A 93735-nucleotide genomic window follows, 5' to 3' on the forward strand; every position below is an offset into this window, starting at 1 on the left:
GAATTGATGATGCGCTATCACCTGCATCAGGCCCGCCAACGCGTCACCGATCACGCCCGCGACAAGTAATCAGATGTGCTGCCCGGCCTGACGGATACGCGCAGGAGCGGGCACAAATCCTGTTGACGAACAGGGCCCCGGACTGGCAAACCAGACACAACAAAAATTAATCATATGAATTTGGGAGTGTGCGATGACCGGTGGTGTAATGTATCAGCCGGAAATTCTCAGTGATGAGACTTTCACTTTGGCGGAATGCCCCAATTGGGATGCGGCCAACAATCGGCTTTACTGGACAGACATCCTTAATTGCAAACTGCACGCGCTTGATGTTGCCACGGGCCTTCGCAAAACATGGACCTTTGACAGCGAGCTTGGCTGTTTCGGGCTGACCGATCAGGGCCGCATTATCGTGGCCCTGCGTAAGGACATTCTTTTCCTTGATCCAAAAACCGATGCGCGTGCGCCGCTGTGTCGCATTGAAGACGGGATCAACAGCCGCACCAATGATGGCAAGATCGGCCCGGATGGCGCGTTCTGGGTCGGCACCATGGATGACAATCCTGAAAAGATGCCAATTGCCTCGCTCTATCGCATTACGACCGATGGCAAGATTGAGGAAAAGGCAACCGGTTTCAAGATTTCCAACGGTATTGCCTGGTCCGGTGACGGATCGAAAATGTATCACTCGGACTCGCGCGGGCCGTGGGTCAATCGCTGGGATTTCGATGTTGCCACCGGCAATATTTCCAACTGCACGCGTTATCTTGATCTCGATGATCGGCTTGGCCGTCCCGATGGCGGCGCTGTGGATGCCGAAGGATGCTATTGGTCGGCGGGTGTGTCGGCAGGCAACCTTAACCGCTTTGCCCCGGACGGGACGCTTTTGAAATCAATCCCGATGCCAATGCCCAATCCGACCATGCCGTGCTTTGGCGGGCCGGACATGAAGACGCTGTATGTCACCAGCCATCAGGAAGGCTATAGCCCTGAAAAACGCGCTGAGTTCCCGCATGCCGGGAAGCTGGTCAAGCTGCGCGTTGAAGTGCCCGGTGTGCCGGTGACCAAGTTCCGCGAAAATAGCGAGCGACGCGCGCAACCCCGCTAAACCAAAAAGGCCATGCTGGGAAATCTGCATGGCCTTTTTCTTTGGGGTCGGTTTGATCAGACCTTTTTGATTTCAGCCGTCACAGTACCAAGCCCCTCAAAGATCGCCTCGATCTTGCCATGCGGTGTAATGGTCGGAAGGGCGCAGGCGCCGGTGGTGATCACATCACCTGCCTTAAGGCTTTTGCCACGCTTGGCAAGGAACCCGACCAGATATTCCAGCCCGCCAAAGATCTCTGGCCAGGCGTCTGGATCATCATTGCTGGCAAGGACTTCACCGTCACTTTTGGTGGTGACTTTGCCGCCGATAAAGCCAAGATCGCGCCAACCGTCAATTTCAGCCCCCAGGATGAAGTGACTGGTTGAATTCAGGTCCGCCAAAGTCTGGATCGGACCTTGCTTTTCGTGATAGCGGCGGTCGGCAATCTCGATTGCCAGATGCATGCTTCTGATATGATCAAGGATATCGCTCGATGTCGCATCCGGGGCAGGGGTGCTGTCCATGACAACCGCGATTTCCGCCTCGATATTGGGGAAATGGATGTCCTTGGTAGTCAGTGTCGCGCCATCGCCAAGAATACGGCCCGCAAGCAACGGCCCCACCAGAGGGCCATCCGCACCGATCTTTTCCTGTGCTGCACGGGTCGCAACTGCAAGCTTCCAGCCTGCCTGCGCAATGCCGACTTCGGCAAGGGTGGCGTCCTGAATGGCATAGGCCTCCTCAAAGGTTTTGGGCGCAATGTCAGCAGGCAGGGGATCAATCAGGGTGTGGGTGGTGAAGGCATCGGCAAGGATGCGGCTGGCGGCAGTGATATCAGTCATTCCCGGTCTTCTTGTTTGTGGCAATTGATTTGGTAGCCAGAGCCTAGCGGGCTTTGTTGCCAAAGTCATCATACCAATTGCCGCGATTCGGTGAAATCAACCAGATCTTCCTGATTCATTCCAAAGTCGTACATTGTCGGAATGATCAAGAAACCCATGTTTTCTGCGGTTTATGGCGATTTCAAAAAGTCTGAGTATTATGTTTGACAAAGTGATATGATGAATTTATAGAATCGTCATAGTTATTTGACGTATTCAGACATTAGGGACGCTTGATGCACTATCTAGAGATGAAAAAGGCGATTGGCGCCGGGTTGCTTTCTTTTCCGGTGACGCCTTTTGATGCCGAAGGCGCGCTTGATCTTGTGACCTATCGCACGCATGTCGGCTGGCTGTCGCAATATCCGGCAACCGCCCTGTTTGCCGCCGGTGGCACCGGGGAATTCTTTTCCCTGACCCCGGCCGAGGTGGTCGAAACCGTGCGTGCGGCCAAGGAAGTTGCGGGCGATACCCCGATCATCGCCGGGTGTGGATATGGCACGGCCATGGCGGTTGAACTTGCCAAGGCCTGCGAGGACGCCGGTGCGGATGGTCTTTTGCTGTTGCCGCAATATCTGGTCGGTGCCGAACAGGAAGGCCTGTTTGCCCGCGTGAAGGCGGTGTGTGATGCGGTTGATATCGGGGTGATTGTCTATAACCGCGACAATTCGATCATTACGGCCGAAACACTCGCCAAGCTGTGTGATGTCTGCCCGAACCTGGTCGGGTTCAAGGACGGCCATGGCAATATCGAAATGGTCACCAAGGTTTGCACCGTGATCGGGGATCGCCTGTCCTATATCGGCGGCATGCCGACAGCCGAGGTTTTTGCCAAGGCATACAAGGCAGCTGGTGTGACGACCTATTCATCGGCGATCTTCAACTTCCTGCCGCAACAGGCGCTTGATTTCTATGACGCGCTCGGCCGCGATGATGACGCCGCAATGAGCCGCGCCCTGACCGAATTTTTCTATCCGTACCTTGATATCCGCAATCGCGGAAAGGGCTACGCCGTTTCCATCGTCAAGGCGGGCATGCGCGTGATCGGGCGCGATACCGGCCCGGTGCGCAGTCCGCTGACCGACTTGACCGATGCGGAACATGACATGCTGGCCGATGTGATCCGCAAGGCCTATGGCGACGGGGCCCTTCGCGCTGCCTGACGGCGGGTCGCCAACGCGACATATGACTTGTTATTTCCCGGCAGGTTCGCCTGCCGGGGAGGCAGAATGGGACGCTAAAGCTGCAATCGGTGATCGGGAATTTGATGCCGTTCGCAACTTAGTTGTTAACAAATCTTACAGTTATGTTTACAAGTGCTGAATTGTAGGATTAAATGATAAGAACAAGACCCAAAAGGGCAAAATGCTTCAATGAAATAGACAACAGATTGTCTGGGAGGACCTGAAATGAACAAGTTTATCAAAACCACAACGCTAACGATTGCAGCGGCTGCCGTATCGGTGGCGCTGGCATCCGGTGCGCAGGCCAAGGAATGGCGCGGCTGGAACATTCATCCGCCGGAATACCCGGTTTCGACCGGCATGGAAGAATTCGCCAAGCTGATCAATGAAAAGTCCGGTGGCGATCTGGAAGCCAAGGTTTACCACGGCGGCGTTCTGGGCGATCAGCCTGATGCGATCCAGCAGGTTCGTCTGGGTGGCCTCGACTGGGCTGTTTTCAACCTTGGCCCGCTGGGTGAAGTCGCCCCCGAAGCCAACGTTGTCTCACTGCCTTTCATCTTCAAAAGTGTCGATGCCATGCATGACGTCATGGATGGCCCGGCTGGTCAGCAGATCGCCGATGGCCTGATTGAAGCTGGCTTGCAGCCGCTCGGTTGGTATGACTCTGGTGCGCGTTCGTTCTACAACTCCAAGCGTCCGATCAATACCCCGGCGGACCTTGACGGTTTGAAATTCCGCGTCATGAGCAACGATCTTTATGTTCAGATGGTTGATGCGCTTGGCGGTAACGCGACACCGATGGCCTATAGCTCGGTCTATCAGTCGCTGAAAACCGGCGTGATTGACGGTGCGGAAAACAACTATCCGTCTTATGACAGCTCCGGCCATTTTGAGGCGGCGAAATACTATTCCGTCACCCAGCACCTGATCCTTCCGGAATGCCTGTGCATGAACAAGGCGCTTTATGACAGCCTGTCGGACGAGGAAAAGAAAATCGTCCACGAAGCAGCTGAAGCGTCCGTTACCGTACAGCGTGCCGCATGGGCCGATCGTGCAGAGCAGTCCAAGGAAAAAGTGATTGCCGCAGGCATCGAAGTCAACGAGATCGCCGACAAGCAGGCTTTCCAGGATGCCATGCAGCCGGTCTATGACAACTTCCTGAAAGCCAACCCGGATCTTGCCGATCTGGTCAAGGCGATCCAGGACGCGCAGAAATAAGGCCTTAAATATCTGAAGGGCGGCGATAATATCGTCGCCCTTCTTTTTGGCTGCGCTTAGTATATTCGTCGTATATCTGTTTCTGGTAGCGCGTAGATGTTTTCTCGTTTTGTTAATGTGATTGATCGCTTGGGCGGTGGGATTGCCGGGGTGCTGAACCTGATTGGTGGTTTGGCCCTTGTCGCACTGATCCCGAGTTTCGCCTGGCTGGTGTTCGGGCGTTATGTCCTCAATGAAACACCGACCTGGGTCGAACAGGTTTCGCTTATTCTGATTGTGCTGATTACCTTTCCGGTCGCAGCTGCTGGCATCCGCGACAACAGCCACCTTTCCGTTTCCTTTTTCCGCGATGCATTGCCGCCGAAAATGGCCGCCATTGTTGCGGCCATTGGGTATGGCGCGTCGGCGTGGTTTGGCTATTGGATGCTGATCGGGGCGATGGATCTGGTTGCGTTTAACTGGGCCAAGACCATGCCGATCATTCATATTTCAGATGGCTTGCGGTCCGTGCCGATGGCGGTATGCGGGGCCGGGATCATGTTTTACAGCGTGGTTCATATCCTCAAGATCGCGGCGCGGTGGAAAACCATTTCCCGGGCCCGCATTTACCATGATGATCTTTTGAATGAGGACGTGAAATAACATGGGCATGACCATTCTTCTGGGCGTGTTTGCCATTGGTATTCTGATTGGCATGCCCGTTGCCATCGCACTTGGCATTGCCGCCCTTGGTGCGTTCTTTGTCGAAGGCCTTCCGACCCTGATTGCGTTTCAGCGTATCGGATCGGGGATCTCGGCCTTTTCGCTTCTGGCCATTCCGTTCTTTATTTTTGCCGGTGAATTGATGCTTCACGGCGGGATCGCGACCCGATTGGTACAATTTGCGACCGCCCTTGTCGGCAGTCGCCGCGGCGGCCTTGGCATTGTGAACGTGTTTTCATCGATGCTGTTTGGCGGCATTTCCGGTTCCGCCGTGGCCGATACATCGGCGCTTGGCTCGATCCTGATCCCGGTGATGAAAAAGGAAGGTTACCGCGCGGACTATGCGGTCAACGTCACCGTGACCTCATCAATTGCCGGGATCATGATCCCGCCCAGTCACAACATGATCCTCTATGCGGTGGCGGCCGGTGGCGGCATTTCGATCTCCAAACTGTTCATGGCCGGTGTGGTCCCGGGCATTATCATGTGCCTGCTGTTGGGGCTTGCGACCTGGCTGGTTGCGATCAAGCACGGCTATCCGGCGGAACCGTTCCCGGGTTGGGCAGTGGTTTGGCGCACGGCGGTCCGCGCAGTTCCGGGCTTCTTTACCGCTGTCATTATTGTCGGGGGTGTCTTGAGCGGTGTGTTCACCGTAACCGAATCAGGGGCGATCGGTGTGGCCTATGCCCTGATCATTACCGGGTTGGTTTATCGTGAGCTGAGCTGGGCCGGTTTTATTGCTGCGGTCAAACAATCGGCCAAGACGACCGCACTTGTGATGCTGCTGGTTGGTTGCGCGTCCGCCTATGGTTACATGCTGGCGTTCTATCAGGTGCCCGATGCCCTTGCTGATGCGATCACTGGCATTACCGATAATCCGATCATGGTGTTGTTGCTGATCAATGTCATGTTGTTGGTTGCCGGGATGATCATGGATATGGCGGCGCTCATCCTGATTTGCACGCCGATCTTCCTGCCGCTTGCCATGCAGTTTGGAATGGACCCGATCCAGTTCGGCATGGTTTTGATGATGAATTTGGGCCTTGGCCTGTGTACACCGCCTGTGGGATCGTGCCTGTTTGTTGGCTGCGCGATTGGCGGGGTGAAAATCGAAAAGGCCGTTCAGACGATCTGGCCGTTTTATCTGGCGATCCTGACAGCCCTTTTGCTGACAACCTATATTCCTGCGATTTCATTGACGCTTCCGAACCTTGTGTTTGGCAGTTAATCGCGGGCAAAGAGTGATACCAAAGAGGATAATTATGAAACGTTTGCTGATCACCGGTGCCGGTGGAAACCTTGGCAAGATCTGCCGCGAAGGGCTTAAGGGCTATGCCGATGTCATTCGCCTGTCTGACATTTCCCCAATGGACCCGGCTGGCCCAAACGAAGAAGTCGTGCAATGCGATCTGTCGGATCGTGCGGCCGTGATCGAGCTGACCAAGGATGTCGATGGCATCATTCATCTTGGCGGCATTTCAATCGAGGCCGCCTTTGATGACCTGCTTCAGGCCAATCTTGCGGGCACCTATAACCTTTATGAAGGCGCGCGTCAGAACGGCGTCAAGCGCATCATGTTTGCCAGCTCCAACCATGCGATTGGTTTTCACAAACGCACGACCAAGCTTGATGACACATCCGCACAGCGCCCCGATAGCCTTTATGGCGTGACGAAATGTTACGGCGAGGCGATGGCGAGCTACTATTTCGACAAGTTCGATGTTGAAACCGTCTCGGTGCGCATTGGGTCCTGTTTTGAAAATCCAAAGGATCGCCGGATGCTGTCCACCTGGATGAGCCCGCGTGATTTTATCTCGTTGATGAAGGCGATCTTTAACGCCCCGATGACCGGCAATCTCGTGATGTACGGGGTGTCGGACAACAAATCGAAATGGTGGAGCAATGATCACGCGGACTTCCTTGGCTGGAAACCGCAAGACAGCTCCGAACAGTTCCGTGCCGAGATCGAGGCTGCTTTCCCGCCCGAAGATCGCAAAGACCCGGCTGTGATTTATCAGGGCGGTGGTTTTGCCGCCAAGGGCCATTTTGAAGACTGATACAGGATCGTCTTTCGATCTTAGATCCGCCTAAAATCAATGGCCCGAACGATTTTCGTTCGGGCCATTGTTGCAACAGGTAGGCACGTCAAAAAGTTTGTCGGATTTGGTCCGTTAGCCTTGCAGCAACCGCAGCAGGTTTTGCGGCATCTGGTTGGCTTGGGCCAGCATGGCAACACCGGACTGAACCAGAATCTGTTTGGATGTAAAGGCCGTCATTTCGGCGGCAACATCCAGATCAAGCAGGGTGGAACGCGCCGATTCCGTATTTTCCTGCGTCGATGCAAGGTTCTGGGCGGCAAAGTCCAGACGGTTCTGGGAGGTACCGATTGCGGCACGGGCGCGCTGCAAGTCGTCAATCGCACGCGTTACGACTTCGACTGCGTTCTGGGCGCCAGCAGCAGTGTTAATCGCATTAGCACCCAGATCCTCGAGCGTTTCCTGACCGATACCAGATGATCCCAGTACCGCAGAATCAACTGCGCTCAAATTAATCGAAAGACGATCATTGGCGGTGTTGCCGCCACCGACCTGGAACTCAATTGTGTCGGAAAGCTGCTGGCCCGAGTCCTCTTCCATGAAAAAGAGCTGACCGGCGGATGTGTCGACGCCAGTTCCCATGAAATCGGTGTTAACCGAACCAAAGCCGAAATCATTGGAACCTGCGGTACCAGCCCTAACATAATCAACGGTGTCGGAGAAGTTGGTGTTTACCGTAATTGAAAGACCCAGCTCATCAAAATTGAGCACCGTGTTCTCGCCAGCAGCAATGGATCGTGACCCGCCGGTCGCGGCAAAATCGGTGATATCAATTGACTGGGTCCGCTCGATAGAGCCATCAATCGCGGTAAGTACAGTCATGATGACCTGCTCGCCGGAACCTTCGTTAATTCTTATCTCTAAACCGTTATCGTCGACACCATCTGCAGCTGCGTCCTGTGCCCAGTAATTGTTGTCCGTGATCGCGAACCGGTCAAAACCGAAAGCGGGCGTGAGCGCTTCATTGTTGGTGGCAGGTGTGAGATTGATTGCAACATCACCCCCATCGCCAAGCAGCTGAATACCATTGAAGTTGGTCGAGGATGCGATCCGGTCGATCTCGTCACGCAGTTGGACGAATTCGTCATTAAGGAAGCCGCGCTCGGTGTCGGACAGGTTGCCAGACGATGCCTGGACAGCCAGGGTCTTCATGCGAACGAGAACATCATCAATGGTTGCCATACCGCCATCGGCGATCTGGAGCATTGAGTTGGCCTGGCCAACGTTGACGGTTGCGGTTTTGAGAGCCTGTGTGGTTGCATTCAAACGCGCACCGATGGCCATGGAAGCGGCATCGTCACGTGCAGAAACAACACGGGTACCAGAAGACAGTTTCGACAGCGAACGGGTCGCCATCTCGTCAGAAGCAGACAAGTTGCGATGCGCAACATTTGCCGCATAGTTGGATATAATGTTGAGTGCCATTGGATTTCCTACCTGGAAAGTGGCGATGGTTTACTACGTGTAAAGTTCGCAATTAGTGATAAAGCTACAGTAACAACTATAAGTAAAATATCCTCTTGTCGAGCGAAATCTAATTTATACGACAGATAAACAGCATGACCCTATTCTTTAGAGTAGGTTTTGAGCGGTTATTTTCGATGAACAGAGTGCGAAGCAATGCCGCTCTGAGACCGCATGTGGGGTTTCTGTGCCGGGACTCGCATTCTGTCATTGGAATAGGTCCGTCACAGAGTTGGGGCTTAAATCGGCAGTTGTTGTGTAGCGAACGCAGCAAGATCTTCGTATGCGATGCTGGCTTTCAAACCCGGGACTTTCCTACGGGGAATGGTCGAAGAGGTCTATGCTTTTTGAATTGACGCATGGTCAGGATTGCTTATAAGCATAAATGAAAATGATAACTGTTATCATTATCGAATTCTGGATGTGCAGCTATGGCGGTCTGTGACCGTTCCTGGGATACTCTTTATCAGCAATATCATGACCGTTTGTTGCGACAGGTGCAGAAATATCTGCCGGCGCGCGACGAAAGTCAGGATGTGTTGCAGGATCTTTATGTGCAATTGCGCCACCGGAATATCGATCCGGATGAAATCGCCAATCCGCCAGCATTCCTGATGCGCATGGCGACCAATCTGGCGATTGATGCCTTGCGTCGTCACAATCGCAATCCGGTTGAATTCACCGACCCGACCGAGATCAGCGAGATGGATGGCGCCGGCAGCCAGTCCGTCACCCCCGAACAGATCAGTTCAGATCGTCAGCGACTTGAGATCATCCGACGCGCGATTGATGATCTGCCGCCACGCTGTCGCGAGGTATTCTTGCTGTGCAAGCGCGATCATCTGAATACCGTGGAAGTGGCCGAACAACTTGGTATCAGTCGCAATATGGTCGAAAAGCATTTGCGTCAGGCGCTCGGACATTGCAAACAGGTGCTGGCGCGCCATGAAAATTAAACATCCTCTTTTGCACGGCCCGTTCGTCAAACATACAACAGCCCCCTCCGTCAGAAGCCGGGTAACGACACTACCATGACCGAATTCCGCTATCCCGACGACTGCCGAAGCAATGACGATATTGCCGATTACTGGGCTGTGCGCCTTGATGATGTGCAACTAAGTGCCGCTGAAGAAGTTGCCTTTGAACGCTGGCAGGCGGCGGATCCGAAAAACCCTGCCCGCCTGATCCGGGCGCGTCAGACATGGCAGGGCATGGAAATCGCCGCAGCAGAATTTTCAGACGATGAAGACCATTCGAGCGGATCGCGCAAGCCAGATCATGACACTGGCTTTGATAGCGAAGCTGTTCGGCGTGACCTTGAACGATTTGGCGCGCTTGAAGGCGGCAACAGTCGCCTGCCGGGCATGCGATCAGCCAAACGCCGCGCCCGCCCGATGTTGGCGGTTTTCACCATTTTGTTGCTGGTGGGGCTGTGGGGTTATTCCGCGTTTCAACCTGATGCCGATCTGATCGCGGCCAGCAATCCCGATGTTGTCGGTGAAGTTCATGAACTGTCTGACGGATCGCGCATCTGGATGGAGCCGGGCACACGGGTTGCCTTGGCCTATGGCGATCAGTACCGTGATTTGACCGTCCTTGAAGGCGGTGTATTCATCGAAGTCGCCAAGGACAGCACACGACCGCTTCGCATCCATCTTAACAAACTGACGGCAACGGCGGTTGGCACGGCGTTCAGCGCCTCGAAATGGGGTGGCCATGTCCGGGTTGAGGTTTCTGAAGGCACGGTCGATCTTGAAAGCCGCACCGCAAAACTCGCCCGCCTGACTGCCGGTCGGGCATCCTGGCAGGATGCAGGTGGCGACATGCATTACGGTATGGTGGCACTGGATCGGGTTGGCGCGTGGCGCGATGGTCGCTGGGTGGTCAATGACATGCCGATTGACGAACTGTTCGCCCGTCTTTCGCCCTTGATGGAGGGTATCAGCTTCGTGCGCGATCCGCGCTTGGGTGATATTACGGTTTCGGGCAGTTTCGATCTGACCAAACCGGACGGGGCCTATGGTGCCATTCTGGCGGCCTATGGCCTGACGGACCACATTGTTCCGGGCGGTTTCAGAATAATTTCAAAAAAATAGAAAATTTCACCTCCTCATTTCGCGGCGGTGTTCGTCATGAAGGTGATAGTGATTTGCATTATTATTCTCATGCGAAGGGGTTCGAACTTGAATATCGTGACTTTTGGGGAAACCAGAAAATTCGGAATGTCTCGCCTTGTGGGCAGCACAGCCCTGTTTGCCACACTGATGATCACATCGGTCCCACAGGCCATGGCACAAACCGCATCTGATACTGCGCAGCCGGTTGCGGTTGCCGCAGGGGATCTGCGCACCGCCCTTGATCAGGTTGCCGATCAGTTTGGTTTGCAGCTTGTTGTGCAGGGGGATCTTTCGGGCATCGAAAGTGGTGCGCTGACCGCCGACATGTCCGCCGGCGAGGCCCTTCAAAACCTTCTGTCGGGCAGTGGTTACAGGTATGAATTTGTCTCTGAAGACAGCGTCATCATCAAACCAGTCACAACCACCACAAGCGACACACAGAGCAAGGTCACCTTGCCTGAGGTTGTCGTGACTGCCACCCGTTCGCGCAGATCAATTGCCACCATGTCGCCGTCGGTCGTGGTGATCGGCCCTGATCAGATCGAAGCCCAGTCGGCCAAAAGCAGCGACATCACCAATGTTATTCGCAACAATGTGCCGGGCTTCATGTTTGATGATCAAAGCCTGATCTCCAGCACCGAAACCTTCCGTGGTCGTGATGTGCAGGTCCTTGTTGACGGGATCGCTCGCAACACGCCGCTACGCAACAGCAGTCGTATCCTTTCGATGATCGACATCCAGCAAGTCGAAAGCATCGAAGTCATTCCGGGCTCGAACGCGATGAACGGGGATGGCGCGACGGGGGCGACGATCAATATCATCACCAAGACCGGTGAAGTCGGCAAAAACGTCTTTGTCGTTGATGGCCATGTCAAAAGCTACACCGATGATATCGGGGAAAGCTTCTCGCCGTCGTTGACCCTTTCGGGCAGTGGTGGTTTTGGCGCCGTCGATCTGGCGGCCAGCATCACCGGTTCGAAAACCGGCAATGCCTATGACGGTTATGGCAATCAGGTGCCATCAGATGCGATGCTGGGGCAGGGCGGGTTTGATAACGCCGAAGACCTCAATGTTTTCGGCAAGGCCGGTGTCACTCTTGCCGAAGGCCATCGGGTGTTTCTGTCCTCGGAAGTCGTGCGGTTCCGTCAGGATATCGAATACTATGCCGACCTTTCGACCGACCCGGTGTCGGTCAATTATGACAGCCCCTATCTGGCGCAACCGCTTGAAGATGAAAGCCAGTATTTCACCGGCGGTTACGAGTTTGATTTTGGTAAGATCGGTGTTGGTGATCTGAAGCTGTTTTACAATGACAGTTACAAGCAGGCCGCACGTGCTGAATATAACGCGTCGCATAATCCCGGCCTTGTTTCGCTTGCCAGTAACGGTGCGATTGAAGATCCGTTGGGGCAATCGGTTATCGATACCGTCAAGTATGGCGTGAAGCTATCGACCGACACCAACCTTGATGCCGCCTATGAGGGGCTGACCTTGACCTGGGGTGGGGATCTGACCTTTGACGATGTTAAATATGAAACCGTCAGCGGGCGGGATATCGGCGCCCCGATGGAGCAGGAGGGTCACGCCATCTTTGCCCAGCTTTCAGCACCTGTGACAAAGTATGTCGACCTGTCCGGTGGTGTGCGTTACGAGGAATATGATCTGACGGTCAAGGATTTCACCCGTCCGAGCTATATGCGATACAACGGTGGAACTCCGCAGCAGATCCTTGCCGCTGCGGCCTTCACCGGCGGCGAAACGACCTATGACGCCGTGACCTACAATGCCTCGGCCGTGGTGCACTGGACGGATCGCATTGATACGTCACTTAGCTATAGCGAAGGTTTCTCTGTTCCGGATGTTGGCGCCTATACCCGTCGCGCCGGACTGAGTGGCACGTCCATCCCACTTAACTTCAATGACATTGATGTCGAGGCCTCCAAGGTCAAAACCTATGAGGTGGCGGCACGCTATGACGGAACCGATTTCCGCTCTACCGGTGCGATCTATATGAGCACCAATGAGCGCGGTGATAACTATGATTCCTCGAAAAACAAGCTCAGCCAGGAAAAGGAACGCATCATCGGGGCGGAGCTGACCGGCGAATATTACATCTCGGATGATACCTATGTCGGGGCATTGGCGTCCTATGTTGAAGGCCGTTATGACACCAACGAAGACGGTGATCTTGATAGCTGGCTTCCCAACAACCGCATCCCGTCGCCGTTACGCTTTACCGGTTATGTCGACAGCTACGTCTGGGGCGACCTGAACATGCGCTTTGACGGGACCTATACGGCGGGCCGTTACAAGATCGAAGATGCCAAGATCAAGCCAAGCCTTGTTTTCAACCTGTCGGGCAACTATCCGCTGCTGGGCGGCACGGCGTGCTTCGGGATCGAAAACATCCTTGATACCAGCTACGAAAATCCGGCGGCAACCGCACTGCGTGGCTATTCGGTTGCCGGTCATGGCCGCACCGTGACGATGGGGTATCGCCGCGAATTCTGATGACGGCACCTGCATCTGATGGACCCATCCAACGGCCCGGCGGTTTTCCGCCGGGCTCTTGCGCGTAAAGGAAACCAGTATGTTTCGATCAAGCAACCCCGCCCCGGACATCGTCCTGTTTGAAATGATTGATCGGCAAAGTGATGCGGATGGTAAGGCCTATCTTGCCGCACTTGAGGCACTGGCCGCCCGCCGCGATCCGGCCATTCTGATTTTCCGCGTGGCGGGATTTGCCGATCAGGATCACGAAATCCGCAAACAGGCGGCCATCTGGTTCAAGCAAAACCGCGACCGGTTGAACGTCTTTGCCAAGGGCCTGATCCGCGTCGATGAGGGGCACCATCATGGCGATGGCGCGGTTCACCGTCACGATGAAGAGGACCCGCAACAAAGCAACTTTGCCCGAATGCTGCCATTCCCCGTCAAACATGTTGCGACGCTGGATGCCGCATTTGCCCTTGCCCGTGATTGGCCGCCGTCGGACCACTAACGGATCGGGCGAACTGAATACGGATCCGGGGTTGGAATGTGATAAATGTTCATGTTATGTTCTTTTTAAAAGGCATCACATAACAGGATTTAAAAATGATCAAGGGAAGCTGCCTGTGCGGCAAGGTTACGTTCGAAATTTCCGGCGAACCATCATCGCTGAGCTATTGTCACTGCTCGCGCTGCCGCAAGGCGGCGGGCGTTTTTTCCGCTGTGGTGATTGGCAAGGCGGATGATCTTCATATGCTGACCGGTGAAGAGGTGATTGGTCGCTATAAGGGGCCGGACGCAAAGTTTGACCGCTGCTTTTGCAAGGAATGCGGCACATCGCTTGGTGATTTGTCTTCGGGCGACATTTACGTTGTGGCGGCATCCGCCCTTGATGATGATCCGAAAATTCGCCCATCCGTGCATATCCATACAGCGTCGAAGCCCGACTGGTATGACATCAAGGATGATCTGTTGAAGTTTGACGGCGACTACATCCCGCCAAACGGCTAACGCTAACAGACCAGATTTCGACAGGAGTCATGAAATGCCATGACGCCTGTGATCACCGTTTGCGAACCGCAAGGATCAGGAAATAGCTCGTCCCGATCAGGGCGGCGATCAGGCCGGTCGGCAGTTGTGCCGGATAAATCATGTTACGCGCCAGCCATTCGGCCACCATCATGACATTAACCCCGATCAGAACAGCGCCCAGCAAATGACCACCCGAAAGGCGGTATCCCGCAACACGTGCCAGATGCGGTGCCATCAACCCAACGAAGCTGAGCGGCCCGACCAGAAGCGTCGCGCTTGCCGCCAGAATGGCAGCAAGCAGCATCATGGCAAACTGAAAGCCGGAAATCCCAAGACCCAACGATACTGATTGATCCGTGCCAAGCGATGCCAGTTCCAGCGGACGGCGAAGTGCAACCGCCACCACCAGAAGCACACCGGTGACGGCGGCGACAATCATTACCTCGTCCATATTGGTGAAATAGGTGGTGCCTGCCAGCCAGGACATCAGCATTGATGTCTGCGTGCCGCCGCGGGTCAGAACAATGCGGACAATCGCGCCGAGAATGGCCGTCATCGCAAGACCGTTGAGTAACATGTAATGCGGCGCGTGGGTGAATTTGCGACAAAGGGCAAGCAAGACGAAAAGCGATGCAATCCCGCCCGCGGCCCCTATCACCATCAATTCCGCACGTTGTCCGAAACCGAAAATCGCCAGTGCCATGATCATGGCGAGTGCGGTGGCCGAACTGACCCCGGTGATTTCCGGGCTTGCCAGCGGGTTACGCCCGACACGCTGAATAAGCGTGCCCGAAACCGCAAGGGCGGCGCCGCAAATCATCGCGGCAAAGGTGCGCTCTGCACGCCCGATCAGGATATCAAGACTGATATCCTGCCAGCCCAGAACAACAAAACCATTGCCATCCAGCGAGACGAACAATGAAAACACCACACCGATGACAAGGCTGAGAGAAAGCGCAATCGAAAGGGCGGTTTTGGAGACGATCTGTTGATCGCTGTGCTGATCGTCGCTTTGACTGCCGGGCATGATGCGCGCCTTGCGCAACATGAAAATGATGAACGGCGCGCCAAATAGCGCGGTGGCAGCCCCGGTCGGCAAGGGATCGCCGCCAAATTCGTTAAACTGGCGCACCAGAAAATCAATCAAGACAAGGGCAAAGCCGCCGGTGAAAACCGAATAGATCATCAAGTCGCGCGACCGTGACAAACCGGCAATCCGCAGGGCCGCCGGGATGGCAAGCCCGACAAAGCCGATCATGCCGGCTGCCGAAATCACCGATGCCGTGATGAAAACGGCAAGACCAAGGATCAGCAGTCTAAGAACCGTTACCTTCGCGCCCAGAGAACTCGCCGTGTCATCGCCAAGGGCCAGAAGATCAAGCGGGCGCGACAGGACCAGAATGGCAATCATGCCAATCAGCACACGCGGCCAGACAAACTGCGTATCCTCCCAGCCGTTCTGGGCCAGATCACCGGCCCCCCACATGAAGATCGATTGCAGATATTGCTCGTTAAACAGCAGGATAATTTGCGATCCCGACTGCAACAGCAGATTGACGATCATCCCGGCGAGAATGAGCCAAAGTGTTGCGTTACCGCGATTGGCGGCAATCAGATAGACCGCACCGAGCGCAATCAGACCCCCGGCAAGGGCAAAGGCCTCCTGAAACATGGCAAGCGATGCCGGGGCCAGCAGGACAAACAGGGTCAGGGCAAATTCAACGCCCGCCCCGACGCCAAGGGTCGTGGGTGATGCCAACGGATTGCGCAAAACCGTCTGGATTGCAGCCCCGGCCAAGGCCAGACCCGCACCACACAGAAACGCCATCGCAAGGCGCGGCAGGATGCTGTAATGAAAAAGGATCTGGTCAAAATCGGTTTCATCCGGGCTGAACAGGGCCTGTGTTGCCTGTCCACCGGCAAGATACGGCCAGAAATCAATTACCAGCACGGCAAGGGTCAACAGCCCCAGAATGCCTGTCAGGATTGCCGGAATGGACAGCGTCCCGGGAAAGCCGGACCTGCGTGAACCGTGAAGTGCCTCATTGCTCATTGTTGCGGGCCGTTTTCAATGGTCTCGGTCAGGAGTTTGGCAAAACGAAGCCCGGAGGGCACCCCGCCATAGGCCCAGACCACCGGTAATTCATAAACCCGGTTGTTGCGGGTGAAGTCCATCACCTTCCAGATCGGGGAATTCAGAAGTTTATCAAGCACAACGTCGGGCACCGGATTGGTATAGACCAGCGTTTCCCTGGCATAGGGGGCGAGGACCTCCAACCCGCCGCGGCCAAAGCCCCACTTGTTGACCTCCCCGTCATAGGCGACCGGCACGCCCATTGCCGTCATCACCGAACCGGGCAGCGAGATATCGGCAAAGATCCCGACATTGCTTTCATCAAAGAAGAACACAACGTTGATTGTCTGATCGGGCCCGATGGCGGTTTTGATGCGGTCGCCATACTTGATCAGTTCCTGATCAATATCGGCGAGATATGCTTTGGCCTCTTCCTCGCGCCCGGTGGCCTTGGCGATTTTGCCAAACACCTCGCGCGCGGTTTCAAAGGCGGGGCGCTTGCCATCAAACAACTGCAGTTCCAGAACCGGCGCAATTTCGGCCAGTTTTTCATAAGACATTCCGAGATCGGGCACGGAAATGATCAGATCCGGATTTGACGCACGAAGGGCTTCCAGATTGGGCGATGAACGCTGGCCAAGGTCAACGAAGCTGTCTGGAAGATCCGGCTTGGCAACCCAGTCGAGGTAATCTTGCGGGTCGGCAATGGCGACCGGATCAAGGCCAAGGGCAATGACGCTTTCGGTAAAGGCCCAGTTGATGGTCGCCACCCGCGTGGCCGGGGTATCAAGGCGCAAAGTGCCACGTTCATGTTCGATCTCGATCGGGTCGGCGATGGCGGTTGACGCATTTGCACCGATCAGGGCAACACACAGCAAAACCGGACAAACAAGCGCGCGAAGGATGTTCATGCCAGGTGTCCCTTACGAACCGTTTGCGGCGGTGTCGGTACCCGTAACCGCATCGGCCAGCAATTCGGCAAAGCGTGCCGCGGACAATACCCCGCCAAAGGTCCAGCTTGCCGGGATGGCATGGACGTGGTCGTTGCGCGCAAACGGCATGGCCTTCCAGATCGCAGAATTAAACAGGGTTTCGCGCGTGGTCGGTGCAATCGGCTCGACATAGGCGAACTGTACATCACCCATTTTGGCCAGATCGGACACATCGCCATTATGAAATGCCCAGCCATTCACATCCCCGTCCCACGCATTGGCAAATCCCATGCGACCAAGCACGGAGCCAAACAGCGATGTCTTGCCATGAATGCGGAAATGCGACTCATCAAGAATACGAACAACAGCGAATTTCGCATCATCGCCGACGTGATCGCGGATGCGCTTGGCGGCGGCCTCAATCCGGGCGTTGACCGATGCAATCACATCCTCGGCGGCGTCCGGCTTACCAGCCAGTTTGGCGACATTGCGCAACAGGGTCTCGGCCCGGTCAATCGCGGGCTCATCACTGCCGGTATTATAGATCGAATAAACGAGTGTCGGCGCATAGCCAGACAGTTTTTCATGCGCCATGGCGACATCAGTACTGATCAGGATGGCGTCCGGCTTGGCATCGCGAAGGGCTTCAAAGTTCGGCTCCCGGCGGGTGCCAAGGTCGGTGAAGCTTTCGGGCAGTTTGGGTTCCACCACCCATGCACGGTATCCTTCGGCTTCCGGGATCGCCACCGGATCAATGCCCAGCGCGATCAGGCTTTCCGTCAGGGCCCAGTTGGAAACCGCAAAGCGGGTCGGGTGGGTATCAAGGCTGATCTCACCCAACTCATGGGTAAAGGTTTCCCCGGCCATGACGGGCTGGGCCGTGACACATGCGCCAAGCGTTCCGGCGACAAGAACAAGGCGCGCCGCAATGCTGCCAATCCAAGGTTTTGATATCATGACTTCCCTGATCCCTGTTGATGTGGAGACGTGCGCAAGCAGCTAGGCGACATAGCTTATGAAGCGGTCCGGGTTGCTGAGTTTGATGACGTCGATATCGGTCTGGAAAATATCGCGCAGCGTATCGCCATTCATGAAATCGTGCGGCGTGCCCTGCCAGCAGGTGCGCCCGCCGCGCAGTGCCAGAATATGATCGGCAAAACGCCCGACCATGTCGATGTCGTGCAAAACGGCAATGACGGTCAGATTGTTCTGATCCTTAAGGTTGGCGACCAGTTGCAAAATGTCGCGCTGATGACCGACATCAAGGGCCGAGGTCGGCTCATCAAGCAGCAGCACTGGCGCATCCTGGGCCAGCAACATGGCAAGCCAGACCCGCTGGCGCTCCCCGCCCGAAAGGCTTGCGACCAGCCGGTCGGAAAATTCCGTCACCTGGGTTAGTTCCATCGCCCGATCGATCTTGGCGTGGTCTTCGTCACGATACCGCCCAAACGCCCCGCGCCACGGATAGCGGCCAAAGGCCACCAGTTCGCGCACGCTCAAATGCGGCGGCACAACCGGGTTTTGCGGAAGGTAAGCCACTTTGCGGGCGAAATCGCGCGTGCCATGATCGGCAAGGTCCTGTCCGTCCAGTGCGATGGCCCCGGATGCCGGTTTGTTTTTGCGCGCCAGAAGTTTGATCAGCGTACTTTTGCCCGATCCGTTATGGCCGACAATCGCGCTGAACGCCCCGGTCGGAAAGCCGACCGTGATGTCCTCAAGCAGCGTCTTTGGCTTTTTGCCATCACTTTTGAAAGCGACGTCTTTCAGGTCGATCATGGACGGAAACTCATGCGCCGGGAAATGGAAACTGCGCCATCGCCGGATCGCGGCAAGCAGGCGCGCTATAAAGTCTGAGAATGCTTATCAATTACTTTCTCTAAATGCAACCGAGTTGCGATTGCAGTCTGAGAAAAATTAAAGCAGCCCATCCAATCATCATATAAAATTACTTTTCAGCGGGCATCATTCCGGTTAGCAATGAAAGCTTATAATTTTGATCGCATCGGGCGGTTTGCCGCGATAAGAATGGTCATACAATTACAAGGCGCCAAAACAGACGCGCCGTGATCAGGGAGAACCCATGTCTAACGTAAAAACCGTTTTGCCAAATCTGCGATGCACACTGGGGGAAGGCCCGCATTGGGATGCCGAAGATGGCGTTCTGTACTGGGTCGATATCGTCGGAAAGACGGCCTATGCGCTCCGCCCTGATGACGGTGGATCGCGTAGCTGGGTGTTTGATCAGCCGGTTGCTGCCATCGTGCCGCGGCAAAAGGGCGGGCTTCTGGTAGCCCTTGCCGACGGGTTGGCCTTTCTGGATCCCGACAGTGGCAAAACCACCCCGTTTGTCGCCCCCGATGGCGATCATCCGGGCAACCGATCAAATGAAAGCCGGGTCGATCCGATGGGCCGTTTCTGGATCGGGACCATGCAAAACAATATCGGGCCGAATGGCGAAGACCTGCCGGTCACTATTTCGACCGGGACGCTGAACTGTGTCATGGCGGACGGCGAGACATCGCGTTTTGGCGAGAATATCGGCATTTCCAACACGCTGTTATGGTCGGCCGATGGCACAAAGATGTTCTTTGGCGATACCATCACCAATACGCTCAATGTCTATGACTTTGACATGAAAACTGGCGTGCCATCCAATCCCAAGGTGTTCTTTGGCCCGCAGGATCGCGGCAATATGGATGGCTCGGCGATGGATGCCGATGGATATATCTGGAATGCGCGTTGGGGCGGGGGATGTCTGATCCGGTTTGCGCCGGATGGCAGTGTTGATCGTATCATCGAACTGCCGGTGACCCAGCCGACCAGTTGCGTGTTTGGTGGCCCGGACCTCAAGACACTTTACATCACTTCGGCCGCGGTCGGGTTGGAAGACAATGGAAATCCACTTGAAGGCGCGCTGTTGTCGATCCGCACCGAGGTTGCCGGCCAATTGTGCCATCCGTTTGCCGGCTAGGCTTTTTTCGTCAGGATTGCATCGCCTTACACACAAATCGCGCCAAACAGCCCCTTGGGTGCCCTAATTCGGGCAACTGGCGCGATTTGCCCATTTTTGGCCTTGGTTTTCAGTATGTTTGGCGTCACCATTATGTGGTGGCAGAATACATCACCAAAAATACGAGCAAGCCGGGGTTAAAATGAAACCTGTTACCGCCGCAACCATGTGGGCAAGGGCGCTTATTGCCTTTGGCGTGGTCGCAATATTGTCGGGCTGTGCCGCCCTGCAATCACCAAGCAACAGCGTCACCGGATCGGTCAGTTACCGTGAACGGATCGCACTTTCGCCGGACAATACCTTCCTTGTCGTGCGGTTGCTTGATGTCTCGCGTGCTGACGCGCCATCGGTGGAAATCGCATCGCTGCGCCAGCCGGTGGCAAATCCGCCGATGGTTTTCATCCTGCCCTATGATCTTGATGATATCGAACCCAAGCACAGCTATGCGGTGGAAGCCAAAATCGTCAATGCCAATGGCGATCTTCTGTTTCGCAATGATCAAAGCTACCCGGTCCTGACCCGTGGTGCGCCAAGCGACGTTGATATCGTCGTTCGCCAGGTGCCGCGCGTTCAGGGTGACGGTGCGCGCAACGGCGATGGATCGGATGTCCCTGACGACATCGCCGCGATCGAGGCCAAACTGGCCGACATGCGTGTCATTCCCGGCCAGTATTCCGCATCGGACCACACCGTGACCTATAAGGCCTATGTCACGACGGATGGCGAACCGCTTCTTGTTGATGAGCATCGCGATCTTGGTGATTACGGATCAAGCGACGTCAAACTCTATTACCGCAATGGTCAATTGCTGCGCTTTGCCGAGGACGCCAAACGGGTCAATTACGGCGGGGAGCAAAGCGACGCACCGCTGCATTACACCCTGACACTTGATTTCGCCCAGGGGCGCTTTTCCAGTGGTACCAAAACCGTCAACGGCACATCCAGCCAGCCCGATGAACATGAAATCAGCGGGGCATTATCGCAAAGCAAGGTGGCGCTCAGCCGGATCGAGGCGATGTTAAGCCAGCTTAACAGCACCCCGGATCCGATGACCGGCCCGGAACTGTTTATCTGCAATGATCAAAGCCGCTTTGCCGTAACATTTGATCATGACGCGGAGCGCGCCATTGTCGAAATGCGCGGACGCGAACCGATCAGTCTGGCACAGATGCCGACCGGTTCGGGATATGGTTATGGCAACGACATGTACGAATTGCGGGGCAAGGGGGCTGATGCAATCTGGACAACGCCGTCGGGCGATTTCCATTGTGCGGTTTCATCCATGCCGGTCGAGGCCGCAAGCCTTGCCCTTGCACCGGGTGATTTCCCGGTGGTCTCGGTTGCTGAGCTTAAAAGACAGGGCGATGGCATCTGGACGCGCTATTTCGATGACATGATGCCTGCCATCACCGCCTGCCTTGCCAAAAACCCCGGTGATCTGGTGTCGGTGCTGAAAGCCTGGCCGATGGATCATGGCATGGTCGGTGTCCGCACCATCAATGGCAATGGCGGGCGTTATGATTGTCTTGTGACGTCTGATGGCATGGGCACCGCCCATACCGAACAGGTCGAAACCACGACCAACATTCTGCCCGGCGAAGACATTGTGCGCTACACCCCGGCCAATAGCGCCTATCCCGGCGGCGAATGCTTTGCCCATGAACGCCTTGAACAGAATGGCGTGTTTATCGGCTGGTTGTCGGAAAAGACCTGCTGATCTGATCGACAAAGGTCGGATAACAAAAATCCCGGCCGGGGAAACCCGGGCCGGGATTTTTTTGTCGTATCGCTTTGATGTCTTAGTGGACCATGGCCCCGGTCGCACGCAGCATACCGGTTGAACCACTTAAGCCATCGCCGTTGCCAAGATGGACCGCCTGGAACCGGTGACGGTCAAAATGGCCGGGCATCAAAAGCCCGCTTGCGGGGGCCGCATGGAAGCCAAAGCGTGCGTAGTAGTCCGGATCCCCCACCAGAAGAACCGAACGGTGACCGCTAGCCTGTGCCGCATTAAGGGCGGCATAAACCAGACCGGCACCCACGCCGGACCCGCTATAGATCTTGTCGACGGCAAGCGGGCCGAGCAGCAATGCATCCCCTGCATCGCCAGCATTGACATTCCACAACCGGACGGTGCCGATCATTTGTTTGCCGTCGTGGGCGACAAACGCAAGACCGTCCGCCGGAAGCCGATTACGGCGCAGGATTTCAGACGATTTCTGAAACCGCGCCTGACCCATTACGCGATCAAGCAGCTTTTCGCGTTCAATGTGCGAATATGCGCCTTCGCGATCAATTGTGATCATTGGCCTATCTTTCCCGAATGGGGTCAGATGATATAGGCGGCAAGCGGCGAGAAGCCGTTGAACGCCACAGATGCATAAGTGGTGGTATAGGCACCGGTTGCTTCGATCAGAACCTCGTCACCGATGGTCAAAGAGACCGGCAGGTCATACGGGGTCTTTTCATACAGCACGTCAGCCGAATCACAGGTCGGGCCAGCCAGAACGCACGGGGCAACTTCGCCGCCATCATGGATCGTGGTGATCGGATAGCGGATCGCTTCGTCCATGGTTTCGGCAAGGCCACCGAATTTACCGATATCAAGGTAAACCCAGCGCACCGGATCATCGGCATGCTTGCGCGAAATCAGAACAACCTCGGCTTTGATCACGCCGGCATCACCCACCATGCCACGGCCCGGTTCGATAATGGTTTCGGGCATGTGGTTGCCAAAGTGGTTGTGAAGCGCATCAACAATTGCCGCACCGTATGCTTCGGTTGCCGGAATGTCGCGCAGGTAACGGGTCGGGAAGCCCCCACCCATATTGACCATGCGAAGGTGAATGCCTTTTTCCGCCAGGGTACGGAAGATCGAGGATGCTTCGGAAAGCGCAGTGTCCCAGGCGTCAAGGTTGCACTGCTGCGACCCGACGTGGAAGGACACGCCATAGGCATCCAGACCCATGTGATGGGCATGCTGAAGAACTTCGAGCGCCATGGAAGGTGCGCAACCGAATTTGCGCGACAGCGGCCATTCTGCGCCAACGCCGTCGGTCAGAATGCGGCAGAAAACCTGCGCACCCGGTGCGACACGGGCAATTTTTTCGACTTCTTCGACGCAATCAACAGCATAGAGGCGCACACCGAGTTCAAAAGCGCGCGCAATGTCGCGTTCTTTTTTGATGGTGTTACCAAACGAAATGCGGTCCGGGCTTGCACCTGCGGCCATCGCCATTTCGATTTCCGGGACGGATGCAGTGTCAAAGTTGCTGCCAAGATCGGCAAGCAGGCTCAGAACTTCCGGTGCCGGGTTTGCTTTGACGGCATAGAAAATGCGCGAGCTCGGCAGGGCACGGGTAAAGGTCTCGTAGTTGCGCTGAACAACGTCGAGGTCAACAACAAGGCAAGGGCCTTCCGGGCGGTTCTGTGCGAGAAAATCAATAATACGCTGAGTTGCCATTGGGGCGTTCTCCCATTCCACGATATGGCAGCGTGCATGTACCTGATGCGTGTGCGCGGTGGAGGCGCAATGACGCGGACTACTTGCGTGCTGTTTAGCCCCGGGGCCAACCGGAACTGCGAAGTTAAGTCTGCCTCGCTATGGAATGGGGAGTTCCCGTTCCGCACGTGGGCAATGATGGTGTGCCTCTTTAGTGTCGGTGGATTTGGACGCCACCTGAGACCAAAAAAGCCCTACACCGTCGTTGCTTTAAGTAAGTCCTACGGGTTCCAGTAAGCAGGACCACCACAGGCACGTGCGACTTTGGGCAAGTCCGCATGTACGCCCGTTGCTTTTTCCGCGCAAGTGAAATTTTCACCCGTTTTGTCATGAAACAATCGCAGGATCGTCGAAGAACTGATGTCGCAACGCACAAAATGGCTCAAATGGCCGCGTTCGGGGTTTGCAAGAAATTCAGTTGGCGCATTTCGGTATGGGGCATTGCAATTTGCGCATAACCCGAACGTGAATATCATGCCGATTGACCGTTTCCCGGCGGCGCTGTAGCCATTATTCGAAACCCGGCAGTCGCCGTGGTCATGGGGGCATTTTATGAATTGGCTGATCGCCGTTGTTTTTGTTCTGGTCTATATCGGCATGGCGCTGGGGCGTTGGCCGTGGCTTGCGATCAACCGCACCGGCATTGCCGTTTTTGGCGCGGTGACCTTGCTGATCAGTGGGGCGGTTGACCGCGATGGCGCACTGGCGTCGATTGATTTTGCCACCCTTGCGGTGTTGCTGACATTGATGGTGCTGTCGTCACAATATGCGGCAAGCGGCTTTTTTGATTGGATCGGACATCGGATCACCGCGCTCAAATGCGGGCCGGGCGGGTTGCTGGCCGGTGTGATTGTGATGTGCGGGGTGCTATCGGCCTTTTTGACCAATGATGTTGTCGTCTGGGCAGTGACGCCGGTTTTGATTACCGGGGTGATTGCGCGCGGGCTTGATCCCAAACCCTATGTGATTGCGGTGGCGTGTGCTGCCAATGCCGGATCGGCAGCCACCCTGATTGGCAATCCGCAAAATCTGATGATTGCCGAGTTTGGCAATCTTGATTTTATCGGCTTTGTTCTGGCCTGTGCTGTGCCTGCACTCCTGGCACTTGGCGTGGTCTATGTCGTGATTTTGCGAAGCCCGATGATGCGCAGGCAAACATATTCTGCCGGGACGGGCGCAAACGCAAATGCGCGATCAATCGATCAACCGGTTCGTCCGCTTGATAAAACCATCCTGACCAAGGCGGTTTTGGCGACCATCGCCGTGATCGCGATTTTTGTCTTTGTCGAAGACCGTGCGCTTTGGTCGCTTCTGGTGGTGGGGGCCTTGCTGCTCAGCCGTCGCCTGTCGACCGATCAGGTTCTGGGGCGGGTTGACTGGCATTTGCTGGCGCTGTTTTGCGGGTTGTTTATCGTCACTGGCGCGATGGCGCAAAATGACGTGATCGCCAGCCTGTTTCGCGATGTTCTGATCACGTTGCAAATCCATCATCCGGGTGTTCTGGCCGGTGTGTCGCTGGCCGGGTCCAATACGATTGGCAATGTGCCGCTGGTGATGATGTTGCTCTCACTCGGTCCGGAATGGAGCACGGAAATGTTGCATGCGCTGGCGATTTTTTCGACATTGTCGGGCAACTTCCTGATTGTTGGCTCGGTTGCCAATATCATTGCCGTTGAGCAGGCCGCAAAGGCCGGAACGGTGATTTCATTTATCGATTATGCGCGCCTTGGCGTGCCCGTTACATTGATCAGTCTGGCGTTGTCGCTGGGGTGGGTCATCCTGATTTCATAGGAAACATCATGTCCAATATCAAAATTACCGCCGGTCCCTTCACCTTTGACGCGGTGCTCGAAATCGAAAAGGCGCCGCATACCTGCAAGGCGTTCCTTGATCGCATGCCGTTTGAAAGCAAGGCGGTCCATGTCCGCTGGAGCGGCGAGGGGGTGTGGATGCCACTCGGCGATTATCAGTTCGGTGTTGATTATGAAAACCACACCAGCTTCCCGGCACCGGGACAGATCATCCTCTATCCCGGGGGCATCAGTGAAACCGAAATCCTGCTGGCCTATGGCGGGGTGCATTTCGCCTCCAAGGTCGGCCAGCTTGCCGGCAACCATTTCATCACGGTCACCAGCAATCTCGAAGACCTAGAAAAGCTTGGCAAGATGACGCTTTGGGAAGGTGCGCAGTCGATCCGGTTTGAACTGGCGTAATCACCGCAACTGTGATCGGGCACACTTTCAAGTGTGTCCGGATTGGCCTAGAAGGCGAACCACCATCCAATAAGTGCAGGCGGACGTGCCGTGTTTGAGACGATTAATCTGTGGATTCAGGATCATCAGGATCTGGTCTATATCCTGATCTTCACCTATTGCGTCAGCAAATCCAGCATCCTGCCGGTATTTGCCGGCATGCTGGTGGCGGCCGAAAGCCTGATGATTGTGCCGGCGGTTACATCAATGATCGCTGGCGGCCTTGTTGGCGATGTGCTGCGCTTTGGCCTTGCGCGAAAATACGGCGATGCGATTGTCCGCAAGCTGCCCAAATCCCTGTCAGACTGGATGGGCAAGACCCTGCGATTGTTTGAGCATTATGGTGTCGCCTATATCCTGCTCTGTCGCTATCCGCATGGGGTGCGATCGTTTGGGGTGTTCCCGGTCGGCATGAGCTCGATGTCGTTCATCCGTTTCCTGCCACTTAGTATCGCATCGGTGCTGCTTTGGGTCGGGCTTTACTATGGGCTTGGCCATAGCCTGGGGGCGGGGATGTCCGAACTGGTTGAACAAAATCTTGCGATGCTCAGCCCGATCTTGCTGATTGTGTTTCTTGTGCTGGGCTGGTTTGCGCTTCGCCGGATTGATCGGCTTGAGGAGCAGGCCGAACGTGCTATCAAGTAATCCAATAAAAAACGGCAGCATCGAAATCGAATGCTGCCATTTTATTATTACACTTGTCATTCCGGGCGGAGCAAAGCGCAGACCCGGAATCTGTGGCCGATGGATCGCATCATGGATTCCCGCCTTCGCGGGAATGACGATTTCACGGAAACCGGTTACTCCGCGGCAATCGTCTTGCCGTCTTTTTCCAGCATTTCGCCCTGTTTGCGTTTGGCAAGAATTTCGCGCGCCTTGGCGTAGCTTTCATCATGCCAGAAGATCAGGCAGCCATTGCAACCCCGGCCACAGCACCCCTTGGTGCCAACGCGCGGGGTGCGGAACGAACGTTCCTTTTGGCGGTCATCAAGGGCGGTCTGGAGCGCTTCGCGTTTCGCGTCATAGCGTTCTTCGTTGCCCTTGCCCATTTCAATCTTGTGGCCTTCCTGATCAAGTTTCAGGCGTTGCCATTCGTCTTCGGACAGGGCCTTTTCCTTGCGCACGATGGTCATCGGCAGGATTTCACGTTTCAGGAATTCCGGGTCTTCCTGTTCAAACAGGCTGAATGGCAGGCGGATGCGCGGATGGGTGTTGGCATGGACCGCTTCGCCGACCTTGCCGGTTTTGGCATCGATGAATTCATACATGCGGATGAAGATCGTCTGGCGCGTACGCGGCGGCACGATTTCGATCACGTCACCGGGCAACATGCGGTTTTTGACCGACATGATAAAGGCGTCGTCTTCGACTTCCTCGATCATTCCGGCAAATTCCCAATCCGACACATTGGTGTTGCTGTCATAGCCGTGCGCATAATTGGTCAGGCGCCCGTCATGGAAGGCCAGCGTATAGCCCCGGTTCGGAATGGTCGCCAGTTCCTTCATATATTCTTCGGCCGACCAATTTTCCGGATCCTTGTACCAGTCATCAATCGCCATGCGGTAGGCGCGCGCAACGAGGCCAGCGTAATACGGGCTTTTGCCGCGCCCTTCGACCTTGAGGCTGTCGACACCGATTTTCAGATAATCTTCAAGCTTCGGCATGATGCACAGATCGCGCGAGTTCAGGATGTAGGATCCACGCTCGTCTTCCTGAATTTCCATCAGCTCGCCCGGACGCATGTCTTCTTCCAGGAAGAAGTCAAACATCTCGAGGTTTTCCTCGGTCAGTTTGAGTTCCTTGACCGTGCCGTCCTTAAGCTTCATGTGGACTTTGTATTTCCAGCGGCAGCTGTTGGCACAGGCCCCTTGGTTCGCACCGCGTTCGGCCATGAAGTTCGACAGCAGGCACCGACCGGAATAGGTCATGCACATCGAGCCATGCACAAAGGCCTCGATCTTGATGTCCTGGCATTTTTCGCGGATTTCCGTCAGTTCCTCATAGGAAACTTCACGCCCCAGAACGACCAGCTTGGCACCGATGCTCTGCCAGAATTTCACGCTTTGCCACGAGCACACGTTTGCCTGTGTCGAGACATGCAAATCAAGTTCCGGCGCATGTTCGCGGACAAACATGAATACACCCGGATCGGCCACGATCAGGCCATCCGGGCGGACCTTGCGCACGGTATCGACATATTCCGGCAGCTTGTCGATGTCCTTGTTATGCGAAAACAGGTTCAGTGTGAGGTAAACGCGCACACCATGGCTGTGGGCAAAGTCGATGCCCTCCACTACGTCATCAAGTGACATCTGGCTTTTAACGCGCAGCGACAGGTCCGGCGTGCCCATGTAAACGGCGTCTGCGCCATAGAGCACAGCAACTTTCAGCTTTTCGAGCGAGCCTGCGGGCATCAGCAATTCGGAACGGCGCGATTGATTACTCATCACTTGCGGGTCTTTTCTATTTGGTCGTCTGCGGGAAATCTCTCTGGCGCGGCTTCTATCACAGCCTGCTGCCTGTGCCGATTAAAATCGCATATTTCGCAAGCCTTGCATAGCTAAGGCCGTGATGAGCTGCCATGTCGGGCTTGCAGGGCGCCAACCAAAACACCCCCGCCAAGGGGCAGGGGTGTTTGGAATCGTTTCAAAGTTTTGGCTTACTTGACCTTTTTGATCTCGCCGCTTTCGATCTTGGCCCAGTATTGTTTGACCTCACCGCGCACCACCGGCATCAGGAAATAAAGGCCGATGATGTTGGGGATCGCCATGGCAAAGATCATGGAGTCCGAGAAATCAATCACGGGACCGAGGCTCATGGACGCCCCAACGATCACGCACAGGCAGAAGAACAGTTTGAAAATGATCTCCTTGCCCTTGCCTTCACCGACCAGATAGGTCCAGCTTTTAAGCCCGTAATAGGACCAAGACAGCATGGTCGAAAAGGCAAACAGCACAACCGCCAGTGCCAGGATCAGCGGGAACCAGGTAAAGGCCGATGCAAACGCGGCCGAGGTCAGCTCAACCCCGGTCAGACCAGAATTCAACTCGCCACTGATGGTAATCACAAGGGCGGTCATGGTGCAGATCACCACCGTATCAATGAACGGTTCAAGAAGGGCGACATAGCCCTCTGTCACCGGTTCCTTGGTGCGGACGGCTGCGTGGGCGATGGCGGCTGAGCCAATGCCGGCTTCGTTCGAAAACGCTGCACGTTTAAAGCCCTGGATCAGCGCACCGATCACACCGCCGGCAACACCGGCACCGGTAAACGCACCGACAAAGATCTGGGCAAAGGCATCGCCGACCATGGTGATGTTGGACAAGATAATGATCATGCCGGCGGTGACGTAAATCACTGCCATAAGCGGGACGATCTTTTCGGTCACCTTGGCGATGGATTTGATGCCGCCAATGATCACGACGCCAACAATGATTGCCATGATCAGGCCAAACAACCAGCCCGACCCGGCAAGGAAGCTGTTTTCCCCGCCGGTGACATTGACCACCTGCTGGAAGGCCTGATTGGCCTGAAACATATTGCCGCCGCCAACAGCGCCACCAATACAGCAGATCGAAAAGACCACGGCCAAGACCTTGCCCAATCCGGGTTTGCCTTTTTCAGCCATGCCCTTTGACAGGTAATACATCGGGCCACCCGAAACGCGGCCGTCTTCATATTCGTTCCGGTATTTAACGCCCAGCGTACATTCGGTGAATTTCGATGCCATGCCCAAAAGTCCGGCCAGGATCATCCAGAATGTGGCCCCCGGTCCACCGATGGAAACCGCAACGGCGACACCGGCAATATTGCCAAGCCCGACCGTGCCCGAAAGGGCGGTGGCAAGGGCCTGAAAGTGGGAAACTTCACCAGCATCTTCGGGGTGGGAATAGTCGCCCTTGACCAGCGCAATGGCATGGCCGAAGCGACGGAACTGAACAAAGCCGAAATAAAGCGTGAAAATGGTGGCGGCAACAACAAGCCAGCCGACAATAAGGGGAAATTCTGTGCCGGCAATCGGCACGGAATAGAACATGGTGCCGGCAATCACGTTAGAAATCGGTGCGATCGCCTGATTGATTCTTTCATCAAGGCCGACTTCCTGCGCAAGTGCGATTTGCGGCAGGGTGGCCGATATCATTGCAACGGCGCTGGCCGCTGCTGTCTTTTTCCAGAACATGATGGTTCTCCGGTTTAACTTCGTGATTGCCTTACGGAACGACAGTGACCGGAACAGGCGATGCCTGAACCAGGGTAAGCGGCAAACTGCCCAGCAGCCGCGCGCTCAATGTCGATCCACCCTTCCTGCCGACGATGATCTGACAGGCGCCTTTGTCTTCGGCGATCTTGCAGATCAATTCGCCGGAATGGCCGTAGCGGACTTCCGAAGTTACCGGTATTTTAAGTTTGTTAAGCGCGTCCAACGCGGGCTTGAGGGTTTCCTCCGCCCGCGACAGTTCTTCTGTTCGCCTTTGATGGCGTTCTTCAAGTTCCTGTGTCGACAGGAAGCTGTAGGGGGACCATTCAAGAACGTAAACCAGATGAATGGCGCAGCCTTCGGCTGTTGCGCGTTTGCCCGCGAATTCCACGGCACGCTGTGCTGCATCTGTTCCGTCATAGCCCACAAGAATTGGCTGATCGGTCATGTGCTTCTCCTGATCAGAGACTGAAATGTCGGATAAGACTCTCCCACTTCCTCTCGCAATACAGGTGTCGGCCTGTACCATGTCGCTTTAGGGGCAGGACCTATTAATTTGTTTCGAATGGTCGACCAAATTTGAGCGGATACGCGAAGCGAAAACGCAGGAAGATATATATCTTTCAAGTTTTTGCGACAAAGTAGCCCGTGCAAATTCGGTCGATCCGAAGGACAGTGCTTATATTTGCGAACTCCCGCGTCAAATCCCTTGAGCGGGATACCAACCCGCCCAGCGGGCTTTTCCTTGGATTTCACAAATATAAGCACTGCCATTCAAACCAAATTAATAGATCCTGCCCCTAATCCCTGACACCAGCACACGACGGTTCCCCCGAATTTCATTTCCAGCGCCAAGTGAAACGACATCGGGGAATGATACATAAAACTGAAACAAATTCGCCAAAAAGTTGATATATAAAAATAAGATGTTCTGTTTTGGCGTGTTATTTGCCGCCCAAACAAAATAAAACGCGCCGAATTTTTCGGCGCGCGCGGGAATGTTTTGTATGAACGCTTAAAAAAAGTGGGTCGACCGGATTGATCAGGCCGTTTCTGTGCCAGAAATTCCTTTGATAGGGCCGACCATTTGCAGGAAGTCGATCAAAACGCGGGCGGCAACATTGATATCCTCGGGCGTGACGGCTTCGTCGGGATGGTGGCTTAGCCCGTCGCGACACCGCACAAACAACATGCCAATGTCGCACAGGTCATGCATGGCAAGTCCGTCATGGCCAGCCCCGCTAAACAGCCGAAAGGGTTTTATGCCCTGTTCACCAATTGCCTGACCCAGCCCATCCATGATCCAGTTGGCGCACGGCACGCCTTCGGCCTCATAGGTCAGGTCGGCCGATATTTCCACACGGCGATTGGTCGCGATATTGGGCAGTGCCGACAGGATTTGTCCGCGACCATTGACCCGAACGATCCGTTTAGGTGCGCGCAGTTCGATGGTCAGATCGACATGATCGGGAATGACATTGACGGCATTCGGGCTGACTTCGATCTTGCCGACGACACCGACCATGCCATCGGTCATCGAACAGATGCCTTCTACCTGATGGATGACATCGGCGGCTGCCACCAAGGCATCGTGTCGGTCATTCATCGGGGTTGTTCCCGCATGGCTGGCCTTGCCCTGAATACGGATGCGGTGGCGTTCAATGCCGGTCAGTGCGGTAACAACGCCAACGGGCAGATCACGTTTTTCAAGAACCGGGCCCTGTTCGATATGGGTTTCGATAAAGCCCAGTACATTGGCCTTGTCACGTTTGAGGCCTGCGATATCTTCGGGCCTACAGCCAAATGCGCGCAAGGCATCGGCAACAGAGATGCCTTTATCATCGGTGGCCTCCAGCGATTTCGGGTCATGTTTGCCCGCCAGCGCCCGAGAACCGACGAGTGTTGATTGAAAGCGCGTACCTTCTTCATCGCCAAAGGCGACAATTTCGATGCCGAAGGGCAAGTCGATCCCTGATTTATTGAGTTGTTCGATCACCGCAATTGGCAGGGCAACGCCCAGCATTCCGTCATATTTTCCGCCTGAAACAACAGTGTCCTGATGGGATCCCATAATCAGGGTAGGCGCGCCATCCAGCGCCTTTTGATCACGCCCGACAATATTGCCTGCGGCGTCAATTTCACTGACAAGGCCCGCCCTGGTCATCCAATCGCGGATCAGCGGCGTGACGGCGCGGTGTTCGTCACTCAAGAACAGACGGGTAACACCCGGACCGGGTTGGCTGTGGATGGCGGCCTCTTCAAGGCGGTCAAAGATCAGTTGGCCAAGCATGGCGATTTTTGCCCTGGTTCTAGTATTGGTGAGGTTTGTCAGGCGTCGGCAGACGATCAAAGAAGTAACGGTATTCCGGGTCCTGTGTTTTGCCATACAGGCGCATCAGTTCGTGCACGGGATCAGAATGATCATCAACACGCAGATCAAGGGGCAGGCGGTTTGGCGTCATGACCTTGATCACTGCCGATGTTGTGCCACGCACATCACCCCCGGCCTTGAAACCTGCGACGAGCGCTTCGAGAATGCATTTTTCAAATGGCTCTTGTGCCTTGCGCATCATGGTGAACTTTTCACGCATGGCATCGGGTACATTGCTGTGGGCCAGCATATTTCCGGCAATCGCCAAATCACGCTCGGTGATATCGGCGGTTTCTGATCGGTTTTTATCCCCCGTCCAGACAGCCGTTTCACCAGTCTGGTCAAGGACGATCAATTGTCGCCAATTGCGACCATCGTCATCGCCGGTCAGTTTTTCTCGGACCGACTCCGCAGATTTTCCTTGTTCAAGCAGTGCCAGACCATTGATGCCGTACCAAAAATTGGTCGAGAAACCCTGTGTGGCGATGGCACCAATACCCGGCGCAATATGCGGGACAAACCCGCCAACGGCCAGATTTCCCGTTGCGCTGGCGATGCCAAGTGCATTGGTTTTCGGGTCTCTGGCGACGATTGTGAAGGTCATGTTTCCCGCCTGTCAGACAGCTTGTTGAATGTGCTGTCCTAAATTTATCATGATAAATAATTGCCGAATTCGAATTTATCATTATAAATAGGTTTTGCAACCGTGACATCCGAAAGCATCGACAACGGGTTCGGAATTCAGGAAACGTCCAATCAAAAAGAACACCTCACATACGGTGCGTTGTCGGTCGGTTCGGTATGAGCCGGGGGTAACAGGAAGGTTTCAACATGGGAGGCTTGAATGAAAAGCCTGTTTAAAGGGGTGCTTGCAGCAGCAACCCTTGCGGTTTCCGCAATCGGTTTCGGCCCGGCCGAAGCCCAGACGCCACCGGGTGTCCTGGTGGTCGGTCAGATTGCAGAGCCCAAATCACTTGATCCGGCGGCAGTGACCGCCGTGAATGATTTCCGCATTCTGATGAATGTTTATGATGGTCTGGTCCGCTACAAGGACGGCACGCTCGAAGCCGAGCCCGCCCTTGCAGAAAGCTGGACGATCTCAGATGACGGCACGGTTTACACTTTCAATCTGCGGGATGATGTGACCTTCCATGACGGCACACCATTCAATGCCGAGGCGGTCAAATACAATTTTGACCGCATGCTTGATGAAAATCATCCTGAACATGACACCGGTCCTTTCCCGCTTGCCTTCTTCTTTAGCGCGGTGGAAGAGGTCGAAGTCGTCGATGACCTGACCGTCAAGTTCCAGCTGAACGCACCTTATGCGCCGTTCCTGTCCAACCTTGCCTATCCGACCGGCCTGATTGTTTCGCCGACGGCTGTTGCGGAAAACGGGGCAGACTTTGGCCGCAGCCCGGTGGGCACCGGTCCGTTCAAATTTGCCGAATGGGAAAGCAACGCCAAGGTGGTTGTCGTACGCAACGACGATTACTGGGAAGATCCTGCCAAGCTTGAAGCAGTTGTGTTCCGTCCGATTACGGATGCTAACACCCGTGTGGCTGAATTGATGGCTGGCGGTATTGACCTGATGGTCGAAGTCCCGCCAGACAGCCTGACCCAGCTTGCGGGCGACAATAACTTCAGCGTCTATGAACAGGCAGGCCCGCACTTGTGGTTCCTGATCCTCAATCTGAAAGAAGGCCCGTTCCAGGACAAGAAAGTCCGTCAGGCGATCAACTATGCCATTGATAAAAAGGCATTGGTGGAAAACGTCCTGCAGGGGACGGCTGAAATCGCATCGGGTCCCACCCCGCCTGCCTTTGCATGGGCCTATAACGAGCAGCTCCAGCCTTATCCGCATGACGTTGAAAAGGCCAAACAGCTGATCAAGGAAGCCGGTGCCGAAGGGGCAGAAGTTACCTTCTATGTCACCGAAGGCGGCTCGGGCATGCTTGATCCGGTTCCGATGGGGGCAGCTATTCAGGCGGATCTGGCACAGGTTGGCTTGACGGTTGCAATCGAGACCTACGAATGGAACACCTTCCTTGGCAAGGTGAACCCGGGTCTTGAAGGCAAGGCGGACATGGCAGAAATGGCATGGATGACCAACGATCCCGACACCCTGCCATATCTGGCACTGCGCACCGATGCATGGCCGGACAAGGGTGGCTTCAATTCGGGGTACTATTCCAACCCGGAAGTGGACAAGCTTCTTGAAGCAGCCCGCTCTTCGACCGATCAGGCCGAACGTGCCAAGCTGTATCGCGAGATGCAGGAAATCGTCTATGACGATGCACCTTGGGCCTTTATCGCAAACTGGAAACAGAATGCGGTTTCAAGCACGATGGTGGATGGTTTCAAATTGCAGCCGTCCTTCTTCCTGCTGCTTGATGATGTCGTAAAGAACTGATCTGATACATCAATGCCGGGGCATGGCCTGCCAGCCCCGGCATTTTTGCTTTAAATCCCATTTCCCGCACATAGCCAGACGAGCCTTGCCATGCACGTCTATATTTTACGTCGATTGATCCTGATGGTGCCGGTTTTACTGGGCCTGACCGTGATCGTATTTTTGATTATGTCGATGATCCCCGGCGATCCGGCATTGGCGATCCTTGGATCCTATGCCACGCCGGATAATGTCGAGAAGTTGCGTGCCGATCTTGGTTTGGACAAAACCATGGTCGAACAATACTGGATCTGGCTGACAAATATGCTTCAGGGCGATTTCGGGCGATCCTATAGCCTGAACCGACCAGTTCTGGATGAAATCCTTGAACGGTTTGGCGCGACCCTGATCCTTGCGGGTACGTCGCTTGTTCTCTGTACCATTTTTGGCCTTTTGACCGGGGTAATTTCCGCCGTGCGTCAATATGGCTGGGCGGACAAGGCGCTGACCTTTGCGGTCCTGATTGGCATTTCCGTGCCCAGTTTCTGGCTGGGTCTTTTATTGATGATGTTCTTTGCCGTTGAATTGCGGTGGCTTCCGGTCAGCGGCATGTATGCGATTTATGGTGGTGGGGATTTGCCCGATCTGATCCGCCATTTGATTTTACCGTCGGTCACGCTTGCCGTGGTGGCAACCGGGATTATTGCCCGGTTGACCCGATCGAACATGCTTGAAGTCCTGCGTCAGGATTTCATTCGCACCGCGCGCGCCAAGGGGCTTGATGAAAACCGTGTGATTTATCGCCATGCCTTCAAGGCAGCACTGGTGAATGTCATTCCGGTGATCGGGGTGCAGGCGGGCTTTGTTCTGGGCGGGGCGGTTTATATTGAAACCGTGTTCCAGTGGCCCGGAATTGGTCGCATGCTGGTCAATGCGATTTCGACCCGTGATATCCTGCTTGTACAGGGAGGCGTGGTTCTGGTCGCGGGCAGCTATGTTCTTTTCAATCTGTTTGCCGATGTGTTGCAGCATCTGCTTGATCCGAGGGTGAAGGCATGACCAGCAACACAGCAACAGCACCGGATATCAAAGCCAAAAAGCGTTCTGCGCGGCCCTCGGCGTTTAAGCTTTTGGCGCGTAATCAGCTGGCCCTGATGGGGGCTGCGATCCTTGCCCTTGTCATCGCGCTTGTCTTGATCACGCCGATCCTTCCGCTGCCCGATCCGGATGTGACCGACCCGGCGCAACGTTTGTTGCCGCCTTTCTCGGAGGGGCATTTTCTGGGCACGGATCATTTGGGACGTGATCTCTTGTCGCGTTTGCTTTGGGGCACACGGGTCAGTCTTGCGGTCGGGATCTCGGCATCCCTGGTGGCGGCCCTGTTCGGATCGACCATCGGGATTGTGTCGGGCTATTTCGGCGGGCGGACAGACAACATCATGATGCGCGGCATCGATATGTTGATGGCCTTTCCCTATATCCTTCTGGCACTGGCGATTGTCGCAGCCCTTGGACCGGGTCTGATGAATGCGCTTTATGCGATTGCGGTCGTCAATATTCCGTTCTTTGCGCGGAACATTCGCGGTGTGACGGTGGGTATTGCGCATCGTGAATTCGTTGATGCCGCCAAGCTGTCTGGCAAGGGGCATATCCGTATCTTGGTGACGGAAATCCTGCCAAATGTCATGCCGGTGATCGTGATTACGATTTCGACCACGGTCGGCTGGATGATCCTTGAGACGGCAGGTTTGAGCTTTTTGGGGCTTGGTGCGCAGCCGCCACAGGCCGACCTTGGCTCCATGCTGGGCGAGGGGCGCAAACTGATCACGACCGCCCAGCACCTTTCGGCCATTCCCGGTGCGATGATCTTTATTCTGGTGATGAGCATCAACTTGCTGGGTGATGGCATCCGTGATGTGCTTGATCCGCGTTTGAAATCGGGCGCGCTCGCACGTCCGGCGCCCATGACCAAGATTGATCGCAGCGACGAGGGCACAGGTCATCCGGTTGACGATGACACCGTTCTGGCCGTTGACGAACTTCGCACCGAATTCGTTCTGGGAGATGACACCTACAAGGCCGTGGGTGGTGTCAGTTTCTCGGTCGGCAAGAATGAATGCGTTGGTCTGGTGGGCGAGTCCGGGTCCGGCAAATCGGTAACCGCACTTTCGCTTTTGGGGCTTGTGGCATCGCCACCCGGCACGATTGCCGGGGGCCGGGTGATGTTTGATGGCAAGGACGTGTTTGACATGTCCGAACGCGAGGTCCGCGACATTCGCGGTGGCAAGGCGGCCTATGTATTCCAGGATCCGCTTTCAACGCTGCATCCGCTGTTTTCCATTGGCGATCAGCTGGTCGAGGCGATCCGCGCCCATAACGCCATGAGCTACAAGGATGCCTGGGCCAAGGCGGTTAAGCTTTTGGGCATGGTGCGTATTCCCAACCCGGAACGCCGGGCGGAAAACTATCCCCATCAACTTTCGGGCGGTATGCGCCAGCGTGTCGGCATTGCCATGGCCCTTGCCAATGAGCCGCAACTTATCATCGCCGATGAACCGACGACGGCCCTTGATGTCACCGTGCAGGCGCAGATTTTGAAATTGATGAACAATTTGCGCACCGATCACGGGACTTCGGTCCTGTTCATCACCCATGATTTTGGTGTGGTGTCGGAAATTTGTGACCGGGTGGCGGTGATGTATGCCGGACGCATTGTTGAAATGGGCACGACCGAACAGGTTCTTGGCCATCCGGCGCATCCCTATACCAAGCGTCTGATTGACTGCGTGCCGCGTCTGGGTGAGCCGGACCGTCGCACTGCGGCTATTCCGGGATTGCCACCGGCCGTTAACAACCTGCCAGCCGGGTGTGCCTTTGCTGATCGCTGCGAACGGGCAGAGGATAAATGCCGGGTTGGTGAGATCAGCTTTGATGATTTGGGCGACGGCCATGGTGTGCGCTGTATCAAACCGATGGAGGCGGCAAATGTCTGAGACGTCTGACGTCGTTTTGCAAACCAGCGACCTTGTGCGCACCTTTGGCGGCGGCCGCACGATTTTGGGCGGGCCGAAACCCATGGTCTATGCCGTGCGCGGCATTGATGTGGCGGTGCGCAAGGGTGAAACATTGGGCATTGTCGGGGAATCAGGTTGTGGCAAGTCAACACTGGCCCGCATGCTGGTCGGGCTGGATCGCCCGACAGAGGGCAATATTACCCTGACCGGATCGGATATGAATGATCTGATCGCCCAGGATCGCCACGCCTTGTCCAAGCGCATCCAGTATGTCTTTCAGGATCCGATCAGCTCGCTTAATCCGCGCAGGCTGGTCCGTGAAACGCTGGCGGCCCCCTTGCGTCATTTGCGTGGTCTTTCGGGCGATGCGCTCGATAAGCGGATGAAGGAATTGATGGATGCGGTCAATCTGCGTCCGGAATTTCTTGATCGTTACCCGCATGAGTTTTCCGGCGGGCAGGCCCAGCGCATCGGCATTGCGCGCGCCCTTGCGGCAGAACCGGAAATCATTGTGCTTGATGAACCGGTCTCGGCACTTGATGTGTCTGTGCAGGCGCAGGTTTTGAACCTTCTGGCGGAACTCAAGGCGCAATTTGGCCTGACCTATGTGTTTATCAGTCATGACCTTTCCGTGGTCCAAGCAGTCAGTGACCGGGTGGCCGTGATGTATTTCGGCCGGGTCGTTGAACAGGCGCCGGGACGGGCATTGTTTGAAAAGCCGCAGCATCCCTATACCCGGTTGTTGCTTGATAGTGCGCCAGTACCGGGTAAACGCGGCCTTACGGTCGAAGATGCCAGTGCCGAATTGCCCGATCCGCTGGCCCCGCCGCCGGGCTGTGCCTTTGCGCCACGCTGCCCGCGGGCCCAGGATGATTGTGTTGCCACCGTCCCGGATGCACAATACGGCTTGGATAACCACGATGCGGCATGTCTGCATCCGCTCAATCCGGTGACAAGGTCCTGAAAAAGGATAGAATAGGGGCCGGAATGCGTTTGGGCGCGACAGGGAAAAACAAATGACAAAAAACCCGATCAAGGGGCCGAAACAGGACTTGGAACTGACCACACGCCCGCGCAAGCGAGAGCGTAAACGTTCCGATATCATTGCCGACGCGCTGAAAGACTATATCGCGCAAACGGGGCTGCGTCCGGGCGAGCGTCTGCCACAGGAAGCGGAACTGATTACACTGTTGGGCGCATCCAAGGGGACCGTGCGCGAAGCTCTGAAATCAATGGAAACGCAGGGGATTATCGCAACCCGGACCGGACCGGGCGGCGGGGCGTTTATCGATACCGTGTCCGAGGGACGCGCGGTCGAACTTCTGGCCAATTACTTCTTTTTCAAGGATCTGACGATCCGCGACATTTACGAGCTTCGGATCTTGCTGGAACCGGAAATGGCCGCGGCCTGTATCGGTCATCTGGAAGAGGACGATTTTGAAAGGCTTGAAGAGGTCATGACATGGTATGCAAGCCATCCGACCTCGATCGAGGAAGCGCGACGCCAACGCATCAAGGAACTGGAATTCCATCTGGTTCTGGTGGAGCTTTGCCCCAATCCGCTGTTGTCATTTATCTGCCGGTTCATGATCGATTTGCTGATGAATTTGACGGTCTGCAAAAAGATTTATGATCAACCCAACACCGAACTGCGCGAAACGGGGCGCAACTATCAGTTCCGCCTGATCGAAGCGCTTCGCAAGGGCGATGGTGAAACGGCGCGTGCGGTTACCTATCAACACATGTGTGCCGCCCAACGTTTGATGGAAGAACAGGAAGCGGTGGTCGAAAACCGCTTTTTCCGGTCGGGCAATATCGATCTGCCGCGTGACTTGTCACCCAGTGCCGAATTGCGCGCGCTTTCGGGTATCGCAACCAAACACTGATCTTTGAGCCGACATTATCTAGGAATTTAAGGACGGGTATCATGTCTGAAACCCATATTGATCGACAATATCTCAGTGCGGTTCTGGCAAGGCTTCTGACGATTGACAGCCCGACGGGCATGACCGAGCGCGCCGTGGACTTCGTCTGTGACGAGTTGCGCGATATGGGAATATCGTTTGAACTGACCCGGCGGGGGGCGATCCGGGCTGTCATTCCGGGTCAGGCCAAGGGATCCGACCGTGCGGTCGCAGCCCATCTTGATACGCTCGGCGCGATGGTCAAACAGATCAAGGATAATGGCCGACTGGAAGTCGCCATGATCGGGCATTGGTCTTCGCGCTTTGCCGAAGGGGCGCGCGTGACGGTCTATTCCGATAACGGCAAAACAACACGCGGCACGATCCTGACGATCAAGGCATCAGGCCATACCTATAACACCGAAATCGAAAGCCAGCCGGTTACATGGGAACAGCTTGAGCTGCGTCTGGATGCGCGGGTGTCAAACGGAGATGACGTGCGCGCCGTTGGCATCAATGTCGGGGATATGGTTGCGATTGATACCAATGCCGAATTTACCGACAGCGGCTTTGTCGTGTCGCGCCATCTTGATGACAAGGCGGGTGTGGCGGCTGTTCTGGCGGCTGTCCGTGCGCTTGTGACGGGAAAGGTATCCTTGCCGGTCGATTGCAAAATCCTGTTTACCATTGCCGAAGAAGTCGGTCATGGCGCGCCACATATTCTTGATGATGATATTGCCGAACTGGTGGCAGTTGATAACGGCACCTTCGCACCGGGGCAGAACACCAGCGAGTATGGCGTGACCATTGCGATGAAGGACATGTCCGGCCCGTTTGATCGCAAGCTTAATCGCCATTTGCTTGATCTGTGCGAAGCAAACGGCATTGAGCATTCCCGCGATGTGTTCAAGTTTTACCGAAGCGACGTGGCCGCCGGGATTGAAGCTGGCTATGACGCGCGCGGATCATTGATCTGTTTCGGGCTGGATGCATCGCACGGGCATGAACGTGCTCATATCGACAGCTTCGTCGCGGTCGGTGAATTGCTTGTGGCGTATCTGCAAAGTCCGTTGCTTGGCTCGGATGTTTGACCCGGAGACTTGATCACGCCTCTGACAAGGCGTCTTCCGGATCGGGGTCAAGCGGGCGGGGGCGACCAGCCTCATCGAGCGCGACAAAGGTAAAGATACCTTCGGTCACCTTATCGGATGTTTCTTCAAAGCGGGTCTGGCGCCAGGCCTGGACATGGATGCGAAGGGATGTGCGCCCGACATGGATGATTTCGGTGAAGAACGACACTTCATCGCCGACATGGACCGGACGCAGGAACGACATGCTGTCGACAAAGACGGTTGCGGTTCTGCCCTTGGCCCGGCGTGCGGCCGCGGTTCCGGCGGCAAGGTCCATTTGCGACATCAACCAGCCGCCAAAGATATCCCCGGTCGGGTTGGTATCAGACGGCATGGCAACGGCACGCACCGACGGTTGACGGTCAGGCAGGGTGTCGGTGGCATCGTTTACAAGGGTCATCGAAGGCTTTCCGAAGTGGGTTTGTCCGATGACGTTACTTTAGTTTGTCTAAATAAAGCCAGCACAAAATGTTGCCAAATCAGGGACATACCGGATGTCCAATGGGCTGCTATCCGATGTGGATATGATGGTGCCGGGCCCCGGTTTTTCGGCGTGGATGCAGGTGTTTTGCGACCCAACCAAGAATTCGGATTTTTAATCTTGACCAAATGATCAGGATTGGACATGCTGTATCCGTCAGAGAGAGGCATCTGCACGTGTATCAACCGGGGATAACCCCGAAACTATAACCACACGGCAGATCAAATACTGGGAAACAGTTCAGCATTGCCTGAACGGATACGCCAAGAATGTCAGTACGAGAGACCCTGAGTTGGTCGGGCCCGCCCGTCCACGTAACGCCATAATTGCATTCTGATCGCGCGATAGCTGCGATCATTTTTGGCCCGCGGTCGATTGTAATGTCATTCTTGTTTTGTCTCTCGATGACGTCAGGAGAGGACGCCTTTTTGGCAGGGAGACAAACAAATGACCACCTTGCAGGCCAAGCAAGCTTCAAAATCCGGTGCCGTTCATGGCGGTGCTGGTCACAATGACGCAGATGACGGCTTTTCCGATCTGCATCCGGCCTATTCCACGCTTCAGGCGATGGCGGAAAGCAACCGCTGCCTGTATTGCTATGACGCGCCATGCGTGACCGCATGCCCGACATCAATCGATATTCCATCCTTCATTCGGAAAATCAGCACCGGCAACCCGGACGGGGCGGCAAAGACCATTTTGTCGGCCAACATCATGGGCGGCACCTGTGCGCGGGCTTGCCCGACCGAAGTGCTGTGCGAAGAGGCCTGCGTTCGTAACGTCGCCGAAGATACCGCCGTTGAGATCGGCAGCCTGCAACGATACGCGGTTGATCATCTGATGGCGCGCGATTTGCCCCATCCGTTCAAACGTGCGCCAAAAACCGGCAAGACCATTGCCGTTGTCGGTGCCGGCCCGGCGGGCCTTTCATGCGCGCACCGTGCGGCGATGCTGGGCCACGACGTTGTCGTGTTCGAAGCCAAGCCGAAACCGGGCGGGCTTAATGAATATGGTCTGGCTGCTTATAAGATGACCAACGATTTCGCCCAGCGCGAAGTTGAATTCCTTCTGGGCATTGGCGGGATTGAAATCGAATATAACAAGGTGCTTGGCAAGGACATCAACGTTGCCGACCTCAAGGCAAAATACGACGCCGTCTTCGTTGGTGTCGGCCTTGGTTCGACCAATGATCTTGGCCTTAAGGGCGAAGATTTCCCGGGCGTTGATGATGCAATCAATTTCATCGAAAAACTGCGTCAGACCGAACCGAAATCCGACATGCCGGTTGGCAACAACGTGATCGTCATCGGCGGTGGCAACACCGCAATCGATGCCGCGGTACAGGCCAAGCGTCTGGGCGCTGAGGAAGTGACCCTTGTTTATCGCCGGGGTGCGGAAAACATGTCCGCGACCGAGTTCGAACAGGATTTGGCCAAAACCAACGGCGTTGTTGTGCGTTACTGGGCAAAGCCGGTTGCAATCAAGGCCAATGGCAAGCTGATGGGTATGGAGTTCGAAAAAACCGAACTTGATGCCAGTGGCAAACTTGTTGGCACAGGCGAAACCTTTGAAGTGCGTGCAGACCAGATTTTGAAGGCCATCGGACAGAAAATCAAAACCGATGACCTTGCCGGGATGGAGATCACCGGTGGCAAGATCGTGGTCGATAAAAACTATCAGACAACCGCCCCGGGCGTGTTCGCCGGTGGGGACTGCATCAAGAGTGGCGAAGACCTGACTGTTCAGTCGGTCGAAGACGGCAAACAGGCCGCCATCGCCATTGATGCATTCCTGAAATCCGCGTGAAACGCTAGCCAAAGGGAGAGAGAAAATGGCTGATCTAAGCTGCAAAATCGCCGGTATTGATTCGCTAAACCCGTTCTGGCTGGCCTCCGCGCCGCCAACGGACAAGAAATACAACGTTGTTCGCGCCTTTGAAGCAGGCTGGGGCGGGGTTGTCTGGAAGACGCTGGGCATCGATCCGCCCGTGGTCAACGTGTCCTCGCGCTATGGCGCGCACCATGACCAGAACCGCCGTCTGCTGGGGATCAACAATATCGAGCTGATTTCCGACCGTCCGCTTGCCACCAACCTTCAGGAAATCCGCGAATGCCGGAAAGAGTATCCGGATCACGTCATCATCGGATCGATGATGGCCCCGATCGAGGAACGCGCCTGGAAGGACCTGGCCCAGCAGATCGCCGAAAGCGGTGTGCATGGTCTGGAGCTTAACCTTGGGTGCCCGCACGGCATGTGCGAACGCGGCATGGGGTCGGCCATCGGTCAGGTGCCGGAAATGGTCGAACAGGTCACCCGTTGGGTCAAGGACGCGGTCGATATTCCGGTCTTTACCAAACTGACCCCGAACATCACCAACATCCTGTGGTCAGCCGAAGCAGCGCTCAAGGGCGGGGCGGATGCCGTATCGCTGATTAACACCGTGAACTCCATCGTGTCGGTCGATATCGACAACATGATCCCGGAGCCGGTTGTTGACGGCAAGGGCACGCATGGCGGTTATTGCGGATCGGCGGTCAAGCCGATTGCGCTGAACATGGTTGCTGAAATCGCCCGCACGCCTGAAACCCGCGATCTTGAAATTTCCGGTATCGGTGGCATCACCACCTGGAAAGATGCCGTTGAATTCATGGCGCTTGGTTCCAACGCCGTTCAGGTTTGTACAGCTGCGATGATCTATGGCTTCCGCGTGGTCGATGACCTGATTGACGGTATGAGCCAGTGGATGGATGACAAGGGCTACACCAGTGTCGAACAGTTCACCCGTGCTGCCGTTCCGCAGGTTTCCGACTGGAACGAGCTTAACATGAACTTCGACACCAAGGCGGTGATCAACCCGGATAACTGCATCGAGTGCGGTCGTTGCCACATCGCGTGTGAAGATACCTCGCACCAGGCAATCACCATGACCGACAAGCCCGAAGGCGGCCGTCTGTTTGAAGTGGTCGATGAGGAATGTGTTGGTTGTAACCTTTGCTATCACATCTGCCCGGTCCCGGATTGCATCACCATGGAACCGGTCAAGACCGACAAGCCGCCGATGACCTGGCCGGAACATCCGCTTAATCCCATGCGCGTGGCTGCTGAATGAGCCATCCGCGCAAACGCCACCAAAACCAAAAGGACTGACGAATGACTGCTCAACCCAGTGTACGTAACCTGTCAATTGATGGTGACCGCCTTTGGGATAGCCTGATGGAAATGGCCAAGATCGGCAAAACCGCAAAGGACGGCGTTTGCCGTCTGGCGCTGACCGATCTTGACCGTGAAAGCCGTGATCTGTTCATCGACTGGTGCAAGGCAGAGGGCTGCTCGATCCGGATCGACAAGATGGGCAATATCTTTGCCCGCCGCGAAGGCCGTAACCCGGATCTGCCGCCGGTGGTGATGGGAAGCCACCTTGATAGCCAGCCAACGGGTGGCAAGTATGACGGCGTTTATGGGGTGCTTTCGGGTCTTGAAGTGATCCGTACGCTTAATGAAGCCAAATACGAAACCGAAGCGCCGCTTGAAGTCGTTTGCTGGACGAACGAGGAAGGCTCGCGCTTTGCCCCGGCCATGGTGGCATCTGGCGTCTTTGCGAAGGTGTTTGACCTTGAATACGGTCATTCCCGTGCGGATGTTGATGGCAAAACCATGGGCGAGGAGTTGGAGCGGATCGGCTATATGGGGCCGGACGAGGCGACCATTGATGCCCATCCGATGGGGGCCTATTTCGAAGCCCATATCGAACAGGGCCCGATCCTTGAAGATGAAGGCAAGGATATCGGCATTGTCACCGATGCCCAGGGCCAGCGGTGGTATGAAATCAAGTTCACCGGTGTCGAAGCCCATGCCGGCCCGACCCCGATGAAGACGCGTAAGGATGCATTGCTTGGTGCGGCACGCGTGGTTGATCTGGTCAACAAGATCGGTCTGGATCGCTCCCCGCTTGCCTGTGCGACGGTCGGTATGATGCAAATACATCCGAACTCGCGCAACGTCATCCCGGGCGAGGTGTTCTTTACCGTCGATTTCCGCCATCCCGATGATGCGGTTCTGGCCGATATGGACAAGGCATTGCGCGAAGGTGTCGACAAGATTGCCAAGGAGATCGGCCTTCAAACCGAGCTTGAGCAGATCTTTTATTACGCACCGGTGCCGTTCGATAAATCCTGTGTCGACGCGGTACGCTTGGGGGCCGAACTTGGCGGGTTCTCTGCGCGTGAAATCGTCTCGGGCGCTGGGCATGATGCGTGTTATCTGGCACAAGTCTGCCCGACGGCGATGATTTTCATCCCGTGTGTCGATGGCATTTCCCATAACGAGATCGAAGAAGTGCATAAACACTGGTCGGATGCCGGGGGGCAGGTACTGCTGCATGCGGTTCTGGCCAAGGCCGATGAAACGGTGATGCAAAAATAGGTCCATGCATTTCGCGGTGACCAAACGCAAAGCAGGGCGCATATAACGCCCTGCTTTTTTGTTATGGTGGCAACACGCCGCCGTTAACTCGCCCCTTCGGACACATCAAGAAGATGGTTCTCTGTCCACTGATCAAGCGTTCCGTCTTCGGCAAGCTGTTCGATCAGGATATTCAGGTTTCTGACATGGCCCATGCAGGGGCTTTTGCGTGAAAACATGAAGTGGACTTTGTTGCTGTCAATCGGTGGTTCGACCACGAAGATGTCGTCGATCAGATTGTCGCGATAGATATTGGTCAGCCCGTCAAAGCGCCCCAGCATCACATAATCGACCCGCCCATTCATCAGGACGTCAAAGATGCGATTGCCGGTGGGGGAGAAGATCATGTTCAGCCGTTGCTCGGCAAAGCGGTCGATATAATCGCCATAACTGCCACCTTGCGGACGCGCACCGTCATACCCGATCAGGTCGCTCAGTTCGACAACCGGAAAACGATTGTCGTTGCGTTGAAAGACCATGATGTCGTCATTGGCGAACGGCGCGCTATAAAAGTGGACCTGATCGCGCTCGTGGGTGAAATAGGCCCCGGCAATCACATCCAGTTCACCCTTGCTGAGCATCTGAATGGCGCGTGTCCAGGGAATGTCGAGATTGAGATCAAGCTTCAAATCGTGACGGTTGGCGTAATCCTGCAAAATGTCGATCGCAAGTCCGGTCTGTTGGCCATCATCACGGATATAGGTGATCGGCTCCCAGCCATCTGCGCCGCCAACCGACAGCTTCCTGCAATTACTGGCAGGCGGGGTGTTCTGTGTCTGGGCTAAAATTGCGTTTTCGGCAGCTGCCGGGAATGTCATCAGGGACGCAGATCCGCCGATCAGGACGGCGGAAATACAACCACAAACAGCGCGAAGTGATGGTCCGATACACAGCATTATTGTCTGCAAACATCGTGATTATCAGGAATAACTAAAATTGGTCCCCGGATAATCCGATACAACTATACAGAAGTGGTGACGTCGGCCGCAGTCAGGTCCCCAAACGGGGGATCAGTCGAGGCCGACACCCTTCAATATGATGCGCACGACATTTTCCTTGGCCTCGGCAAACTGTGCGTCGGTCAGTGGCTTGTCATTGTTGAAAATCTCGATCTGGCGGCCAAAGTCGGCATAGTGCTGGGTGGTGGCAAAGATCATGTACATCAGGGTATGGGGTTCGACATCATCCATCTTGCCCTCGTCAATCCAGCCCCTAATGACTTCCACACGGCTATCGAGCCAGCTTTTCACCGTGGTCGAGATATATTCCGACGAGAATTTGGCCCCACGGATGATTTCATGTGCCCAAAGACGCGACCCGTATGGACGCACGCGCGACAAATCCATCTTGGCCTCGATATAACCGCGCAGAATGAAGGCGGGGTCGGCACTGTTATCGAACGTCATTGCCGCTTCGAGCCAGTGGTCGCAAACATCTTCCATGATGCGGCGATACAGGGCCTCTTTGGTGCTGAAATAGTAATGCACATTGGCCTTTGGAACATTGGCGATTTCGGCAATCCGCGCGGTGGTCGCCCCCTTGAACCCGAAATCGGCAAAGACCCGTTCGGCAGCGGCCAGAATCTGTTCTTCGTTTTCCTGTCGGATCGCGGCCTTGTGTGCGCCGTTTACTGCGGGTTTTGTGCTCATTTTTGTGTCCCGTTTCGCGCCGATTTTGATGGATCTCAATCGTGCTGTCTAAATCGCGTCATTTATCTTGACCGTTTGGTCAGGTTAAAATAACCTCTACTGCAAATATCAAAAAGAAACTTTTTATGCGCGTCGTTCCAAGCCATGGTCAAGAGTCGGTTTTGTCCGAAATATCGAACAGTACCGATGAAAGATAAACACAAAATAGACGCCGTAAATAAAAATCAGGGTCGCCGAAATGGTGTTTGACAGTCGAATATTCGAAACAGTTCCGCGGTGGTATTAAAGCGCTAGTGCGTGGGCATGTCTCATGCTAACGACGTTTGTGTGCCCGCAACAGGTCGGGCCGTCCCGGAAAACGAATGTGCGACATTTTGGTCATTTGGCCAGATACCTTTTCGCGAAAACGGGATGAAGAATATCAGATGCCGGTGCACGGTGGCTCGCCACCGAACCGGTCGAGGGAAGAACTTGAAAAGGTACGGGAGACCTTTTGATGACAGCCACCACGAAAATTAGCCGTCCGAACGATCTTTCGGCGTTCTGGATGCCCTTTACTGCCAACCGTCAGTTCAAGCAGACCCCGCGTATGCTGGTTTCGGCCGATGGCATGTATTACAAAACCGACGATAACCGCGACATCCTTGATGGCACCGCAGGCCTTTGGTGCTGCAACGCTGGTCACAAGCGTCCGAAAATCGTTGAAGCGGTCAAGGCACAGATGGACGAACTGGATTATGCCCCGGCATTCCAGATGGGCCATCCCAAGGCGTTCGAACTTGCCAGCCGTCTGGCACAGTTGATGCCGGGCAATCTCAACCACGTTTTCTATACCAACTCCGGTTCTGAGTCGGTTGAAACCGCGCTTAAAATCGCACTGGCCTATCACCGTGCACGCGGCGATGGACAGCGGACCCGCCTGATCGGTCGCGAACGCGGCTATCACGGTGTGAACTTTGGCGGCATTTCTGTCGGTGGTATTTCGGGTAACCGCAAAACATTCGGCCAGATGCTGGGCGGTGTGGACCATATGCGTCACACTTACCTGCCGGACGAAAACGGTGTTACCCGCGGTATGCCCGAACATGGCGCCTACCTTGCCGAAGATCTGGAACGCATCTGCGCACTGCATGATCCGTCGACCATCGCAGCCGTGATTGTCGAACCGGTTGCAGGTTCCACTGGTGTTCTGATCCCGCCGAAGGGCTATCTGGAACGCCTGCGCGAGATCTGCACCAAGCATGGCATCTTGTTGATCTTTGATGAGGTCATCACCGGTTTCGGTCGCCTTGGCGCACCGTTTGCGGTTGATTACTTTGGCGTTCAGCCGGATCTGGTCACGACCGCCAAGGGCCTGACCAACGGCACCATCCCGATGGGTGCGGTGTTTGCCACCGACGAAATCCATGATGCCTTCATGACCGGCCCGGAAAACATGATCGAGCTGTTCCATGGCTACACCTATTCGGGCAACCCGGTTGCCTGTGCGGCCGCCATGGCAACGCTTGAGACCTATGAAGAAGAAGGTCTGTATTCCAAGGGCAAGGAACTTGGTCAGTATTGGGAAGATGCGGTGCACAGCCTGATCGACCTGCCACTGGTCAAGGATGTCCGTAACCTTGGCCTGATCGGTGCGATCGAGCTGGAACCGATTGAAGGCTTCCCGACCAAGCGTGCGTTCAATGCCTTCCTCAAGGCATTTGAGAAGGGCATTCTGATCCGCACCACGGGTGATATCATTGCGCTGTCGCCGCCGCTGATCCTTGAAAAATCACATATTGATCAGCTGTTTGGCACATTGCGCGAAGTGCTTAAAGAGATCGACTAGGATTACGATTTTCGTTCCCTGCCTGCGCAATCGGGCAGGGGACACCCGGCTTGCAGAACCACCAAAAACAAACGGGTCTGCAACGCCACGGAGGAAACATCTGTTTCGCGATTTTTCTGATCGCGTCCCGTCTGGGAACGAACCCGTAAAAAAACAAACAGGGTTCTTGGGGCGCGTTTGGGCATAAGTCCGTCAGACCACAAAAGTGGCAAGGACATAAAAATATCAGATCAAGGAGGTATCTCGGATGTCAAAGCTGAGAGGTGGCCTGATTCAAATGAGCCTTAAGGGTTCAACAGATCAGTCCCCCGAAGAAATCCGCAAGGCCATGATCGACGCGCACCTGCCCTATATCGAAGAGGCGGGCAAAAAAGGTGTGCAGGTTCTGTGCTTTCAGGAAGTATTCACCCAGCCCTATTTCTGTCCGAGCCAGGACAAGAAATGGTACGCGGCCGCAGAAAAAATCCCTGATGGCCCGACCACACAGCTGATGTGTGAGTTGGCCGCCAAATACAAAATGGTGATCGTTGTTCCGATCTACGAGGAAGACATCACTGGTGTTTATTACAACACCGCTGCCGTGATTGACGCCGACGGTACCTATCTTGGCAAATACCGCAAAACCCACATCCCGCATGTCGCCGGTTTCTGGGAGAAGTTCTTCTTCAAGCCCGGCGTATCGAACTGGCCGGTCTTTGATACCCAGTATTGCAAACTTGGCGTTTATATCTGCTATGACCGCCACTTCCCGGAAGGCTGGCGTGCCTTGGCGCTTAATGGCGCGGAGTATATCGTCAACCCGTCGGCCACGGTCGCAGGGGTGTCGGAATATATCTGGAAACTCGAACAGCCGGCATCGGCTGTGGCCAATGGGTGCTTTATCGGCGCGATCAACCGGGTCGGCCGCGAACAGCCATGGGATATTGGCGAGTTTTACGGTCAAAGCTATTTCGTCAATCCACGCGGCGAAATCGAAGCACAGGCATCGCGCGATAATGACGAATTGCTGGTCCATGACATGGATATGTCGATGGTGCGCGAAATTCGCGACAACTGGCAATTCTTCCGCGACCGTCGCCCGTCGACCTATACCCGTCTGACGGACGGGAACTGATTTCATGATACCGGCGAGCGGTCAAAGCGCTGCTCGCTGTTTTGCCTTGATCGACAGGTGGGGTATCATTCCCCGTTCCCGGCAACGACCGGGCAAAGGCTTTATGCGTTTGATCAATGTCGACAAGGTTCAGGGCAACGTCCCTGAGGGAGGCTTCCATCGACTGTGCCAAAAGAGACGCTTTTGGTTCTGAGAGAGACATACGATCAGGGGAAACCCCATGACGCTAAAACAAGTCGTCAATAATGTTGCTGAGATGCCCGCATCGAAAAAAGCAGTTGTTGATATCAAGAAACTGTCGCTGACCTTTCAGACGGCAGACGGTCCCGTTTACGCCCTTTCCGATGTCGATCTGACCATCGAGGAAGGCGATTTTGTTTCCTTTATCGGCCCGTCGGGTTGCGGCAAAACCACACTTTTGCGCGTGATCGCCGACCTTGAACAAGCCACCGGCGGCGAGATTTCGATCAATGGTGTGACGCCGCACGAAGCGCGTGAAAAGCGTGCTTATGGCTATGTGTTTCAGGCACCGGCCCTGTTGCCGTGGCGTTCGATCGAACGCAACGTGACCTTGCCGCTCGAAATCATGGAAATCTCCAAGGAAGAGCGCGTCAAGCGCGCCCAGGAGGCCCTGAAACTGGTCGAGCTCAATGGTTTTGAAAAGAAATTCCCATGGCAGCTGTCAGGCGGCATGCAGCAACGTGCATCAATCGCGCGTGCCCTGTCGTTCGACGCCGACCTGCTGTTGATGGATGAACCATTTGGTGCGCTTGATGAAATCGTGCGCGATCACCTCAATGAGCAGCTTTTGAAATTGTGGGCGCGGACCAACAAGACGGTGGCGTTCGTCACCCACTCCATCCCCGAGGCGGTGTATCTGTCATCCAAGATTGTGGTGATGTCACCGCGTCCGGGGCGGATCATTGATGTGATCGAAACCGAATTCCCGAAAGACCGCACACTGGATATCCGCGAAACGCCGGAATTCCTCGAGATTGCGCATCGGGTGCGGGAAGGGCTGCGTGCGGGGCACAGCAATGACGAGTAACACTGCTGCCATGACCGGGTCCGTTGGCGGACAATCGACCTGGACACGCATGATGTCAGGCCAGACCGGGCCGGTTTGCGTTGTTCTGATCGCCCTTCTTGTTTTGTGGTATGTCGGGGCGGTTTTCATGAACGCGCCGACCCAGATTGACCGTTACAACCGTGCTGACCAGACCTGGACTACGGGCCAGCTGATCGAAGATACGCTGGCGCAAGATCGCCCGATCCTGCCCGCCCCGCATCAGGTGGCAGTCGAGATGTATCACACCATCTTTGCCATCAAGATCACGTCCAAACGCTCGCTGGTCTATCACAGCTGGGTAACGCTTTCCTCGACCCTTCTTGGGTTTGGAATTGGCACGCTGCTTGGTGTGTTGCTGGCGGTGGGGATTGTCCATGTCATGACGCTTGAAAAAAGCCTGATGCCGTGGGTGATTTCATCGCAAACCATTCCGATCCTTGCCATCGCGCCGATGATCATCGTTGTTCTGGGCGCCATCGGGATCAAGGGACTGGTGCCAAAGGCGGTCATTTCGACCTATTTGTGTTTCTTCCCGGTCACGATCAGCATGGTGAAAGGCCTGCGTTCCCCGCAAGTGATCCAGCTTGATCTGATGCGGACCTATAATGCCTCGAAATGGCAGACCTTCTGGCAGCTTCGCCTGCCGTCGGCCATGCCATATCTGTTTGCCAGCCTGAAGGTTGCGATTGCGATCAGTCTGGTCGGTGCCATCGTCGGTGAATTGCCGACCGGTGCGCAGGCGGGGCTTGGTGCACGTTTGCTGGCGGGCTCCTATTACGGACAGACCATTCAAATCTGGTCGGCGCTTCTGACCGCGGCGTTTGTGGCCGCCATCCTTGTGGTGATTGTTGGCTGGTGTGAACGCAGGGTCCTTGTGCGGATGGGGGTGAAGTCATGACCTGGACGAAATTGGACAAGTTCTGTCTCGTCGCGGCGATTGCGGCCTTGCTGGCGCTGATCTTCCCGTTGGCGGGTGTGGATAGCGATACCGGCAAACAGGTTGCCTTTGTCGGGGATATTCCCGGTCTTGCCGTTGCCATGGCGCTGTGTGTGATTGCCGGGTCGGCCTTTACCTGGCTTGGTGTCGGTTCCGTCACCGCTGGTATGGTCATTCTGGCGATTGCGGTATTTGGCTGCTGGCAGGCGATCAGTGTTCTGTATGATTACGGTGTTGCTGGCTATGCCGGGCCGGGGTTCTGGTTGTTCATTCTTTCGCTTTGGGCTTTTGTCTGGCGCGGGATTGATGTGATTGCCAACTTCCACAGCCTTGATCGCACCAAACAGCATCTGGCGAACTTCGTCGTGCCGGTGGCCTTTGGGGTGTGGCTTCTGTTTGTCTGGGAAGTCGTGGTTTCGGGCTTTGGCGTGCCACAGGTTCTGTTGCCGCCGCCCAGCATGATTGGCGAACGTTTTGTCAATTCCACCGACATTCTGGCAGCCGACTTCCACCAGACCTTTGTGAAGGCGGTGCTGAGCGGCTATGTCATGGGCTGTGGTTCGGCCTTTATCGTTGCGATTGCGGTGGATCGTGTGCCGTTCCTCAAACGTGGTCTTTTGCCACTGGGCAATATGGTCTCGGCCCTGCCAATCATCGGGGTCGCGCCGATCATGGTGATGTGGTTTGGCTTTGACTGGCAATCGAAGGCGGCCGTGATCGTGATCATGACCTTCTTCCCGATGCTGGTGAATACCGTGACCGGGTTGAATGCCGCCGGAAAGCTTGAAAAGGACCTGATGGCGACATACGCGTCGGGCTATTGGTCAACGCTGTTCAGACTGTGTTTGCCGGCCGCCATGCCGTTTGTTTTCAACGCACTTAAAATCAATTCCACGCTTGCGCTGATTGGCGCAATCGTCGCCGAATTTTTCGGCACCCCGATTGTTGGTATGGGCTTCCGCATCTCGACCGAGGTCGGGCGGATGAATATCGACATGGTCTGGGCGGAAATCGCATTGGCGGCCCTCGCGGGGACCGCCTTCTACGGAGCCGTGGCTTATATCGAGAGAAAAGCAACGTCATGGCATCCGTCATTCCGGGTACGTCGCCATTAAAGGCACAAAACAAGACGACCCGTCGGGAGGACTTGACTACAACCTGAGGAGACATCGACGAATGAATAAGTTTATTTCGACTGCTATGGGGTTGAGTTTCGGGTTGGCATCGTTTTCGGCGATGGCAGCAGACGAGGTAACCCTGCAGCTTAAATGGGTCACACAGGCCCAGTTTGCAGGCTACTATGTGGCACTCGACAAAGGTTTCTACGAAGAAGCCGACCTTGATGTGACCATCAATCCGGGTGGTCCGGACGTTGCCCCGCCGCAGGTGATTGCCGGTGGTGGTGCGGATGTGATCATCGACTGGATGCCATCCGCCCTTGCATCGCGCGAAAAGGGTGTGCCGCTGGTGAACATCGCACAGCCGTTTGCCAAATCGGGCATGATGCTGACCTGCCTGAAGGAAACCGGTATCGAAAGCCCGGATGACTTCCCGGGTCGTACCCTTGGTGTCTGGTTCTTCGGTAACGAATATCCGTTCCTGAGCTGGATGTCGAAACTCGGCATTCCGACCGATGGCGGCGAAAACGGCGTGACCGTGCTTAAGCAGGGCTTCAACGTTGATCCGCTGATCCAGAAGCAGGCCGATTGCGTCTCAACCATGACCTATAACGAATACTGGCAGGTGATTGATGCCGGTATCCCGGCTGATGACCTTAAGGTTTTCAAATACGAAGATCAGGGTGTCGCAACCCTTGAAGACGGTCTTTATGTTCTTGAAGACAACCTTTCGGATCCGGCATTCGTCGACAAAATGTCGCGCTTTGTTGCAGCCAGCATGAAGGGCTGGAACTGGGCCAAGGAAAACCCGGAAGACGCCGCGATGATCGTTCTTGATAACGACATGACCGGTGCCCAGACTGAAAAACACCAGGTCCGCATGATGACCGAAATCGCCAAACTGCTTGGTGATTCTGCGGTTCTCGATGAAGCAGCCTATCAGCGTACCGTTGACAGCCTGCTTTCGGGTGGTTCCGATCCGGTGATCACCAAGGAACCGGAAGGTGCCTGGACCCACGCCGTGACCGACAAGATGTAATCTTCCATCTTGTGACTTTTATCCGTCCGGCGGGGTTTTGGCTTCGCCGGACGGGATGACTTCCAGGACTATGACGACTGATTGAATACCCTCGGGGGTGTTTGGAGATAACGGGCGAAATGCCGGGATGGCCCGCAACTTTTCGCCACTCAGACAGACAAGGAGCCACCCATGTCCATGGTTATTCGTGGCGGAACCATCGTTACCGCCGACCTGACCTACAAATCCGATATTCTGATCGAAGACGGCAAGATTGCCGCCATCGGGGACAACCTGACCGGGGACAAGGTGATCGAGGCCGACGGCTGCTATGTGATGCCCGGCGGGATTGATCCGCATACCCATATGGAAATGCCCTTTATGGGCACCTATTCCGAAGACGATTTCGAAAGCGGCACCAAGGCCGCCGTTGCCGGTGGCACGACCATGGTTGTCGATTTCTGCCTGCCGGCCCCGAACCAGTCGCTGCTCGAAGCATTGCAGGCCTGGGATAACAAATCCTCCAAGGCGGTGTGCGACTATTCCTTCCACATGGCCGTCACCTGGTGGAGCGAGCAGGTCTTTGATGAAATGAAGACCATCGTTCAGGAAAAGGGCATCAACACGTTTAAGCACTTCATGGCCTACAAGGGTGCCTTGATGGTCGATGATGACGAAATGTTCGCATCCTTCTCGCGCTGTTCGGAACTGGGCGCGATGCCGCTGGTACATGCTGAAAACGGTGACGTGGTTGCCACCCTTCAGCAGAAATTGCTGGCCGAAGGCAATAACGGGCCCGAGGCCCACGCTTATTCGCGCCCTGTCGATGTCGAGGGCGAGGCATGTAACCGTGCGATCATGATTGCCGATATGGCCAATGTGCCGCTTTATATCGTGCATGTATCGTGCGAACCGGCGCATGAGGCCATCCGTCGCGCACGTGCCAACGGCAAACGCGTCTTTGGTGAACCGCTGATCCAGCACCTTATTCTTGATGACAGCGAATATAAAAACGCCGACTGGGATCACGCCGCACGTCGCGTCATGTCCCCGCCGTTCCGCAGCAAGGAACATCAGGATGGCCTGTGGAATGGTCTGGCATCGGGCAGCCTGCAGGTTGTAGCGACTGACCACTGTGCGTTCACGACCGAACAGAAGCGCATGGGCGTTGGCGACTTCACCAAGATCCCGAACGGGACCGGTGGTCTTGAAGACCGCATGCCGCTTCTTTGGACCTATGGCGTTGGCACCGGCCGTCTGACCCCGAACGAGTTCGTGGCCGTGACCTCGACAAACATTGCCAAGATCCTCAACATCTATCCGCGCAAGGGGGCGATCCTTGTCGGGGCGGATGCCGATCTTGTGGTCTGGGATCCGAAGGCGTCGAAAACCATCACTGCCAAACACCAGCAGTCGGCAATTGACTACAACGTGTTTGAAGGCATAGAGGTTACCGGCCTGCCGCGCTACACACTCAGCCGCGGCCGCATTGCCGCAGAGGAAGGTGTGGTTCTTGCCAAATGCGGCGACGGCGAATTCATCGCCCGCGAACCGTATCCGGCCGTCAACAAGGCGCTTTCCAAATGGAAAGAAATCACATCCCCGCGCAAAGTTGAACGCAGCGGTATTCCGGCTGGCGTCTAAGCCAATCGAGCACGATCCATCAAAAACGGGGCAGCCATCGGTTGCCCCGTTTTTCTGTTTGCAACATGGGCTCACCAAGGTTGGCAAAACATAGTCCAGGCGCAGCAATATTTGCGTGACCAACGGGCTTACGATAAGGCCAGGCGATCCCAGTAGGGCGGTTTTCCCGTAGCTTCCGAAAGAAAGTCCAGAAAGACAGTTACCTTGGGCGAACGCATTCGGTTCTCCGGAAACAGAAGATGAATGGCATCGTTTATCGTATAGGCTTCTGCTTGCCAGTCGGTCAGGATCGGCAAGAGATGTTTTTGGCGGATGTGCTCGTGTAAAAGCCATGTCGGGAACAGAATAATCCCCTGTCCCTGACGTGCTGCGGTAATAAGGCTGTCGGCATCATTGCTGCGTAGTGAACCCTTTACCCTATAGGGTCGGAAAGGCTCATTTCCCTTGCGAAAGAGCCATGGCATTTCCCCGTTTGCCCCCTTGTAAACAAGGCAATTGTGGTCGGCGAGCGCGTCGGGGGTTGGTGGTGCGCCATGTTGCTCGAGATATGACGCCGCACTCACAGCGACGTAGCGCTGCGCGGCAAGTTTTCGACTGACAAGGCTGGAATCACGAAGTGTCCCGATGCGTATGACCACATCGGCCCCTTCTGAAATCGGGTCGATAAAGGCGTCTGTCAGGGTCAGGTCAACTTCGATTCCGGGAAACCGGTGCTGGAACTCGGCAAGATGGGGCGCAATGTGATGGCGGCCAAATGCGACGGGTGCGTTGATGTGCAACCTTCCCTGCGGTGTGGTGGCATTGCCCCTGACCGCGTCGCTGGCAATATCGAGAGCGGCCAGAATTTCGCGAACTTCATGCACGTATCGGGTTCCGGCGTCGGTCAATCTGACAGCACGGGTATTGCGCACAAGGAGTTTGTGCCCCAAGCGGGTTTCCAACGCATTGATATGGCGTGACACGGAAGATGTCGGCAGGCCGCGCCGACGGGCAACGTCACTGAAACTGCCCTGTGTTGCCACATCAATAAAAAGGCGTAGCGCCTGAAGGGTGATATCTTTGCTCATTTTGCAAAAGTAATTTCCAAATTCGGGTAATTGTTGCCCAGTTTGGTGCAAAGTATGTTCCGTTGCAAGTTAACGGAGTTTGAAATGAAGCAGATATTGATATTGCTCATCGTGTTTGCAGCGGGCATGGGGCTGTCTGTCGAGGCAGGGCTACTCGGGCCGTTGGGTGAGAATGTCGGACACATGTCCGCGACCCTGTGCATTTTTCTGGTTGGTAGTTTGCTGTTGTCACTGGCGCTGGTGTTCGCCCGCAATCGGTCTTTGCCACAATTGTTTGCGCAACCGCGCTGGATGTTGACGGGTGGTGTTTTAGGTCCGGTTTATGTCGTTGTCATTACCACCACCACGCCGATTATCGGTGTTGGCGCAACAATGGTTGCAATCCTGTTTGGACAACTCGGCGCAAGTCTGTTGTTGGATCATTACGGCGCCTTTGGTGTGCAAAAGCAACCGGTAGATCGTTATCGGTTTGGCGCATTGATCCTGATTGCGTTGGCACTCTGGCTTATCCACTGAGGTGACTGATGGTTACGTTTTTTGTTATTCTTATCGCGTTGCTCGGTGGCTGTGCGCTGTCGGTGCAATCATCTGTGAACGGGCGGCTTGGGGCGGCTGCGGGCGTGTTGGGCACCGCTTGGCTGACATTTGTTCTTGGCGCTGTAATCAGTATCTTACTGGTACTGTTTGTTCAGCCGCCGCAGGAACTGACATTGCTTGACGCCCCCAAGTGGCAGCTGACAGGCGCCTTTTTTGGCGTCTGCTATATTGTGGTAATGGTGTTTGCCGTGCCACGTGTTGGTATTGCTGCTGCTACGGTTGCTGTGATTTCCGGACAGCTTGCAATGAGTTTGCTGATCGATAATTTTGCATGGCTCGGGAATGATCAGATTGCATTGGACCCGAAGCGATGGGCGGCAATTGCCTTGCTGCTGGGTGCGATGGTTTTGGTGTATCTCGGCAATCGCAAATTTGAACGACGTGCGGCCAGCTAAACAATGGAAATCAACGGCGCAGTCACAGGCTGCGCCGTTCGTCTATCTGCCGTTTGGCTTTTTTTACGTACGAAGGGTTAGCTCGGACTGAACAATTTCAGCATCACGATCCCGGAAAGGATCAGCGCGATAGCGACCAATCGTCCGGGGTTGGCGGGTTCGCCGACCATGATGATGCCAAAGATCACCGCACCGGCGGCACCGATGCCGGTCCAGATTGCATAGGCCGTTCCGATCGGGATGGTGCGCATGGCGATTGAAAGTAGCCAGAAGCTGGCGGCGATCGCGGCAATGGTCAAGGCACTAGGGATAGGCTTGGTGAAGCCTTCGGTGTATTTCAGGCCAATCGCCCAGCAAATTTCGAGAAATCCGGCAATAACCAACGCTGTCCAGGCCATGGGGGCCTCCTGTCTTGCGGGGCCGTCCCCATTGATCGGATCAGGAATACCGGTCGTCCGGCATCAAGGCGGAAGTCGCAAAGTCTTTAATCACTCTAAATCAATGCCTGTAGGGCGACAATGTAAAAATGACGCAGTGCAGCATTAGGGCGCGGCTTTAGAAAACGCGTTCGTGACAAGACGACAGATGCAACGGTTGACGCACTGGATTATGATGAGGGCGCCTGATTATTCGCCCCCTTCAAAGGTTTGGTCTTATCGTGAACACGCCCCAATCCCAACATGTCCCAACCCTTGGCCTTGTTCTCGCCGGGGGCGAGGCACGACGTATGGGCGGGAACAAGGCGTTTCGCGAGGTCGGGGGCAAAAGCCTGATCGGGCGGGTGATTGATGTTGCCCAAGCCCAATGCGATCAGGTGATGATTTCATCCAATGCCGGGACTGAGGCGTTTATGGATTACCGCCTGCTGGTGGTTGGTGATGCGCCCAAACCGGGGCAGGGGCCACTGGGCGGTATTCTGGGTGGTCTGTTAGCCTTGCCGGACGGTATCGATTGGCTGGTGACGTTTCCCGTCGATTGCCCGATTGTGCCGCTTGATATGGTGGGGCGTTTGCAGGCCGCAGCCGAGGATGCCGGGGCGAAGGCGGCCTTTGCCAGTCACGCAGACCGCGACCATTACCTTTCAAGCATCTGGCACCGCGATGCGGCCCCGGTGATTGCCGATCTGCTGGCGTCCGATGATCGGCGGGTACGCGGTCCGTTGCAGGCGCTGGGTGCGCCGCGGGTGGTGTTTGAAGATAGGGTTTACGGGTTGGAACCGTTTACCAACGTCAATACGCCAGATGATCTGAAGCTGATCAACAGTGCGCTTGCCAGCGCTGTATCTACGCAGGATTAATCAACCGCGCAGGCCCGCCAAGGCTGCCACGGTTCGTAGTTCTTGAAGAACTCGGACAGAAAATGATCGACGCGTTCGCGGTTGATCGCGCGGTCTTTGGGCGACAGGTCCTTGTCAAACTGGCCGCAGTTCTTTTCGACCGCATCACCGATGGTTTTCCAGTCGACATCTTCGTTATGACCTGGCATGCCGGTCGCAATAGCGCACCAGCCAACGGCTTCGGCCTTGTCATCGACCGTGCGGGCTTCTTCGGCAAGGTAGGCGGCCGCACGCATTTCGCCGTGTTGGGCAGCACGGCGCAAATATGTCAGGCGATCGACATCGCTTTTGGCAAAGCGGTTGGCAAGAAGTGTCGCCGCACGTGGATCACCAAGTTCCCACGCCTGTTTAAGGTGGGCTTCGGCCTGTGCCGCATCGCCGCGATCAAGCGCATCAAGGGCCAGCCAAAGCATTGCCTGCGTGTTGTTCTTTTGGGCGGCGGCAATATAGAGGCCGCGAATTTTGTCTTTGTCACCGCCCATCGCCTCGAGACGCCTAGCCATGACAACGCTGGCATTTGGGTTGTTGTTATCTGATGCCTGTTCCATCAGCATCCAGCCTGCATCTTCGTTGGCAGTAACGCCAACGCCATTGATGGTCTGGCAGGACAGAAGATATTGCGCGGTGGCATCACCGTTGTCTGCCAGCGATGAGAAAATACCGGCCGACTTTTCAAATTCCCCGTGGCGATAGGCCTTGATGCCGTCATCAAGGGCCGACGATGCCAACACCGGGGCTGAACCCAGGGCGATCATCGAGGTAATCACCGTGGCAAGTGCCAGAGCACCAACGCGTGTGGCTTTCAAACAGGATGGTTTTGCTGAACGGGCGATGATGTTTTTCATGGTGTCTTGTCTAACATTTCTGTGCCAGGCGGGCGAAAAAAAATGTGCCAGAACAGACCTGATGGCCTGTCCTGGCAGTTTGCTTTCATCGCAGGGAGGCAACTTCTTCTGGTTGATTGCGGGATGTCGTTTGGGGCTGTTCCGAACGGATGGTGCGCAGGAAGTCACGAACCCGATTGCCCAGATCATCGGACTGGTTGCGAAGGCGACCTGTCGCATCAAGCAGGCCGTCAACCGCGGCAAGGTTGTCATCTGCTGCGGCGCTGACCTGCGTAATCGTGCCATTCATCTCGCTGGCAGCTGTTGCGGATTGTTCGACGTTGCTGGCGATTTCAGCAACGAATTCCTGCTGCTCGGATACAGCGTCCGACATTTCGCCCACGGTTTCATGGATGCCGGTGATGCTGTCTCGAATTTCGGCGATGGCCTTGACGGCAACCCCGGTGGTCGACTGGATTTCGTTGATGCGCTGGGCAATGCGGTCGGTGGCCGTTCCGGTCTGGTTGGCAAGGTTTTTGACTTCCTGTGCGACAACCGCAAACCCTTTGCCAGCTTCACCGGCACGGGCGGCTTCAATCGTTGCATTCAGCGCCAACAGATTGGTCTGGGCTGCAATGTCCTGAATAAGGTTCAGGATCTCGCCGATTTCCTGCGCACCGGTTTCAAGTTCATGCATGGTGGCATTTGTCCGTTGGGCAGCTTCGACCGCACTGGTGGCGGCACCAACCGACTTTTGCGCCCGATGCCCGGTATCGCGCACCCGATCCGAAAGCGACTGTGTGGCATCCGATACCGATGCCATATTGATCGATATTTCCTCGGACGCGCCAGCAACACCGGTGGCATTGGTCGAGGCCACCTGTGCCCGATCACGGACCTGATCGGATGTGGTCTGGATGTTTTCTGCCTCGTGCGCGACGTCCTGGGCGACTTGCAGGATTGACGTTTCAAACGCATCAGCCAGATCAAGCATTGCGCGCCGCCGTTCGTGTTCAGCCTGTTCGCGTTCGCGGGCAACTTTTTCTTCGGCCTGTTGTGCGGCAAGGCTGGTTTCACGGAACTGTCCGAGGATTTCGGCCATTCGGCCAATTTCATCCCGGCCGGTATCGTTGACTTCGGTCGAAAGATCGCCGTTGGCAACCTTGCGCATTCCGTCAATCACGCGCAGAAGACGCTTGATCAGGTTGCCGCGCACATAAAACAGCATGATCAGAAGCGATATCAACAGAACAGAAATCCCGATGATCGCAATGACCTGTTGATCCCATTCGACCTTTGAAAGGGCTTCGCTGGCGTTGGCGTCAACCTCGGTGCGCTTGGTGTCGACCATCAACGCGATGGCGTGTGACAGCGCCTCGGCGGTTGCCAGTGTGGCATCAAGGGTTTGTTCCGTTTCATACTGGTTGTCCCATTCTGCCTCGCGCAGATCAAAGACACTGTTGCTGCCTTTGCCAAAGGCCAGAAGGGCATTGGCAAGTTCACGGATACGCTTTCCGTCATCATTGTCTGGCAGTTCTTCAAGCGCATCGGTAATGCGCAGCTCCGCCCAGCTCCATTGACTGCGGACTTCATCCATGGCCTCGCCCTCGGGCACGGCGATGGCGGCGGTCAGCATGCCAAAGGCAAGGTTCACATTGGCGCGGATTTCGGCAATCAGCTGTGAAAAGCCGATGGTCTCTCCAAGCTTTTCTGCTGCGTCGGTGTTGCCATTGGCGACGCGCGATATACCGCGATCGACATCAATATCAACGACCTCGACCAACGGGCTCAGGAACTCTGACAGGTCGCTATAGGCAAAGACCATATCAAGGGTCAGATCACCGCGCAGCTTTTCAATCTCAAGGCGTCTGGTGGTCAGTTCATGAAGGTGTTCACGCCCGGTGACGATGTTATCAAGATGCTCTCTTAGAATGGAAATGGCATCGACAAGTTCCGGCTCTGGCGCAGTGGTTTGCGCATCAGCGCTTTGTGCTTCGGAGCCACCAGTGCTCTCCGTGCCATCGGCAACCGCGGGTGCGTTGGCCCCTTCACGTTCACCCTCACCTGCGCCGACGTTCCGGGCGGCAAGGTCAATAATGATGGAATCCGGATTGGCTTCGGTGATTTCCTGAAGTCTGGCCCGTGCATTGGCAACAAGTTGATCAAGGCGGGCCTCGGTTGCTGCCAGTTCTTCGGCATCCCGTGACGCGGCAAGCACGGGGGCTTGTGCGGCAAGGCCAACACCGTTCGTCGCCAGTTCCATCTGACGGATGATCGAGGGCAGGCTGTTGGTCGTGATATCAGCGACAAGATCGCGATTGCTGCCAAAAGATACCCATGACACGGCCGATGAAATCCCGGCCAGAACCAGAATCAAGGCAAAAGAAGCCATAAGCCGACCTTGAATGCCAAGGCCCGCGCGACGTTTTTTGATGGCGGTATTCACTGTTTCCTCCCTGTCTGGCCCTTTGTTTTTTCTTTGGGCAGACAATTCCCTTTTTGGGAAATGTGCATCCTTTTTACGGACTTCTTGGGTTTTTATGACTTAACGGAATACGCGTCGGAAATATGAATTCTATTGGAAAATCGGGTGGGACGGTCGGGGGTGAAAAAATCACCCCCGACACCCCCAGTAGTGTAGCCCGAATTACTGGGCTGCACGCCATTCCGCGATCAGATCGTCATATTTGACGGTCTCACCCTGCGGTTTTTCGTTGGCAAGTTTCGGTTTCGGTGCGCCCGGCTGGTCGAACCAGTACTGGGCATCACGTTCTTCGTTCAGCTTCGGTGCGCATTCACCACCGATGCCTGCACGCTCAAGACGCTCCATCACACGGTCCATGGAAGTCGCAAGGTTGTCCATGGCTTCCTGCGGGGTCCGTTCGCCGGTTACAGCTTCGGCAACGTTCTGCCACCATAGCTGCGCCAGTTTCGGATAATCCGGAACGTTGGTACCGGTCGGCGACCACTGAACACGGGCCGGCGAACGATAGAACTCGACCAGACCACCCCAGTTCGGAGCGATATCGGTCATTTCCTGGGTATCCAGGTCAGACTGACGGATCGGTGTCAGACCAGTCAGGGTCTTTTTCAGCGATACGGTTTTCGAGGTGGTGAACTGTGCATAGAGCCATGCAGCTTTGCGGCGCTCAACCGGGGTGGACTTCATCAGAGTCCAGGAACCCACATCCTGATAACCAAGCTTCATGCCTTCTTCCCAGTACGGGCCGTGCGGCGACGGGGCCATACGCCATTTCGGCGTGCCGTCTTCGTTCACAACCGGAGTACCTTTTTTCGCCATGTCGGCGGTAAAGGCGGTGTACCAGAAGATCTGCTGTGCGATCTGGCCCTGTGCCGGAACCGGACCAGCTTCACCAAAGGTCATGCCGGCTGCTTCTGGCGGGGCATAAGCCTTGAGCCAGTCGATATATTTGGTCAGGGCATAAACCGCTGCCGGGCCGTTTGCGGCACCACCACGGGTCACGCTTGAGCCAGCAGGCGAGCAACCTTCAACACGGATACCCCATTCGTCGACCGGAAGGCCGTTCGGGATGCCCTTGTCGCCAGCGCCAGCCATGGAAAGCCACGCATCGGTGAAGCGCCAACCCAGTGACGGGTCTTTTTTGCCGTAATCCATGTGGCCATAGACTTTCTGGCCATCGATCTCACCAACGTCATTGGTGAAGAATTCGGCGATGTCCTGATAAGCCGACCAGTTGACCGGAACGCCCAGGTCATAGCCGTACTTGTCCTTGAACTGCTTTTGCAGGTCTTCACGCTGGAACCAGTCATAACGGAACCAGTAAAGGTTCGCGAACTGCTGGTCAGGAAGCTGATAAAGCTTGCCATCCGGACCGGTGGTGAAGGACAGACCGATGAAGTCGTCCAGATCCAGGGTCGGAGAGGTAACGTCCGAACCTTCGCCCGCCATCCAGTCGGTCAGCGGCACAACCGCGTCATAACGCGCGTGGGTCCCGATCAGGTCCGAGTCATTGATGAAGGCGTCATAGATGTTGCGGTTCGACTGCATTTGGGTCTGCAGTTTTTCGATGACATCGCCTTCGCCGATCAGGTCATGGGTCAGGTTGATCCCGGTGATTTCCGAGAAGGCCTTTGCCAGGACCTTGGACTCATATTCGTGCGTGGTGATGGTTTCAGACACCACGTTGATGTCCATGCCGCGGAACGGTTCAGCTGCTTTGATGAACCATTCCAGTTCGGCCATCTGGGCGTCTTTGCTCAGGCTCGACGGCTGGAACTCGCTGTCGATCCATTTTTTCGCCGCGTCGGTATATTGATCTGCCATGGCCGGGTTCGCCAGCACAGCAAGACCAAGGGCGACTGCAACGGCGCTGCCTTTAACAACGCTTTTGGCACCTTTGGCTTTAACGATCATGTCGTTTTCTCCCTGGTCGTCTTCCTTATTGCTCATCCGGTAAACCCGGTCATCGACGCTGGGGGAAGACGGACAGCCCACCGTGATGAATTCGTTCGAAAACGGCACCGCTGCAGGACGCGGTACCGTTTTGGTTGTTAACCCCAGCGCATCACAATGACGAGCCAGACAAGTGCGATGATGGAACCGATCCAAAGGGCGGCATCGGTAAATGCCAGCCAGCCGAGATGGATATAGGCGGCTCCAAGCAAACTGATAAACAGGCGATCACCGCGTGTGGTGGTCAGTGGCAAAAAGCCACGCCGCGGAACGGTCGGTGAAACCGCCTGCCAAATTCCCATCCCGATCAGCATCAAAAAGATGCAACCAAAGAACGCGGCGGTAATCGGGGTCCAGGCCATCCATGCCATTTTGATATTCCTCCTGTTTTCCGATTACACGCGACCCATCGCGAAACCTTTGGCGATGTAGTTGCGAACGAACCAGATCACCAAGGCGCCCGGGACGATTGTTAAAACACCCGCAGCCGCCAGAACGCCCCAATCAAGGCCCGATGCCGAAACGGTACGGGTCATGGTGGCGGCAATCGGCTTGGCCTCGACCGAGGTCAGTGTGCGCGCCAGCAGCAGTTCAACCCAGCTGAACATAAAGCAGAAGAACGCGGTCACACCGATGCCGGACCTGATCAGCGGCAAGAAGATCGTGGCAAAGAACCGCGGGAACGAATAACCGTCGATATAGGCGGTTTCATCGATTTCCTTTGGAATGCCCGACATGAAACCTTCAAGGATCCAGACGGCCAGCGGCACGTTAAACAGGCAGTGTGCGAGTGCCACAGCGATATGGGTGTCAAACAGGCCGACACTTGAATAAAGCTGGAAGAACGGTAACAGGAACACGGCCGGCGGTGCCATACGGTTGGTCAGAAGCCAGAAGAACAGATGCTTGTCGCCGGTAAAGTTGAACCGCGAAAAGGCATAAGCCGCGGGCAGGGCGACCACGAGCGAGATCACCACGTTGATACCGACATAGATCATCGAGTTGATATAACCCGTGTACCATGCCGGATCGGTCAGGATGGTTGCGTAGTTGGCCAATGTCGGATTGTCCGGGAACAGGGTCATTGCGCCCAGGATTTCCGTATTGGTCTTGATTGACATGTTGAACAGCCAATAGATCGGAACCAACAGGAACAGGATATAAAGAAGAAGTCCGATATGTCGTTTCTGGAACTGCATTTTATTGTTCCCCCTGCTTTCCGGCGTTCATCACGACGGTATAGAAAACCCAGCAAACCAACAGAATGATCAGGAAGTAGACCAGCGAGAAGGCCGCAGCAGGACCAAGGTCAAACTGACCGACTGCCATCCGGGTCAGGAACTGGCTGAGGAAGGTGGTTGCGTTACCCGGACCGCCCCCTGTCAGGACGAACGGTTCGGTATAGATCATGAAGCTGTCCATAAAGCGCAGCAGGACACCGATCACGAGAACCGACTGCATCTTCGGCAACTGAATGAAGCGGAACACGGCCCAGCGCGATGCACCGTCAATCTTGGCCGCCTGATAATAGGCATCCGGGATTGACCGCAAACCGGCATAGCACAGCAGCACAATCAGGCTTGTCCAGTGCCAGACATCCATGACAAGCACCGTGATCCACGCGTCCATCGGGTTCTGGGCATAGTTGTAATCAATGCCCATCAGATTGATGACATAGCCACCCAGACCAATGTCTGCACGGCCAAAGATCTGCCAGATGGTGCCAACCACGTTCCATGGAATAAGCAGCGGCAAGGCAAGCAGCACCATCGATGCCGAAACGCCCCAGCCCTTGCGCGGCAGGGTCAGTGCAACCGCAATGCCCAGCGGAATTTCGATGAATAGAACCGAAAGGGTGTAGATGATCTGACGCAGCAGCGCATCATGCAGGCGACTGTCGCCCAGAACCTGTTCAAACCATTCGGTACCGACAAAGAAACGCGTCTGCGGATCGAAAATGTCCTGAACCGAATAGTTCACAACCGTCATCAGCGGAATGATCGCGCTGATGGCGACGATAAAGAACACTGGCAGGACGAGGAACCAGGCCTTGTTGTTGGTAATCTTGTTCATTTCCCCATCCCCCCTTACGCGACCAACTGACTGTCGGCGTAAAGCTTGGTCCATTCCGGCGCAAAGCGCAGAATGCCGGACTGGCCGACAACCTGTTCGTCTTCGCCGAGCTTGACCTTGATTTCAGATGCGCCGAACCGGGTGGTCGCGATCTTGAACTGGCCAAGGTCTTCGACCTTGGTGATGTTAACTTCGATCCCGTCTGATCCCTTGTCGGCGTTGCCGGTTTCAAGGGTCAGGAATTCGGGACGAATGCCGAGTTCAAGCTTGCCGGTCTGTTTGGAAACGGCTTCAAGGTGACGGTCCGAAAGACCGATCCGCTGACCATCAACCCAGGCCGCACCATCATCGATCTTGCAATCCATAATGTTCATGCCGGGGCTTCCGATGAAGTAACCGACAAAGGTATGGGCCGGATTTTCAAACAGTTCCTGCGGGGTGCCCAGCTGCACGACCTTGCCGCCATACATGACGACAACCTTGTCAGCAAAGGTAAGGGCCTCGACCTGATCATGGGTGACATACACCATGGTCGGGCGCAGCTTGTTGTGAATTTCTTTAAGCTTGCGGCGCAGAACCCATTTCAGATGCGGGTCAATCACCGTCAGCGGTTCGTCAAACAGAATGGCCGAAACATCGTCACGCACCAGACCACGCCCCAGCGAGATCGTCTGTTTTTCATCCGCACCAAGGCCGCGCGCCTTTTGCTTGAGCTTACCGGTCAGATCCAGCATGCCGGCAATTTCACGCACACGGGCATCAACGCGCTTTTCATCAATGCCGCGATTGCGCAGCGGGAAGGCCAGGTTGTCATAGACCGTCATGGTGTCATAGATCACCGGGAACTGGAAAACCTGTGCGATGTTGCGCTCTTCCGGGGCAAGGCTTGTGACATCCTTGCCATCAAACAGGACCTGCCCATGTGACGGGGTCAGAAGGCCGGAGATGATGTTCAGCAAAGTCGTCTTGCCGCAACCCGACGGGCCCAACAGGGCATAAGCACCGCCATCTTCCCAGACATGCTCCATGCGACGCAGGGCATAGTCCTCGTCCGTTTTCGGATCGGGGAAGTAGGAATGCGCAAGGCTTTTAAGATCAATACGTGCCATTTTCTTACTCTTCCCTCACGCCGCTTTGCCGTTTGAAATTTCGACCGGCGGGGCGGCCACGAGCGCACCATTCGCATCAAAGGCAAACAGGCGTGTCGGATCGACATAGAACTGGGTTGCTTCGCCAAGGCGCGGATTGTGAACGCCTTCTTCCTGGATCACCCAGGACACATCATTGAAATGGACGTGGACAAAGGTTTCCGAACCGGTGATTTCGGCCAGTTCGACCTGTCCCTGCATCGCGATCGTGTCATCCCCGGTCGGATCAACCGACAGGTGGTTGGCGCGAATGCCAAGGGTGTAATCGCCATTGGACAGGTTCGCCAGATGCCCTTTCAGCGGCACCTGATGGCCGCTTTTCATAAAGATCGCGCCATCGCGGACTTCGGCTTCAACAAGGTTGATCGGCGGATCGGAAAAGATCAGGCCGGTCTTGACCGAGGCCGGGTTGTGATAAACCTCGGTCGTCGGACCAAACTGGGTCATCCGGCCTTCATGCATCACCGCGCACTTGCCACCCAGCAACAATGCTTCCATCGGCTCGGTCGTGGCATAGACGACAATGGTGTCGCGCTCGGCCAAAAGGTTGGGGATCTCTTCGCGCAGTTCTTCGCGCAGCTTGTAATCCAGGTTGACCAGCGGTTCGTCAAGCAGCAGCAACTTGCAATCCTTGACCATGGCGCGTGCCATGGCGGTACGTTGCTGCTGACCACCGGAAAGTTCCTGTGGCAGGCGATCAAGCAGATGTTCGATATGCATGAGTTCGGCTGTCGAACGCACACGCTTTTCGATTTCTGCCTTATCAACGCCCTGCAATTTCAGGGGGGATGCGATGTTGTCAAACACGTTCATCGACGGATAGTTGATGAATTGCTGATAGACCATGGCGACATTGCGTTTCTGCACGGCCATGCCGGTTACATCAGCATTATCAACAAGGATGCGGCCCTTGGTCGGCGGCTCAAGCCCCGCCATAATCCGCATCAGCGTCGTCTTCCCGGCAAGTGTCCGCCCCAAAAGGACGTTGAACGATCCCGGTTCGAGCGTCATCGACACATCGTCGATATGGGTCTCCCCACCCACGGTCTTGGTTATGTTTTCAAGCGTAAGGGTCATTTTCCACTGTTTCCTTCGCCCGCTTTCACGGTGTTTTTTGATGTCGGTTCGGTTTTGAACCATTGGACAATGGCATTACGCGTCTCATCCGAAAGGTGCAGCCCCAGTTTGGAGCGGCGCCACAAAATATCATCGGCCGTTCTGGCCCATTCGTGATCCACCAGATAGCGCAATTCGCACTCGTATACGTCGTCACCGAAGTGCTTTCCAAGCCCTTTCAGATCGCTGGCATCGCCAATGATCATATTGGTGAGTGTGCCGTAGTTTTGCACGTAACGGTATAGCTGTGCTTGTGCAATCCAGGGAAACTTCTTGTGCATCGCAGTAAGATAGCGTTCGAAATCCGCATCGGGGATATCGCCGCCCGGAAGCGGTTTGTCCGCGGTCCATCTTGTATCGTTGCTGCCAAGTAGCGGGCAAAGCTTGCTCATCGCTGATTCCGCAAGCTTGCGATAGGTGGTGATCTTGCCGCCATAGATGTTTAGAAGCGGCGCACCATTATCGGCATTTTCGCCCCGGTCAATTTCCAGAACATAATCGCGGGTTACCTGGGATGCGTCTTCGCTGCCATCGCCATACAGCGGACGGACACCGGAATAGGCCCAGACAACGTCATCGGTGGTGATTTTCTTTTCGAAGTAGGTATTGGCAAGTTCGCAAAGATATTTGGTTTCATCTGCGCTGATCGCGACCTTGGCCGGATCGCCTTTGTAATCACGATCGGTCGTGCCGATCAGGGTAAAGTCCTGCTCATAGGGGATGGCAAAAACAATCCGCCCGTCCGGATTCTGGAAGATATAGCAATAGTCATGGTCAAACAGTTTTGGCACCACGATGTGGCTGCCCTGAACCATACGAATGCCTTGTTTCTTCTTGGCCTCAACCCGTTTTTCAAGAAGCTCGGCACACCAGGGACCTGCGGCATTGACCAGTGATTTGGCCTGAATGGTTTTTTCCGACCCGTCGTCGATATTGCGCAGTGTCACGGTCCAAAGGCCATTTTCGCGTTTGGCCGATACACATTCGGTGCGGGTTTCGATATCGGCCCCGCGATCACGAGCATCCATGGCGTTCAGCACCACAAGGCGCGCATCCTGAACCCAGCAATCGGAATAGACAAATGCCTTGTCCATTCCCTTGACCAATGGCGCACCGGCCGGGTGGGTGGCAAGCTTGATGCCCTCGGACCCGGGCAGTTTTTCACGACCGCCAAGATGGTCATACAAAAACAGGCCAAGCCGGATCATCCATGCCGGGCGCAGACCCTTGACGTGGGGCAGGACAAAGCGAAGCGGCCAGATGATGTGCGGGGCGGCACGCAGCAGAACTTCGCGCTCAATCAGCGCTTCACGCACAAGGCGGAATTCATAATGTTCAAGATACCGCAGGCCACCATGGATCAGCTTTGTGCTGGCCGACGAGGTCGCGCTGGCAAGGTCATCCTTTTCACACAGATAGACGCTTAGCCCACGACCTGACGCGTCACGCGCAATGCCCGTGCCATTGATCCCACCACCAATAATGGCGATGTCATATGTTTTTGGAGTGAGCAACCGATTCCTCCCCAATTGCTCTTATTTGTGACAGCTGTTCTCAACTGCCATTCTGTTCTTTCACAAACGTTACGAACGCCCCAAAATAATTGCAAGCGAAAATTATGGCTGTTTGGAATTTTCATTAACGAAACTGAATTTCTGAAATGTAACAGATTGTAATCATTGGAGGATTGAACAATTCCCTTGTTGGGCAGCAGGCAAATCTTTGTTTCTTTCGTTTGCAATCAGGGCGGAAAATCCATTGGAATCGGTTGAAACTGAAAAAATAAGCGATGAAAGCCGCCAAATATGCGGGGCTGAATATCAAAACTCTTTTGCGATTGAAAATGATTATCATTGTTGTTAGCTTGCGCTTCCGGGTTGCCGTGTGATCGGAAATCGCATTGTGGCCCGACGCGACAATTCGCGACAAAGCGTGACCAAGCGACAGCAGATGATCCAAATATGAAGCCCTGGCAGAACACGCTCTCAAAACTGTTTGAGGACCACCGTCGGCAACTGGTCTCGATGGCCAATCGTCGTATCGGTGACCGTGAGACGGCGGATGAAATTGTTCAGGACGTCTATGCCAGACTGTTGCTTTCGGGGGATCACGGCACGGACGAAGAAAACGTCAAGGTTCTTTATGCGTCTGTGCGCAATGCCGTGATTGATCATCATCGCAGCACAGCGGGGCGCACAGGGCTCATGCGCCGGATCTTGCCCGTTCAGCTATGGCAGAGAGAAACATCATCCCCGCACGATCATGCCCAGTCGCGTCAGGCCCTCTCGGCACTGGATCGGGCCTTGCTGGAACTGTCCCCCAAGGCGCGCGAGATGTTTGTTTTGCATCGGGTCGAAGGGGTTTCAAACGCAAAACTGGCGCAGAAATACGGAATATCTGTCAGCGCAGTGGAAAAGCAACTTGCACGCACCATGCGCCATTGCCAGCAACGCCTTGAAGCCTATCGGGATACAGATTGAAAAGTTTGAGCCAAACGGCATGAGGATATTTTGTTCTCAGCCGTTTATTCGTTATAGAAATCGCATAACAGCCAGTACCGTGTGGACCGATAACAGATCAATGCAAGGCGACGTTAAACTGACCGAGGCGCAAAAGGACGAAGCAGCCCTTTGGCACGTAAAGCGTGCAGGTGGGGCGCTGACGGCCTCGCAGGAGCAAGAATTTGATGCTTGGCTCAATGCCGACACAGGCAACCGCCTTGCCTATGATCAGATGCGTGTTCTTTGGGCGCAGGTCGAAGAGCCAGCCCGCCGCATTGCAGTCAGAGACGCCGGGCAGGTGCCAGTTTGGCAAAGGATGCTTGACTGGTTCTCTCCGCTACGGACTGTGACGTCATGTGCGGCGGCGGTGGCGGTATTGGCGATGGTTGCCTTTCTTAACCCCGATGCCCTGGAAAATCTTCAGGCTGACATTGTTACCGATGCCGCGGTGGTAACCGAGATGCGGTTGTCGGATGGATCCGTGGTTTTTCTTGCCGCCAACAGTGCGATTGCCATCGATTTTGAAAACGGGAAACGGGATGTCGAACTTTTGCGTGGTCAGGCATTTTTTGATGTCATGCATCGCGATGGAGACAGCTTCCGGGTTCGGGCCGGTATGGCAACAGTCGAAGTGGTTGGGACGCGCTTTAATGTTGATCACCTAACGCAAGACACACGGGTCGGCGTTGAAGAGGGTGCTGTTCGGGTGTCGACCGGGGCCGATACAGGCAGCGTTATGCTTGGTCCAGGGGATGCGGTGGCAGTCGGGGCTGGCGGGCTACACGCCAAGGAGGCCGACGATATTGCATCCGTGCAAAGTTGGATGCATGGGCGTCTGAGTGTTCAGAACGTGCGTCTGGATGATCTGGTTGCGCGTCTTGATAACTTCGCACCGGGCCGTCTGATGGTTTTGGGCGATATCGGAAACAAAACCGTTTCGGGCAGTTTTCCGACCAATGATGTTGCCAGATCCCTTGAAACGCTTGCCGTTGCGGTGGGTGGATCGGTGATCAAAACATCACCTTGGTTGACCATTATTTATTAAGATTGCGAAAAATTCGCAAAAAAAGTGCTTCCTCATGTGAGGAGTCTATTTTCCCGCTCGTTTGTTTTTCTAGGTGCAGGGGGACCTGCCTGAAAAACCAATCTCAGAATGGAGCGGGAATTTGTATTCCAAGCAGGCAAAATCAAAAAAGAATATCCTGATCTCGGCATTGTTGATGACGTCCTCAATCGGTCTGCCGACCGGTTTGATGGCGGCGGAAACCAACACTCAAACCGTGCCGGGCAAACAGGTCGAAGTCGCGCAAGCACTTTACAGCTTTGATCTTAGTGTCACGTCAATCGCCGAGGGTATCAGCCAGATTGGCGATGTTTCCGGCTGGAGTATCGCCTATACCATCGATCTGCCGGAAATCACCGAACCGCGCGAAATTCGCGGCGAGTTTTCTGTCCCGGGCGCAATCGAAATGCTTCTTCGCGGAACGGATTTATCCTATCGCGCAATCGGCAGCCGTTCGCTGATCATTACCGACGCAAGCACGCAGAGTAATGCCAGCGGCGAAATGGTTACCGATCCGGTGATTGTCGAGGCCACCGGTGCACAATCCGATCTTGCCCCGGCCTATGCTGGCGGGCAGGTGGCAACCGGCGGACGACTGGGCATGCTCGGCAATACCGACATCATGGATGCTCCGGTCAGTATTACGAGCTACACCAGCGACTATATCGCCGATCAGCAGGCGGAAACCATCGCGGATGTTCTGCAAAATGACCCGTCTGTGCGTGCGCCGAATGCCGAAACGGCCAACCTCGATACCTATCAGATCCGTGGTTTTGGCGTTAATCTGTTTAATACCGGCGAAGTATCGTTCAACGGTGCCTATGGGGTGGCGCCAACCTATCGCGTGATGTCCGGTTTGGCAGAGCGGATCGAAGTCGTCAAAGGTCCCAATGCGTTGCTAAACGGCATGTCGCCCACCGGTGCTGTTGGTGGGGCGATCAATATCGTGCCCAAGCGGGCCGGTGAAAAGGACCTGACACGGACAAGCGTTGATTACGGTCGCGGTGAACAAGCTGGCGGCGACATTGATTTCAGCCGCCGCTTCGGGGCCAATGATGAGTTTGGCGTTCGCTTTAACGGTGGTTATCACAATGGCGATACGTATCTGGATCGGCAGACACGTGAAGCATCCCTTGGTGCGCTGGCCCTTGATTACGAGGGGGATCGTTTCCGGGCATCGGTTGACCTGATTGATCAGCGTGAAAACCTCGATGCGCCTGCACGTGAACTGCGTTTCAATTCCGGCTTTGCCATTCCCGACGCGCCTGATGGTTCCACCAACCTCATTCAGGATTGGGAATGGTCGGATGCAGTTGATCGCTCTGGCATGGTTCAGGCGGAATACGACCTGTTTAATAACGTTACGGTCTTTGCCAGCTTTGGCGGCGGGCGCACGGAACTTGATCGCCTGTTTGGCACGCCGACAGTTCAGAATGCGGCCGGTGACTATATTGATGACGGTCTTTCCTATCGCCGCTTCCAGACCGACCGCTGGTCGGCCAGTACAGGTGTCAGGGGTGAATTTGAAACGGGTGAGGTCAAGCACAAGATCTCGCTTCAGGCCACGCGGTATGAAGACGAACTTCGTCAGGGCATCAGCAATGCCGGATCCAACCCGTCGGCCAACATTTACACCACGGCTGCGGTTGCGCCGATTGCCGTCAGTGCCCCGGCCAGCAAGCCCAAAACATCTGCATCGGAACTAACCGGCTTTGCATTGGCCGATACGCTGTCCTTCCTTGATGAAACGGTTCTCGTCACCCTTGGGACGCGTCATCAAAGCATTGCTGTTGATAATTACAGCAGCGGTGTTGTTAGCAGCTCCTATGACGACAGCGAAATCAGTCCGATGGCAGGCATCGTTGTTAAGCCGACTGAAACTGTGTCGGTTTACGCCAACTATATCGAGGGCCTCAATCAGGGCGATATTGCACCCAGCAGTGCCGCCAACGCGGGCGAAGCGATGGCACCTTATGTCGCCAAGCAGATTGAAACAGGCATCAAACTTGATTTCGGGAATATTGGCGGTTCCATCTCTGCCTTCCAGATCACGCAGCCGGACGGTGATACCGATGACGGCACCAATATCTTTACTGCCGATAACGAACAGCGAAACCGTGGTATCGAGCTTAATGTCTTTGGCCAGGTGACGGATGATATTCGGCTGCTTGGTGGTGTGATGTTCCTTGAATCGGAAATCAGCAAAGCCGTCAACGCAGATGACTTGGGCAAGCGGCCGGTTGGAACGCCTGAAATGCAGATCAATCTTGTTGGCGAATGGGACACCCCGTTTGTCGATGGTCTGACACTAAGCAGTACGGTCACACACACATCGTCGCAATTTGTCGATACCGCCAATACTCAAGACATTCCGGAATGGACCACGCTTGATATCGGTGCGCGTTACAAGACTGAACTTTACGACACCCCCGTAACCATTCGGGCGACGGTTCAGAACGTCACCGATGAAAGTTACTATTCGGGTGTGAACCAGTGGCGCTTCGTCTCGTTGGGCGCTCCGCGAACAGCACTGTTGTCGCTAACCGCGGACTTCTGATGTGACCGGATACGTGATTGGAACAAACAGGAAAATCCATCTCCTGTTTGTCCTGCAACTGGTGTCGATGGGTGCCATGGAGATGAGCGGGCCGTTCTGGCCCGTTCATCTGCGTTCGCTCACCAGTTCAGATGATCTGTTCACACTCGCCAGCATCGGCGTTTATGTCGGGCCGATGCTGGGCATCATGTTGACCAGCACGTTTTGGGGACGGGTCGGGGATCGGTTCGGCCACAAGGCGATGATGATACGGGCCCTTTTTGGCTTGGCCGCGACCCAGCTTGCATTGGCCTTTTCTGGTGACGTTTTTTCGATCCTGATCTTACGGTTTTTGCAAGGGGCCTGTGCCGGATATATCGCACCGGCCCAGGCGTACGGGGTCAGCATCGAAAGCCCGGCACGGCGGGCAAAGCTGTTTGCCTATTTGCAGGTATCGACCAATCTCGGTTCGCTGTGCGGGGCGTTGTTTGGTGGTGTGATCCTTGATCTTGCCAGCTTCTTTTGGATCAACTTTTCGGCGGCCATCCTGTGTGCACTCTGCATGATTTCGGTTTGGGTGTTGCTTCCGACTGTCGCCGCTCCGGTGCGGCCTAAGACAGGTGACAGACCGGATACCAAGCCGAGCATCGTGCGATCGCCACAGGTCATTTCCTTGCTGACGATCATCGGCGTTCTATTGCTTGGCCGAATGGTGACGCAATCGCCGTTTCCGATTTATGTCCTGCACACTTTTGATGTCGGCAACTGGGTTGTTGGCCTGTGTTATGGCCTGTTGGCACTGGGCTTTGTCGCAACGGCGTCTCTTTGGGCGCGCTATTTCGAAGGACGCTCCGCGCAAAACGTTCTGGGGCGCATGTGTCTGGTGATTGCCGGATGCATTGTCGTGACCGTGACGGCCGGGCTGACCGGATCGGTCACTGTTTTTGCCGCGATGTATTTCCTGTGGGGAACGCTTTTGGGTGCGACCACGCCGGTTTTGACCGCACTGGTGTCACGCAGCGCGTCTGATCATCAGCAGGGATATTTGCTGGGACTGGCGCAAAGCACAGCCCAGTTTTCATCGATTGCCGGGATCGCAATTGGCGGCTGGTTCGCGCAGGTTTCCGGGCTTTCAAACATCTATTTTCTCGTCGGTTTTGTCTATTTCGTCGGCTTGGTGCTGACCGCTGTGACGCGGGTTGGTGTCGGTCGTACGACAAATCCGACTGAGCTATCAGGGGAGTAAAACGAGGATGCGTAAACTTTCACAGATGCTTGTGTTTATGGTTTTGGTTCTGATTGGGCCGATGCCAGCACAGGCCGAAACCATCACGGTAACCGATATCGCCGGGCGCGAAGTTGCGGTCAATGTCCCGATAAAACGTGCCATCCTTGGCGAGGGTCGCCAGCTTTACATCATTGCCGCCCTTGATCGCGAAAATCCGGCGGCGCGCATTGTCGGTTGGCGCAAGGACCTGATCGAAGCCGATCCGGCGACCTATCAGGCCTATCTTTCGAAATTCCCCGCATTTGCCGATATCCCGGCCTTCGAGGGGCTGGAGCAAAGCCTGATTGATATCGAAACCACGATTGCGCAAAAGCCTGATATCGTTTTCCTCAATCTTGAAACCAAGCGCGCGGTGGAAGAAGCCGCCTATATCGAAAAGCTTGGAGCCCTTGATATCCCTGTGGTCTATGTCGATTTTCGTAACAGCCCGGAAGTCAATACCGAACCCTCCATACGTTTGTTCGGAAAACTGTTTGGCAAGGAAGACCGTGCCGAGGAATTTATCGCGTTCCGTGCTGAGGAAATCGCAAAAATCACTGATCGTCTGGCCAGTGTGAAACCGGAACGTCCAAAGGTATTCATCGATCGTGCCGCCGGGTTTTACGAGGATTGTTGCCATTCATTTGGCGATGGCAATTTCGGTGCGATGGTTGAAATGGCCGGTGGCGACAATATTGCCAAGGATCTGATCCCTGGCACTTTCGGGCAGATCAATGCCGAACAGGTCATTGTTTCCGATCCGGACCACATCATTGTCACCAGCGCGATGTGGGATGTCTATGTGCCGGGCGGCAAATGGGTTCCAGTTGGTCCGGGTGCCGACCCGGACGAAATCGTTGAAAAACTGAAATTCTATCCGACACGCCCGGCTTATCTCGGCATCAAGGCGCAAAAGACCAACGCATTTCATGCGGTCTGGCATCAGTTTTACAACAGCCCCTATCAGTTCGTCGCCATTCAGCAGATGGCCAAATGGTTTCACCCCGAACTGTTTGCAGATATCGATCCCGATGAAACCTTCAAACAGCTTCATGACCGGTTTCTGCCGATTGATTATCAGTCGGGCTATTTCGGGACACTGTCGAACTAGGTGTGTGTTGGCGCATAACACAATAACGCGATGACTGGCCATGGCGGGAGCAACACTGTTGTTCCCGCTTTTTTGCGCAAATATCGCAGGTTCTGCTAATCGGCGGTGATTGGCTGTTCTTTGATGAAATCTTCTAGCAAAGCAGGCCTCGGCCCCGGTTTGCGATTGCTATTGGGTAAATATCCCGCAAAAATGTGGCATCCACCACGGAGCAGACTAGATAAAGACCAGAATGCGATCATGTCGCTCCCAATAATGCTTTCCGGAGGCACTCAAATGATTTCGCTTAAAGACCCCAGTCTTTTCACCCAGCAGGCCTATGTCGGCGGGGAATGGGTCGATGCCCCAGACGGGAAAACCGCCGAGGTAACCAACCCTGCAACCGGTGAAGTGCTTGGCACCGTGCCGGTTCTTGGCCGTGATGAAGTTGCGCATGCCATTGATGTCGCCGAAAAGGCGCAGAAGCTTTGGAAAAAGCGCACCGCCAAGGAACGTGCGGGCATCCTGATGAAATGGTACGACCTGATGATGGAAAATCAGGATGACCTCGCCGCCCTGATGACGGCAGAGCAGGGTAAACCATTGACCGAGGCCAAGGGCGAGATCGCCTATGGCTCATCTTTCCTGCAGTGGTTTGCCGAAGAAGCCAAACGCGTCTATGGCGATGTGATCCCGACCTTTGCCGAAGGTCGCCGTGTGATGGTTCTCAAAGAACCGATTGGTGTGTGTGCCGCCATCACGCCATGGAACTTCCCGACCGCGATGATCACCCGCAAAGCCGCCCCGGCATTGGCCGTTGGCTGTGCAATGGTGGTCAAACCGGCGATGGAAACACCGTATTCCGCCCTTGCCATGGCCATTTTGGCCGAACGTGCCGGTCTGCCCAAGGGGCTGTTGTCCATCGTTACCGGTGATGCGCCGGTGATCGGTGCGGAAATGACCGAAAATGCCAAGGTCCGCAAACTGACCTTTACCGGTTCGACCGCGATTGGGCGTTTGTTGATGCGCCAGTGTTCCGATACCGTCAAAAAGGTCAGCCTGGAGCTTGGCGGCAATGCGCCGTTTATCGTCTGTGAAGATGCCGATATCGATGCGGCGGTCGAAGGTGCGATTGCGTCCAAATACCGCAACGCCGGCCAGACCTGTGTCTGTGCCAACCGTCTGTTCGTCCATGATGCAATCTATGACGAGTTCGCCGAGAAATATGCCGCCAAGGTTGCCAAAATGACCGTTGGTAATGGTGCGGACGAAGGCGTTGTGATCGGACCGCTGATCACGGAAAAGGCCGTCGAAAAGGTCGAAAGCCAGATTGCCGATGCGGTTGCCAAGGGGGGGCGTATCCTGACGGGTGGCAAGCGTCACGAAAAGGGCGGCTCGTTCTTCCAGCCGACCGTGATTGCCGATGCTACCCGCGAAATGACCGTCTTCCGCGAGGAAACCTTTGGCCCGATGGCACCGCTGATCCGCTTCAAAACCGATGACGAAGTACTTGAGATGGCCAATGATTCCGAGTTCGGTCTGGCATCCTACTTCTATTCGCGTGACATCAACCGGATCTGGAAACTGGCCGAAGGCCTTGAAAGCGGGATTGTCGGGGTCAATACGGGCATCATCTCGACCGAGGTGGCACCGTTTGGTGGCGTCAAACAATCCGGTGTCGGCCGTGAAGGATCGAAATACGGTGTCGAGGACTACCTCGAAGTCAAATATGTCTGCATGGGCGGCGTTGACGAATAACGCTTATCCCCCCAGAAGGCATACCAAAAGTCAGAAAAGAAAAAGGGCGCTGCAACTCGCAGCGCCCTTTTGTATTGAAAGCCACAAGGCCCGCATTCAGACATCAAAGATGTTTTTCTTGCGTGCGCCAGAGGCTTCATCCTGTTCGTCCTGCTTGCCGGTAATCGACTGCGACGAGCCGCTTGGCAGTTCGGACTGCAATTCGGTAAACACATCAAACATGTTCGGGTTAAACGCGATCCGCGCCTGCAGACGGTCGCGGCGCTCATCGGCGGTTTCATCCCCGTCGGCTGATTTGCCAAGTTCGGCCTCGGCAACGCTGTTACCGTTCAGGCGCTGCTCGATGGCATCGGCAATGACCTTTTCGATGGCCTGGCGATCATCAGCATCCATTTCGGCCAGTTTCTCTTCATCAAGGCCCATGCTTTGCAGGATCTTCGCACGCAATTCTTCGATCTTGCGTTCCTCAATTTCCTTCACATAGGTCGTGAAACCATGTTCGCGGATATAGGCCAGCTCGGCATTTTCTTCCTTCTTCTTTTCGGGAAGCGGGACGGTGTTCGATGAAATGGTCTGGCGGAAACTGGCCGCACTTTTGGCGCTTTGTGCGGTGTTGGTGACAGCAGCCAACGTTTCATACAATCCCATCAGAAACCTCCATGGGGAAAAAGATGCCGGTTGAAATTCATTCTTCTGTTTTCGTTGCAAACCCTGTGCCGTGCTAAGCGGGCACGTTTTTCCCGCCTGTTTGGTCAGCAAGACCGGTTTGAAAATTCCCTTGTAAATCAGAGGTATGAACGCATTGCACAGAAAAATTTTCGAAAACGAATTGTTTTTTGCCGCGATTTTTTTCTAAATAGAGCGATAAAACCAATGGCATCGTCATGTGGACGGGCCGCAACGCATCAATGTATGCAGGGTCGGATGGCAGGAAACCTGCCGGCTCGGGAGGAAAACAAACATGTCAGAAACGCGCTATATCCTTGCCATCGATCAGGGAACGACAAGCTCACGCGCCATTGTCTTTGATGAAAACGGCCGCTCCGTTTCCGTCGCCCAGCAGGAATTCCCGCAACATTTCCCCAATAGTGGCTGGGTCGAACATGACCCGGAAGATTTGTGGGGCACCGTGGTCGCCGTCTGCAAGGAGGCATTGGCGCGGGTTGATATCGCCAAGGTCGCCGCAATTGGCATCACCAACCAGCGTGAAACCACCGTTGTCTGGGATCGCAAGACCGGCAAGGCGATCTATAACGCGATTGTCTGGCAGGATCGCCGCACAGCGGCACTGTGTCATGATCTTAAAAAGCGTGATCCCAAGCTTGAACAGGCGGTCAATGCCAAGTCCGGTCTGTTGATTGATCCGTATTTCTCGGCCACGAAGGTTGCGTGGATCCTTGATCATGTTTCCGGCGCGCGTGCACGCGCTGATCAGGGCGATCTGGCCTTTGGGACGGTCGACAGTTTCCTGTTGTGGCGTCTGACCGGTGGCAAGTCGCACGCAACCGATGCGACCAATGCGGCCCGCACCAACCTGTTCAACATTCGCGAAAACGCCTGGGATGACGAGCTTTGCAAAATCTTCCGCGTTCCGCGCAACATGCTGCCCGATGTCAAGGACTGTGCGGCTGATTTCGGGGTAACAGATGCCGATCTGTTTGGCGCGGAAATCCCGGTGATGGGCATGGCGGGTGATCAGCAGGCAGCTGCATTCGGTCAGTGCTGCTTTGAGCCGGGCGATATCAAAAGTACCTATGGCACGGGCTGCTTTGTTATCCTGAATACCGGCGATGAGGCGGTAACATCGCAGCACCGGCTTCTGACCACGGTTGGCTATCGCATCAATGGCAAAACAAGCTACGCCATTGAAGGTGCCATCTTTGTGGCCGGGGCGGCGGTTCAATGGCTGCGCGACGGTCTTGGTATCATCAAGTCGGCGGCCGAAACAGAAGGGTTGGCCAAATCGCTTGATGACAATCACGGTGTTTACCTTGTCCCGGCCTTTACCGGACTTGGCGCACCCTATTGGGACCCGGATGCCCGCGGGGCGATTTTCGGCCTGACCCGTGATACCGGCCCGCGCGAGTTCGTGCGGGCTGCACTCGAAAGCGTTTGTTATCAGACATTTGATCTGTTCGAAGCCATGGCGGCCGATGGCGTGTCGCCCAAGGCGGTTCGGGTTGATGGCGGCATGGTTGCCAATGACTGGATGTGTCAGATGCTTTCAGACGTGTTGGGTATTTCGGTTGAACGCCCCGAAGTCACCGAAACCACAGCACTGGGGGCGGCATACTTTGCCGGATTGCAGGCCGGTATTTACCGCGATCTCGATCATATTTCCGAGAAATGGCACCTCGATGCCAGCTTCGAGCCCGATATCGAACCGGGCCGCCGTCAGGGATTGCTTGATGGCTGGAAAGATGCGGTCAAGCGCGTGCAAACAGCGCCAAGTGACTGATACGCATGGCTGCCTTGCCAATGGAATTGCGGTGCGGGGCTGGTAAGTCCGCGAAATGATTTGTACTATCAAAGGACAGCGTCAATGATGCTGTCCTTTCTTTATGCGTGACCGACGTGGTTTACCCGATCTGTTGCGCTGCTCTGGGCTTTGGTGCTCATTCTCGCCTTTGGGGGAAACATGCTTGATCTGATCGTCGGAAAAGTTGGACCGGTCTTTTTGACGATCCTGTGCGGTTTTCTTCTTACGCACATCAAGATCATCAAGCGTGAAGGCATTCCGTTTCTGGCCAAGCTTGCCATGAATGCCTTTATCCCGGCGATGCTGTTTCAGACCCTGTCACAATCCGACATCAGCGCGCATTTCGATCTGCGGCTTTGGGGCAGTTATTATTCCGGCGTGCTGTTGAACTTCGCGCTGGTATTTATAATCGCCAAGCTTTGGCTGAGTGCCAAAACCGATGAAGCGGCCGTCACCGCGATGGGCGGCGTCTTTTCCAACATCGTTCTTCTCGGTATCCCGCTTGTACAGGCGGTTTACGGCGAAGAAGGCCTGGTGCCGCTTTTGATCGTGCTGTCGATCCATCCAGTCACCCTGATGGGGATGACAATTCTGATTGTTGAGGGCAGCCGCGGTGGCGACGGTCATTGGTTGTCCAATGTATTTCGCAGCATCGTGCGTGTGGCCAGAAACCCGATCATTGCGGCGATTGTGCTTGGCGTTCTGGCATCGCTGTTTGAAATCCGCATGCCCGAAATGGTCGATGGCACGCTTGAACGGTTCCGCACGGCGGGGCCGACCATCGCACTTTTGCTGGTCGGGGCCGGGCTTTACGGGCAGTCGGTGCGCGGTAACCTCAGTGCCAGTTTGCTGTGTACTACGGCCAAGATGTTTGTCCAGCCGCTTCTGGTGTTTTCGGTTGGGCATTTCATTTTCGATCTGCCGCCGCTTTGGCTGATGATCGTCACATTGGTGGCTGCACTGCCAAGCGGGGCCAATGTCGCGATTGTCGCGGGCAGTTATAATGTTTGCATTGATCGTTCATCCACGACGATCTTGCTGACCACCATCATCAGTATGCTGACCTTGCCGCTTCTGATCCTGTATGCCGGGCTGCTTTAATTTGGTGTTTGGGCGGTGGTTGTGTTGGCAGCCATCAGGATACGCGCCATCAGATCAATCTCGTCTTCAATGCTTGGCATCAGGGCAGGGCGCTCGCCACTTGTAACTGCACCCGCAAAGGCCTCTATCGCAGCCGCCTGACCCTTGTCCTGCCCAAACCAGTTGCGTGTTACGATCCGGCCATTCACCCGAAGTTTTTTCCAGTCAAACAGGCTGGCCGAGAAATTCGGCGCCGTCACCTCAAGCACTTCCTTGGGTTCGCCCCGACTGCCGTGCAAGTAAGTGACCTCGCCCATTGATCCATCGGCAAAACGCAGCTGCCAGATGATGTCGCCCGCCGCGCGATCAATCCAGTGACAATTGAGCTCAATCAGCTCGCTATCGGCCAGGCTCATAATCAGATCAATAAAATGACTGATCTCGCCAATCGTGCGTCCGCCCTGATCCGAATGATGAAGCCAGTGATCGGTTGGAAGCGGCGTGATGCGAACCCGGTAGTGAAATTGTTTTACGCCAGTTGACAACGCTTCGCGCAGTTTCGCTGCAATCGGCGCATAACGCCGATTATGCCCGACCATGAAGATGTGTCGCGGTGCGCGATCAGTAGCCTCTCGCAGCAAATCCAGACCTGCGCGATCAATGGCGATGGGTTTTTCCAGCCAGACATGCTTCCCGGCCGCGATTGACTTTGCTGCCAATTCAGCGTGACTGTCATGGCGCGTGGTGATGATAACGCTGTTGACACTTTGATCCTCAAGCAGCTCATCCGCCCCGCCAAACATGCGAAGCCCGTCAATCTTCTTTGACAGCGCAACCGTCGCCAACCCGCTTCGAGAACAGCAGGCCGTGATTTCGACTTTCGGGTGCTTTCGCAACAGGGGTAATAAACCGCCGCCGAGATAGCTGCCCGTCCCGATCAGTCCGACCCGGACATGGTCATGTGTCAGCACGGATGTCCGCACCGACGGCGCAGGGGGCTTTAGGGCGGCGTTATCCGCGCGTCTATATCGCACCAGTGTCGCCAGCTGTTTCGGATCTTGTCCGTTGGCGAAATGATCTGCGATGTCCGCAAAATCAATCTCGGACGTGATCAATGGTGTTGGATCAAGGCGTCCATCTGCCATCAGATCAAGGGCGGCCTGCATGTTCCGCTTGATCGTCCAGCGCACATGACCAAGCGGATAATCTTCGCCGCGCTGTTCATAATTGGGGTCATAACGCCCCGGCCCATAGGACCGGACCTGCCGAATGGTGATTTCCTTTTCATACAACGTCTTGCGCCGACCATTCGGCGTCACATCGCCAACGCATATGATTGTGCCCCGGTCACGACAAAGGCGGGCGGCGTCGTCGATCAATCGATGGTTTCCCTTGCCCGGTGCACAGATAAATACGCTGTCAAATCCGCTTCGCGGTGCAGCGCTCGCCTTGGCAAAACCATTGGCACGGCCTTTTCTGGTTGCAATCTTGCGGCGTGCAAGGTCCGGCTCGATCACGGTCACCAACGCACCGGCAGCCCGTGCTGTGTCAGCGACAAGCTGCCCAATCAAACCCGCCCCGATAACAGCGACCTGATCGCCAACTGACGTCTCTCCCTGTCGAAGCGCATGCAAGGCCAAGGCATACAATGTTGCAAACACAGCCTTGCGGTCGGGAACTTCATCCGGAACCGGGCAGGCAAGGTTAACCGAAACCTGATTCCACTCGGCATGATTGGCCTGCCCCATCCCCGCAATCGCAACACGTTGGCCAGCTTTGAGGTCCGTAACATTCTCGCCCGTGGCTTCGATCCGCCCGACAGCGCAATAGCCCATCGGGATCGGACGCCCCAGACGGTTTTCAACACGCGCACGCATTCTCCCAAAGCCTTCCGATTTCAGATGCTTGAACGTCAGCGCGACCAGATCTGGCCGCTGCCACGCCTTTTGCAACAGGGATGCGTGCGTCTGGTTAGCTTGAGTGAATTCAGTTCCGGGACTGATGACAGAGTAGGCCGTTTTGACAAGGACAGCATTTTTGCCCGGTGCCGGGATGGGGCAATTGGCCAGCGCAAGTTTGCGTTCACCGGGAGAGCGCAACAAAGCCTTCATCTCCGTCATCATCGCCCTCAAGTTTAATTGGTTGAAAATTATGATGATGATTAAACCATATGTCGTGCCAACTGGTCGACGCGTTCTTGCAATGATGATTGACGCGAAAGCGCCGCGCGTTTAGCAAGGTGACAGACTTCAATTTGGAACCGCCCATCATGCAACAGACCGTCTCGACCCGGCATTGGCGCGATACAATGCTCGGCATCGCTGCCATTTTGTTTGGCATTTCGGCACCCTTGTTCTTTTTTGGTCGGGCGGCTCTCGGGATTGGTCTTGGACTGTCACTGATCTGTGCGGTTGTGTCTGCTGATCATGGTGAAGCATGGCGCAAAATGCGCCGTGATATCGCAACGCCAATTGGCGGGCTGGTTGTTGCCACACTGATTGTGTTTCTGATTTCGGCAAGCTTTTCTGTCGTGCCAGAGAAGTCGCTGGGCACCTGGCTTGGACGTTTCGCGATGGTTGCGGGCATCTGGTACTTGATGCGTCTGATCGAGCCCAAAGCCAAACTGGCATGGGATGCTTGTATTTATGCCACCTGGATACTCGTTAGCTATTGCCTGCTTGCGATCTTGGTTCAACCAGAAGTCCTGTCGCTTAAAGCGCTACGAGAACCCGATTTCGATTTTGACATTACTCGGCGCTTGAAACCTGTGGGCAGTTTCCTGATCTTTGGTGCGATGATCTTGGTTTTCGATGCGGTTGATCGGAAGAATGCAAGCCGGTTTTTCTCGCTCGCAATTGCCGTCGCGATTGTGCCGATTCTCGAGGTTTCCCATGGCAGAGCAAACGTTGCCGCAATGCTGGCTGCGTGCGGCGCGATTGGTTTTTGTGCAGTATTTCTGATTCGTTCGCGTCTGGTGCAAGTGGCTATCGCCGCTGCAATTGGAATATTGGTCGTGATCGCGCTTTCCTGGCTCGGCGACGTGACAGGTAATATGTCCGACCTGCGTGGATTTGAGCCTTATCTGCCAATATGGCTTGTTGATGTACATCGACAAATGATCTGGCAGTTTACCTTTAGCCATGTCTTTGACCATCCGCTTATCGGCTATGGGATTAACGCGGCACCTTGGGTGCCGGGTGCGAATGAATTGGCGGGTAGCTCAACGCAATCTGTTTTGCCGGGGCATCCCCATAGCTGGTTTATGGAAATCTGGTTGGAAGCTGGCGCACTTGGATTGGCGGTGGTTGTCCCGCTCGTTTTAATGATCGGACTCACCGGTTTTAAGGATGTGCGCCACAACGGAATTGTCAAAGGTGGATTGACGTTGATGATGATGGCGTCCTACTGGTTTGCCGGGTTGTTCAATTACTCATTCTGGACCTCGTGGTGGTTTGGTGTGGTGATGCTGACATTTACGTTGGCCTTCCTAAGGCGTGAGCGACTTCTTGTTAAGGACGCCACCGTGAAGCGTCGTAAAACCCTGATCGTCTGTGCTGAAGACTGGTCCTTTGTTTCGCACAGGATCGTTTTGGGGCGTGCCGCATTGGTGCGTGGGGATGATGTTGTCGTTGCCTGCAACACGGCTGCTGCGACTGAGGGCTTACGCAAGGAAGGTTTTCGCCTGGTCCATGTGCCGATTGCGCGCGGTGGCCTAAGCCCGCTCAAATCCCTCAAAACCATTACAGCGCTGGCTTGTTTGATCCGGCGTGAAAATCCCGATGTTATCGTCAATGTGGCGATCCAGTGCGTGGTTCTATCTTCATTTGCGGGGATTCTGGTCGGTGCAAAGCGGTCGGTTAACATGGTTACAGGTCTTGGCTTCCTGTTTGTCTCAGATGGGGCAAAAACAAAGATCTTGCGTCAGATCGTTTCATTGTTGCTGCGCTTTTACGCGCTTTGCCCATCGATCCGGGTGATCGTGCAGAATGCGGATGACTATGCCTTGATGAAGAGGCTTGGCTATAAGGAAAGGTGTCTGGCACTGATCCGTGGATCCGGTGTTGATATCTCGGCCTTTAGCCCGGCAGGGGAGAAAACGTCCGAGCCCAAATCAGCGATTTTTGTCGCGCGCATGCTCTGGTCCAAGGGGCTTGGTGAACTGATTGAGGCTGCGCGCATTCTGAAATCGCGCAAACGCGATTACCGCCTTGTCTTGGTCGGTGACGTAGATCCGGCCAATCCCGATAGCGCCAGCAAGCAAGATTTGCAAAGCTGGCAGTCGGAAGGTCTGGTTGAATGGCTGGGCAAACGATCAGACATCGGCAAACTCCTGCGTGAGTCCGATCTTGCGGTATTGCCGTCCTGGCGCGAAGGCTTGCCTAAGTCCTTGCTTGAGGCGGCTGCAAGCGGACTTGCCATGGTGGCAACCGATGTGCCCGGTTGTCGAGAGATCGTGCGCCATGGCGAGAACGGAGTTCTTGTTCCTTTGCGTGACAGCACAGCACTCGCCGGTGCGATCGAAGAACTGATGGAAGACGACACTCGGCGGAAGGCGTATGGCAAGGCCGCCCGAGAGCTAGTAGAGCGCGACCTTTGCGATAGCGTCATCATTGCCCAGACCCTTGCCTTCGTGACAGGTGATGAGGCCACGGAGGCAAATCATTCAGCAAAGGCCACTGCGACAGCGTGAAGACGCTTGACTGTCCGTGTCAGATTTATCGCATCGAAAGGGTCCGTTTCCGGACCCTTTTTCTGTTCGAAAAAAATCCCGTTGCATCGTGATTTTTAGTTTTGTATACAATATACATGAATTGAATGCGGTCGCCGTTGATCGGGGCTGTGATGCTTAAAGGCGCCGGTATGTTACCGTGCTGCCATAACAGGAGGTTTCTTTCTATGCAGGTAAACTGGACTGGCGTTTTCCCCGCCGTTGCCACCCAGATGAACGAAGACGGTTCGATCGATTTCGATATGACCGCCAAACAGATCGAAGACCTGATCACGGCCGGTGTCGATGGCCTCGTCATGCTGGGTTCGGTTGGTGAAAACACCGCCCTTGAGCCGGACGAAAAAATCGCCGTTCTGAAACTGGCCGTCGAAGTTACCAAGGGCCGCATCCCGGTCCTGTCCGGTGTGGCCGAAAATTCGACCCGTGCGGCCATCCGCTATGTTCAGGAATGCGAAAAGCTCGGTGCTGATGGCCTGATGCTTCTGCCGGGCATGGTCTATACCGCTGACCCGCGCGAAAATATCGAACATTTCCGCACGGTCGCGGGCGCGACCAAGCTGCCGATCATGATATATAACAACCCGGGTGCCTATCGCATCGACATCAAGCCCGAAGAGTTCAACCAGCTTGCCGATGTCAAAAACCTTGTCGCGATCAAGGAAAGCTCGGGCGATCCGCGTCGTATTACCGACATCTATAATGCCTGTGGTGATCGTTTTGTTCTGTTCTGCGGCATGGATGACCTTGTCATGGAAACGCAGGTTCTCGGTGCTGTTGGCTGGATTTCCGGTTTCACCGATGCCTTCCCGAAAGAATCGGTCGCGCTCTGGAAGCTGCTGTCGGAAGGCAAATACACCGAAGCGCTTGAAATCTATCGCTGGTTCACCCCGGTTCTGCACATGGATGTCCATGCCAAGCTGGTTCAGTACATCAAGCTTGCCCAGGAAATGACCGGCGTTGGCAAACCGCACGTCCGTGCACCGCGTCTGCCGCTGGTTGGTGAAGAGCTTGAAACCATCAAGGCCACCATCCAGAAAGCCATCGATACCCGCCCGTCTCTTTGATCGGCAGTCCTTTGCAATCAGGATGCATATCGCGCAACACCGTGATTGCATTGAGACGGTATTTGATGAAACAGTGAGCTCCTCCGCCTATCTCGCGGGGGAGCTTCCTGCTATCTGTTTGCTGCTCAGAAGCACCAAAATACGCATCGTCGAAATTCGAGAGGCCCCAAAATGACATCAGCCAAAACCGCTACGCCATCCGATACCGCCGCCGGTCAAAAGGTCGTTGTGATTGGTGCGGGTATTGTCGGGGCCAATGTCGGGTTGGCGCTACTTGATAAGGGCTATGACGTCACAATTCTTGATCGCGGCGAACCGGGCATGGGCGCATCCTTTGGCAATGCCGGCGGCGTTGCGGTTTCTGAATGCGCGCCGGTTGCCATGCCGGGCGTGCTTAAAAACGTGCCCGGTTGGTTGATGGACCCGTTGGGCCCGCTTTCGGTGCGCTGGGGCTATTTGCCAAAAATGATGCCCTGGTTGTTGATGTTTCTGGCATCCAGCAGAAAGCAACGGGTCGAACAGATCGCAACCAATATGGCGACCTTGCTCAACCGCGCATGGGATGATTACGACCCGGTCCTTAAGGAAGCTGGCCTTGCGGATGCGGTTTTCAAAAAACATGGTGCGATGGCGGTGTATCGCAGCAATGCGTCTCGTCAGGCGGCCGAATATGCCATTGATCTGCGTCGGCGTAACGGTATCAAGCTGCGCGATCTGACCCGTGATGAAGTGCGCGATATCGAACCGGATCTGGCGCCGATCTTTGCCTGTGGCGTGATGGAAGAAGACTGGGGCCATGTCCTTGATCCGTTCAAAATCACCACCGGCATTTTCAAGCATTTCCTCGATCGTGGCGGCAAGTTCGAGACCGCCGATGTCACCAATTTTGTCTTCCGCGACGGCAAACCGCGTGCTGCCACCACCGATGCTGGCGACATGATCACGTTTGATCATGTGGTTGTCGCCTGCGGTGCCTGGTCAAAGACGCTGGCCAAGCGGTTGGGCTCGCCGGTGCCGCTTGATACCGAACGCGGCTATAACACCACCGTGCCCTATCACGATGCCAAACTGTCGCGCATGATTGTCTGTGCCGATGACAGCTTTGTTTTAAGCCCGCTTGAAATGGGCATTCGTGTTGGTGGGGCTGTCGAGCTTGGGGGGCTTCTGGCCGCGCCCAACTACGAACGTGCCAAGGCGCTGTTTGCCAAGGGCAAGGAAGTCCTGCCCAAACTTAGTGCCGAAGGCGGTACGGAATGGATGGGCTTCCGTCCCTCCATGCCGGATTCAACCCCGGTCATTTCCAAAAGCCCGCATCATGCGAATGCCTATTTTGCCTTCGGGCACGGGCATCTTGGCTTAACACTTGGGGCCACGACCGGGCGTCTGGTTGCCGATCTGATGGCAACGGGCAAAACGCCGGTCGATATGACCCCGTATCGCATTAATCGTTTCTCTCGTTTCTATAGCATCTAGGGCCCCCTCCATGGCGAAAAGCAGTTTCTTTTGTGTCGACGGTCATACCTGTGGCAACCCGGTGCGTCTGGTTGCCGGAGGTGGTCCCAAGCTTGACGGTGCGACCATGCTTGAAAAGCGTGCGCATTTTCTTCATGAGTATGACTGGATCCGTACCGGGCTGATGTTTGAGCCGCGCGGCCATGATGTGATGTCGGGATCGATCCTTTATGACCCGACCTCGGATGACTATGACGTCGCGGTGCTGTTTATTGAAACGTCTGGCTGCCTGCCGATGTGTGGCCATGGCACGATCGGTACTGTCACCATGGCGATCGAGGAAGGGTTGGTGAAACCCAAAACCCCCGGCCGCCTGCGCCTTGAAACACCGGCGGGCCTCGTCATTGCCGAATATAAACAAGTTGGCGATTACGTTGAATCGGTCAAGCTCACCAACGTGCCGTCGTTCCTTTATAAAACCGATATCGAAGTCGATTGCCCCGATCTTGGTCCGATCAAGGTCGATGTTGCCTATGGCGGTAATTTCTATGCGATTGTCGAACCGCAGGAAAACTATCGCGACATGGCCGATTTTTCGGCCGGTGATCTGCAACGCATCAGCCCGGAACTCCGCCGTCGCCTGAACGAACAGAACGAATTCGTGCATCCGCTTTATCCCGACATCAAGGGCCTGTCGCACATCCAGTGGACTGGCAAGCCGACCCAACCCGACAGCACACATCGCAATGCGGTGTTTTATGGTGACAAGGGTATTGATCGCTCGCCATGTGGGACTGGCTCCTCGGCCCGTCTCGCCCAACTGGTTGCCAAGGGGCAGTGGGATCCCGAGCATGAATTGGTCCATGAAAGCATCATCGGATCACAGTTCCGGGTGTCGGTGGTCGAGAAAACCAAGGTCGGTGAATTTGATGCCGTAGTGCCGGGGATTGAAGGCTGGGCGCGCAAGCATGGCTACAACACCATCTTCATTGATGATCGCGATCCCTATGCCCATGGCTTCATTGTCAAATAGGCAAAGTGCTGTCGATCACACAAAGGGGGCTTCATGCCCCCTTTGTCGTATATCGGCGAAGTTTGGCTGCTAATACAGTAGGCAATTGTATTGCGACTTGTTTGACCCAACGCTATGAATAGCAAAACTGACAGATTCTGTCGGATGGAACTTTGCCCGATTGATCAGCATGCCATGTCGCGTCGGGGTAACACCATAAAAGAGCTGAAATGACCGCATCACCGCGATTTACCCGCCGTACCATCACCGATCAGGTGACCGAAGATCTTCGTGCACGTATTCTGACCGGCGATTTCCCTGCCGGCTATCAATTGCGACAGGATGCCATCGCGGGTGAATATAATGTCTCGCGCATTCCGGTTCGTGAAGCCCTGCAGCGCCTTGATGCCGAAGGGCTCGTCTCGTTCCAGCCGCACAAGGGCGCGATTGTCTCGCAGCTCTCGCTTGACGAGATTGAGGAACTGTTTGAAGTCCGCAAGCTGCTTGAATGTGATCTTCTGCGTCATGCCGTCCCGCGTCTGACCCCGGCGGACCTGAAATCGGTCGAAGATATCCTGATGGTCTATGACGAGGCGTTCCGATCCGGCGATGTTTCCAAGTGGGGGGAGCTCAATCGCGAATTCCACGATCGGCTTTACCGCGCATCGAACCGTCCCAAGACGCTCGAGATTGTCCGCATGATCGGTAACAACACCGTGCGCTTTACCCAGGCACAGCTGGCCCTTTCCGGCGCAACCGACCGGGCCGAGCGCGAACACCATCAGATATTTGACGCCTGCAAGGCCGGGAATGTCGAAGAAGCCGTCGAGCTTCTCGCCAACCACATTCAAAGTTCGGCCGACAGCCTGATGGACTGCCTGCGCAAGGCGCGTGAATAGGCGAACCAAGTCCGACCAAGTCTGAAACGTAAAAAGGGATGCTGATGGCATCCCTTTTCTGTTTCTGTCTTATTGAACTCGGCCAACAATAAAACCCCGCCCGATTACATCGTCTTCTTCAAGCCAGAAACTGGCCTTGCCACTATAATGCGCCTTGCCCGTGACCGAGGCGATGATGGCCTGATGCGGACCGCAGTTCGTTGTGGCTTCGACCGATCCTTCAAAGCTTGATCCGATCACGCTTTCAAACACGCGGATATCGCCCGGTGCAATCAGTCCCTTGGCGTGTTGAATGGCAAGGCGGGCGCTGACACCTGATCCCGTCGGGCTGCGGTCGACCTGATTTTTGGCAAACACACATATATTACGTGTCGCAGATGCCTCAAACGCATCGCGTCCGTCGGTCAGGATCGCCCCATATAAAAAGGCCAGATCGTCATGATCGGGATGGGCCAGCGTGACGCTGTCATTCACCGCTTGGCAAATCGCCTCTGCCAGACGCGTCAGTTGGCGGGCATTTTCCGGTGTGATGGCAATATCAAATTGCCCGGCATCCAGAATGGCATAAAAGGCGCCGCCATATCCGATATCGGTTTTAAACGCTGTTCCGTCGGGAAGACGTAAGGAAACATCACTGGCAAACATAAACGATGGCACCGATGAAAACCGGACCTTACCGGTTTTGCCCTCATGCACCTCGACCTCGGCGCGCACCAGACCACAGGGGCATTCAATATTGACTGTGGTGATCGGTTCGACTGCTTTGACCAGACCATAATCAATCGCATAGCGACCAAGGGCCAGAATCGCATGGCCGCACATGGTCGAATATCCTTCATTATGAATGAACAGAACCGCAAGGTCGGCATCGGGCAGGCTGGGTGCGACCAGGATCGCGCCATACATGTCGTAGTGACCGCGCGGCTCGAACATTAAAAAGCGCCGCAGATGATCAAGGTGGTCTCTGGCATAGCGGCGCTTGGCCAGAATGTCCGCGCCGGGAATATCGGGGTAACCGGACGTAATGATTCGCAGCGGCTCACCGCCAGTATGCATGTCGATCACCTCAATCGGAGCTGATTGATGGGGGTAAGAGCGCATGATTTCCGAATCACTTTGCGATCTCGGGGGTGTTTTATCATCTTGCATGGGCGTTGATCCGGATTATTTGCTGCTTTTGGCGCAGGTGATTCTGTGGCGGGTAAAAACTTGCGCGAACATCTTATCGGCATTCTCGCGCAGGGCAATCGAAGCGACCCCCGATTTTCGGGTTTTGGGCCCCTTGCAGGTCATAAAAGCGAAACCTATATATGGTTTCGCGCAAAAATTTTGCGTAACGACATTTCTGTCATTTTTTTGCAAAAAGGTGTTTGACAGTTTTGGGAGTGGGGCCTATAACCCGCCTCCACCGACGGGGTGCGGCGCCAACGAGACGGCGACGCGGA

The 93735-nt window shown here is 55.3% G+C and carries 80 protein-coding genes (1 of these 80 only partly in view); 50 read left to right on the plus strand and 30 right to left on the minus strand.

Annotated features, from left to right (window positions below; translation table 11 throughout):
* Positions 1–69 carry the 3' end of a FadR/GntR family transcriptional regulator gene (locus WBY09_RS18265; protein ID WP_008890164.1) on the plus strand. The gene continues 648 nt to the left of window position 1, outside the view, so the window shows 69 of its 717 coding nt (coding positions 649–717); its start codon lies beyond the left edge, outside the window; the stop codon is at positions 67–69.
* Between the two features lie 124 nt (positions 70–193).
* Positions 194–1108 carry an SMP-30/gluconolactonase/LRE family protein gene (locus WBY09_RS18270; protein ID WP_336233530.1) on the plus strand — a complete coding sequence of 305 codons (915 nt, stop codon included), beginning with the start codon at positions 194–196 and terminating at the stop codon, positions 1106–1108.
* Positions 1109–1164: 56 nt separating this feature from the next.
* On the opposite strand, the gene WBY09_RS18275 is transcribed toward WBY09_RS18270, so the two are convergent.
* Positions 1165–1929 carry a 2-keto-4-pentenoate hydratase gene (locus tag WBY09_RS18275; RefSeq protein WP_336233531.1) on the minus strand — a complete coding sequence of 255 codons (765 nt, stop codon included), beginning with the start codon at positions 1927–1929 and terminating at the stop codon, positions 1165–1167.
* A 275-nt stretch (positions 1930–2204) separates the two neighbouring features.
* Here WBY09_RS18275 and kdgD point away from each other — a divergent pair, with 275 nt between their 5' ends.
* From kdgD to WBY09_RS18300, 5 genes are all read left to right on the plus strand, one after another.
* Positions 2205–3131 carry a 5-dehydro-4-deoxyglucarate dehydratase gene (gene kdgD / locus WBY09_RS18280; RefSeq protein WP_336233532.1) on the plus strand — a complete coding sequence of 309 codons (927 nt, stop codon included), beginning with the start codon at positions 2205–2207 and terminating at the stop codon, positions 3129–3131.
* Between the two features lie 246 nt (positions 3132–3377).
* Positions 3378–4370 (plus strand): TRAP transporter substrate-binding protein, encoded by a 993-nt coding sequence (locus WBY09_RS18285; RefSeq protein ID WP_063087906.1) that lies wholly within the window; start codon positions 3378–3380, stop codon positions 4368–4370.
* A 96-nt stretch (positions 4371–4466) separates the two neighbouring features.
* Complete coding sequence (locus WBY09_RS18290) at positions 4467–5012, plus strand: TRAP transporter small permease (protein ID WP_063087908.1); 546 nt, start codon at positions 4467–4469, stop codon at positions 5010–5012.
* A gap of 1 nt (position 5013) precedes the next feature.
* Complete coding sequence (locus WBY09_RS18295) at positions 5014–6300, plus strand: TRAP transporter large permease (RefSeq protein WP_064788402.1); 1287 nt, start codon at positions 5014–5016, stop codon at positions 6298–6300.
* A gap of 34 nt (positions 6301–6334) precedes the next feature.
* On the plus strand, positions 6335–7129 hold the full coding sequence (locus WBY09_RS18300) for an NAD-dependent epimerase/dehydratase family protein (RefSeq protein WP_197147055.1): 795 nt from the start codon (positions 6335–6337) through the stop codon (positions 7127–7129).
* 114 nt (positions 7130–7243) lie between these two features.
* Here WBY09_RS18300 and WBY09_RS18305 read toward each other — a convergent pair whose 3' ends face one another.
* Complete coding sequence (locus WBY09_RS18305; protein ID WP_336233533.1) at positions 7244–8593, minus strand: flagellin N-terminal helical domain-containing protein; 1350 nt, start codon at positions 8591–8593, stop codon at positions 7244–7246.
* A 470-nt stretch (positions 8594–9063) separates the two neighbouring features.
* Here WBY09_RS18305 and WBY09_RS18310 point away from each other — a divergent pair, with 470 nt between their 5' ends.
* The 5 genes from WBY09_RS18310 (at position 9064) to WBY09_RS18330 (ending at position 14250) form a co-directional block, all read left to right on the plus strand.
* Complete coding sequence (locus tag WBY09_RS18310; protein WP_336233534.1) at positions 9064–9588, plus strand: RNA polymerase sigma factor; 525 nt, start codon at positions 9064–9066, stop codon at positions 9586–9588.
* A 75-nt stretch (positions 9589–9663) separates the two neighbouring features.
* Positions 9664–10728 carry a FecR family protein gene (locus WBY09_RS18315; protein ID WP_336233535.1) on the plus strand — a complete coding sequence of 355 codons (1065 nt, stop codon included), beginning with the start codon at positions 9664–9666 and terminating at the stop codon, positions 10726–10728.
* 126 nt (positions 10729–10854) lie between these two features.
* Entirely contained in the window at positions 10855–13260 is a 2406-nt protein-coding gene (locus WBY09_RS18320) for a TonB-dependent receptor (protein ID WP_336233536.1), read from the plus strand.
* Between the two features lie 79 nt (positions 13261–13339).
* On the plus strand, positions 13340–13750 hold the full coding sequence (locus WBY09_RS18325; RefSeq protein ID WP_286791759.1) for a hypothetical protein: 411 nt from the start codon (positions 13340–13342) through the stop codon (positions 13748–13750).
* Between the two features lie 95 nt (positions 13751–13845).
* Entirely contained in the window at positions 13846–14250 is a 405-nt protein-coding gene (locus tag WBY09_RS18330; RefSeq protein ID WP_064781851.1) for a GFA family protein, read from the plus strand.
* Positions 14251–14302: 52 nt separating this feature from the next.
* Here the strand turns inward: WBY09_RS18330 and fhuB are convergent, their stop codons facing one another.
* From fhuB to WBY09_RS18350, 4 genes are read right to left on the minus strand one after another with little or no spacing between them, the layout of a single operon-like run.
* On the minus strand, positions 14303–16324 hold the full coding sequence (fhuB, locus tag WBY09_RS18335; protein WP_336233537.1) for a Fe(3+)-hydroxamate ABC transporter permease FhuB: 2022 nt from the start codon (positions 16322–16324) through the stop codon (positions 14303–14305).
* The gene (locus WBY09_RS18340; protein WP_336233538.1) at positions 16321–17256 is read right to left on the minus strand and encodes an iron-siderophore ABC transporter substrate-binding protein; all 936 of its coding nucleotides are present in this window, start codon (positions 17254–17256) and stop codon (positions 16321–16323) included. Before WBY09_RS18340 ends, fhuB begins: the two co-directional genes overlap by 4 nt.
* Before the next feature lie 12 nt (positions 17257–17268).
* Positions 17269–18234 carry an iron-siderophore ABC transporter substrate-binding protein gene (locus WBY09_RS18345; RefSeq protein ID WP_336233539.1) on the minus strand — a complete coding sequence of 322 codons (966 nt, stop codon included), beginning with the start codon at positions 18232–18234 and terminating at the stop codon, positions 17269–17271.
* A 42-nt stretch (positions 18235–18276) separates the two neighbouring features.
* Entirely contained in the window at positions 18277–19053 is a 777-nt protein-coding gene (locus tag WBY09_RS18350; protein WP_336233540.1) for an ABC transporter ATP-binding protein, read from the minus strand.
* A 304-nt stretch (positions 19054–19357) separates the two neighbouring features.
* Here WBY09_RS18350 and WBY09_RS18355 point away from each other — a divergent pair, with 304 nt between their 5' ends.
* Entirely contained in the window at positions 19358–20248 is an 891-nt protein-coding gene (locus WBY09_RS18355; protein WP_336233541.1) for an SMP-30/gluconolactonase/LRE family protein, read from the plus strand.
* Positions 20249–20429: 181 nt separating this feature from the next.
* Positions 20430–22004, plus strand: coding sequence for a YbaY family lipoprotein (locus tag WBY09_RS18360; protein ID WP_336233542.1), 1575 nt, complete (start codon positions 20430–20432; stop codon positions 22002–22004).
* A gap of 82 nt (positions 22005–22086) precedes the next feature.
* On the opposite strand, the gene WBY09_RS18365 is transcribed toward WBY09_RS18360, so the two are convergent.
* On the minus strand, positions 22087–22593 hold the full coding sequence (locus WBY09_RS18365) for a GNAT family N-acetyltransferase (RefSeq protein WP_287444528.1): 507 nt from the start codon (positions 22591–22593) through the stop codon (positions 22087–22089).
* A 23-nt stretch (positions 22594–22616) separates the two neighbouring features.
* Positions 22617–23750, minus strand: a complete 1134-nt coding sequence (locus WBY09_RS18370) for a type III PLP-dependent enzyme (protein WP_008890144.1) — start codon at positions 23748–23750, stop codon at positions 22617–22619.
* 591 nt (positions 23751–24341) lie between these two features.
* On the opposite strand from WBY09_RS18370, the gene WBY09_RS18375 reads away from it, so the two are divergent.
* The 3 genes from WBY09_RS18375 to WBY09_RS18385 all read left to right on the plus strand — a co-directional run bounded on the left by WBY09_RS18375 (position 24342) and on the right by WBY09_RS18385 (position 26686).
* Entirely contained in the window at positions 24342–25580 is a 1239-nt protein-coding gene (locus tag WBY09_RS18375; RefSeq protein WP_336233543.1) for an SLC13 family permease, read from the plus strand.
* An 8-nt stretch (positions 25581–25588) separates the two neighbouring features.
* Complete coding sequence (locus tag WBY09_RS18380) at positions 25589–26002, plus strand: DUF3830 family protein (RefSeq protein ID WP_008890142.1); 414 nt, start codon at positions 25589–25591, stop codon at positions 26000–26002.
* A 90-nt stretch (positions 26003–26092) separates the two neighbouring features.
* On the plus strand, positions 26093–26686 hold the full coding sequence (locus tag WBY09_RS18385) for a DedA family protein (RefSeq protein ID WP_336233545.1): 594 nt from the start codon (positions 26093–26095) through the stop codon (positions 26684–26686).
* A 155-nt stretch (positions 26687–26841) separates the two neighbouring features.
* Here the strand turns inward: WBY09_RS18385 and WBY09_RS18390 are convergent, their stop codons facing one another.
* From WBY09_RS18390 to WBY09_RS18410, 5 genes are all read right to left on the minus strand, one after another.
* A complete protein-coding gene (locus tag WBY09_RS18390) occupies positions 26842–28488 on the minus strand; it encodes a U32 family peptidase C-terminal domain-containing protein (RefSeq protein WP_008890140.1) in 1647 nt (548 codons plus the stop codon).
* 212 nt (positions 28489–28700) lie between these two features.
* Complete coding sequence (locus WBY09_RS18395) at positions 28701–30221, minus strand: alanine/glycine:cation symporter family protein (RefSeq protein ID WP_336233546.1); 1521 nt, start codon at positions 30219–30221, stop codon at positions 28701–28703.
* Between the two features lie 31 nt (positions 30222–30252).
* The gene (locus WBY09_RS18400; protein WP_064781861.1) at positions 30253–30687 is read right to left on the minus strand and encodes a universal stress protein; all 435 of its coding nucleotides are present in this window, start codon (positions 30685–30687) and stop codon (positions 30253–30255) included.
* A gap of 594 nt (positions 30688–31281) precedes the next feature.
* Positions 31282–32529 (minus strand): allantoate amidohydrolase, encoded by a 1248-nt coding sequence (locus WBY09_RS18405; protein WP_336233547.1) that lies wholly within the window; start codon positions 32527–32529, stop codon positions 31282–31284.
* Between the two features lie 19 nt (positions 32530–32548).
* Complete coding sequence (locus WBY09_RS18410) at positions 32549–33214, minus strand: DUF1028 domain-containing protein (RefSeq protein WP_197147076.1); 666 nt, start codon at positions 33212–33214, stop codon at positions 32549–32551.
* Positions 33215–33454: 240 nt separating this feature from the next.
* Here WBY09_RS18410 and WBY09_RS18415 point away from each other — a divergent pair, with 240 nt between their 5' ends.
* The 6 genes from WBY09_RS18415 to WBY09_RS18440 all read left to right on the plus strand — a co-directional run bounded on the left by WBY09_RS18415 (position 33455) and on the right by WBY09_RS18440 (position 41011).
* Positions 33455–35023 (plus strand): ABC transporter substrate-binding protein, encoded by a 1569-nt coding sequence (locus WBY09_RS18415; RefSeq protein ID WP_286791782.1) that lies wholly within the window; start codon positions 33455–33457, stop codon positions 35021–35023.
* A gap of 90 nt (positions 35024–35113) precedes the next feature.
* Positions 35114–36061: an ABC transporter permease gene (locus WBY09_RS18420; RefSeq protein ID WP_062955687.1), complete on the plus strand. Its 948-nt coding sequence runs from the start codon at positions 35114–35116 to the stop codon at positions 36059–36061.
* Complete coding sequence (locus tag WBY09_RS18425; protein WP_197147078.1) at positions 36058–37995, plus strand: dipeptide/oligopeptide/nickel ABC transporter permease/ATP-binding protein; 1938 nt, start codon at positions 36058–36060, stop codon at positions 37993–37995. The genes WBY09_RS18420 and WBY09_RS18425 overlap by 4 nt, the downstream gene beginning before the upstream one ends.
* Entirely contained in the window at positions 37988–38980 is a 993-nt protein-coding gene (locus WBY09_RS18430; protein WP_197147079.1) for an ABC transporter ATP-binding protein, read from the plus strand. The genes WBY09_RS18425 and WBY09_RS18430 overlap by 8 nt, the downstream gene beginning before the upstream one ends.
* A 52-nt stretch (positions 38981–39032) precedes the next feature.
* On the plus strand, positions 39033–39902 hold the full coding sequence (locus WBY09_RS18435; RefSeq protein ID WP_064788377.1) for a FadR/GntR family transcriptional regulator: 870 nt from the start codon (positions 39033–39035) through the stop codon (positions 39900–39902).
* A gap of 41 nt (positions 39903–39943) precedes the next feature.
* Positions 39944–41011: an osmoprotectant NAGGN system M42 family peptidase gene (locus WBY09_RS18440; RefSeq protein WP_197147080.1), complete on the plus strand. Its 1068-nt coding sequence runs from the start codon at positions 39944–39946 to the stop codon at positions 41009–41011.
* Positions 41012–41024: 13 nt separating this feature from the next.
* On the opposite strand, the gene WBY09_RS18445 is transcribed toward WBY09_RS18440, so the two are convergent.
* Positions 41025–41450, minus strand: a complete 426-nt coding sequence (locus WBY09_RS18445) for an acyl-CoA thioesterase (RefSeq protein ID WP_120226549.1) — start codon at positions 41448–41450, stop codon at positions 41025–41027.
* A gap of 528 nt (positions 41451–41978) precedes the next feature.
* On the opposite strand from WBY09_RS18445, the gene WBY09_RS18450 reads away from it, so the two are divergent.
* Genes WBY09_RS18450 through WBY09_RS18460 form a run of 3 tightly spaced genes read left to right on the plus strand, consistent with a single transcriptional unit; the run spans position 41979 to position 45953 of the window.
* On the plus strand, positions 41979–43337 hold the full coding sequence (locus WBY09_RS18450; RefSeq protein ID WP_197147081.1) for an NAD(P)-dependent oxidoreductase: 1359 nt from the start codon (positions 41979–41981) through the stop codon (positions 43335–43337).
* 25 nt (positions 43338–43362) lie between these two features.
* Positions 43363–44640, plus strand: coding sequence for an NAD-dependent dihydropyrimidine dehydrogenase subunit PreA (gene preA / locus WBY09_RS18455; protein WP_008890132.1), 1278 nt, complete (start codon positions 43363–43365; stop codon positions 44638–44640).
* A gap of 41 nt (positions 44641–44681) precedes the next feature.
* Positions 44682–45953 (plus strand): Zn-dependent hydrolase, encoded by a 1272-nt coding sequence (locus WBY09_RS18460; RefSeq protein ID WP_336233549.1) that lies wholly within the window; start codon positions 44682–44684, stop codon positions 45951–45953.
* A gap of 83 nt (positions 45954–46036) precedes the next feature.
* Here WBY09_RS18460 and WBY09_RS18465 read toward each other — a convergent pair whose 3' ends face one another.
* Both WBY09_RS18465 and WBY09_RS18470 read right to left on the minus strand, forming a co-directional pair.
* Positions 46037–46810 carry a substrate-binding periplasmic protein gene (locus tag WBY09_RS18465; RefSeq protein WP_336233550.1) on the minus strand — a complete coding sequence of 258 codons (774 nt, stop codon included), beginning with the start codon at positions 46808–46810 and terminating at the stop codon, positions 46037–46039.
* Positions 46811–47002: 192 nt separating this feature from the next.
* Positions 47003–47641, minus strand: a complete 639-nt coding sequence (locus WBY09_RS18470; protein WP_336233551.1) for a TetR/AcrR family transcriptional regulator — start codon at positions 47639–47641, stop codon at positions 47003–47005.
* A 496-nt stretch (positions 47642–48137) separates the two neighbouring features.
* Between WBY09_RS18470 and WBY09_RS18475 the strand changes: the two genes are divergently transcribed.
* The 7 genes from WBY09_RS18475 to hydA all read left to right on the plus strand — a co-directional run bounded on the left by WBY09_RS18475 (position 48138) and on the right by hydA (position 56369).
* Positions 48138–49469 (plus strand): aspartate aminotransferase family protein, encoded by a 1332-nt coding sequence (locus tag WBY09_RS18475; RefSeq protein ID WP_008890128.1) that lies wholly within the window; start codon positions 48138–48140, stop codon positions 49467–49469.
* Positions 49470–49716: 247 nt separating this feature from the next.
* On the plus strand, positions 49717–50583 hold the full coding sequence (locus tag WBY09_RS18480) for a nitrilase-related carbon-nitrogen hydrolase (RefSeq protein WP_008890127.1): 867 nt from the start codon (positions 49717–49719) through the stop codon (positions 50581–50583).
* A gap of 256 nt (positions 50584–50839) precedes the next feature.
* Entirely contained in the window at positions 50840–51631 is a 792-nt protein-coding gene (locus tag WBY09_RS18485) for an ABC transporter ATP-binding protein (protein WP_336233565.1), read from the plus strand.
* Positions 51621–52550, plus strand: a complete 930-nt coding sequence (locus tag WBY09_RS18490) for an ABC transporter permease (RefSeq protein WP_443082667.1) — start codon at positions 51621–51623, stop codon at positions 52548–52550. The genes WBY09_RS18485 and WBY09_RS18490 overlap by 11 nt, the downstream gene beginning before the upstream one ends.
* Positions 52547–53704: an ABC transporter permease gene (locus WBY09_RS18495; RefSeq protein ID WP_336233552.1), complete on the plus strand. Its 1158-nt coding sequence runs from the start codon at positions 52547–52549 to the stop codon at positions 53702–53704. The genes WBY09_RS18490 and WBY09_RS18495 overlap by 4 nt, the downstream gene beginning before the upstream one ends.
* Before the next feature lie 61 nt (positions 53705–53765).
* Positions 53766–54746 carry an ABC transporter substrate-binding protein gene (locus WBY09_RS18500; protein WP_008890122.1) on the plus strand — a complete coding sequence of 327 codons (981 nt, stop codon included), beginning with the start codon at positions 53766–53768 and terminating at the stop codon, positions 54744–54746.
* A 171-nt stretch (positions 54747–54917) separates the two neighbouring features.
* Positions 54918–56369, plus strand: a complete 1452-nt coding sequence (gene hydA / locus WBY09_RS18505) for a dihydropyrimidinase (RefSeq protein ID WP_008890121.1) — start codon at positions 54918–54920, stop codon at positions 56367–56369.
* Between the two features lie 128 nt (positions 56370–56497).
* On the opposite strand, the gene WBY09_RS18510 is transcribed toward hydA, so the two are convergent.
* On the minus strand, positions 56498–57436 hold the full coding sequence (locus WBY09_RS18510) for a LysR family transcriptional regulator (RefSeq protein ID WP_197147086.1): 939 nt from the start codon (positions 57434–57436) through the stop codon (positions 56498–56500).
* Between the two features lie 84 nt (positions 57437–57520).
* Here WBY09_RS18510 and WBY09_RS18515 point away from each other — a divergent pair, with 84 nt between their 5' ends.
* Together WBY09_RS18515 and WBY09_RS18520 are read left to right on the plus strand one after the other, a co-directional pair.
* Positions 57521–57952, plus strand: a complete 432-nt coding sequence (locus tag WBY09_RS18515; RefSeq protein WP_008890119.1) for a DMT family transporter — start codon at positions 57521–57523, stop codon at positions 57950–57952.
* Positions 57953–57960: 8 nt separating this feature from the next.
* Positions 57961–58428, plus strand: coding sequence for a DMT family transporter (locus WBY09_RS18520; protein ID WP_197147088.1), 468 nt, complete (start codon positions 57961–57963; stop codon positions 58426–58428).
* A 77-nt stretch (positions 58429–58505) separates the two neighbouring features.
* On the opposite strand, the gene sugE is transcribed toward WBY09_RS18520, so the two are convergent.
* The gene (gene sugE, locus WBY09_RS18525; RefSeq protein ID WP_008890117.1) at positions 58506–58826 is read right to left on the minus strand and encodes a quaternary ammonium compound efflux SMR transporter SugE; all 321 of its coding nucleotides are present in this window, start codon (positions 58824–58826) and stop codon (positions 58506–58508) included.
* Positions 58827–59086: 260 nt separating this feature from the next.
* On the opposite strand from sugE, the gene mobA reads away from it, so the two are divergent.
* Positions 59087–59725 carry a molybdenum cofactor guanylyltransferase MobA gene (mobA, locus tag WBY09_RS18530; protein WP_197147089.1) on the plus strand — a complete coding sequence of 213 codons (639 nt, stop codon included), beginning with the start codon at positions 59087–59089 and terminating at the stop codon, positions 59723–59725.
* Here mobA and WBY09_RS18535 read toward each other — a convergent pair.
* From WBY09_RS18535 to glpD, 9 genes are all read right to left on the minus strand, one after another.
* A complete protein-coding gene (locus WBY09_RS18535) occupies positions 59722–60609 on the minus strand; it encodes a tetratricopeptide repeat protein (RefSeq protein WP_252724083.1) in 888 nt (295 codons plus the stop codon). The genes mobA and WBY09_RS18535 overlap by 4 nt on opposite strands.
* 85 nt (positions 60610–60694) lie before the next feature.
* Positions 60695–63034 (minus strand): methyl-accepting chemotaxis protein, encoded by a 2340-nt coding sequence (locus tag WBY09_RS18540; RefSeq protein WP_197147090.1) that lies wholly within the window; start codon positions 63032–63034, stop codon positions 60695–60697.
* Positions 63035–63235: 201 nt separating this feature from the next.
* Positions 63236–64984 (minus strand): ABC transporter substrate-binding protein, encoded by a 1749-nt coding sequence (locus WBY09_RS18545; RefSeq protein ID WP_197147656.1) that lies wholly within the window; start codon positions 64982–64984, stop codon positions 63236–63238.
* A 137-nt stretch (positions 64985–65121) separates the two neighbouring features.
* Entirely contained in the window at positions 65122–65394 is a 273-nt protein-coding gene (locus tag WBY09_RS18550) for a DUF2160 domain-containing protein (protein WP_063087963.1), read from the minus strand.
* A 24-nt stretch (positions 65395–65418) separates the two neighbouring features.
* Positions 65419–66222, minus strand: a complete 804-nt coding sequence (locus WBY09_RS18555) for a carbohydrate ABC transporter permease (RefSeq protein WP_008890110.1) — start codon at positions 66220–66222, stop codon at positions 65419–65421.
* Between the two features lies 1 nt (position 66223).
* A complete protein-coding gene (locus WBY09_RS18560) occupies positions 66224–67096 on the minus strand; it encodes a carbohydrate ABC transporter permease (protein WP_197147091.1) in 873 nt (290 codons plus the stop codon).
* Between the two features lie 14 nt (positions 67097–67110).
* Positions 67111–68205: an ABC transporter ATP-binding protein gene (locus tag WBY09_RS18565; protein ID WP_064788364.1), complete on the minus strand. Its 1095-nt coding sequence runs from the start codon at positions 68203–68205 to the stop codon at positions 67111–67113.
* Between the two features lie 15 nt (positions 68206–68220).
* Positions 68221–69321 carry an ABC transporter ATP-binding protein gene (locus WBY09_RS18570; protein WP_008890107.1) on the minus strand — a complete coding sequence of 367 codons (1101 nt, stop codon included), beginning with the start codon at positions 69319–69321 and terminating at the stop codon, positions 68221–68223.
* Positions 69318–70874, minus strand: a complete 1557-nt coding sequence (gene glpD, locus WBY09_RS18575) for a glycerol-3-phosphate dehydrogenase (protein ID WP_064782497.1) — start codon at positions 70872–70874, stop codon at positions 69318–69320. Before glpD ends, WBY09_RS18570 begins: the two co-directional genes overlap by 4 nt.
* Positions 70875–71321: 447 nt before the next feature.
* On the opposite strand from glpD, the gene WBY09_RS18580 reads away from it, so the two are divergent.
* The 6 genes from WBY09_RS18580 (at position 71322) to WBY09_RS18605 (ending at position 79575) form a co-directional block, all read left to right on the plus strand.
* Complete coding sequence (locus WBY09_RS18580) at positions 71322–71840, plus strand: RNA polymerase sigma factor (RefSeq protein ID WP_197147092.1); 519 nt, start codon at positions 71322–71324, stop codon at positions 71838–71840.
* Between the two features lie 100 nt (positions 71841–71940).
* The gene (locus tag WBY09_RS18585; protein ID WP_336233554.1) at positions 71941–72906 is read left to right on the plus strand and encodes a FecR family protein; all 966 of its coding nucleotides are present in this window, start codon (positions 71941–71943) and stop codon (positions 72904–72906) included.
* A gap of 175 nt (positions 72907–73081) precedes the next feature.
* Positions 73082–75481 carry a TonB-dependent receptor gene (locus WBY09_RS18590; protein WP_336233555.1) on the plus strand — a complete coding sequence of 800 codons (2400 nt, stop codon included), beginning with the start codon at positions 73082–73084 and terminating at the stop codon, positions 75479–75481.
* Position 75482: 1 nt separating this feature from the next.
* Positions 75483–76706 (plus strand): MFS transporter, encoded by a 1224-nt coding sequence (locus WBY09_RS18595; RefSeq protein WP_286791802.1) that lies wholly within the window; start codon positions 75483–75485, stop codon positions 76704–76706.
* Between the two features lie 7 nt (positions 76707–76713).
* Positions 76714–77838 carry an ABC transporter substrate-binding protein gene (locus WBY09_RS18600; RefSeq protein ID WP_286791803.1) on the plus strand — a complete coding sequence of 375 codons (1125 nt, stop codon included), beginning with the start codon at positions 76714–76716 and terminating at the stop codon, positions 77836–77838.
* A 276-nt stretch (positions 77839–78114) separates the two neighbouring features.
* Positions 78115–79575 (plus strand): NAD-dependent succinate-semialdehyde dehydrogenase, encoded by a 1461-nt coding sequence (locus WBY09_RS18605; RefSeq protein ID WP_008890100.1) that lies wholly within the window; start codon positions 78115–78117, stop codon positions 79573–79575.
* 96 nt (positions 79576–79671) lie between these two features.
* Here WBY09_RS18605 and WBY09_RS18610 read toward each other — a convergent pair whose 3' ends face one another.
* A complete protein-coding gene (locus tag WBY09_RS18610; protein WP_286791804.1) occupies positions 79672–80223 on the minus strand; it encodes a hypothetical protein in 552 nt (183 codons plus the stop codon).
* A gap of 313 nt (positions 80224–80536) precedes the next feature.
* Here WBY09_RS18610 and glpK point away from each other — a divergent pair, with 313 nt between their 5' ends.
* Both glpK and WBY09_RS18620 read left to right on the plus strand, forming a co-directional pair.
* Positions 80537–82033, plus strand: a complete 1497-nt coding sequence (glpK, locus tag WBY09_RS18615) for a glycerol kinase GlpK (RefSeq protein ID WP_286791805.1) — start codon at positions 80537–80539, stop codon at positions 82031–82033.
* Between the two features lie 180 nt (positions 82034–82213).
* Positions 82214–83155: an AEC family transporter gene (locus WBY09_RS18620; RefSeq protein ID WP_063087976.1), complete on the plus strand. Its 942-nt coding sequence runs from the start codon at positions 82214–82216 to the stop codon at positions 83153–83155.
* On the opposite strand, the gene WBY09_RS18625 is transcribed toward WBY09_RS18620, so the two are convergent.
* Entirely contained in the window at positions 83152–85254 is a 2103-nt protein-coding gene (locus WBY09_RS18625; protein ID WP_336233556.1) for a bi-domain-containing oxidoreductase, read from the minus strand. The two genes, WBY09_RS18620 and WBY09_RS18625, sit on opposite strands and share 4 nt — an antisense overlap.
* A 149-nt stretch (positions 85255–85403) precedes the next feature.
* Between WBY09_RS18625 and WBY09_RS18630 the strand changes: the two genes are divergently transcribed.
* The 5 genes from WBY09_RS18630 to WBY09_RS18650 all read left to right on the plus strand — a co-directional run bounded on the left by WBY09_RS18630 (position 85404) and on the right by WBY09_RS18650 (position 92290).
* Entirely contained in the window at positions 85404–87824 is a 2421-nt protein-coding gene (locus WBY09_RS18630) for a glycosyltransferase (protein ID WP_197147100.1), read from the plus strand.
* Positions 87825–88030: 206 nt separating this feature from the next.
* The gene (locus WBY09_RS18635; protein WP_008890095.1) at positions 88031–88927 is read left to right on the plus strand and encodes a dihydrodipicolinate synthase family protein; all 897 of its coding nucleotides are present in this window, start codon (positions 88031–88033) and stop codon (positions 88925–88927) included.
* Between the two features lie 171 nt (positions 88928–89098).
* Positions 89099–90400, plus strand: a complete 1302-nt coding sequence (locus tag WBY09_RS18640; RefSeq protein WP_197147101.1) for an NAD(P)/FAD-dependent oxidoreductase — start codon at positions 89099–89101, stop codon at positions 90398–90400.
* A 10-nt stretch (positions 90401–90410) separates the two neighbouring features.
* Complete coding sequence (locus tag WBY09_RS18645; protein WP_197147102.1) at positions 90411–91412, plus strand: 4-hydroxyproline epimerase; 1002 nt, start codon at positions 90411–90413, stop codon at positions 91410–91412.
* 209 nt (positions 91413–91621) lie between these two features.
* Positions 91622–92290, plus strand: coding sequence for a GntR family transcriptional regulator (locus tag WBY09_RS18650; RefSeq protein WP_008890092.1), 669 nt, complete (start codon positions 91622–91624; stop codon positions 92288–92290).
* Between the two features lie 69 nt (positions 92291–92359).
* Here the strand turns inward: WBY09_RS18650 and WBY09_RS18655 are convergent, their stop codons facing one another.
* Complete coding sequence (locus tag WBY09_RS18655; RefSeq protein WP_252724086.1) at positions 92360–93346, minus strand: proline racemase family protein; 987 nt, start codon at positions 93344–93346, stop codon at positions 92360–92362.
* Positions 93347–93389: 43 nt separating this feature from the next.
* On the opposite strand from WBY09_RS18655, the gene WBY09_RS18660 reads away from it, so the two are divergent.
* The coding region (locus WBY09_RS18660) for a hypothetical protein (protein ID WP_336233557.1) at positions 93390–93735 on the plus strand (346 nt) is incomplete at its 3' end.

The organism is Thalassospira sp. CH_XMU1458, assembly GCF_037027205.1.
Taxonomy (GTDB): domain Bacteria; phylum Pseudomonadota; class Alphaproteobacteria; order Rhodospirillales; family Thalassospiraceae; genus Thalassospira; species Thalassospira tepidiphila.

What these genes read in the sequence shown, in the direction of transcription:
- WBY09_RS18270 (WP_336233530.1), top strand. Translation starts at nt 194, where the DNA reads ATGACCGGTGGTGTAATGTATCAGCCGGAAATTCTCAGTGATGAGACT.
- WBY09_RS18275 (WP_336233531.1), bottom strand. Translation starts at nt 1,929, where the DNA reads ATGACTGATATCACTGCCGCCAGCCGCATCCTTGCCGATGCCTTCACC.
- kdgD (WP_336233532.1), top strand. Translation starts at nt 2,205, where the DNA reads ATGCACTATCTAGAGATGAAAAAGGCGATTGGCGCCGGGTTGCTTTCT.
- WBY09_RS18285 (WP_063087906.1), top strand. Translation starts at nt 3,378, where the DNA reads ATGAACAAGTTTATCAAAACCACAACGCTAACGATTGCAGCGGCTGCC.
- WBY09_RS18290 (WP_063087908.1), top strand. Translation starts at nt 4,467, where the DNA reads ATGTTTTCTCGTTTTGTTAATGTGATTGATCGCTTGGGCGGTGGGATT.
- WBY09_RS18295 (WP_064788402.1), top strand. Translation starts at nt 5,014, where the DNA reads ATGGGCATGACCATTCTTCTGGGCGTGTTTGCCATTGGTATTCTGATT.
- WBY09_RS18300 (WP_197147055.1), top strand. Translation starts at nt 6,335, where the DNA reads ATGAAACGTTTGCTGATCACCGGTGCCGGTGGAAACCTTGGCAAGATC.
- WBY09_RS18305 (WP_336233533.1), bottom strand. Translation starts at nt 8,593, where the DNA reads ATGGCACTCAACATTATATCCAACTATGCGGCAAATGTTGCGCATCGC.
- WBY09_RS18310 (WP_336233534.1), top strand. Translation starts at nt 9,064, where the DNA reads ATGGCGGTCTGTGACCGTTCCTGGGATACTCTTTATCAGCAATATCAT.
- WBY09_RS18315 (WP_336233535.1), top strand. Translation starts at nt 9,664, where the DNA reads ATGACCGAATTCCGCTATCCCGACGACTGCCGAAGCAATGACGATATT.
- WBY09_RS18320 (WP_336233536.1), top strand. Translation starts at nt 10,855, where the DNA reads ATGTCTCGCCTTGTGGGCAGCACAGCCCTGTTTGCCACACTGATGATC.
- WBY09_RS18325 (WP_286791759.1), top strand. Translation starts at nt 13,340, where the DNA reads ATGTTTCGATCAAGCAACCCCGCCCCGGACATCGTCCTGTTTGAAATG.
- WBY09_RS18330 (WP_064781851.1), top strand. Translation starts at nt 13,846, where the DNA reads ATGATCAAGGGAAGCTGCCTGTGCGGCAAGGTTACGTTCGAAATTTCC.
- fhuB (WP_336233537.1), bottom strand. Translation starts at nt 16,324, where the DNA reads ATGAGCAATGAGGCACTTCACGGTTCACGCAGGTCCGGCTTTCCCGGG.
- WBY09_RS18340 (WP_336233538.1), bottom strand. Translation starts at nt 17,256, where the DNA reads ATGAACATCCTTCGCGCGCTTGTTTGTCCGGTTTTGCTGTGTGTTGCC.
- WBY09_RS18345 (WP_336233539.1), bottom strand. Translation starts at nt 18,234, where the DNA reads ATGATATCAAAACCTTGGATTGGCAGCATTGCGGCGCGCCTTGTTCTT.
- WBY09_RS18350 (WP_336233540.1), bottom strand. Translation starts at nt 19,053, where the DNA reads ATGATCGACCTGAAAGACGTCGCTTTCAAAAGTGATGGCAAAAAGCCA.
- WBY09_RS18355 (WP_336233541.1), top strand. Translation starts at nt 19,358, where the DNA reads ATGTCTAACGTAAAAACCGTTTTGCCAAATCTGCGATGCACACTGGGG.
- WBY09_RS18360 (WP_336233542.1), top strand. Translation starts at nt 20,430, where the DNA reads ATGAAACCTGTTACCGCCGCAACCATGTGGGCAAGGGCGCTTATTGCC.
- WBY09_RS18365 (WP_287444528.1), bottom strand. Translation starts at nt 22,593, where the DNA reads ATGATCACAATTGATCGCGAAGGCGCATATTCGCACATTGAACGCGAA.
- WBY09_RS18370 (WP_008890144.1), bottom strand. Translation starts at nt 23,750, where the DNA reads ATGGCAACTCAGCGTATTATTGATTTTCTCGCACAGAACCGCCCGGAA.
- WBY09_RS18375 (WP_336233543.1), top strand. Translation starts at nt 24,342, where the DNA reads ATGAATTGGCTGATCGCCGTTGTTTTTGTTCTGGTCTATATCGGCATG.
- WBY09_RS18380 (WP_008890142.1), top strand. Translation starts at nt 25,589, where the DNA reads ATGTCCAATATCAAAATTACCGCCGGTCCCTTCACCTTTGACGCGGTG.
- WBY09_RS18390 (WP_008890140.1), bottom strand. Translation starts at nt 28,488, where the DNA reads ATGAGTAATCAATCGCGCCGTTCCGAATTGCTGATGCCCGCAGGCTCG.
- WBY09_RS18395 (WP_336233546.1), bottom strand. Translation starts at nt 30,221, where the DNA reads ATGTTCTGGAAAAAGACAGCAGCGGCCAGCGCCGTTGCAATGATATCG.
- WBY09_RS18400 (WP_064781861.1), bottom strand. Translation starts at nt 30,687, where the DNA reads ATGACCGATCAGCCAATTCTTGTGGGCTATGACGGAACAGATGCAGCA.
- WBY09_RS18405 (WP_336233547.1), bottom strand. Translation starts at nt 32,529, where the DNA reads ATGCTTGGCCAACTGATCTTTGACCGCCTTGAAGAGGCCGCCATCCAC.
- WBY09_RS18410 (WP_197147076.1), bottom strand. Translation starts at nt 33,214, where the DNA reads ATGACCTTCACAATCGTCGCCAGAGACCCGAAAACCAATGCACTTGGC.
- WBY09_RS18415 (WP_286791782.1), top strand. Translation starts at nt 33,455, where the DNA reads ATGAAAAGCCTGTTTAAAGGGGTGCTTGCAGCAGCAACCCTTGCGGTT.
- WBY09_RS18420 (WP_062955687.1), top strand. Translation starts at nt 35,114, where the DNA reads ATGCACGTCTATATTTTACGTCGATTGATCCTGATGGTGCCGGTTTTA.
- WBY09_RS18425 (WP_197147078.1), top strand. Translation starts at nt 36,058, where the DNA reads ATGACCAGCAACACAGCAACAGCACCGGATATCAAAGCCAAAAAGCGT.
- WBY09_RS18430 (WP_197147079.1), top strand. Translation starts at nt 37,988, where the DNA reads ATGTCTGAGACGTCTGACGTCGTTTTGCAAACCAGCGACCTTGTGCGC.
- WBY09_RS18435 (WP_064788377.1), top strand. Translation starts at nt 39,033, where the DNA reads ATGACAAAAAACCCGATCAAGGGGCCGAAACAGGACTTGGAACTGACC.
- WBY09_RS18440 (WP_197147080.1), top strand. Translation starts at nt 39,944, where the DNA reads ATGTCTGAAACCCATATTGATCGACAATATCTCAGTGCGGTTCTGGCA.
- WBY09_RS18445 (WP_120226549.1), bottom strand. Translation starts at nt 41,450, where the DNA reads ATGACCCTTGTAAACGATGCCACCGACACCCTGCCTGACCGTCAACCG.
- WBY09_RS18450 (WP_197147081.1), top strand. Translation starts at nt 41,979, where the DNA reads ATGACCACCTTGCAGGCCAAGCAAGCTTCAAAATCCGGTGCCGTTCAT.
- preA (WP_008890132.1), top strand. Translation starts at nt 43,363, where the DNA reads ATGGCTGATCTAAGCTGCAAAATCGCCGGTATTGATTCGCTAAACCCG.
- WBY09_RS18460 (WP_336233549.1), top strand. Translation starts at nt 44,682, where the DNA reads ATGACTGCTCAACCCAGTGTACGTAACCTGTCAATTGATGGTGACCGC.
- WBY09_RS18465 (WP_336233550.1), bottom strand. Translation starts at nt 46,810, where the DNA reads ATGACATTCCCGGCAGCTGCCGAAAACGCAATTTTAGCCCAGACACAG.
- WBY09_RS18470 (WP_336233551.1), bottom strand. Translation starts at nt 47,641, where the DNA reads ATGAGCACAAAACCCGCAGTAAACGGCGCACACAAGGCCGCGATCCGA.
- WBY09_RS18475 (WP_008890128.1), top strand. Translation starts at nt 48,138, where the DNA reads ATGACAGCCACCACGAAAATTAGCCGTCCGAACGATCTTTCGGCGTTC.
- WBY09_RS18480 (WP_008890127.1), top strand. Translation starts at nt 49,717, where the DNA reads ATGTCAAAGCTGAGAGGTGGCCTGATTCAAATGAGCCTTAAGGGTTCA.
- WBY09_RS18485 (WP_336233565.1), top strand. Translation starts at nt 50,840, where the DNA reads ATGCCCGCATCGAAAAAAGCAGTTGTTGATATCAAGAAACTGTCGCTG.
- WBY09_RS18490 (WP_443082667.1), top strand. Translation starts at nt 51,621, where the DNA reads ATGACGAGTAACACTGCTGCCATGACCGGGTCCGTTGGCGGACAATCG.
- WBY09_RS18495 (WP_336233552.1), top strand. Translation starts at nt 52,547, where the DNA reads ATGACCTGGACGAAATTGGACAAGTTCTGTCTCGTCGCGGCGATTGCG.
- WBY09_RS18500 (WP_008890122.1), top strand. Translation starts at nt 53,766, where the DNA reads ATGAATAAGTTTATTTCGACTGCTATGGGGTTGAGTTTCGGGTTGGCA.
- hydA (WP_008890121.1), top strand. Translation starts at nt 54,918, where the DNA reads ATGTCCATGGTTATTCGTGGCGGAACCATCGTTACCGCCGACCTGACC.
- WBY09_RS18510 (WP_197147086.1), bottom strand. Translation starts at nt 57,436, where the DNA reads ATGAGCAAAGATATCACCCTTCAGGCGCTACGCCTTTTTATTGATGTG.
- WBY09_RS18515 (WP_008890119.1), top strand. Translation starts at nt 57,521, where the DNA reads ATGAAGCAGATATTGATATTGCTCATCGTGTTTGCAGCGGGCATGGGG.
- WBY09_RS18520 (WP_197147088.1), top strand. Translation starts at nt 57,961, where the DNA reads ATGGTTACGTTTTTTGTTATTCTTATCGCGTTGCTCGGTGGCTGTGCG.
- sugE (WP_008890117.1), bottom strand. Translation starts at nt 58,826, where the DNA reads ATGGCCTGGACAGCGTTGGTTATTGCCGGATTTCTCGAAATTTGCTGG.
- WBY09_RS18535 (WP_252724083.1), bottom strand. Translation starts at nt 60,609, where the DNA reads ATGAAAAACATCATCGCCCGTTCAGCAAAACCATCCTGTTTGAAAGCC.
- WBY09_RS18545 (WP_197147656.1), bottom strand. Translation starts at nt 64,984, where the DNA reads ATGATCGTTAAAGCCAAAGGTGCCAAAAGCGTTGTTAAAGGCAGCGCC.
- WBY09_RS18550 (WP_063087963.1), bottom strand. Translation starts at nt 65,394, where the DNA reads ATGGCATGGATGGCCTGGACCCCGATTACCGCCGCGTTCTTTGGTTGC.
- WBY09_RS18555 (WP_008890110.1), bottom strand. Translation starts at nt 66,222, where the DNA reads ATGCAGTTCCAGAAACGACATATCGGACTTCTTCTTTATATCCTGTTC.
- WBY09_RS18560 (WP_197147091.1), bottom strand. Translation starts at nt 67,096, where the DNA reads ATGAACAAGATTACCAACAACAAGGCCTGGTTCCTCGTCCTGCCAGTG.
- WBY09_RS18565 (WP_064788364.1), bottom strand. Translation starts at nt 68,205, where the DNA reads ATGGCACGTATTGATCTTAAAAGCCTTGCGCATTCCTACTTCCCCGAT.
- WBY09_RS18570 (WP_008890107.1), bottom strand. Translation starts at nt 69,321, where the DNA reads ATGACCCTTACGCTTGAAAACATAACCAAGACCGTGGGTGGGGAGACC.
- WBY09_RS18580 (WP_197147092.1), top strand. Translation starts at nt 71,322, where the DNA reads ATGAAGCCCTGGCAGAACACGCTCTCAAAACTGTTTGAGGACCACCGT.
- WBY09_RS18585 (WP_336233554.1), top strand. Translation starts at nt 71,941, where the DNA reads ATGCAAGGCGACGTTAAACTGACCGAGGCGCAAAAGGACGAAGCAGCC.
- WBY09_RS18590 (WP_336233555.1), top strand. Translation starts at nt 73,082, where the DNA reads ATGACGTCCTCAATCGGTCTGCCGACCGGTTTGATGGCGGCGGAAACC.
- WBY09_RS18600 (WP_286791803.1), top strand. Translation starts at nt 76,714, where the DNA reads ATGCGTAAACTTTCACAGATGCTTGTGTTTATGGTTTTGGTTCTGATT.
- WBY09_RS18605 (WP_008890100.1), top strand. Translation starts at nt 78,115, where the DNA reads ATGATTTCGCTTAAAGACCCCAGTCTTTTCACCCAGCAGGCCTATGTC.
- WBY09_RS18610 (WP_286791804.1), bottom strand. Translation starts at nt 80,223, where the DNA reads ATGGGATTGTATGAAACGTTGGCTGCTGTCACCAACACCGCACAAAGC.
- glpK (WP_286791805.1), top strand. Translation starts at nt 80,537, where the DNA reads ATGTCAGAAACGCGCTATATCCTTGCCATCGATCAGGGAACGACAAGC.
- WBY09_RS18620 (WP_063087976.1), top strand. Translation starts at nt 82,214, where the DNA reads ATGCTTGATCTGATCGTCGGAAAAGTTGGACCGGTCTTTTTGACGATC.
- WBY09_RS18625 (WP_336233556.1), bottom strand. Translation starts at nt 85,254, where the DNA reads ATGACGGAGATGAAGGCTTTGTTGCGCTCTCCCGGTGAACGCAAACTT.
- WBY09_RS18630 (WP_197147100.1), top strand. Translation starts at nt 85,404, where the DNA reads ATGCAACAGACCGTCTCGACCCGGCATTGGCGCGATACAATGCTCGGC.
- WBY09_RS18635 (WP_008890095.1), top strand. Translation starts at nt 88,031, where the DNA reads ATGCAGGTAAACTGGACTGGCGTTTTCCCCGCCGTTGCCACCCAGATG.
- WBY09_RS18640 (WP_197147101.1), top strand. Translation starts at nt 89,099, where the DNA reads ATGACATCAGCCAAAACCGCTACGCCATCCGATACCGCCGCCGGTCAA.
- WBY09_RS18645 (WP_197147102.1), top strand. Translation starts at nt 90,411, where the DNA reads ATGGCGAAAAGCAGTTTCTTTTGTGTCGACGGTCATACCTGTGGCAAC.
- WBY09_RS18650 (WP_008890092.1), top strand. Translation starts at nt 91,622, where the DNA reads ATGACCGCATCACCGCGATTTACCCGCCGTACCATCACCGATCAGGTG.
- WBY09_RS18655 (WP_252724086.1), bottom strand. Translation starts at nt 93,346, where the DNA reads ATGCATACTGGCGGTGAGCCGCTGCGAATCATTACGTCCGGTTACCCC.